Source organism: Methylobacterium sp. TK31, assembly GCF_055361545.1.
In genome coordinates this window covers 3832008-3943622 of sequence record NZ_CM143964.1, presented here as the reverse complement: position 1 = coordinate 3943622, position 111615 = coordinate 3832008, and the positions used below count along the sequence as shown (strand labels likewise).

Annotated in this window: 105 protein-coding genes and 1 tRNA gene (2 of these 106 running past the window's edge); 64 read left to right on the top strand and 42 right to left on the bottom strand. The window is 70.4% G+C overall.

The genetic code is table 11. The annotated features are described in order from the left end of the window. Together ACXJY8_RS18285 and ACXJY8_RS18280 are read left to right on the top strand one after the other, a co-directional pair. Positions 1 to 1388, top strand: partial view of a potassium transporter Kup gene (locus ACXJY8_RS18285; RefSeq protein ID WP_463780778.1) — the 3' portion only. Its footprint begins 463 nt before the window's first position; the window shows 1388 of its 1851 coding nt (coding positions 464–1851); the start codon falls outside the window, past its left edge; it ends in the stop codon at positions 1386 to 1388. A gap of 132 nt (positions 1389 to 1520) precedes the next feature. Continuing rightward, positions 1521 to 2672 carry a sensor histidine kinase gene (locus ACXJY8_RS18280; protein ID WP_463771723.1) on the top strand — a complete coding sequence of 384 codons (1152 nt, stop codon included), beginning with the start codon at positions 1521 to 1523 and terminating at the stop codon, positions 2670 to 2672. A gap of 20 nt (positions 2673 to 2692) precedes the next feature. Here ACXJY8_RS18280 and ACXJY8_RS18275 read toward each other — a convergent pair whose 3' ends face one another. After that, positions 2693 to 4237, bottom strand: coding sequence for a cation:proton antiporter (locus ACXJY8_RS18275; RefSeq protein WP_463771720.1), 1545 nt, complete (start codon positions 4235 to 4237; stop codon positions 2693 to 2695). Between the two features lie 65 nt (positions 4238 to 4302). Then, the gene (locus ACXJY8_RS18270) at positions 4303 to 4812 is read right to left on the bottom strand and encodes an OsmC family protein (protein ID WP_463771716.1); all 510 of its coding nucleotides are present in this window, start codon (positions 4810 to 4812) and stop codon (positions 4303 to 4305) included. A 171-nt stretch (positions 4813 to 4983) separates the two neighbouring features. Between ACXJY8_RS18270 and ACXJY8_RS18265 the strand changes: the two genes are divergently transcribed. The 3 genes from ACXJY8_RS18265 to ACXJY8_RS18255 all read left to right on the top strand — a co-directional run bounded on the left by ACXJY8_RS18265 (position 4984) and on the right by ACXJY8_RS18255 (position 9499). Then, positions 4984 to 5859, top strand: a complete 876-nt coding sequence (locus tag ACXJY8_RS18265; protein WP_463771713.1) for a cell envelope integrity EipB family protein — start codon at positions 4984 to 4986, stop codon at positions 5857 to 5859. 177 nt (positions 5860 to 6036) lie between these two features. Beyond that, positions 6037 to 6612: a PilZ domain-containing protein gene (locus tag ACXJY8_RS18260; RefSeq protein ID WP_463771710.1), complete on the top strand. Its 576-nt coding sequence runs from the start codon at positions 6037 to 6039 to the stop codon at positions 6610 to 6612. Between the two features lie 523 nt (positions 6613 to 7135). Beyond that, positions 7136 to 9499: a putative bifunctional diguanylate cyclase/phosphodiesterase gene (locus ACXJY8_RS18255; RefSeq protein WP_463771705.1), complete on the top strand. Its 2364-nt coding sequence runs from the start codon at positions 7136 to 7138 to the stop codon at positions 9497 to 9499. A 9-nt stretch (positions 9500 to 9508) separates the two neighbouring features. Here ACXJY8_RS18255 and ACXJY8_RS18250 read toward each other — a convergent pair whose 3' ends face one another. Continuing rightward, entirely contained in the window at positions 9509 to 10813 is a 1305-nt protein-coding gene (locus ACXJY8_RS18250) for a flavin monoamine oxidase family protein (protein WP_463771700.1), read from the bottom strand. A 291-nt stretch (positions 10814 to 11104) separates the two neighbouring features. On the opposite strand from ACXJY8_RS18250, the gene ACXJY8_RS18245 reads away from it, so the two are divergent. The 4 genes from ACXJY8_RS18245 (at position 11105) to ACXJY8_RS18230 (ending at position 16687) form a co-directional block, all read left to right on the top strand. Next, entirely contained in the window at positions 11105 to 11821 is a 717-nt protein-coding gene (locus tag ACXJY8_RS18245; protein WP_463771697.1) for a sulfate transporter family protein, read from the top strand. A gap of 166 nt (positions 11822 to 11987) precedes the next feature. Beyond that, positions 11988 to 13127 carry a complex I NDUFA9 subunit family protein gene (locus ACXJY8_RS18240; RefSeq protein ID WP_463771693.1) on the top strand — a complete coding sequence of 380 codons (1140 nt, stop codon included), beginning with the start codon at positions 11988 to 11990 and terminating at the stop codon, positions 13125 to 13127. Positions 13128 to 13183: 56 nt separating this feature from the next. Then, positions 13184 to 14551: a glutamate--tRNA ligase gene (gene gltX, locus ACXJY8_RS18235; RefSeq protein WP_463771691.1), complete on the top strand. Its 1368-nt coding sequence runs from the start codon at positions 13184 to 13186 to the stop codon at positions 14549 to 14551. A 207-nt stretch (positions 14552 to 14758) separates the two neighbouring features. Beyond that, positions 14759 to 16687 (top strand): ABCB family ABC transporter ATP-binding protein/permease, encoded by a 1929-nt coding sequence (locus tag ACXJY8_RS18230; RefSeq protein WP_463771689.1) that lies wholly within the window; start codon positions 14759 to 14761, stop codon positions 16685 to 16687. A gap of 15 nt (positions 16688 to 16702) precedes the next feature. Here the strand turns inward: ACXJY8_RS18230 and ACXJY8_RS18225 are convergent, their stop codons facing one another. Continuing rightward, positions 16703 to 18469, bottom strand: coding sequence for a LysM peptidoglycan-binding domain-containing protein (locus ACXJY8_RS18225; protein ID WP_463771686.1), 1767 nt, complete (start codon positions 18467 to 18469; stop codon positions 16703 to 16705). A 221-nt stretch (positions 18470 to 18690) separates the two neighbouring features. On the opposite strand from ACXJY8_RS18225, the gene ACXJY8_RS18220 reads away from it, so the two are divergent. Then, complete coding sequence (locus ACXJY8_RS18220; RefSeq protein ID WP_463771684.1) at positions 18691 to 19293, top strand: LOG family protein; 603 nt, start codon at positions 18691 to 18693, stop codon at positions 19291 to 19293. Positions 19294 to 19321: 28 nt separating this feature from the next. On the opposite strand, the gene cysS is transcribed toward ACXJY8_RS18220, so the two are convergent. Next, positions 19322 to 20701, bottom strand: a complete 1380-nt coding sequence (cysS, locus tag ACXJY8_RS18215; RefSeq protein ID WP_463771682.1) for a cysteine--tRNA ligase — start codon at positions 20699 to 20701, stop codon at positions 19322 to 19324. Between the two features lie 328 nt (positions 20702 to 21029). Here cysS and ACXJY8_RS18210 point away from each other — a divergent pair, with 328 nt between their 5' ends. Continuing rightward, positions 21030 to 21368 carry a hypothetical protein gene (locus ACXJY8_RS18210; protein WP_463771679.1) on the top strand — a complete coding sequence of 113 codons (339 nt, stop codon included), beginning with the start codon at positions 21030 to 21032 and terminating at the stop codon, positions 21366 to 21368. A 61-nt stretch (positions 21369 to 21429) separates the two neighbouring features. Here the strand turns inward: ACXJY8_RS18210 and ACXJY8_RS18205 are convergent, their stop codons facing one another. Next, a complete protein-coding gene (locus ACXJY8_RS18205) occupies positions 21430 to 21948 on the bottom strand; it encodes a CreA family protein (protein WP_463771676.1) in 519 nt (172 codons plus the stop codon). A gap of 164 nt (positions 21949 to 22112) precedes the next feature. Here ACXJY8_RS18205 and ACXJY8_RS18200 point away from each other — a divergent pair, with 164 nt between their 5' ends. The 7 genes from ACXJY8_RS18200 to mscL all read left to right on the top strand — a co-directional run bounded on the left by ACXJY8_RS18200 (position 22113) and on the right by mscL (position 31220). Next, positions 22113 to 23126 (top strand): DUF2865 domain-containing protein, encoded by a 1014-nt coding sequence (locus ACXJY8_RS18200; protein ID WP_463771673.1) that lies wholly within the window; start codon positions 22113 to 22115, stop codon positions 23124 to 23126. A gap of 92 nt (positions 23127 to 23218) precedes the next feature. Further along, complete coding sequence (locus ACXJY8_RS18195; RefSeq protein WP_463771670.1) at positions 23219 to 25447, top strand: OmpA family protein; 2229 nt, start codon at positions 23219 to 23221, stop codon at positions 25445 to 25447. Between the two features lie 349 nt (positions 25448 to 25796). After that, positions 25797 to 27467, top strand: a complete 1671-nt coding sequence (locus ACXJY8_RS18190; protein WP_463771668.1) for a methyl-accepting chemotaxis protein — start codon at positions 25797 to 25799, stop codon at positions 27465 to 27467. A gap of 227 nt (positions 27468 to 27694) precedes the next feature. After that, positions 27695 to 28909, top strand: coding sequence for an MFS transporter (locus ACXJY8_RS18185; RefSeq protein WP_463771666.1), 1215 nt, complete (start codon positions 27695 to 27697; stop codon positions 28907 to 28909). A 207-nt stretch (positions 28910 to 29116) separates the two neighbouring features. Next, on the top strand, positions 29117 to 29827 hold the full coding sequence (locus ACXJY8_RS18180; RefSeq protein WP_463771662.1) for a phosphatidylserine decarboxylase: 711 nt from the start codon (positions 29117 to 29119) through the stop codon (positions 29825 to 29827). A gap of 9 nt (positions 29828 to 29836) precedes the next feature. Continuing rightward, the gene (locus ACXJY8_RS18175) at positions 29837 to 30709 is read left to right on the top strand and encodes a CDP-alcohol phosphatidyltransferase family protein (RefSeq protein ID WP_463771659.1); all 873 of its coding nucleotides are present in this window, start codon (positions 29837 to 29839) and stop codon (positions 30707 to 30709) included. An 82-nt stretch (positions 30710 to 30791) separates the two neighbouring features. Then, entirely contained in the window at positions 30792 to 31220 is a 429-nt protein-coding gene (mscL, locus tag ACXJY8_RS18170; RefSeq protein WP_055946911.1) for a large conductance mechanosensitive channel protein MscL, read from the top strand. A gap of 10 nt (positions 31221 to 31230) precedes the next feature. On the opposite strand, the gene ACXJY8_RS18165 is transcribed toward mscL, so the two are convergent. From ACXJY8_RS18165 to ACXJY8_RS18150, 4 genes are all read right to left on the bottom strand, one after another. Beyond that, the gene (locus tag ACXJY8_RS18165; RefSeq protein ID WP_463771652.1) at positions 31231 to 31497 is read right to left on the bottom strand and encodes a hypothetical protein; all 267 of its coding nucleotides are present in this window, start codon (positions 31495 to 31497) and stop codon (positions 31231 to 31233) included. 214 nt (positions 31498 to 31711) lie between these two features. After that, positions 31712 to 32122 (bottom strand): DUF1236 domain-containing protein, encoded by a 411-nt coding sequence (locus ACXJY8_RS18160; RefSeq protein WP_463771649.1) that lies wholly within the window; start codon positions 32120 to 32122, stop codon positions 31712 to 31714. Positions 32123 to 32306: 184 nt separating this feature from the next. Next, complete coding sequence (locus tag ACXJY8_RS18155; RefSeq protein WP_463771646.1) at positions 32307 to 33047, bottom strand: sigma-70 family RNA polymerase sigma factor; 741 nt, start codon at positions 33045 to 33047, stop codon at positions 32307 to 32309. 150 nt (positions 33048 to 33197) lie between these two features. Beyond that, a complete protein-coding gene (locus ACXJY8_RS18150) occupies positions 33198 to 34037 on the bottom strand; it encodes a class II glutamine amidotransferase (RefSeq protein ID WP_463771644.1) in 840 nt (279 codons plus the stop codon). Positions 34038 to 34323: 286 nt separating this feature from the next. Here ACXJY8_RS18150 and ACXJY8_RS18145 point away from each other — a divergent pair, with 286 nt between their 5' ends. The 3 genes from ACXJY8_RS18145 to ACXJY8_RS18135 all read left to right on the top strand — a co-directional run bounded on the left by ACXJY8_RS18145 (position 34324) and on the right by ACXJY8_RS18135 (position 39379). Next, a complete protein-coding gene (locus tag ACXJY8_RS18145) occupies positions 34324 to 36870 on the top strand; it encodes an ABC transporter transmembrane domain-containing protein (protein WP_463771642.1) in 2547 nt (848 codons plus the stop codon). A gap of 140 nt (positions 36871 to 37010) precedes the next feature. Continuing rightward, complete coding sequence (locus ACXJY8_RS18140) at positions 37011 to 38246, top strand: L,D-transpeptidase family protein (protein WP_463771637.1); 1236 nt, start codon at positions 37011 to 37013, stop codon at positions 38244 to 38246. Between the two features lie 233 nt (positions 38247 to 38479). Further along, positions 38480 to 39379 carry an MBL fold metallo-hydrolase gene (locus ACXJY8_RS18135; protein WP_463771635.1) on the top strand — a complete coding sequence of 300 codons (900 nt, stop codon included), beginning with the start codon at positions 38480 to 38482 and terminating at the stop codon, positions 39377 to 39379. A 43-nt stretch (positions 39380 to 39422) separates the two neighbouring features. Here ACXJY8_RS18135 and ACXJY8_RS18130 read toward each other — a convergent pair whose 3' ends face one another. From ACXJY8_RS18130 to ACXJY8_RS18100, 7 genes are all read right to left on the bottom strand, one after another. Continuing rightward, entirely contained in the window at positions 39423 to 40895 is a 1473-nt protein-coding gene (locus ACXJY8_RS18130; RefSeq protein WP_463771632.1) for an amino acid permease, read from the bottom strand. Positions 40896 to 41059: 164 nt separating this feature from the next. Beyond that, on the bottom strand, positions 41060 to 41728 hold the full coding sequence (locus ACXJY8_RS18125) for a DJ-1/PfpI family protein (protein WP_463780775.1): 669 nt from the start codon (positions 41726 to 41728) through the stop codon (positions 41060 to 41062). A gap of 167 nt (positions 41729 to 41895) precedes the next feature. After that, positions 41896 to 42273 (bottom strand): response regulator, encoded by a 378-nt coding sequence (locus ACXJY8_RS18120; RefSeq protein WP_463771628.1) that lies wholly within the window; start codon positions 42271 to 42273, stop codon positions 41896 to 41898. A 15-nt stretch (positions 42274 to 42288) separates the two neighbouring features. Then, complete coding sequence (locus tag ACXJY8_RS18115; protein WP_463771626.1) at positions 42289 to 43560, bottom strand: sensor histidine kinase; 1272 nt, start codon at positions 43558 to 43560, stop codon at positions 42289 to 42291. A 200-nt stretch (positions 43561 to 43760) separates the two neighbouring features. After that, a complete protein-coding gene (locus ACXJY8_RS18110; protein WP_463771625.1) occupies positions 43761 to 45272 on the bottom strand; it encodes a M48 family metalloprotease in 1512 nt (503 codons plus the stop codon). A 5-nt stretch (positions 45273 to 45277) separates the two neighbouring features. Next, complete coding sequence (locus ACXJY8_RS18105; RefSeq protein WP_463771623.1) at positions 45278 to 46102, bottom strand: DNA-binding protein; 825 nt, start codon at positions 46100 to 46102, stop codon at positions 45278 to 45280. Positions 46103 to 46800: 698 nt separating this feature from the next. Further along, positions 46801 to 47976 (bottom strand): right-handed parallel beta-helix repeat-containing protein, encoded by a 1176-nt coding sequence (locus ACXJY8_RS18100; protein ID WP_463771619.1) that lies wholly within the window; start codon positions 47974 to 47976, stop codon positions 46801 to 46803. Between the two features lie 1241 nt (positions 47977 to 49217). Here ACXJY8_RS18100 and ACXJY8_RS18095 point away from each other — a divergent pair. Then, positions 49218 to 50255 carry an acyltransferase family protein gene (locus ACXJY8_RS18095; protein WP_463771615.1) on the top strand — a complete coding sequence of 346 codons (1038 nt, stop codon included), beginning with the start codon at positions 49218 to 49220 and terminating at the stop codon, positions 50253 to 50255. Between the two features lie 453 nt (positions 50256 to 50708). Here the strand turns inward: ACXJY8_RS18095 and ACXJY8_RS18090 are convergent, their stop codons facing one another. After that, positions 50709 to 51437, bottom strand: coding sequence for a DUF3750 domain-containing protein (locus ACXJY8_RS18090; protein WP_463771612.1), 729 nt, complete (start codon positions 51435 to 51437; stop codon positions 50709 to 50711). Positions 51438 to 51639: 202 nt separating this feature from the next. Between ACXJY8_RS18090 and ACXJY8_RS18085 the strand changes: the two genes are divergently transcribed. Together ACXJY8_RS18085 and ACXJY8_RS18080 are read left to right on the top strand one after the other, a co-directional pair. Beyond that, positions 51640 to 53142 (top strand): NAD(P)/FAD-dependent oxidoreductase, encoded by a 1503-nt coding sequence (locus ACXJY8_RS18085; protein WP_463771609.1) that lies wholly within the window; start codon positions 51640 to 51642, stop codon positions 53140 to 53142. Positions 53143 to 53177: 35 nt separating this feature from the next. Beyond that, positions 53178 to 55103, top strand: coding sequence for a hypothetical protein (locus ACXJY8_RS18080; protein ID WP_463771605.1), 1926 nt, complete (start codon positions 53178 to 53180; stop codon positions 55101 to 55103). An 18-nt stretch (positions 55104 to 55121) separates the two neighbouring features. Here ACXJY8_RS18080 and ACXJY8_RS18075 read toward each other — a convergent pair whose 3' ends face one another. Beyond that, positions 55122 to 55817, bottom strand: coding sequence for a YoaK family protein (locus tag ACXJY8_RS18075; RefSeq protein WP_463771601.1), 696 nt, complete (start codon positions 55815 to 55817; stop codon positions 55122 to 55124). A gap of 263 nt (positions 55818 to 56080) precedes the next feature. On the opposite strand from ACXJY8_RS18075, the gene ACXJY8_RS18070 reads away from it, so the two are divergent. The 3 genes from ACXJY8_RS18070 to ACXJY8_RS18060 all read left to right on the top strand — a co-directional run bounded on the left by ACXJY8_RS18070 (position 56081) and on the right by ACXJY8_RS18060 (position 57393). Then, positions 56081 to 56335, top strand: coding sequence for a hypothetical protein (locus ACXJY8_RS18070; RefSeq protein WP_463771599.1), 255 nt, complete (start codon positions 56081 to 56083; stop codon positions 56333 to 56335). 71 nt (positions 56336 to 56406) lie between these two features. After that, a complete protein-coding gene (locus ACXJY8_RS18065; protein WP_463771597.1) occupies positions 56407 to 56697 on the top strand; it encodes a hypothetical protein in 291 nt (96 codons plus the stop codon). Positions 56698 to 56823: 126 nt separating this feature from the next. After that, on the top strand, positions 56824 to 57393 hold the full coding sequence (locus tag ACXJY8_RS18060) for a peptidase S14 (RefSeq protein ID WP_463771594.1): 570 nt from the start codon (positions 56824 to 56826) through the stop codon (positions 57391 to 57393). A 19-nt stretch (positions 57394 to 57412) separates the two neighbouring features. Here ACXJY8_RS18060 and ACXJY8_RS18055 read toward each other — a convergent pair whose 3' ends face one another. Both ACXJY8_RS18055 and ACXJY8_RS18050 read right to left on the bottom strand, forming a co-directional pair. Further along, positions 57413 to 58204: a hypothetical protein gene (locus ACXJY8_RS18055; protein ID WP_463771590.1), complete on the bottom strand. Its 792-nt coding sequence runs from the start codon at positions 58202 to 58204 to the stop codon at positions 57413 to 57415. After that, a complete protein-coding gene (locus tag ACXJY8_RS18050) occupies positions 58201 to 58422 on the bottom strand; it encodes a hypothetical protein (protein ID WP_463771586.1) in 222 nt (73 codons plus the stop codon). The genes ACXJY8_RS18055 and ACXJY8_RS18050 overlap by 4 nt, the downstream gene beginning before the upstream one ends. Before the next feature lie 444 nt (positions 58423 to 58866). On the opposite strand from ACXJY8_RS18050, the gene ACXJY8_RS18045 reads away from it, so the two are divergent. Together ACXJY8_RS18045 and ACXJY8_RS18040 are read left to right on the top strand one after the other, a co-directional pair. Beyond that, on the top strand, positions 58867 to 59889 hold the full coding sequence (locus ACXJY8_RS18045) for a helix-turn-helix domain-containing protein (RefSeq protein ID WP_463771582.1): 1023 nt from the start codon (positions 58867 to 58869) through the stop codon (positions 59887 to 59889). 88 nt (positions 59890 to 59977) lie between these two features. After that, a complete protein-coding gene (locus tag ACXJY8_RS18040; RefSeq protein WP_463771579.1) occupies positions 59978 to 61300 on the top strand; it encodes an MFS transporter in 1323 nt (440 codons plus the stop codon). Here ACXJY8_RS18040 and ACXJY8_RS18035 read toward each other — a convergent pair. Then, on the bottom strand, positions 61269 to 61547 hold the full coding sequence (locus tag ACXJY8_RS18035) for a hypothetical protein (protein ID WP_463771575.1): 279 nt from the start codon (positions 61545 to 61547) through the stop codon (positions 61269 to 61271). The genes ACXJY8_RS18040 and ACXJY8_RS18035 overlap by 32 nt on opposite strands. Before the next feature lie 578 nt (positions 61548 to 62125). Here ACXJY8_RS18035 and ACXJY8_RS18030 point away from each other — a divergent pair. After that, entirely contained in the window at positions 62126 to 62512 is a 387-nt protein-coding gene (locus ACXJY8_RS18030; RefSeq protein WP_463771573.1) for a hypothetical protein, read from the top strand. A gap of 448 nt (positions 62513 to 62960) precedes the next feature. Here the strand turns inward: ACXJY8_RS18030 and ACXJY8_RS18025 are convergent, their stop codons facing one another. Together ACXJY8_RS18025 and ACXJY8_RS18020 are read right to left on the bottom strand one after the other, a co-directional pair. After that, entirely contained in the window at positions 62961 to 63755 is a 795-nt protein-coding gene (locus tag ACXJY8_RS18025) for a trypsin-like peptidase domain-containing protein (protein WP_463771571.1), read from the bottom strand. Between the two features lie 79 nt (positions 63756 to 63834). Continuing rightward, positions 63835 to 64131, bottom strand: coding sequence for a hypothetical protein (locus ACXJY8_RS18020; RefSeq protein WP_463771568.1), 297 nt, complete (start codon positions 64129 to 64131; stop codon positions 63835 to 63837). Between the two features lie 386 nt (positions 64132 to 64517). Here ACXJY8_RS18020 and ACXJY8_RS18015 point away from each other — a divergent pair, with 386 nt between their 5' ends. The 15 genes from ACXJY8_RS18015 to ACXJY8_RS17945 all read left to right on the top strand — a co-directional run bounded on the left by ACXJY8_RS18015 (position 64518) and on the right by ACXJY8_RS17945 (position 78218). Further along, positions 64518 to 66401, top strand: coding sequence for a methanol/ethanol family PQQ-dependent dehydrogenase (locus ACXJY8_RS18015; RefSeq protein ID WP_055954725.1), 1884 nt, complete (start codon positions 64518 to 64520; stop codon positions 66399 to 66401). Positions 66402 to 66835: 434 nt separating this feature from the next. Further along, positions 66836 to 67702, top strand: coding sequence for a methanol oxidation system protein MoxJ (gene moxJ, locus ACXJY8_RS18010; protein ID WP_463771562.1), 867 nt, complete (start codon positions 66836 to 66838; stop codon positions 67700 to 67702). A gap of 112 nt (positions 67703 to 67814) precedes the next feature. Then, entirely contained in the window at positions 67815 to 68408 is a 594-nt protein-coding gene (gene moxG, locus ACXJY8_RS18005; RefSeq protein WP_463771560.1) for a cytochrome c(L), periplasmic, read from the top strand. Between the two features lie 94 nt (positions 68409 to 68502). After that, a complete protein-coding gene (locus ACXJY8_RS18000; protein WP_463771556.1) occupies positions 68503 to 68793 on the top strand; it encodes a methanol dehydrogenase in 291 nt (96 codons plus the stop codon). 157 nt (positions 68794 to 68950) lie between these two features. Then, entirely contained in the window at positions 68951 to 69982 is a 1032-nt protein-coding gene (locus tag ACXJY8_RS17995) for an AAA family ATPase (protein ID WP_463780771.1), read from the top strand. Further along, a complete protein-coding gene (locus tag ACXJY8_RS17990) occupies positions 69979 to 70833 on the top strand; it encodes a DUF58 domain-containing protein (protein WP_463771552.1) in 855 nt (284 codons plus the stop codon). The genes ACXJY8_RS17995 and ACXJY8_RS17990 overlap by 4 nt, the downstream gene beginning before the upstream one ends. 9 nt (positions 70834 to 70842) lie before the next feature. Beyond that, positions 70843 to 71766 carry a nonribosomal peptide synthetase MxaA gene (locus tag ACXJY8_RS17985; RefSeq protein ID WP_463771547.1) on the top strand — a complete coding sequence of 308 codons (924 nt, stop codon included), beginning with the start codon at positions 70843 to 70845 and terminating at the stop codon, positions 71764 to 71766. After that, positions 71763 to 72818 (top strand): vWA domain-containing protein, encoded by a 1056-nt coding sequence (locus tag ACXJY8_RS17980; RefSeq protein ID WP_463771545.1) that lies wholly within the window; start codon positions 71763 to 71765, stop codon positions 72816 to 72818. The genes ACXJY8_RS17985 and ACXJY8_RS17980 overlap by 4 nt, the downstream gene beginning before the upstream one ends. Further along, positions 72815 to 73459, top strand: coding sequence for an MxaK protein (locus ACXJY8_RS17975; protein WP_463771542.1), 645 nt, complete (start codon positions 72815 to 72817; stop codon positions 73457 to 73459). Before ACXJY8_RS17980 ends, ACXJY8_RS17975 begins: the two co-directional genes overlap by 4 nt. Continuing rightward, positions 73456 to 74445 carry a vWA domain-containing protein gene (locus tag ACXJY8_RS17970; RefSeq protein ID WP_463771539.1) on the top strand — a complete coding sequence of 330 codons (990 nt, stop codon included), beginning with the start codon at positions 73456 to 73458 and terminating at the stop codon, positions 74443 to 74445. The genes ACXJY8_RS17975 and ACXJY8_RS17970 overlap by 4 nt, the downstream gene beginning before the upstream one ends. A gap of 3 nt (positions 74446 to 74448) precedes the next feature. After that, on the top strand, positions 74449 to 74982 hold the full coding sequence (locus ACXJY8_RS17965) for an SRPBCC family protein (RefSeq protein WP_463771535.1): 534 nt from the start codon (positions 74449 to 74451) through the stop codon (positions 74980 to 74982). An 11-nt stretch (positions 74983 to 74993) separates the two neighbouring features. Then, a complete protein-coding gene (locus ACXJY8_RS17960; RefSeq protein ID WP_463771532.1) occupies positions 74994 to 75935 on the top strand; it encodes a YVTN family beta-propeller repeat protein in 942 nt (313 codons plus the stop codon). Continuing rightward, a complete protein-coding gene (locus ACXJY8_RS17955; protein WP_463771530.1) occupies positions 75932 to 76462 on the top strand; it encodes a hypothetical protein in 531 nt (176 codons plus the stop codon). The genes ACXJY8_RS17960 and ACXJY8_RS17955 overlap by 4 nt, the downstream gene beginning before the upstream one ends. Continuing rightward, positions 76459 to 77097, top strand: a complete 639-nt coding sequence (locus ACXJY8_RS17950; protein ID WP_463771528.1) for a response regulator transcription factor — start codon at positions 76459 to 76461, stop codon at positions 77095 to 77097. The genes ACXJY8_RS17955 and ACXJY8_RS17950 overlap by 4 nt, the downstream gene beginning before the upstream one ends. A gap of 653 nt (positions 77098 to 77750) precedes the next feature. Next, positions 77751 to 78218, top strand: coding sequence for a Ros/MucR family transcriptional regulator (locus tag ACXJY8_RS17945; RefSeq protein ID WP_463780768.1), 468 nt, complete (start codon positions 77751 to 77753; stop codon positions 78216 to 78218). 59 nt (positions 78219 to 78277) lie between these two features. Here the strand turns inward: ACXJY8_RS17945 and ACXJY8_RS17940 are convergent, their stop codons facing one another. The 3 genes from ACXJY8_RS17940 to ACXJY8_RS17930 all read right to left on the bottom strand — a co-directional run bounded on the left by ACXJY8_RS17940 (position 78278) and on the right by ACXJY8_RS17930 (position 80784). Then, positions 78278 to 79279: a helix-turn-helix domain-containing protein gene (locus ACXJY8_RS17940; RefSeq protein WP_463771526.1), complete on the bottom strand. Its 1002-nt coding sequence runs from the start codon at positions 79277 to 79279 to the stop codon at positions 78278 to 78280. Positions 79280 to 79543: 264 nt separating this feature from the next. Continuing rightward, a protein-coding gene (locus tag ACXJY8_RS17935) for an IS630 family transposase (protein ID WP_463771523.1) occupies positions 79544 to 80601 on the bottom strand; the annotation gives its coding sequence in 2 pieces (ribosomal slippage) (positions 79544 to 80109 and positions 80109 to 80601; 1059 coding nt in all). 106 nt (positions 80602 to 80707) lie between these two features. Next, positions 80708 to 80784, bottom strand: a tRNA-Arg gene (locus ACXJY8_RS17930). Positions 80785 to 80865: 81 nt separating this feature from the next. On the opposite strand from ACXJY8_RS17930, the gene ACXJY8_RS17925 reads away from it, so the two are divergent. Together ACXJY8_RS17925 and ACXJY8_RS17920 are read left to right on the top strand one after the other, a co-directional pair. After that, positions 80866 to 81051: a hypothetical protein gene (locus ACXJY8_RS17925; RefSeq protein WP_463771521.1), complete on the top strand. Its 186-nt coding sequence runs from the start codon at positions 80866 to 80868 to the stop codon at positions 81049 to 81051. A 293-nt stretch (positions 81052 to 81344) separates the two neighbouring features. After that, on the top strand, positions 81345 to 82043 hold the full coding sequence (locus ACXJY8_RS17920; protein ID WP_463771518.1) for a glutathione S-transferase family protein: 699 nt from the start codon (positions 81345 to 81347) through the stop codon (positions 82041 to 82043). A 57-nt stretch (positions 82044 to 82100) separates the two neighbouring features. Here ACXJY8_RS17920 and ACXJY8_RS17915 read toward each other — a convergent pair whose 3' ends face one another. Further along, the gene (locus ACXJY8_RS17915; protein WP_463771515.1) at positions 82101 to 83123 is read right to left on the bottom strand and encodes a zinc-binding alcohol dehydrogenase family protein; all 1023 of its coding nucleotides are present in this window, start codon (positions 83121 to 83123) and stop codon (positions 82101 to 82103) included. Positions 83124 to 83281: 158 nt separating this feature from the next. Beyond that, positions 83282 to 85675, bottom strand: a complete 2394-nt coding sequence (locus ACXJY8_RS17910; RefSeq protein ID WP_463771513.1) for a thiamine pyrophosphate-binding protein — start codon at positions 85673 to 85675, stop codon at positions 83282 to 83284. 106 nt (positions 85676 to 85781) lie between these two features. Here ACXJY8_RS17910 and ACXJY8_RS17905 point away from each other — a divergent pair, with 106 nt between their 5' ends. Further along, positions 85782 to 86267 carry an Lrp/AsnC family transcriptional regulator gene (locus tag ACXJY8_RS17905; RefSeq protein WP_463771511.1) on the top strand — a complete coding sequence of 162 codons (486 nt, stop codon included), beginning with the start codon at positions 85782 to 85784 and terminating at the stop codon, positions 86265 to 86267. Between the two features lie 91 nt (positions 86268 to 86358). Further along, complete coding sequence (locus tag ACXJY8_RS17900) at positions 86359 to 86577, top strand: hypothetical protein (RefSeq protein ID WP_463771509.1); 219 nt, start codon at positions 86359 to 86361, stop codon at positions 86575 to 86577. Positions 86578 to 86608: 31 nt separating this feature from the next. On the opposite strand, the gene ACXJY8_RS17895 is transcribed toward ACXJY8_RS17900, so the two are convergent. After that, a complete protein-coding gene (locus ACXJY8_RS17895; protein ID WP_463771506.1) occupies positions 86609 to 86806 on the bottom strand; it encodes a DUF2735 domain-containing protein in 198 nt (65 codons plus the stop codon). A gap of 471 nt (positions 86807 to 87277) precedes the next feature. On the opposite strand from ACXJY8_RS17895, the gene ACXJY8_RS17890 reads away from it, so the two are divergent. From ACXJY8_RS17890 to ACXJY8_RS17875, 4 genes are all read left to right on the top strand, one after another. Beyond that, positions 87278 to 87703 (top strand): helix-turn-helix domain-containing protein, encoded by a 426-nt coding sequence (locus ACXJY8_RS17890; RefSeq protein ID WP_463771504.1) that lies wholly within the window; start codon positions 87278 to 87280, stop codon positions 87701 to 87703. Positions 87704 to 87845: 142 nt separating this feature from the next. Further along, positions 87846 to 89024 (top strand): methionine adenosyltransferase, encoded by a 1179-nt coding sequence (gene metK / locus ACXJY8_RS17885; RefSeq protein WP_463771500.1) that lies wholly within the window; start codon positions 87846 to 87848, stop codon positions 89022 to 89024. A gap of 4 nt (positions 89025 to 89028) precedes the next feature. Continuing rightward, positions 89029 to 89799, top strand: coding sequence for a tRNA (guanine(46)-N(7))-methyltransferase TrmB (gene trmB, locus ACXJY8_RS17880; RefSeq protein WP_463771498.1), 771 nt, complete (start codon positions 89029 to 89031; stop codon positions 89797 to 89799). Between the two features lie 248 nt (positions 89800 to 90047). After that, on the top strand, positions 90048 to 91838 hold the full coding sequence (locus ACXJY8_RS17875; protein WP_463771494.1) for an HWE histidine kinase domain-containing protein: 1791 nt from the start codon (positions 90048 to 90050) through the stop codon (positions 91836 to 91838). A 28-nt stretch (positions 91839 to 91866) separates the two neighbouring features. Here the strand turns inward: ACXJY8_RS17875 and ACXJY8_RS17870 are convergent, their stop codons facing one another. Further along, complete coding sequence (locus ACXJY8_RS17870; RefSeq protein ID WP_463771490.1) at positions 91867 to 92853, bottom strand: hypothetical protein; 987 nt, start codon at positions 92851 to 92853, stop codon at positions 91867 to 91869. Between the two features lie 262 nt (positions 92854 to 93115). Here ACXJY8_RS17870 and ACXJY8_RS17865 point away from each other — a divergent pair, with 262 nt between their 5' ends. The 3 genes from ACXJY8_RS17865 (at position 93116) to ACXJY8_RS17855 (ending at position 96217) form a co-directional block, all read left to right on the top strand. Further along, positions 93116 to 93715: a superoxide dismutase gene (locus ACXJY8_RS17865; RefSeq protein WP_056471824.1), complete on the top strand. Its 600-nt coding sequence runs from the start codon at positions 93116 to 93118 to the stop codon at positions 93713 to 93715. A gap of 227 nt (positions 93716 to 93942) precedes the next feature. After that, positions 93943 to 95478 carry a murein biosynthesis integral membrane protein MurJ gene (murJ, locus tag ACXJY8_RS17860; RefSeq protein WP_463771486.1) on the top strand — a complete coding sequence of 512 codons (1536 nt, stop codon included), beginning with the start codon at positions 93943 to 93945 and terminating at the stop codon, positions 95476 to 95478. A gap of 79 nt (positions 95479 to 95557) precedes the next feature. Next, the gene (locus ACXJY8_RS17855; protein ID WP_463771483.1) at positions 95558 to 96217 is read left to right on the top strand and encodes a haloacid dehalogenase type II; all 660 of its coding nucleotides are present in this window, start codon (positions 95558 to 95560) and stop codon (positions 96215 to 96217) included. A gap of 31 nt (positions 96218 to 96248) precedes the next feature. On the opposite strand, the gene ACXJY8_RS17850 is transcribed toward ACXJY8_RS17855, so the two are convergent. Then, positions 96249 to 97937 (bottom strand): methyl-accepting chemotaxis protein, encoded by a 1689-nt coding sequence (locus ACXJY8_RS17850; protein WP_463771481.1) that lies wholly within the window; start codon positions 97935 to 97937, stop codon positions 96249 to 96251. 287 nt (positions 97938 to 98224) lie between these two features. Continuing rightward, complete coding sequence (tlpA, locus tag ACXJY8_RS17845) at positions 98225 to 98851, bottom strand: thiol:disulfide interchange protein TlpA (RefSeq protein WP_463780765.1); 627 nt, start codon at positions 98849 to 98851, stop codon at positions 98225 to 98227. Between the two features lie 54 nt (positions 98852 to 98905). On the opposite strand from tlpA, the gene argH reads away from it, so the two are divergent. From argH to ACXJY8_RS17830, 3 genes are all read left to right on the top strand, one after another. Continuing rightward, positions 98906 to 100291 (top strand): argininosuccinate lyase, encoded by a 1386-nt coding sequence (gene argH / locus ACXJY8_RS17840; RefSeq protein ID WP_463771478.1) that lies wholly within the window; start codon positions 98906 to 98908, stop codon positions 100289 to 100291. A 92-nt stretch (positions 100292 to 100383) separates the two neighbouring features. Continuing rightward, a complete protein-coding gene (locus ACXJY8_RS17835; protein ID WP_463771474.1) occupies positions 100384 to 100698 on the top strand; it encodes a hypothetical protein in 315 nt (104 codons plus the stop codon). Positions 100699 to 100794: 96 nt separating this feature from the next. Beyond that, positions 100795 to 101490 carry an invasion associated locus B family protein gene (locus ACXJY8_RS17830; RefSeq protein WP_463771470.1) on the top strand — a complete coding sequence of 232 codons (696 nt, stop codon included), beginning with the start codon at positions 100795 to 100797 and terminating at the stop codon, positions 101488 to 101490. 6 nt (positions 101491 to 101496) lie between these two features. Here the strand turns inward: ACXJY8_RS17830 and ACXJY8_RS17825 are convergent, their stop codons facing one another. From ACXJY8_RS17825 to ACXJY8_RS17815, 3 genes are all read right to left on the bottom strand, one after another. Further along, the gene (locus ACXJY8_RS17825) at positions 101497 to 102438 is read right to left on the bottom strand and encodes an ABC transporter ATP-binding protein (protein WP_463771468.1); all 942 of its coding nucleotides are present in this window, start codon (positions 102436 to 102438) and stop codon (positions 101497 to 101499) included. Positions 102439 to 102469: 31 nt separating this feature from the next. Next, the gene (locus ACXJY8_RS17820; RefSeq protein ID WP_463771465.1) at positions 102470 to 102739 is read right to left on the bottom strand and encodes a hypothetical protein; all 270 of its coding nucleotides are present in this window, start codon (positions 102737 to 102739) and stop codon (positions 102470 to 102472) included. Between the two features lie 196 nt (positions 102740 to 102935). Beyond that, positions 102936 to 103256 carry a PetM family of cytochrome b6f complex subunit 7 gene (locus ACXJY8_RS17815; protein ID WP_463771463.1) on the bottom strand — a complete coding sequence of 107 codons (321 nt, stop codon included), beginning with the start codon at positions 103254 to 103256 and terminating at the stop codon, positions 102936 to 102938. Positions 103257 to 103464: 208 nt separating this feature from the next. On the opposite strand from ACXJY8_RS17815, the gene ACXJY8_RS17810 reads away from it, so the two are divergent. Both ACXJY8_RS17810 and ACXJY8_RS17805 read left to right on the top strand, forming a co-directional pair. Continuing rightward, complete coding sequence (locus ACXJY8_RS17810) at positions 103465 to 104181, top strand: HAD family hydrolase (protein ID WP_463771460.1); 717 nt, start codon at positions 103465 to 103467, stop codon at positions 104179 to 104181. Between the two features lie 408 nt (positions 104182 to 104589). Continuing rightward, a complete protein-coding gene (locus ACXJY8_RS17805) occupies positions 104590 to 104919 on the top strand; it encodes a hypothetical protein (protein ID WP_463771457.1) in 330 nt (109 codons plus the stop codon). Between the two features lie 148 nt (positions 104920 to 105067). On the opposite strand, the gene tenA is transcribed toward ACXJY8_RS17805, so the two are convergent. The 6 genes from tenA to ACXJY8_RS17775 form a co-directional block, all read right to left on the bottom strand. Then, on the bottom strand, positions 105068 to 105769 hold the full coding sequence (tenA, locus tag ACXJY8_RS17800; protein WP_463771455.1) for a thiaminase II: 702 nt from the start codon (positions 105767 to 105769) through the stop codon (positions 105068 to 105070). Next, a complete protein-coding gene (locus ACXJY8_RS17795; RefSeq protein ID WP_463771453.1) occupies positions 105766 to 106656 on the bottom strand; it encodes an aldose 1-epimerase family protein in 891 nt (296 codons plus the stop codon). The genes tenA and ACXJY8_RS17795 overlap by 4 nt, the downstream gene beginning before the upstream one ends. A 57-nt stretch (positions 106657 to 106713) precedes the next feature. Next, positions 106714 to 107640 carry a penicillin-insensitive murein endopeptidase gene (mepA, locus tag ACXJY8_RS17790; RefSeq protein WP_463780763.1) on the bottom strand — a complete coding sequence of 309 codons (927 nt, stop codon included), beginning with the start codon at positions 107638 to 107640 and terminating at the stop codon, positions 106714 to 106716. Between the two features lie 154 nt (positions 107641 to 107794). Further along, on the bottom strand, positions 107795 to 108337 hold the full coding sequence (locus ACXJY8_RS17785; protein WP_463771450.1) for a hypothetical protein: 543 nt from the start codon (positions 108335 to 108337) through the stop codon (positions 107795 to 107797). Positions 108338 to 108342: 5 nt separating this feature from the next. Further along, positions 108343 to 108552 carry a TOBE domain-containing protein gene (locus ACXJY8_RS17780; protein WP_055948660.1) on the bottom strand — a complete coding sequence of 70 codons (210 nt, stop codon included), beginning with the start codon at positions 108550 to 108552 and terminating at the stop codon, positions 108343 to 108345. A 133-nt stretch (positions 108553 to 108685) separates the two neighbouring features. Continuing rightward, positions 108686 to 109012, bottom strand: a complete 327-nt coding sequence (locus ACXJY8_RS17775) for a DUF2293 domain-containing protein (protein WP_463771446.1) — start codon at positions 109010 to 109012, stop codon at positions 108686 to 108688. Between the two features lie 334 nt (positions 109013 to 109346). On the opposite strand from ACXJY8_RS17775, the gene ACXJY8_RS17770 reads away from it, so the two are divergent. From ACXJY8_RS17770 to ACXJY8_RS17760, 3 genes are all read left to right on the top strand, one after another. Further along, the gene (locus ACXJY8_RS17770; RefSeq protein ID WP_463771443.1) at positions 109347 to 110444 is read left to right on the top strand and encodes an HD-GYP domain-containing protein; all 1098 of its coding nucleotides are present in this window, start codon (positions 109347 to 109349) and stop codon (positions 110442 to 110444) included. Between the two features lie 324 nt (positions 110445 to 110768). Further along, entirely contained in the window at positions 110769 to 111359 is a 591-nt protein-coding gene (gene msuE, locus ACXJY8_RS17765; RefSeq protein WP_463771441.1) for an FMN reductase, read from the top strand. An 11-nt stretch (positions 111360 to 111370) separates the two neighbouring features. After that, positions 111371 to 111615: the 5' portion of an aliphatic sulfonate ABC transporter substrate-binding protein gene (locus ACXJY8_RS17760; protein ID WP_463771439.1), read on the top strand. The gene runs 724 nt beyond the window's last position; only the first 245 of its 969 coding nucleotides appear in the window; the start codon lies at positions 111371 to 111373; the stop codon falls past the right edge of the window.

Genomic DNA, 111615 nt, shown 5'->3' with positions numbered 1-111615 from the left:
TCATCGGACGCATCTTCGGCCCGGTGATGCTGGTTTGGTTCGTCGTGCTGGCGCTGCTCGGCCTCGGCGGCATCTGGCACGCGCCGCAGATCCTGTCCGCGCTCAATCCGCTGAAAGCCGTGGAATTCCTGACCCATGCGGGCTGGCATGTCAGCTTCGCCATGCTGGGGGCGGCCTTCCTCGCGGTCACCGGCGGCGAGGCGATGTATGCCGATCTCGGGCATTTCGGAGCCGGGCCGATCCGCGCCTCCTGGTTCGGCCTCGTGCTGCCGGCCCTGGTGATCCATTATTTCGGGCAGGGCGCCCTCCTGCTGGTGGAGCCCGACGCCATCGAGAACCCGTTCTATCGCCTGAGTCCCGACTGGGCGCATTACCCGCTGATCGGCCTCGCGACCGTCGCCACCGTGATCGCCTCGCAATCGATCATCTCGGGTGCGTTCTCGCTCACCCAGCAATCGATCCAGCTCGGCTTCCTGCCGCCGATGCGGGTGGTCCACACCGCCCGGCACGAGCGCGGGCAGATCTACGTGCCGATGGTGAACTGGCTGCTCGCCGCTGCCACCCTGAGCGCGGTCCTGATCTTCGGCACCTCGGACGCGCTCGCCGGCGCCTACGGCATCGCGGTGGCCTCCCTGATGGCGATCACCACCCTGCTGGCCGCCCTCGTGGCGTTGAAATGGGGCTACAACCCCGTGGCCGTGCTGGCGGTGAACGGGTTCTTCCTCCTCATCGACCTCGTGTTCCTCGGGGCCAACAGCGTGAAGCTGTTCGAGGGCGGCTGGTTTCCGCTGATGCTGGCCGCCCTGGTGGCGTTCCTGATGCTGACCTGGCGCAAGGGCAACCAGCTCGTCGAGGCGGCGCGGGTCTCCCTGCGCCAGCCCGAGGGCGAGTTCCTGGCGCAGCTCCGGCGCGACCCACCGATCGTCCTGCCGGGCAACGCCGCGTTCCTGTCCTCGGCCACCAGCGCGATTCCGCTGCACCTGTCCCGCTTCGTCGAGCGCAGCCACGCCCTGCACAAGCGCATCCTCATCGTCACCGCCCGCTACGAGGAGGAGCCCACCCTGCCCCGCGATCAGCGCGCGGAGGTCGTGGTGATCACGCCCGACATCACCCGCGTGATCCTGCGCTACGGCTTCATGGAGGACGCCTCGATCCCCGACGGCCTGCGCTGCGCGGTGGAGTCCAAGCGCCTGCCGCCCGAATTCCTCGAGGATCTCACGATCTTCATCGGGCACGAGACCATCATCCCGAAGAGCGATCACCGCGGCATGGCCACCTGGCGGGAGGAGATCTACGCCTTTCTCCTGCGCAACGCCGAGCGCACCGGGGCGCATTTCTGCGTGCCGACGCGGCAACTGGTCGAGGTCGGCACCGAGATCGAGATCTGAGCCGGGTCCGGGCCATCAACTCTCGCGCAGAGCCGACCGGATACCCTTGCGGGCAGCGCTCCGGGTGTCGCAAAAGGAGGTCACGCGGGCGGGCGGCCCGGCCGCACCGAAACCCGGACGTGTAGCGTAGCGATGACCGAACTGGCGCCGAAGGCCCTGGCGATCCGCCTGCGGCAGCAGGCGATCCTCTCCGATTTCGGGGTCGAGGCCCTGCGGGCCACCGAGCTGCTGCCCCTGCTCCAGCGCGCCACCGAACTCTGCGCCGAGGGCATGGAGGCGCAGTTCTGCAAGGCACTGGAATACAAGCCGCACCAGGACTGCCTCCTCGTCTGCGCCGGGGTGGGCTGGGCCGCGGATGCGGTGGGCACCACCATCATCGGTGCCGACCTTGCTTCGCCGGCGGGCTTCGCCCTGAAGACCGGCCGGCCCGTGATCTCGAACCACCTCGAGAACGAGACCCGCTTCCGCACGCCGAAGCTGATGGCCGACCACGGCATCCGCCGGGCGATCAACGTGCTGATCGCCAACCGCGACGGCAATTACGGCGTGCTGGAGGTGGACGACACCCGCGAGGGCCGGTTCGAGGAGGCCGACATCGCCTTCATGCAGGGCTTCGCCAACCTCGTCGGCGGCGCGATCGAGCGCCAGCGGGCCGAGGCGCGGCTGAAGGCGGCCCTGGAGCGCCAGGAACTCCTGTCCCGGGAGATGAGCCACCGGGTCAAGAACAGCCTCGCGGTGGTGGCGGGCTTCCTCGGTCTGCAGGCCCGGGGTTCCGACAACGCCGACGTGAAGAGCGCGCTCGCCGATGCCCGCACCCGGGTCGAGGCGGTGGCCCAGGTCCACGACCAGCTCTGGCGTCAGCCGAGCCTGGAGGCGATCGACGTCGCGGGCTTCCTCGAGGCTCTCTGCGCCAAGCTGCAGGAGAGCGCGCCGCGCCACCGCCTCGTCTGCCGCGCGGCGCGGACGAACATCCCCGCCGACCTCGCGATCCCCCTCGGGCTCTTCGTGAACGAGCTCGTCACCAACGCGATCAAGTACGCCTACGCGGACGGCGAGGGCGAGATCCGGGTCGAGGCCCGGCCCGACGAGGCGGGCGGCCTGATCCTCGGGGTGGAGGATGACGGCGCAGGGCTTCCCGAGGGGTTCGATCCCACGGCGGCGCGCAGCGCGAGCCTCGGCATGCGCATCATCAACAGCCTCGCCCGCCAGCTCGGCGGCCCCCTCGCGGTCGCCCCGGACGTGCAGGGCGCGCACTTCTCCCTGCGGGTGGCACCGGTAACCTGAGGCCGTCGGGCGCCCGCGGCTCAGGTTTCGGCCCGGGGCGTCGCGTTCATCTCGGCCCAGTCGAACTCCTCCTCCAGCACGTAGTAGGCGTCGTCGCCGATGTCGCCGGAGCGGCGCAGCGCCAGCACCCGGTCGCGCGCCGCCTCGATGGCGCGGCGCCGGGCGGCGTCGGCGGGCAGCGCCTCGGAGGCGAAGCCCGTGTCGCGGGCCTCTGCCTGCTCCAGGGCGATGCGGAACTCCTCGCGCAGGGCCTCGGAGGGCGCGTCGTCGGCATTCTCCAGGCTCTCGAGGGCGGCCCGGTAGGCCTCGGTCCGGCCGTGCCCGACCTCACGGCCGACGGGATCGTCGTCCTCCAGCCCGAGCCGGCCGAGCAGGAGGCGCAGGGTCAGCCCCTGCACCGTCAGCGTGCCGATGATGACGCAGAAGGCGGTGAGCACGATGAGGTCGCGATAGGGAAAGCCGGGATCGCCGTCGGGCAGGGCCAGCGCCGTGGCGATGGTGACGATGCCGCGCATGCCCGCCCAGGAGACCGCGATGCCGGCGGAGAGGCCACGGTCGCGGGTCTCGGTCCCGTCCGCGCCGAGGCGGGCGAGGTAGGCGGTGGGCAGGACCCAGAGGAAGCGCACCACCACCACGGTGAGGAACACCGCCGCGCCGACCAGCGCGTAGGAGATCCGCTGCTCCCGGGTCAGGCGCTCGAGGATCGGGCCGATCTGAAGGCCGATCAGCACGAAGGCGAGCACGTTGAGCACGAACACCGCCGTGTCCCAGACCGCGTAGGAAACGATACGGGTGCGCGGCGGGGTGTGGCCGGGCGCGATGCGCGCCACCGTGATGGCGAAGGAGACCACGGTCAGCACCCCGGACAGGTGCACGTGTTCCGCTCCGATCCAGATGCCGAAGGCGGCCACGAACTGCAGCACGATGACGCTCGGCGCGTCGGCGACCGGGCGCGTGGCGGCGCTGTAGAGGAGGGCGAGGACCGGCCCGGCGACGAGGCTGCCGAGGATGCCCACGAGGAAGGCCGGCCCGATCTCGGCCGCCGAGAACGTGCCGGAGACCGCCGCCGTGACGCCGAGGCGATAGATCAGCAGCGAGCCCGCATCGTTGAGGAGGCTCTCGCCGCGCAGGATCGTGGTGAGGCGGTGAGGCAGCGAGACGTGGCGCAGCACCGAGAGCGCCGCCACGGCGTCGGGGGGCGCCACCACGGCGCCGAGCACGATGCAGGCCGCCCAGGGCATGTCGGGCACGAGCCACTTGACCATCACGGCCACAGCAGCCGTGGTCGCCACCACCGCACCGAAGGCGAGGCCGGCGATCGGGCGCCAGTGGGTGCGCAGGTCCCGCACCGAAGTGTCGTAGCCGGCATCGAGCAGGACGGGCGCGAGGAACAGGGCCAGCGCCAGCTCCGGATCGAGCACGAGGTTGGGCACGGCCGGAATGAAGGCGAGGCCGATCCCGCCGAGCGCCAGGAAGACCGGGTAGGGAGCGCCCACCCGGCGGGCCAGCCCGGCCAGGAGCACGGCGCCGAGGAGGACGCCGACCGTCCATTGGAAAATCATCATGTCGGAGGGAACGCACCATCACGGCGCCGGGATCATTCGTCCCGGCGCGAAACCTGCGCCGTCGCTCAGTCCTGCGCGAGGGTGACGGCGAGTTCCGGCTTGGTGTTCAGGGTCTGGAACACGACGCAGTAGCGCTCGGTCAGCTTGAGGAGCTGGTCGAGCTTGTCCTGGGGGGCGTCGGTATCGAGGGCGAAGGCGAGGCGGATCGCCCGGAAGCCGACAGGGGCCTCCTTGTCGACCCCGAGGGTGCCGCGGAAGTCGAGGTCGCCCTCGGCGCTCACCGTCCCGGAGCGGAGCTCGACGCCGATCGCCGTGGCCACCGCCTTGAGGGTGACGCCGGCGCAGGCCACCAGGGCCTCGAGCAGCATGTCGCCCGAGCAGAGCTCGGCGCCGGAGCCGCCGGTGGCCGGGTGCAGGCCCGCCACCGCGAGGGCGCGCCCGGTCTCGACCTTGCAGGCGATCGCGCTGTCGTCGAGGCGGCCCCGGGCGCGCAGGGTCACCACGGCCGAATCCGGGGCGTTGCGGTAGCGATCCTTGATCGGGGCCTGGAGCGAGCGCAGGGTATCGGCGTCCATCGGCGTATCCTCCCGTCTTCCGGTTCTTCTTCTGCGGACCCATCTAGGGCGTCCCCGCGGCGCGGCGAATGCGGACGGCGCCGATCGAACCTCGCTCGGGCCCGCCGGATGCCCTATCTGGGGGCGTCACGGGGTTCGGCATCCTCCGGCCCCGCCCTGTCAGGAGAGTCCATGCGTCGTCCCAGCATGCGTGCAGCCGCCGTGATGGCGCGGGTAGCCTTCCCCGGCATCGCCGCCGGCTTCGTCCTGTCCGTAACGGCGGCGGCGGCCGCGGCGCCGATCACCCTCGCCAACCACCGGGCCGTCTACGACCTCTCCCTGGCAGAGAGCAGCGGTACCCGGGCGGTGGAGAGCGCGCGTGGACGCATCGTGATCGATTTCACCGGGGATGCCTGCAAGGGCTACACGATGCAGACCCGGCAGGTGACGGTGCTGGAGAGCGGCGAGACCGGTAGCCGCACCTCGGACCTGCGCAACACCACCTTCGAGAGCGGGGACGGGCGCAGCTACCGCTTCAAGACCAGCACGGTTCTCAACGGCACCCCCGGCCAGGCGGTGGACGGCACCGCCGAGTCGAATTCCGACCTGCTGAAGGTCAAGCTGAAGGAACCCCAGCGCGACCAGTTCCAGGATTCGGGCGAGGTCCTGTTCCCCACGGTGCACATGCGGCGCCTGATCCAGGCGGCCCGCGACGGCCAGAGCACCATCTCGGTCAAGGTCTTCGACGGCTCGGACGACGGGCGCAAGGTCTACGACACCCTGGCGGTGATCGGCCGGCAGGTCCCGGCCCCGGCGGCTTCCGACAAGGCGGCCGAGCGCGACAAGCCGCTGCGGAACGGGCCGATGGCCAGCGTGCCGCGCTGGCCCGTCACCCTGAGCTACTACATCCCCGGGCAGGGCGAGCGTACGCCGATCTACGTGCTCAGCTTCGATCTCTACGAGAACGGCGTCAGCGGCGCGTTGCGGCTCAACTACGGCGAATTCGCCGTGGTCGGCGACCTGACCCGCCTCGACACCCTGCCGTCGAGCACCGGCTGCAACCCCTGAATGATGTGGGCCGCAGGTCCGGACCGAGGCGAATTGCGCCGACGATGGTAGCGAACCCATGCATCGTGCGCAGGCATCGCGGTCCCATGATCCCGGTTGGATCGAATTCTCCGCATCCGGGTAAAGGAATCTGCGCGACCGGGCGCGCCCTTATGGGCCCGTAGCCGCAGGATGATTATGAGCGAGCCCCTTACAGCGACGCCGACGAGACTCATCCTGCCTGCCCTCTGCTGGAACCGGTATCGCGCGGATTTCTATGCCGTCACCGCCGACCTGTCCGTGGCCGGCCTTCGCTTCCGCTCCTCCGTCGTGCCGTCCCGCGGTGAGACCCTGTCCTGCAGCATCCGGCACGCGGGCTCCCTCGAGGCGCTGGTCATCGAGGGCGGCAAGGAGCAGTTCGTCACCCGCGTGACCCGCGCCGAGGCGCCGCTCTCCGTCATCGTGCGCCGCCTGCTCGACCTCGCGACGGAGCAGAACAGCGGCGAATTCCCCCAGCGCGTCCATTCCCGCTTCGTGCCGGACAATCCCGACATCATCGTCACCATGGCCTGCGGCACCCGCATCCCGGGCCGGCTCATCAACGTCTCGGCCTCCGGCGCTGCCCTGCGGATCGATATCCCCCTGGAGACGGGCATGCGGATCACCATCGGGCGAACGCCTGCCACGGTCGCCCGCCGCTTCGAGGACGGCATCGGTGCCGCATTTCTCCAGCCTCTGCCGGCCCAGGAACTCGGGCCCCATGTGGTGTTGTGATCCACACGTCGGGGGGTGAAGCGGGCGTCCTGGTGTGAGCCGGGATCGGCCTCACCGAATCCCGACACGCCGGTTCGGGGACGGTCCCGTTCCACGCGAGACAAGCGGCATCCCGGCCGTCCGCAATGCGACATCCGAGGATGCAGTCGAGGCAGGATAGAGGCCGAGGGAATTAAGTCTCTATCAAATGATAAAGGCTAGTCTGCAGTCTTGTCCTCCGTGCGGAGACTTGACGATGCAAGACGCGGACGATGCGGGCATCCCGAACCCACCGAAGCCCGTTCTGTCCCGTCTCGTGCGCCCGAGACGGCAGGGCGCCGCTGTCGGCGAAACTCTGAAGCTCGTGCACCGAATGCGCCGTCTGCCTGACCCGCTCCTCGCCGGATCCGCCCGCGCCGCCGAGTCGCTTGCCGCTTGCGCAAGCGGATTGCGGACGCCCGAGGCGGCATGGGGGTGCCGGGCGAGCGACCGCGCGTGCGTCTCGGCCCCCGCCGGCCCGGAGCCGATTGCCGCCCCGGCTCCGTTGTACCGCAGGAGCCGCCTGACCGAGCGCTATGATCTGGAGGCACGGGCCGGCCACCTCGACGAGGTGCTGCGATTCGCCCCCTACATCGCCTCGGCCCATACGGTGGTCGTCTGCGCCGTACTGATCCTGTTCTGGAGCGAGGCACACCGGATCTACCTGTTGGTCCTGTTCTCCAGCGTCGTCGGTCCGATCACCCTCGCGGCGATGGGGGCGCGGCGCTACCGCCTGCGCCCCCTGGGAGAACGCGACGTCGTCGCCGGCCATCGGCTCGCCGCCCTGTTCTCGTTGATCCTGGGGCTGGCCTGGGCCAGCATGCCGCTGGCCATCCTCCCGCTCGCGGGCACGCAGGACCAGACCTTCGTGGTGGCCATCAGTGCCGGTCTGATGGCCACCACCTACACCTTCGGCTCGATCGCGCATCTCGGTCTGCTCTATTCCGTGCCGATCGCCCTCGGCAGCCTGGCTGCCCTGTTCCTGGTCGGAGGGCATGCCAACTGGTGGCTGGCGATGCTGATGGGCGTCTATTCGGCCTTCGTCGCCTCCACCGCCGGGCGGATGAGCCGCCTTTCGGAACAGCGGATCCTCGACCGCGTCCGGGTCGGCGAGCAGGACGAGACGATCAGCCTGCTGCTCCACGACTTCGAGGCGAGCACCAGCGACTGGCTCTGGGAGACCGATGCCGAGGGGCGGCTGCAGCACGTGTCCGAGCGCATCGGCCAGGTGACGGGGGAGCCTCCGGCCGCCCTGCACCAGGCGCCGTTCGAGGCCCTCTTCCTCGGCCGCCGCGAAGCCCGGCCGATGACTCCCGAGATCGCCGAGATCCTGACCCTCGTGGCCGAGCGCCAGGTGTTCCGCGAGCGCGTGGTCGAAGTCGCCATCGGCGGCCTGGCGCGCTGGTGGCGGCTCAGCGGCCGGCCGATCACCGATAGCGGCGGGACCTTCCTGGGCTTCCGCGGCGTCGGATCGGACATCACCGACGCCCGCCAGTCCGAGGCGCGGATCGCCTATCTGGCGACCTACGATTCGCTCACGGGCCTGGCCAACCGCACCCGGTTCCAGGACATGGCGACCCAGTTCTGTGCACGGGCACAGGCCGGGGACGAGCCCTGCGCGCTGCTCTACCTCGACCTCGACGGCTTCAAGTTCGTCAACGACACCTTCGGCCACGCCCTCGGCGACATCCTGCTGGTCCGGGTGGCGCAGCGCCTGACCGGCGTGGTCCCGCCCGAGGCGCTGGTCTCGCGCCTCGGCGGCGACGAGTTCGCCGTCCTCCTCGCCGGCGGGGACGACGAGGCCCTGGTCGCCCTGGGCCGGCGCCTCATTGAGGCGCTGAGCATGCCCTACACCCTCGACGGGGTTCAGGTGGAGATCGGCGCCAGCGTCGGCCTCGCGATGGCGCCGCGCGACGCGCACAGCCCAGAAGGCCTCCTCAGCAAGGCCGACCTCGCCCTCTACCGCGCCAAGGCCACCGGCCGCGGCAAGGTCAGGATCTTCTCGCCCGACCTCGAGGCCACGATGCGCCTGCGGCGCGAACTCGAAATCGACCTCAAGCGGGCGGTCGCGCTGGGCGAGTTCAGCCTGCACTATCAGCCCCTGGTGGGGCTGAAGGACGGCCGGGTGCGCAGCTTCGAGGCCCTCCTGCGCTGGACCCGCAGTTCCGGCGAGCGGGTTTCCCCGGCCGTTTTCGTACCCGTCGCCGAGGCCTCGGGCCTGATCACCGAGATCGGCCGCTGGGTCCTGATGCAGGCCTGCCGGGAGGCCGTGCGCTGGCCCGACGAGATCCGGCTCGCGGTCAACCTCTCGCCCATCCAGTTCCGGAACACCGACCTTGTCGCGGACGTGACGCGGGCGCTGGAGACCAGTGGACTGGCGCCGGAGCGCCTGGAGATCGAGGTCACCGAGTCGGTGTTCTTCGAGATGAACGCGACGACGATCGCCAATCTCAACGAACTGCGCGCGCTGGGCATCCGCGTGGCGCTCGACGATTTCGGTACTGGCTATTCGTCGCTCAGCTACCTAGTCCGGTTCCCCGTGGACAAGATCAAGATCGACCGCTCCTTCATCAAGGACATGGACAGCCGACCCGAGTGCCTGGCGATCGTCGAAGCGATTCTCGCCCTGGCCCACAAGCTCTCGATTACCGTCACGGCCGAGGGCGTGGAGACGGTGCAGCAGGCGCAGATGCTCAAGGCCGGCCGCTGCGACGACATCCAGGGCTTCCTCTTCAGCCCCGCTCGGCCGGCCGACGAGATCGCACATCTCATCGCGTCCCTGCCGACGCGCTTCGGCGAGGTCTTCCCCCTCCGGCCGGTGACCTTCCGCCGCGCGGTCCCGCGCGGGCGGCCCAATCCCGCGACGTAACTCCGCCGATCAACCCCGCAGACGGTCGGCCACGGCCGCCGCCGCCCGCGTGCCCTCCTCGTAGGCGCCTCCCGCCGTGCCCCATTGCAGGCGCGACAGGGCCTCGCCGGCGAACCACACCCGGTCCGCCACGGGAGCCTGCAACTGCGCCCGGGCGCCGGCATGGCCGGGCGGCACCACCGCCCAGGACCCGAGCGCCCAGGGGTCGTGGCGCCAGGCGCTCACCGCCGGGATGGTCAGGTTGTGCAGGGCCCGGGCCCCGAAATGCGCGGCGAGCGTCGCCCGGACCAGGCGGCGGACCCCGTCCGCCCCGACCCGGCGGGCGTCCAGGGCGGCGGCCATGGGCGCGTCGAGCTCGAAGAAGTGGAACGGGGTTCCGTCGATCCGGGTAAGGAGGCCGGGGCTCGCTTCGCGCCCGCCGACGAGGCTGGCGAGCCGGTCCGCCCCGCGGAACGGGCAGGACGGCCAGTGCAGCACCGCGTGCTCGTAGATGCCGGTGGTAAACCCCGTGATCGCGTCCGCGATTTCCGGGGGGAGGGCGGGGGTGAAGAGCGGCGTGGCCCGCAGCACCATCGTGGGAACCGTGACGATGACGGCCCGGGCCGCGAAGCTCCGGGACCCCGCGCGCACCCGCACGCCCGGCCCCGTCCAGTCGATGCCGGTGACCGGCGCCCCGAGGGCGATCGGCAGGCCCTGGGCGAGGCGGGCGAGGTAGCCGCCGTAGCCGCCGGCGATGAAGCGGTTGTCGCCGTACTCCATGCTGGGGAAATCCTGGAGCGAGACCCGGCCCAGGGATTGGCCGGAGACGAGGCCGTGGACCCGCTCCACCCGTCGGCCCCAGGGGCCGAGGCCCGGCGGCAGGGCGCTGGCGGCCGGCCGGTCCGGCTCCGCCCAGCCCGCCTGGGTGCTCATCGCCCGGTCGGCCACCGCGAAGGCGCGGCCCAGGGCCGCCGCCTCGGACGGGCGGCCGCGCCGGCGCCCGACCCAGAGGTGGCTGTCCTGCGCCGCCACCCGCAGGGGCTCTCCCCGCCCGGTGCCCAGCCGCACCAGCGGGTTGATCGGCCCCGCATGCAGCCAGTGCCCGCCGAGATCGACGGCGTGGCCCCGCAGGGACACGGTGACGAGGCGCCCGCCGACCCGGTCGCGCGCCTCCAGCACCGCCACCCGGATCCCGCGTGCCGCGAGGCCCCGGGCCGCCGCGATGCCGGTGGCGCCGGCTCCGACGACGACGACCTCCGGATCGTCGGGCAGCGGCGCCAGGCGCGGCGCGATGCTCGGGCGCCAGCGTTCGTGCTCGGGGCGGGACGTCCTCATGGATGACGGTCTCGTTCCTGACTGAAGGATGGCGACGGGCCTATCAGAGCGCGCTGGCCGGCGACACCGCGCCTCCGGTCGCAATTCGGTCGCACCGGTTCAGTCACACGGGAGAAACCTCCGGCGTCGAGGATCGCGGCGGCGAATCGCCGTCTCGCCGGCCCGCCCTTGCGCCGGGGCACGGCCATAGCCAGAACCAGTGGCCGGAACCTCGGGATACGGTGCGCGCGGGGGCGACGCAGGCCGGGCCCTCCACGACCGGACCGACACGAGACCACGGGATCCCCAGGTATGCTCATCCAGGCCGCCTTCGCCGCCATCCGGCAGGTGTTCTCAGCCCCCTTGCGCGCGATCCTGTGGAAGTCCCTCGGGCTCACGGTGGGCATCCTCCTCGTCGTCTGGTTCGGCCTGACGCGGGCGATCAACTGGTTCCTGTCCCAGCACCACCTCTCGGTGGATTATCCCTTCCTCGACACCCTGGCGGTGTTCTTCGCCGGGGCCGGCCTGTTCATCGGGCTCGCCTACGTGATGCCGGCGGTGTCGATCCTGGTGGCGGGCTACTTCCTCGACGACGCGGCCGAGATCGTCGAGCGCACGGACTTTCCCGGCGACCCGCCCGGCCTCGCTCTGCCGCTCGGCACCGCGATGTTCTACGCCGTCCGCTTCGCCGGCCTCGCCCTGCTGGTGAATCTCGTGGCGCTGATCCTGTTCTTCGTGCCGGGGGTGAACCTCGTCGCGTTCTTCGGGGCCAATGCCTACCTGCTGTCGCGGGAGTATTTCGAGTTGGCCGCCGGGCGCTTCCGGCCCATGGCCGAGGCCGGCGCCATGCGGCGCCATTACGGCGGCACCACGCTCCTCGCCGGCGTGCTGCTCGCCGGCCTCATGGTGGTACCGGTGCTCAATCTCGTCACCCCGCTCTTCGGCATCGCCCTGATGGTACATGTCCACAAGAGCCTGAGCCGGCGCACCCCGGTCGCCGGCCCGCAGGCCCAGCCGCGCCTGCGCTGAGGCCGCCCCGGCCCCTCGGGACAGCCGGGTCCGAATTTCACCGCGCGGCCTCCCGTCTTGCCTGGAAGTGGTCTAGATACGCTGCACCAGGCTCAAGGACCGGCGCCGATCGATGCCCTGCGGGGATCGGACGGGCGCGGGGGCCGCTTTTCGAGACGCACGAGCGATGACCGGCTTCGAGACCCTTCCCCTGACCCGCCCCGCCTCGCAGCTCGTCACCGTGTTCGGCGGATCGGGCTTCCTCGGGCGCCACGTGGTGCGGGCGCTGGCCAAGCGCGGCTACCGGATCCGGGTGGCCGTGCGCCGGCCCGACCTCGCCCTGTTCCTGCAGCCCCTCGGCAAGGTCGGCCAGATCGTCGCCGTGCAGGCCAACCTGCGCTACCCCGAGTCGATCGCCCGGGCGGTCCAGGGGGCCGACATCGTCGTCAACCTCGTGGGCATCCTGCAGGAGACCGGAAAGCAGAGCTTCTCGCAGCTCCAGGCCGAGGGCGCGGGCGAGATCGCCCGGGCGGCGGCGGCCGTCGGCGCGCCCCTGGTCCACGTCTCGGCCATCGGCGCCGACGCGACCTCGCCGTCGCAATACGCCCGCACCAAGGCCCTGGGCGAGGCCCGGGTCGCCGAGGCCGGCGGCCCTCACGTGATCCTGCGGCCTTCCCTGGTGTTCGGCCCCGGCGACAGCTTCTTCAACCGCTTCGCCGCCCTGGCCCGCGCCCTGCCGGTTCTGCCGCTGGCCGGCGCCGAGTCGCGCTTCCAGCCCGTCTACGTCGCGGACGTGGCCGAGGCGGTGGCCCGCGCGGTGGAGGGCCACGTGCCCGCCGGCAAGGTCTACGAGCTCGGCGGCCCCGAGGTGGAGACCCTCGAGGCGCTGGTGCGCTACATGCTCAAGGTGACGATGCGCAAGCGCATGGTCCTGGGCCTGCCCCAGCCCGCGGCCCTGCTCCAGGCCCGTGCCCTCGAGGTGGTCGACACCCTGACCCTCGGGCTCCTGCCGGACAGCCTCAAGCTGACCCGCGACCAGGTCATCCTGCTCCAGAACGACAACGTCGTCTCCGAGGCCGCCAAGGTGGAGGGACGCACCCTGGAGGGCATCGGCCTGCAGCCCACCGCCATGGAGGCGGTGGTGCCGGGCTATCTCTGGCGTTTCCGCAAGGCGGGCCAGTTCGCCAAGATCCAGGAGCATGAGAGCGCCATCCCCGAGACCCTGGCCCCGAAGCCCTTCGTGCCGCGCAGCGGCAGCGGGCCGGCGCTCGGGCCGGATTCCAACGCCCCGAGCCGCATGGGCGTCCGCTGGGGCACCCGCGGCTGACGCCTGTCCGCGTCACCGGAGTCCTCAGGGCCGGCGAAATGGTCTAGAGGGCGCCCATGACCCAGACCACTCCGCCCGAAGCCGGCGCACCCCTCGTGCGCTTCGCGCCGTCCCCCACCGGCTATCTGCATATCGGCAATGCCCGGCCGGCGCTCCTGAACGCACTCTTCGCCCGGGCACGGGGCGGGCGATTCCTGCTGCGCCTCGACGACACCGACCGGGAGCGCTCGACGCAAGCCTTCGCCGACGCGGTCTCGGAGGATCTCGCCTGGCTCGGAATCGTGCCCGACCTGTTCGCCCGGCAATCTGACCGGGTGGCGATCCACGACGCGGCCGCCGAGCGGCTGAAGGCGCTGGGCCGGCTCTATCCCTGCTACGAGACGCAGGAGGAACTGGAGCGCCGGCGCCGGCGCCAACTCGGGCGCGGCCAGCCGCCGATCTACGACCGCGCCGCCCTGAACCTCACGCAGGCCGACCGCGCCGCCCTGGAGGCGGAGGGGCGCACGCCCCACTGGCGCTTCAAGCTCGACGCCCGCACCGTGGCCTGGAACGACCTCGTGCGGGGCGAGGCCCATGTCGATTGCGCCTCGCTCTCCGATCCCGTCCTGATCCGCGCCGATGGCAGCTACCTCTACACCCTGCCCTCCGTGGTCGACGACGCCGAGATGGGCATCACCCACGTCATCCGGGGCGAGGACCACGTCACCAACACCGGCGTCCAGGTGCAGATCTTCGAGGCGCTCGGCAGCGCGATCCCGGTCTTCGGGCACCACAACCTCCTGACCACCGCGGACGGGGAGGGGCTCTCGAAGCGCCTCGGTCACCTCTCGCTCCGGGGCCTGCGCGAGGCCGGTTACGAGCCGGGCGCGGTGCGCTCGCTGGCGGTGCTCACCGGCTCGGCGGAATCCGTCCGCGCCGTGGCGGGGCTCGACGAACTCGCCGCCCTGGTGGACCTCGCGCAGATTTCGCGGGCGCCGGCGAAGTTCGATCCGCACGAGCTCGACGGGCTCAACGCCCGCCTCGTCCACGCCATGCCCTACGCGGAGGTCGCCGACCGCCTCGCGGCGCAAGGGATCGCCTCCGAGCGCGCCGAAGCCTTCTGGGAGGCGGTACGGCCCAACCTCGCCAAGGTCTCCGAGGCGGGAGACTGGTGGCGCGTGGTCACCGGGCCCGTATCCCCGGTCATCGCCGATCCGGCCTTCATCGGGGCCGCCGCCGCGCTCCTGCCGGCCGAGCCCTGGGAAGCCGAGACCTGGAAAGCCTGGACGGGCGCCGTGAAGGCGACCACGGGGGCCAAGGGCAAGGCGCTGTTCATGCCGCTGCGCCTCGCCCTCACGGGCCTCGAGCACGGGCCGGACCTCGCCGGCCTTCTGCCGCTGATCGGGCGGGACGCGGTGCTGCGCCGGCTGGCGGGAGAGGGCTGAGGGCATTTCCCTGCGGCGCAAGTTCCTGCGGCGCAAGTTCCTGCGGCGCAAGTTCCTGCGGCGCAAGTTCCTGCGGCGCAAGTTCCTGCTGCGCATGTGCCTGCGGCGCATGCAGGTCCGCCCCCTCGGCATCGGTGACTGTCGCCGGGCGACCGGCACGCCTATATGCGGGCTCGACGCCGATTGAATCCCGAGCCCCAGATCCGAATGAGCACCGACCCCGCACCGGCGGCACCGGTCGCGGCCGCGCCGCCCGCGCGCCCCGGCCTCGTCGCCACCTATCGCCGTCTCTGGCCCTATCTCTGGCCCCATGGCCGGCCCGACCTGCAGCGGCGCGTCTTCCTCGCCTTCGGCCTGCTGATCGTCGCCAAGTTCGTCACGATGGTGACGCCCTTCACCTTCAAGTGGGCCACCGACGCCCTGGTGGCGATGACCGATGGCAAGGCGGGGGCTGCGGTGCCCACCGGTCTGCTCGCCGCGCCGATGCTGCTCATCGGCCTCTACGGCCTGTCCCGCATCCTGATGGCGGGGCTGACGCAGGTGCGCGACGGATTGTTCGCCAAGGTGGCGATGCATGCCGTGCGCCGCCTCGCGCTCCAGACCTTCAAGCACATGCACCGGCTCTCCCTGCGCTTCCACCTGGAGCGCAAGACCGGCGGCCTGACCCGCGTGCTGGAGCGCGGGCGCGGCGGCATCGAGGAACTCTCGCGCCTGATGGTGCTGACCCTGGTGCCCACCATCGTCGAGTTCCTGCTCGTGATCGGCGTGCTCGCCTACGAGTTCGACTGGATTTACTCGGTGGTCGTGTTCGTGATGGTGGCCGCTTACCTCGCCTTCACCTGGAAGGCGACGCAGTGGCGCATCGAGATCCGTCGGCGGATGAACAACTCCGACACCGACGCCAACACCAAGGCGGTGGATTCGCTGCTGAACTTCGAGACGGTGAAGTATTTCGGCGCGGAACTCCGCGAGGCCGAGCGCTACGACGTCTCGATGGCGAAATACGAAAAGGCCTCGACACAGACCTACGTGTCGCTCGCGGTCCTCAACGCCGGCCAGGCGGTGATCTTCACCGTCGGCATGACCGTCGTGATGTGGCTGGCCGCGCGGGACATCATGGCCGGGCGCACCACACTCGGCGGCTTCGTGCTGGTCAACACCATGCTGGTGCAGCTCTCGATGCCGCTGAACTTCATGGGCATGATCTACCGCGAGATCAAACAGGCGCTGATCGACATCGACGACATGTTCCAGATTTTGCACCGCAATCCGGAGATCGCCGATCGGCCGGACGCGTTGCCGCTCGCCGTCTCGGACGGCGTGGTACGGTTCGAGGACGTGCGCTTCGCCTACGATCCGGCCCGGCCCATCCTCCGGGGCGTCAGCTTCGAGGTGCCGCCGGGCCGGACGGTGGCCATCGTCGGTCCCTCGGGGGCGGGCAAGTCGACCCTGTCGCGCCTGCTGTTCCGGTTCTACGAGCCGCAGGGCGGCCGCATCCTCATCGACGGCCAGGACATCGCGCAGGTCCGGCAGGCGTCCTTGAGGGCCGCCATCGGCATGGTGCCGCAGGACACGGTGCTGTTCAACGACACCATCGGCTACAACATCCGCTACGGCCGCTGGGACGCCACCCCGGCGGAGGTGCGCGCCGCCGCGTCCCTGGCGCAGATCGATCGCTTCATCTCCGCCCTGCCGGAGGGCTACGACACGCCCGTGGGCGAGCGCGGGCTCAAGCTCTCGGGCGGCGAGAAGCAGCGCGTCGCCATCGCGCGCACCATCCTGAAGGGGCCGCCGATCCTCGTCCTCGACGAGGCGACCTCGGCCCTGGATTCCTTCACCGAGCGCGAGATCCAGGATGCCTTGGACACGGTGAGCCAGGGCCGCACCACCCTGGTCATCGCCCACCGCCTCTCGACGGTGGTGAATGCCGACGAGATCATCGTCCTCGACAAGGGCGTCATCGTCGAGCGCGGCGACCACGCCACTCTGCTCGAGCGGGACGGCGTCTACGCCTCCATGTGGAGCCGCCAGCGCGAGGCCGACGCCGCCCTGGAGGTCCTCCAGCGCAACGAGGCGGTGCTGCCGCTATCCAAGGAGCGTGCGGCCCCGGTGCCGGAGCGCGTGCCCGCCGAGTAGGCCGCAGGCGCGTCCTCAGCCCCGCCGGTCGGCCTGCGGCACCGCCGCCGTGCCGTCGGCGGGCAGGACGAAGATCTGGCCCGGATAGATCAGGTCCGGATTGCGGATCTGCGGCTGGTTGGCGTCGAAGATCACCGTGTAGCGCGTGCCCTTGCCGTAGATGCGCCGGCTGATCTGCCACAGGCTGTCGCCCCGGATGATCTTCGCGGTCCCGATCTCCGGGACGAAGACCGTGGGGCTCCGATCCGCCAGCGGCACGGCGGGGGGCTGGCTCGACATCGCCGGCGCCTCGGCCTCGGCTGCCCCTCGCGGGGCCGGTTCCGGCTGCGCCCGCGCCTGCAGGCCCGGTGCCTGCGGCTCCCGAACGGACGGTGTCGAGGTTTGGGGCGCCGAGAGTGGGGACGGCTGAGATTGAGTCGTCGGAGCCTGGGTCGTGGGAGCTTGGTTCGCGGCAGCTTGGGGCGTTCCGGCTCCGGACGTCGGGGACGGGAGCGCGGACAGGGCCTTCGAAGCCGCCGTCTTCGGCAGCGCCGCTGCGGGTAGCGTGGCCGGGTTCTCCGGCGTTCCCAGGCGGGCGACCGGCCCTGGCGCCACCGGCGCCGGAGTACCCTGCGCGAGGATTGCCGGTTTGGTCACGGTGGCCGGTACGTTGAAGGCGACCTCGGAGCGGGTCTTCACCTTGCCGGAGACGGGGTCGACCTGATCCACCCGGACCTTGTAGTCGCCCGGCCGGACGCCGCGCCCGATGGTGAACGCGACGCGCCCGTCGGCGCCGGCACTGCCGGGTGCCACCAGGGCGTCGTTCAGGTACAGCCGTACGGTGGCGCCGGGCGGGGCCTGGCTCGTGACGTAGAGCCGTCCGCCTTCCTCCGCCTCGACGCTGACGATCTTCACCGGCCCGGTGCGGTCCGCCTCGGCCTTGTCGGACGTGGCCGCGGCCGGAGCGCCCGACCCGGCCGGTCCCGGCTGGGCGCGGGTGCCGGGCATGTTCGTTGCGAGCTTGCTCGCCGCGAGGTCGTTCACAGCAGTCTTGCCACCGTCGATCTTGCTTCCGTCGGTCTTGCCGGCCCTGCCCGCAGCGGTCCTGCCTGCCTCGGCGAGATCGGTTCCGGGCGTCGCGGAGTCCGGTTGCGAGAGCACGATGGTGGGCTTGTCCGGGGAGGTGAGGGCGATGAGGGGCTTGGCATTGCGGAGCGACGAGACCACCACCGCCACGCTGTCGCGCGAGAGGCGGGCCTGACCGTCGGCGCCCAGGACCCGCAGGGTGATCTCACTGTTGCCGGTGGGCAGGGCCGGGGGCACGATGGCGAATTGCCCGGACGGGTCGACGAGCGCACGGGCAATCGGCTCGTTGTCGCGCAGCAGTTCGACGGTGGTGTTGGGGGCGGCCCGCCCGGCGATCACCGCCTCGCCATTCGGTTCGATCCGGATGATGTCGAAGGTCGGCGCCTCGCTGGCCCCCTGGGTACCCGGCCCTTGCGCCGGCGCCCGGCCCGGCTCCAGGGCCGCCAAGGGCTTTCCCGCCGGTGCCGCCCCCTCCCCGGGGCCTGCATCCCGGCGGGCGGGGGCGTCGGGCCCGGTCGCGCCGTTCGGGGCGCGGGAATTGCTGTCGGGGGGGAGGGCGGCCGGAGCGCCGCTGTCCTGCGTCGACCCGAGGCCGACCGGAGAGCCGAGCCCGCGCTTGAACAGGGTGCCCGCGCCGTAGAGGGTGACCACCAGGGCGAAGCCCGCCAGAAGCCCCACGCAGGCGAGGAAGATGCTCCGTCGCAACTCCGCCCTCATGACACGCCACTCCTTCGTCCACCGGCACGGCGGCCGAAATTCCATCGCCGCGGGATCGAGCCCGTCGACAAACCGGCGATTGATGGCGACATATTAGCGAACATGACCGGATCACCAAATCACACCTGCCGCATCACGGCCGGATCTTCCGTAAAATCAGCAGTTTGGCTCGTGGATAGGGGCATACGGGCCCTGGACCCGGCGCATCAGGGAGGTCCGGCATGGCTCCGGTAAGGACGGTCTGCGTCTATTGCGGCTCCGGCTTCGGCGGCGATCCGGCCTTCACGGAGGCCGCGGTGACCCTCGGCAAGGCGCTGGCGGAGGCCGGGATCGGGCTCGTCTACGGTGGCGGCAACGTCGGCCTGATGGGCACGGTCGCGCGGGCGGTTCTCGAGAACGGCGGTCACGTCACCGGCATCATTCCCGACTTCCTGAAATCGCGCGAGCGCATGCTCGACGAGATCCAGGAGACCATCGTCGTGGAGGACATGCACACGCGCAAGCGGCTGATGTTCGAGCGCTCGGACGCCTTCGTGGCTTTGCCCGGCGGCATCGGTACCCTGGAGGAGCTGGTGGAGCAGCTCACCTGGGCGCAGCTCGGCCAGCACAACAAGCCGATCCTGCTGCTCTCGGTGGCGGATTTCTGGACGCCGCTCCTGACGCTCCTCGACCACATGCGGGCGCAGGGCTTCATCCGCGAAGGGCTCGACCTGAGCTATCTCGTGGCCACCGAGGCGGCCGACGTGGTCGGCCTCCTGCGCGACGCGGCCGGGGCGGTCGCGCCGGCACCGGCCGCCGAGGCCCTGGTGGCGGAGCGGTTCTGAGGCGACGTCCCCGCGCGGCGGCCCGGGTTCAGGTCGCCACGCTCCAGGTCGTCCCGTCCTTGCCGTCCTTCACGGCGACGCCCATGCCCAGGAGTTCGTCGCGGATCCGGTCCGAAGCGGCCCAGTCCTTGGCGGCCCGGGCCGCGCGGCGGTCGGCGATCAGCGCTTCGACCCGGGCGACATCGACGCCGGCCGCCCGGATCGTACCCTGATCGCGGGCCGACTTCGTTTGGGTGAGCAGGCCGAGCAGGTTGGCTCCGGCCTTCAGCGCCGCCGCATCGTCGAGGCGGTGCAGTTCGGCCAGGGCCGCGGCGGTATTGAGGTCGTCGAGCAGCGGCTCGCGCACGCTCTCCGGGATCGAGCCGGCGGCGTCCGCGTCGCCGACGACGCCGTACCAGCGGTCGAGCATCCGGGCCGCTTCTTCCAGGCCGCGCAGAGTCCAGTCGATCGGCTGGCGATAATGGGTCTTCAGCATCGCGAGGCGCGCAACCTCTCCGGGCCAGTCCTTCAGCACGTCGCGGATGGTGATGAAGTTGCCGAGCGACTTCGACATCTTCTCCCCCTCCACCTGCAGGAAGCCGTTGTGGAGCCAGACGTCGGCCATCACGTCGGTGCCGAAGCAGCAGCGCGACTGGGCCACCTCGTTCTCATGGTGGGGGAAGATGAGGTCGATGCCGCCGGCATGGATGTCGAAGCGCTCGCCGAGATGCTTCCACGACATCGCCGAGCACTCGATGTGCCAGCCGGGCCGGCCCGGCACCGCGATCCCGCAGGGGGAGGGCCAGGACGGCTCGCCGGGCTTCGAGGGCTTCCACAGCACGAAGTCGAGGGGCGAGCGCTTGTAGGGCGCGACCTCGACGCGGGCTCCGGCCTCCATCTCGTCGAGCGGGCGCTTCGAGAGGGCGCCGTAATCCGGCATCGAGGGCACGTCGAACAGCACGTGGCCGTCCGCCACGTAGGCGTGGCCGCGATCCACCAGGCCCGCGATGATGGTGTGCATCTCGGCGATGTGGTCGGTGGCCCGCGGCTCGACGAAGCGCGGCCGCGCGCCCGGCACGTTGACGTCCTCCGGCATCAGCACGCCGAGTTCGCGGATGTCGGCGTGGAAGGCCTTCAGGGTCCCGTCGGTCAGTTCGCGGATGCTGATCCCACGCTCGGAGGCCCGGGCATTGATCTTGTCGTCCACGTCCGTGACGTTGCGGGCATAGGTGACGTGGGCCTCGCCGTAGAGGTGGCGCAGCAGGCGGAACAGCAGGTCGAAGACGATGATCGGCCGGGCGTTGCCGATATGTGCCGCGTCGTAGACCGTCGGACCACAGGCATACATCCGCACGTTCGTCGGATCGATCGGCGTGAAGGCGGCCTTCTCGCGGGTCAGCGTGTTGTAGAGCCGCAACATCGAGGCCATGAAACTTTCCTTGCGTCCCGGGCCTCCATCCGGACCCGTCCGTCCCTGATCCGCCGCACCGCGTTGGTTTCGTACGGCTTTTGCCGCACCGCATCCAACCGCCCGCCACATCGTCGCCGCGTTCCGCTCGGGGTCCTGTTGCGCGAAGGCGACGGCCCCGACGCCCGTCCTGCGCTACCCCAAAACCATGAGCAATTCGAGAACGACGCCGGACCGGCAGACCTCGGAACCCGCTGTCTCGAAAACGACGACGCGGCGAAAGGGTTTGTTAACCCGGTGCCGTGAAATTTTCGCCCCATACGCTTCCGACATCAGCAAGGTTCTGCCCATGCGCCGCGCGGCCGCCAGTATCGGCGCTCTCTTCGCCCTCGCCTTCACCGTTCACGGCAGCTTGGCCTCCGACGGCGAGAGCCCGGCCAAGGCCCCCGGCACGGTCGAGAAGACGTTCTTGATCCCGTCGAGTGAGGGCTACGGCGTCGGCGACTGCCTCACCAACGGCGAGAGCGCCTGCGGGCAGGTCGTCGCCAATGCCTGGTGCGAGGCGCAGGGCTTCGCTTCGGCCGGCTCCTTCGGCGTCGCGGCCCAGGACGAGTACACGGGCGCGATTCCGCCGGCTCCGGTGGCGAAGCCCGCCGAGCGCCCGATCCGGATCACCTGTCAGGACTGATCACCCGCGAGAATCGATGGGCGACCGGGCCGTCCCATGCGGAGCGGCCCGGCCCCGCGGCCTACTTGTCCATGAACGCGTCGCAGCGCGGCGGCGGCTCGGTGCCCCAGGGCATCAGCGGCACGGCCGAGGTGGAGTTCTTGGGCGAGCCCTGGATCACCTTGTCCGAATAGACCATGTAGATCAGCGTATTGCGCTTTGTATCGCAGCCGCGCACGATCTGCATCGATTTGAAGATCAGCGATCGGCGCTCGCTGAACACCACGGCGCCCTGCTTGAACTTCTCCTTGAACTGGACCGGGCCGACCTGACGGCAGGCGAGCGAGATGTCCGAGACATCCTCCGCCAGGCCGAGCGTGCCCTTGATGCCGCCCTTCTCGGGCTGCGTGTACCAGCAGGCGACGCCGGCCACCGACGGATCGTCGATCCCGTAGACCACGAGCTTGTCGTTGGGCGTCAGCGGACGCCAGACCGTCGACTTGTCGAAGATGCGGTCCGCATCGTCCGCGCGCGCAGGGAGTGCGGCGAGGCCGAGCCCCAGCGCCAGCGCGCAGCCTGTGAGACCCCGAAGCCACATCATCGTATCATTCCCCTCAGTTTGTTCCGGGCGGATGTGGGAAGGGTGTCGCCGTCGTGCGAGGGTCGCTAATAAACTTGTGTTGAGCCCGTTCGCCCCGCTTCGCCGAAGTCTCTCGCTCGGGAGGCCTCGCGCGGCGGCGTCCCGCCATTCATTGCAATCAGGCCATGCCGCTGATCCCCTTCCAGATCCGCACGCTCGTCCGAGTGCTCGCCGGCGTCCTCACCGCCACCGCCCTGACCGGTGCCGCCGAGGCCCAGACCTCCGCCTGCCTGCGCTACCGCTCGGAACTCGCCGGCCTCAGCGACGGGGCCAGCACCGCGCGGGCGCTGCAGAACGAGATCGGCCGGCTCAACGCCTATTACCGCACCCTGAACTGCGAGGGCGGACGCTTCCTGTTCTTCGATTCGCGCCCCCCGCAATGCGGCGCGGTCGAGCAGCGCATCCGGGCCCTCAATGCCGGCTACGGCGCCGAGAACGGCGAGGTGACGGCCGCCCGCCGGCAGCAGCTCACCGAGGCGATCGCCTCCGCCTGCACGGATGCGGCGAGCCGCAGCCTGATCAAGGCGGACGGTGCTCCGGGCGAGGCGCGGGCGCGGGGCGGCGCGCAGGTGATCTGCGTGCGGACCTGCGACGGGGCCTATTTCCCGATGACCAACCTGCCCGACGGGCGCGAGGGGGCCGACGAGCTCTGCCAGGCGCTCTGCCCGGGCGCCGAGGCTGCCGCCTATTCGATGCCGCATGGCGACGAGGCCCTCAAGCAGGCCGCCACCCTGAAGGGGAGCCGCGCCTACACCGCCCTGCCCAACGCCTTCAAGTTCCGCACCTCGTTCACGCCGAACTGCTCGTGCAAGCGCGAGGGGCAGACCTGGGCACAGTCGCTGGTCAAGGCCGAGAGCATGCTCGTGCGCCACAAGGGCGATATCTTCGTCACCCCGATGCAGGCCGAGGCCCTGTCGCGTCCGCCCAAGGTGCGCCTGACCCTGGTGGGTCGGGCCGACAAGACCGCCGCCGGGATCGCCGCCGACGCGGCCACGCGCAATGCCGGCATCGCCACCGATGCCGCCGCTCCGCCGGAGCCGACCGTCGCGGCGACGCCGGCGGTCGGCGAGGAGCGTCAGCCCGTGCGGATCATCGCCCCGAACCTGTTCTCGACCGCCGCGCGCCAAGGAGCCCCCTGAGGCCACCTGTGCGCGCCGGTTGGCCGAAAAACGGGAACCATCCCGCCCGCATTCTGTTCCGAAGGCCTCATCAACGACGTGAGTGACCTTCGATGCGGAGCATCCGCCACCTTCTTCTGACCGGCACGGTCCTGCCCGCCCTGATCCTCTCCGGACCGGGGCTGGCCCGACAGGAATCCATGCCGGGCGGCGCCATCCTGCTGGCCCAGGCCGGGCCGGGCGAGGGGCCGCGGGGTGGTGGCGAAGGTCCGCGTGGGGGCCCGCCCGGTGGCGGGCGCGAACGGCCCGAGCCGCGCCAGGAGCGACCGGAACCCCGTCAGGAGCGGCCGGAGCCTCGCCAGGAGCGGCCGGCTCCCCGTCCCGAGCCGCGTCAGGAGCGACCGGAACCCCGTCAGGAGCGGCCGGAGCCACGCCAGGAACGGCCGGAGCCACGCCAGGAACGGCCCGAGCCGCGCCAGGAGCGACCGGCTCCCCGTCCCGAGCCGCGTCAGGAACGGCCAGAGCCCCGTCAGGAGCGTCCCGAGCCGCGCCCGGACCGTCAAGAGCGTGCTCCGGCGGCGCAGCCGGAGCGTCCGGCCGCCCGGCCGGACCGACCCGAGCCGCGCCAGGAGCGCCCCGCCCGCGACGAGCGCGGTTCCGGCGCCGATCGCGACCAGAATCCGCAGCGGCGCGCGCCCGGTGCCGAGGGACCGGGAGAGCGTCCGTCGCCCCCGCCGGCGGCGCGTGAGCGCGCTCCCGATCGCCCGAACACGCCCGAGCGTCCCACCGAGCCAAACCGCCCCGCTCCCGCGCAGCCGCGGCAAGCCCCGACGCCTGGCCAAGCCCCGACGCCTGGGCAAGCCCCAGCACCCGGACAAGCCCCGACTCCCGGGCAAGCTCCCGCGCCCAATGCGCCCGAAATCCGCAATCCTGCCAATCCTGCCAATCCGAACGTGCCGGGCGCGGCTCAGCCTAGCCGCCCGAATGCGCCCGGCGAGCCGCGTGCCCCTGGCCAGCCGACTCCGCAGCCCGGTCAGCCGGGCGCCGTGGCCCCCAACGCGCGGCCCGGCGTTCCGGGTCGTCCGTTCGTCCCGCCGGGCGCGCCCAATCCGGACGCGCAGCGGCCGGACGGGCGTCCGGGTGCCGGCGCCAACCCGGCCGATGCGCGGCCGGATCGAGAGGGACCGGTTCCCGGCGGCCGGGATCCGCGAGATCCGGCTGCTCGGGATTCAGGGACCCGTGACCTGCGCCGCGACGATGCGGGTCGGCCCGATCTCCGGCCGGGCGATGCCCGTCGCGACGACCGCGGCATCGACGACCGCCGCGAGGACCGTGAGCGTCGCGACGCCTTCGAGCGTCGCGATGCCCGCAGCGGCTTCAACGCGCCGGGGCGGCCGGGCTACGTTCCGGGCGGCTTCCGCGACGACGACGACGTGCGCGACTACGATCAGGTGCGGCGCGACCGGCGCGAGTTCTCGGAAGGGGGGCGCACCTATATCCGCGAGCCCGGCCGGATCATCGTGCGCGACCGCGACACCTACTTCATCCGGCACGACGAGAACGAGCGTTTCCGCGACCTCGACCGGCGAGCCTACCGCAGCGAGCGTCGCGGCGGAGACACCATCACGTATCTCGACCGGCCGGGCGGCGAGCAGATCGTCACCATCGTGGACGATGACGGCCGCCTCGTGCGTCGCTCCCGCCGCTTCCGCGACGGCCGCGAAGTCGTGATCATCGACAACAGCTTCGGTGGCGGCGTCGCCCGGCCGATCTACGAGGATGTCGTCGACCTGCCGCCGCCGGACATCCGCATCCCGCGCGACCGCTACATCGTCGATTACGACGGCGCCGACGAACGCACCGTCTACGAGGCGCTCTCGGCCCCGCCGGTGGTGGCGGTGGACCGGCGCTACACCCTCGATCAGGTGCGCTACAGCCCGCAGCTCCGGGCCCGTATGCGCAGCGTCGACATCGACACGATCACCTTCGACACCGGTTCGTTCACGGTGACGCCGGACCAGGCCGCCCGCCTCTCCACCATCGCGGCGGCGATGAACCGGGCGATCAAGGCCAACCCGCAGGAGGTTTTCCTGATCGAGGGCTACACCGACGCGGTGGGCTCCGACATCGACAACCTCTCGCTCTCCGACCGCCGCGCACAGTCCGTGGCCACCGTGCTGACCCAGAACTTCCAGGTCCCGCCCGAGAACCTGACCACCCAGGGCTACGGCGAGCAGAACCTGAAGGTGAACACGCAGAACGCCTCGCGGGAAAACCGCCGGGTCACGGTCCGTCGGATCACGCCCCTGATCCAGCAGCAGGGCGAGGCGTCCCCGCGCTAGAGGACGAGCTTTCCGACGAACCGAATCCTGGTTCCGTCGGAGGTGCACGGACGGCCGGTCATGCGCGAGGCGCTGGCTGGCCGTCCCGCTTTTCGGCGTCGCACGACCGGCCCGTTGGCCTATTCGCGCGCCTCCGGATGCGGATCGGAAAGCCGCTTTTTCAAGCACACGGCTCGGTCGTGCGTCCGATTTCCTCCTTAAGGGAGGACAATCCAAGTCCTTGTTTCCGTATCGTATTTGTTTTTAATCACTTTTTAAGGGATAATCTGGAAATATAGGCTGTCTCTCAAGGCCTGTTATTTTCTGTCCGCCGCAGATATGGCAGTATCTCCAGTGCGCCGATCGGACTATGAATATCAATCTGAAGTGGATATTGATCTCGATCATCGGTTCTTTGATCGGGGCATTGAGTATTCAAGGGTTCGTAGCAGTCAGCGGTCTTCAAAAAATTCGGGAAAATACCACTGAGATATCTGAAGCTTGGCTCCCGAGTGTAAAATCTTTGGGTGAAGTCAAATACACAATGACGAATTTGCGTCTCGTTGATGCCCGTTACGCTCTCGGTCGCGAAACACCCTCGTCGCTGAATAAGCTCGATGCAGAGCGTTCAACGGCGGTCAAGCTGGCCCTGCGGGCTTATCAACCCTTCGTCACCTCGCCCGAGGAGCGTGTGGTGGCGGATGACATCGGCAAGCGCTTCCTCGACTATGACAAGATGCGCGACGGGTTCCGGGAGCTGTTCAGAGCCGGCGATCAGCTAGCCATGGTCAATGCGTTCGAGATGACGCGCTCGGCCTACCAGGATCTGATGAACGTCATCGACGACGATGTCGCGCTCAACAACCGTGGTGCCGCCGCGGCGGAGGCCACCTCGAAGGAGCGCTACGAGCATGCTTTCTGGCTCACGGTTGCGGTCTGCGTGGGCTCCGTCCTGATCGGCGTTTGTGGCGCGATATTCGTCCTCTTCGGCGTGACGCGGCCGATCACCCGGATCACCGGTGCGATGCAGGCCGTCGCCGGCGGCAACCTGGGTGCGGAGATCCCCTATTCATCCAGCCGTAACGAGATCGGCGCGATGGCGTCCGCCCTGTCGGTCTTCCGCGACAACCTCCAGGAGACCGAGCGCCTGCGCGAGCAGCAGAAGACGCGGGAACTCGCCGCCGAGGAGCTACGTCGGCAGGGCATGCACCAGATGGCCGACGGCTTCGAGAGTGCGGTGAGCGGCATCATCACCATGGTGACGTCGGCCGCGACCGAGCTTCAGGCGACGGCCCAGAGCATGTCGGGCACCGCCAACGAGACGGCCAACCAATCCACCGCCGTGGCCGCGGCGGCGGAAGAGGCCGCCTCGAACGTCAGCACCGTGGCGGCGGCCGCCGAGGAACTCGGCTCCTCCGTGCATGAGATCGGGCGGCAGGTGGACGGCTCGGCTCAGCTCGCCCAGCTCGGCGTGGTCGAAGCGGAGCGGACGGTCTCCCTGGTCCAGGATCTCAGCACGGCCGCGACCAAGATCGGCGATGTGGTCGCGATGATCTCCACGATTGCCGGGCAGACGAACCTCCTGGCCCTCAACGCGACGATCGAGGCGGCGCGGGCCGGCGAGGCGGGCCGGGGCTTCGCGGTGGTGGCGGCGGAAGTGAAGGAGCTCGCCAACCAGACCGCGCGGGCCACGGACGAGATCGGGACCCAGATCGGGCAGATCCAGGGCTCGACGGGACAGGCGGTGACCGCCATCGGCAGCATCACCCACCGCATCCGCGAAATCAGCGGCGTATCGACCACCATCGCGGCCGCGGTGGAGGAGCAGGGCGCGGCGACCCAGGAGATCGTCCGCAACGTCTCGCAGGCGGCCGTCGGCACCGAGCTGGTCACCTCCAACATCGCGGGCGTGGCGGGTGCCGCCGAGGAGACCGGGGCCGCCGCCGCCCAGGTGCTGTCCTCCGCGAGCGAGCTCTCGCGGCAATCCGAGCATCTCGGTGCCGAGGTCGCCCGCTTTCTCGCCACCGTTCGGGCGGCCTGATCGCCGCCTTCGAGGACGCGAACGCGTTCAGTGACATCCGGCGTTCCCTGTCACGCCGGACGCCGACGCGGTTGCCCCATCGTCGACCCGACCTGTATACCCGCCTCGGCCGCGCCGACCCCGAGGTATCCGCTGCCCTCGGGCCTCCTTCGTGAGGGGCCGGTGGCCGGGCGAGATCGTCCGCTGCGGCGCGTCACGGTCCCCGGGCCGACTCCGCAGGAGCATCCATGAACGAGGCGAGCGAGCGGTTGATCGAGGCCGGAACCCCGGCCTTCCGCCGCACCGCCATCGCGCTGGGAGCGGCCGGGTTCTCGACCTTCGCGGTGCTCTACGGGGTGCAGCCGCTGCTGCCCGTCTTCGCCGACGACTTCGCGGTCTCGCCCGCCGAGAGCAGCCTCGCCCTGTCGCTGCCCTGCGCCATGCTGGCGATCGCGCTGCTCGTGGTCAGCCCGCTCTCCGAGGTCTGGGGCCGCAAGCCCATCATGGTGGCCTCGCTCTTCGCCTCGGCGCTCCTGACCATCGTCGCCGTCCTGGTCCCGAGCTGGCACGGATTCCTGGCCCTGCGCGCGCTGACGGGGCTCGCCGCCTCCGGCCTGCCGGCCGTGGCGATGGCCTATCTCGGCGAGGAGATGCACGGGCGCGCCATCGGCCTGTCGATGGGTCTCCTCATCGGGGGCAACGCGCTCGGCGGCATGGTCGGCCGCCTGCTCGCCGGGATCATCGCCGACCATGCCTCCTGGCGCTGGGGGCTCGGCACCATCGGCGTGCTGGCGCTGCTGGCGGCCATCGCCTTCGTCTACCTCCTGCCGGATTCCCGCCGTTTCCGGGCCAACCGGATGCGCTGGCGCGAGGTGCCCGGCACGTTCGGCCAGCACTTCCGCGATCCCGGCCTGCCCTGGCTGTTCGCCGAGGCGTTCCTGCTGATGGGCGGGTTCGTGTGCATCTACAACTACATCGGCTTCCGCCTGCTCGATCCGCCCTTCTCCCTGAGTCAGAGCGCCATCGGGGCGATCTTCGTCGTCTACCTGTTCGGGACCTTCTCCTCGGCGCTCACGGGCGAGATCGCGAGCCGGCTCGGGCGGCGCAAGGTGCTGTGGCTCGCCATCCTGCTCGGCCTCGCGGGCGTGAGCCTGACGCTGTCCGGCCACTTGGCGCTGATCATCCTCGGCATCGTCCTCGTCACGGTGGGCTTCTTCGGCGCGCATTCCGTGGCCAGCAGCTGGGTCGGGCGCCGCGCCCTGCGCGACCGGGCCCAGGCTTCGTCGATCTATCTCTGCCTGTACTATCTCGGATCCTCGGTGCTCGGCACCGCCGGCGGCTGGTTCTTCGCCCATTCGGGCTGGATCGGCGTGGTGGCGTTCTTCGCGACCCTCTACGGGGTGGCGCTGGCCATCGCCCTGCGGCTGTCCCGGCTGCCGCCCCTCGTCCAGGCCGACGGCTGAGCGGATCGCCGCGGCGGCCTCGCGCGTCCTTGATGCGGAACCGCGCTGGGATGCCTCGCGCGTTCCTGATCCGAAACCGCGCTGGGACGCCTCGCGCGTCCCTGATCCGAAACCGTATGACGGACGCGCGTCCGTGCCTTATGAGGGGGCCCCTGCCCAGGGAGCCTTCCGGGGGCGCCCACCAGACGAAAGCAGTCCTGAGCCCTCATGACCGACCTCCTCGAGACGATTCGCCGGACGCTCGTGCCGATCCACAAGGAGGGCTATCCCTTCATCGTCATCGGCATCGTGCTGACGGTGATCGGCGCCTACTTCGCGCAGTTCCTCGGCTGGGTCTTCCTGATCCTGACCCTGTGGGTCTGCTACTTCTTCCGCGATCCGGAACGGATCACCCCCGTGGGCGACGGCCTCGTGGTCTCGCCGGCCGACGGGCGGGTGAACCTCATCTCCACCGTGCTGCCGCCGCCGGAACTCGACCTGCCGCAGGAGCCGATGCTGCGCATCTCGGTCTTCATGAACGTGTTCGACTGCCACGTGAACCGGGTGCCGGTGACGGGCCGGATCGGACAGATCCACTACACGCCGGGCCTGTTCCTGAATGCGGAGCTCGACAAGGCCAGCGACGACAACGAGCGCAACGGCCTCGTGATGGAGACGACGCACAAGGGCCAGCCCCTGCGGGTCGGCGTGGTGCAGATCGCCGGGCTGGTGGCGCGCCGGATCGTCGGATGGGTGCATGCCAACGACACCCTGAACGTCGGCGAGCGCTTCGGCCTCATCCGCTTCGGCTCGCGCGTCGACGTCTACCTCCCCGTCGGGACCCGCGTGCTTGTCGGCCTCGGCCAGAAGGCCGTGGCGGGCGAGACCGTGCTCGCCGATCTCGGCGGCGGGCCCGAGCGCGTGTTCCGGCGCATCTGAGGGGTTCCCATGGACGATCTGTTCCCACCCTTCGCGCCCGACGCGAACGAGCCCCGGCCCCGCCGCTTCAAGCCGGTGCCGTTCCGGATGATCGCGCCCAACATGATCACCCTGATGGCGCTCTGCCTCGGGCTGACCGCGATCCGTCTCGCCTTCGAGGGCAAGTTCGAGCCGGCGGTGATCTCCATCGTGGCCGCGGCGTTTCTCGACGGCATCGACGGGCGCGTGGCCCGGATGCTCAAGGGCACCTCGCGCTTCGGGGCGGAGCTCGACTCCCTCGCGGACTTCGTCAATTTCGGCTGTGCACCGGCGCTGATCCTGTACGGGTTCGCCCTGAAGGAGCTGCGCTCGGTCGGCTGGATCGTGGCGCTGATCTTCGCCATCGCCATGGCGCTGCGGCTCGCCCGCTTCAACGCGATGCTCGACGACCCCAACCGCCCGGCCTGGAAGAAGGATTTCTTCGTCGGCATGCCGGCGCCCGCCGGCGCCCTGACGGCCATGCTCCCGCTCTACCTCAACTTCCTGGGCCTGCCGATGGAGCATTGGGCGGCCCCCGTGGTGCTCGGCTACATGCTCTGCATCGCCCTCCTCGTGGTCTCCACCGTGCCGACCTTCTCGGGCAAGACCATGGGCAAGCGCGTGCCCCGGGACTGGGTGCTGCCGATCTTCCTCGTGGTGGTGGCGGCCTTCGGCCTGTTCATCAGCTTCCCCTTCGAGGCGATGGTGGCCCTGGCACTCGGCTACCTCGTCACGCTGCCGATCGGGGCGGCTCAGTATCGCCGCCGGGCCAAGGCGGAGGGGCACGGTGCGGCCTCGATCCCGGTGGGCGAAGACCTGGCTGAGCCAGCGGGCCCTGCGCATGATCGGGCCGTGGACATCTGAGGGGCGGCGCTGTCGCTTCCGGCTCGTCTTCGACTAAGCTGGAGGTTGCCCGGATGCTTCGTCCGGGCTCGGAGGCAAGGCGATGCTCGAGGAGTTCAAGAAGTTCGCGCTGCGCGGCAACGTCGTGGACTTGGCCGTCGGCGTCATCATCGGCGCCGCCTTCGGGGCGATCGTCACGTCGGCGGTCCAGGACCTGTTCATGCCGATGATCGGCGCGATCACCGGCGGTCTCGACTTCTCGAACTACTACATCGCCCTCTCTTCGAGCGTGCAAAAGGGTGCGGCCTACGCCGATGCCAAGAAGCAGGGCGCCGTGATCGGCTACGGTCAGTTCATCACGGTGGCGCTGAACTTCATCATCGTCGCCTTCGTGCTGTTCCTCGTGATCCGGGCGATGAACCGCCTCGTCAGCAAGGAGGAAGCCAAGCCCGAGGCCGTGGCCGAGGTGCCGGCCGACGTGAAGCTCCTCTCCGAGATCCGTGACATCCTGGCGACGAAGCCGACGGTCTGATCGACCTCGCTCAGCCCTTCGGCATGGTCCCAGAGACGGCTCCGAGATCGCCGAGCAGGCCTTCGAGGGCCTGTTCCACGGCCTCCGTGCCCTCCTCGTGGGTCTTCAATCGCACCTCGAGGCGCTTGAGCTGCGGGGCGAAGGCGTCGGGGACGGCCGGATCGCCGAGATATTCAGGGACCGTGTCGCCGGTGGTGAACACCGTCCGGAGCTGCTGGCCGAGATGATCGCGCACCGGCTCGGGAAGGGCCGGATCGACCATGGAATCGTCTGCCATTGTCTGGGTATCCTTCGCGTCCATCGACAAATTCGTACCCACGCAACGCGTGCCGGAGGAAGAACGGCCGAGATCGCCAAGTGTTGCACCGTCCATCGCCATGGATCGCCGGCCCGGCAACTCGCCTGAACAGTTCCGGACAGACAAAGGCCCCCGGCGATCGGGTCGCCGGAGGCCTCGATCAATCACCGCGCCGGGGCGCGGTGGTCACGTCTTAGTCGATCACTTCGACGATGCGGTGGCTGCGGTCGACCAGCACCGGACGCTCGTTGACGATGGTGTAGCGGGCGCCGCGGGCGTTGTACTCGGCGGGGACGTCGTAATAGGTCACGCCGGAGCTCGGCAGCACGGCGCCGACGCGGACATCGCCGTTATAGTCGTAGGACGAGCGACGCTCGCGGGTGACGTACTGGCGGAAGCGGGGACGGTCATCGACGCCGAGGATGCCACCGACCGTGCCGGTGGCCGCGCCGACGGCGCCGCCGACGATCGCGCCGACCGGGCCGGCCGCATCCGCACCCTCTTGGGCGCCGCGCTCGGCGCCGCGGACCAGGCCCTGCGCCTGGGCGGCCATGGGCAGGCTGAGGGCGATCGCGGAGGCGGCGAGAAGGGTCTTGAAGTTCATCGTGAAGCTCCTGAACGAGTGTCCCGCGACGCTGTGAAGCGCTGCCGGGTTCAGGGCAGTAACGTCCAACTCCCGGAAGGGATGCGTCGAAAACTCCGGGAACGAACGGAGCCGACGGCACCGTCCGCCGCGCCGGAGGGCGCGGACGGACGCTGGGAGGTCAGGCGGTCGCGGAGGTCCGGGCTCAGGCGTCCTTGGGCATCGCCGACTGGATCAGCCGGTCCGAACTCAGGTCCTCCTCGTCGTAGCCCAGGAGTTCGGCGAGGCGCCCGCGGGCGCGGCTGACGCGGCTCTTCACGGTGCCGACCTTGCAGCCCATGATGGCGGCGGCCTCCTCGTAGGACACGCCCTCGGCACCGACGAGCACCAGCGCCTCGCGCTGGTCCGGCGGCAGCTTGCCCAGGGCCGTCTGCAGGTCCTCGACGTCGAGGCGGTCACCCTGGTGCGGGGCGGTGGCGAGGCGGGCGGCGTAGGAGCCGTCCTGGTCCTCGACCTCGCGCACGCGCTTGCGGTGGTCCGAGTAGAAGATGTTGCGCAGGATCGTGAACAGCCACGCGTTCAGGTTCGTGCCCGGCTGGAAGCGGGCGCGGTGCTGCCAGCCCTTCAGCAGGGTGTCCTGCACGAGGTCGTCCGAGCGGGCCGGGTTGCTCGTCAGCGAGAGGGCGAAGGCGCGCAGGGACGGCACGGCGGCGAGCAGGCCGTTGCGGAACTCGGGCTCGATCGCCTCGCCGCGCGCCTTCAGCGCGGCTTCCAGCTGCGCGACGAGCTCGGCGAAGCGGGTCGGTTGCTCGTCCGGCGCCAGTCGCTCGTAGACCGTGCGCAGGTGCTCGCCGAGATGGCTGCGGATGTTGGAAGACAGGTTCGGCCGGCCATCGGCGGAGGCCGACAGGGCGTCGGGGGCGGTGTCGGTCACGTCGCGTGTCATGGCTCGTCGTAATCTGGGGCGGTCAGGTTTCGTGTCGGCCCGAGGCGTCCGAGAAGCACCCGCGCGGTCCACTGATCCCGGGCGTTGTAGCGCATCTGTGCCGGTGACGCATCCCGCAGGCAAACCGTAGCGGTTGTGGCCGGCGCCGCATCAACAGCCGCAGGGGGACGGAATGCGCACGGCGCGCGGGGGCTTGTCGGCGGCGGCCTTCGGGGCGGCCGGTTTGAGAATGCGCACCGCGCCGTCGCGCAGCGAGAGCACGTGGCCGCGTTCCACGTCGGTCCAGCACTCGTCGCGGGTGAGCGCCTTCGTGGCGATCACCGTGACGACGTCCTTCGCCCCGGTCTCCTGCGCGAAATCGACCCGCCAGTCCTCGTCCACCAGGGTCGCGGTGCCGAAGGGCGCGCAGCGCGTCAGGTAGCACAGGCGCTTGCCGCAATGGGCATAGAGGGTGCGGCTGTCCGACAAGAGCATGTTGAACACGCCGAGGCCGTGCAGCGCGGCGCAGAGATCGGCCACGGCCCGGTCGATCCGCGCCGGGCTCGGCAGGTCCGGCCAGCGCTGCTGGAGCTGGTCGAGCATCCAGCAGAAGGCATGCTCACTGTCGGTGGAGCCCACGGGCTTGAACCAGGTCAGGGGCCACTTCTTCACGCCCTTGAGCTGGCCGTTATGCGCGAAGGTCCAGCGCCGGCCCCACAATTCGCGGCTGAAGGGGTGGGTGTTCTCGAGGTTCACCCGGCCCCGATTGGCCTTGCGCACATGGGCGATGACGATGCGGCTCTTGATCGGCGTCCGGCGCAGGAGCCTGGCCAGCTCCGACTGCGCGCTCGGCTCCGGCTCGTGGAAGGCGCGGGCCCCGCGTCCCTCGTAGAAGCTGATGCCCCAGCCGTCGGCGTGCGGGCCGGTCTCGCCTCCGCGCCGCGCCAGGGCGGCGAAGGAGAAGCGGATATCGGTGGGCACGTTCGCGCTCATGCCGAGCAATTCGCACATGGAGGTTCGGGAGACTCGGGTGGGAAGGACCAAGGGGCCTGACGAGGCGGCGGACCCCCGGGAGTGACCGCAGGGCCACGCACTCTAGAGGGATTTTCCCGCCCGCGGGAGCCGGCAATCCTCTCGAAACGCTTCGGATGGCGCAATCGGCCTACCGGCGAGGCGAATCGACGGCGGAGAAGAGAGGCAGGCCCCCGAGGTGCGTCCCCACGCTTTCGCCCCTGGGGGTGATCCTCTAAGCCGCTCCCGGGCCCCAGTTTCCCGGGGCGTCGTGGACAGGGTGCCGATGGACCGCGATCCGATCGCCTTCACCTGGCGGACCGCGCGGAGGGAGCATGCCGCCGCGGTCGGGCTGGCGCTCGGTCTCGGCGGCCCCCTCGCGCTGCTCGCGCTGCTGTGCCTGCGCGATCTCGTCGGCGTCCAGGTGCACGACACCGATCCGGCGCGCCCGTTCCTGCGGATCGCCGCGGCCCTGCCCTGGCGTCCCGCCGCCGAGGGCCCCTTCGTGGCCTTCGGCGGCTGGATCCTGCCGCACGGCGAATTGGTGCGGGCGGCCTTCCTGGGACTCGCGGCGGCGGCACTGGCCTCGGCCGGCCTCGGCTGGGCCGTGGCGCGCCTGTGTTTCCACGCCCAGACCCGCTCGGTGGCGGCCCTGCAGGGACGGGTCACCGAGGCGATCCTGCGTGCGCCGCCCGGCGCCCGCGACGAGGCCCGCGCCCTGGCGCAGGCCATGGGCGATCTGCTCGCCCGGCTCGACACCCTGTTCGGCCTGGCGATCCTGGTACCGGCATTGGCGATCGGCAGTGCCGTCCTCGCCCTGGTCCTCGCCGGCCTCGCCGCACCGCGCCTCGTGCCCACGGTTGCCGCGGGGATCCTGGCCGCCGGCCTCGCCCGGGCGCTGATCCAGCGGCGGATGCAGGACCGGGCCGCCCTGCGCCTCCGGGCCGGCGGGGCCGCCGGACGGGCGCTGTCCGACCTGATCCGGCGCATGCCGGCGGTGCGGGCGCACGGGGCCGTGGCCTTCGAGCGCCGGCGCCTGGCCGCCAAGGGCGCCAGCACCCGCGACGCCCTCGAGGCTTCGGAATCCGCCCTGGCCTATGCCCGCGCACCCTCTATGGCGCTGGCGATCCTCTTGCCGGCGATCGTCGTCGCAGTGGCGCTGTGGCGCGGCCATGACGGGACCACCGCGCCGGTGGAACCCGGGGCGCTGCTGGCCGCCGCCGGCGGCTTCGCCCTCGCGGTGGTGGCCCTGACCGTGACCCTGAGGCTGGCGAGCCTTCATCGCGCCCTCACCGGACCGTTCCGCGACGTCGCCATCGCCGTACCGGCCCTGGAAGGCCGTGCCCCGGCCCGGCCCGGTACGGTGACGGCCCTGCCCGAGGCCGGCACCCTGGTGGCGCAGGGGGTCGGGGCCTACGATCCCGCCACCGGCGAGCGCCTAGCCGGCGTCGACGCCACCCTTCCGATGCCGGGTCACGTCGCCATCCTGGGCGAGCGCGGCAGCGGCAGCCGGGTCCTCGCCGCGATCCTGGCCGGGCAGCTCGAACCCTCCGCCGGCGCGGTCACCTACGGCGGCATCGATCTGCGCGCCTTCGAGCCTGAGGAGCGGGCCCGGCGCATCGCCCTGGCCGGCGCGGAGGCCATCCTCATCGAGGGGTCCCTGCGCCAGAACATCCTCTACGGCGCCTCCGGCACGCCCGACCCCGACGACCTGATCACCACCCTGCGGATCACCGGGCTCGACGCCTTCGCGTATGCGCGCGGGCTGGAAGGCACCGTCGATCCGGCGGCCGAGCCGGAGATCGCCCGCGCCGTGGTGGCCGCCCGCCGCGCGGTCCGCGAGGCGCTTGCCGCCGACAAGGCCGGCCGCCTGGTCGAGCCCTTCGATCCGGCCCGCTACAACCACCAGGCCACGGTGGGCGAGAACATCCTCTTCGGCGAGGCGGTGGGGCCGGCCTTCGCCCCCGACCACATCGCCGCGCACCCGTATCTCCGCGCCGTGCTGGAGGCGGAGGGACTCAGCCGCCCCCTCACCGAGATCGGCCTCCAGGTCGCCCGGAGCCTCGTGGAGATCTTCGCCGACCTGCCCGACGACCATCCGCTCTTCGAGACCTTCTCGCTGTTCCCGGCGGCCGAGCGCGGCTTCTTCGAGGATCTCGTCGGGCGCCAGCCCGAGGCCAGGGGCTGGCGCCGCGGCCCGGCCGGCCAGCGGGATCGCAAGCGCCTGATCGGCCTCGCCCTCCGCTACAGCGAGACCCGGCACCGCTTCGGCCTCATCGACGCCGCCTTCGAGGAGCGGCTGGTGGATGCGCGCCGCTCCTTCGCACGCCTGATGCCGCCCAACCTGCGGGGGGGCGTCGAGTTCTACGACCCGGCCCGGCTCACGGCCGCCGCGAGCCTGGAGGAGAACATCCTGTTCGGACGCATCAACGGCGAGGAGGCCGGTGCCGAGGCGCGGGTGCGGGCCCTGGTGCGCCGGGTGCTCGCCGACGAGGGCCTGGAGCCGGCCGTCTACCGGCTCGGCCTCGAGAGCCGGGTCGAGCCCGGCCTCGCCGGCGGCGGCGCCAGCCTGGGCGAGAACGCCATCGGTCCGCGCGAGCGCATCGCCATCGATCTCGCCCGCTGCCTCGTGCGCCGCCCGGACATCGTCGTCGTCGCGATCGCGCTGGAGGACCGGAAGGGCGACGAGATCCGCGCCCGCCTCGCGGCCCTGCGCGCGGCCCGGGCCGGATGCGGGCTCATCGTCTGCCTGCCGGATGCCGAGGCCCTCGCCGGGGGCGAGCCCTTCGACGCGGTGCTGCGCATCGAGCGCAACACGGTCCTGGCCGCCTGATCGCGGGGGAGGACCGGGCCGCCGCTGAGGTTCCGCGGCATTCCCCTATTGCCGCCCCATTGGGATGCGATAGGCAGGAGAGCGTGCATCGTGCACGGGCGTCCGCCCGCCAGCGGACGGGTCGCTCTTCGGGACCACGCATGGTCTTCCTGTTCCGGGATCCGCTCCGCCGTGCGGCATCGGCCCTTCTCGCCCTCTCGGCGCCGCTCCTGGCCCTCGGCGCCGTGATCGCGGCGTCGCCCGCCCCGGCCGAGCCATCCAAGGCCTTCGCACCGATTCCGGCCGCGACCCTGGCGCTGATGCAGGCCCGCGGCACCACCGCCTCGGCCCCGGTGCTGTTCCGGGCCTACAAGAAGGAATCCGAGATCGAGGTCTGGAAGCGGGCCGGCAGCGGCCGTTTCGTCCACGTGAAGACCTTTCCGATCTGCCGCTGGTCGGGCCAGCTCGGCCCCAAGCGCAAGAGCGGCGACCGTCAGACCCCCGAGGGGTTCTACACGGTGCCCCAGCGCCAGATGAACCCGAACTCGCGCTACTATCTCTCCTTCGACGTCGGCTACCCCAATGCCTACGACCGGGCCCACGGCTCCACCGGTTCCGCCGTGATGGTGCACGGGGTCTGCTCCTCGATGGGCTGCTTCGCCATGACGGATCAGGTGGTGGGCGAGATCTACGCCATCGCCCGGGAGGCCTTCGCCGGCGGGCAATCCGCCTTCCAGTTCCAGTCCTACCCGTTCCGGATGACGGCTGCGAACATGGCCCGGCACCGGACCGACCCGAACATCGACTTCTGGCGCCAGCTCAAGGAGGGGGCCGACCGGTTCGACGCCATCGGCGAGGAGCCCGCCGTCGGCGTGGTCGCCGGGCGCTACACCTTCGCGCCGGCGAAGGATCCGGCCAAGGAAGCCCAAGTCGTCGCCTATCGCCGGGCCGAGGAGGCGCGCATCGCCACCCTGGTGGAGGAGGGGAGTGCCGCCGTCCGCACCACCTATTCCGACGGGGCGCAGCATCCGTTCTGGGCGGCGCTCGCCGCCAGGGGCGCTCCCCTGGGAGACGTCAGCCGGCCCGAGGCCCTCGCCTATGCGGGACAGGAGGTGGTGGTCATCGCGGCCCGGCCGCGCCCGGTCCAGGTGGCCGAAGCGGTGTGGTCGCGCTGGATCGCCCCGGATTCGCTGCTGTCGCGGACGCGGATGCCGGGCTTCGTCCCCGCCTATGAGCGCGCCGGGCCGCTGTTCGCGCCGCTGGCCACGGCCACCCCCGGGACGCCGACCTACCCGCTCGCCTGGCCGCGCCTGGTCCGCCTCGGCCTCTCGGGCGATCTCCCGCCGCCCGCGATCGCTCCGGCGCGGGGCGCGATCGACGTGCTGGCGCAGCGGTAAATCGGGCTGGTGGCCGGGTCGACACAGTGCGCCGGCGAAATTTTCCGCGCGCCGCATCCCTGCCCGGCCATGTGCGGGCTCGCACATCGGGGTCGGAGGCGGCTTACTACCTCAGAGCAGTTCCACTTCGATCCCGGCACCCGCCTGTCGCCGACCAGCGAGGATTTGGATCGCGCCGGTGCGACGAAGGGCACCCGATCCGCGTTGGGATCGGGGCACATGGTAATCGAACGATGACCTTCTCCTCCCGCCCCATCGCGGATGACGGCCTCACCCTGACCTTCTGGGGGGTGCGCGGTTCGACGCCCGTCAGTGGCCCGGACTACGTCGAGTTCGGCGGCAGCACGCCCTGTCTCGAGATCCGGTGCGGCGAGCGCCTGTTCCTGCTCGATGCGGGCTCGGGTCTGAATGCCTGCGGGCGCCATCACCGCGATGCGATGCCCAAGGAGATCGATCTCCTGTTCAGCCACCTGCACCTCGACCACACCGCCGGTCTGCCGTTCTTCAAACCTGTGGTGCTCGATCCGGGGCGGACCCTCAACACCTATTGCGGCAACCTCGACGGGGAGAGCGCTGCGGCGGCCCTCGACCGGCTGTTCTCGCCGCCGCTGTTTCCCGTCACCCTCGACATCATCCCCTGCCGGCTGGCCCATCACGGCTTCAAGGCCGGCGAGCGGCTGACCTTCCCGGACGGCGCCACCGTCGACACGATCCTGCTCAACCATCCGCAGGGCTCGGTGGGGTATCGCTTCGAGCATGCGGGCCGGCGGCTCTGCGTGATCAGCGACATCGAACACAGCGATCCGTGGCCCGACACGGCCCTGATGGATTTCGTGCGGGACGCCGACCTCGTGGTCTATGACGGCATGTTCACGGAGGGCGAGTACCCGGTCTGCCGGGGCTGGGGCCACTCGACCTGGCAGAAGGGCGTGGAACTGGCACAGGCGGCCGGGGTCAAGGCGCTCGCCATCATCCACCTCCATCCCTGCCACACCGACGCGATGCTGCGCAGCGTCGAGGCCGACATGCAGGCGGAGATGCCCTCCGCCTTCATCGCCCGCGAGCGCCAGACCGTGGCCGTGGGCGAGCCGGTTCGGAGCGCGCCCACATTGGCGCTGGCGCGCACCGCCTGAGGCGTGGCGCCTCGCCGGCGAGGCGAGAAATCGCCTGGTTCGTTCAGGCCGCTTCCTCGCGCCCGACCCGGCTGTGGCGCCGGCTCCAGGCGAAGTAGATGACCAGACCGATGGCGAGCCAGATCAGCAGGCGCAGCCAGGTCTCCCCGTCGAGCGACACCATCATGGCAAAGCAGCTGAGGATGCCGAGGATCGGCACCAGGGGCACGAGCGGCGTGCGGTAGTCGCGCCGCGCCTCCGGCTGGGTCCGGCGCAGGATGATGACGCCGACGCAGACGAGGATGAAGGCCAGCAGCGTGCCGATGCTCGTCATGTGGCCGAGCTGGGAGATCGGCAGGAAGCCGCCGAGCGCACTGGTGAACACCATGAAGAACAGGTTCGAGCGGTAGGGCGTCTTCCAGGTCGGGTGGATCTTGGAGAAGAAGCCCGGCAGCAGCCGGTCCTGGCTCATGGAGTAGAACACCCGGCTCTGGCCCAGCAGCAGCACCAGGATGACGGTGGAGAAGCCCGCGATCACCCCGAGGGTCACGAGGCTGCGCAGCCAGGGAAAGGGCGTCTGCGCGATGGCGGTGTTCACCGGGGCGGCGTCGCCCTTCATCTGGTCGTAATGCACGAGGCCGGTGAGCACGCCCGCGAAGGCGATGTAGATCACCGTGCAGATGGCCAGCGACCCCAGGATGCCGATCATCATGTTGCGCTGGGGGTTCTTGGCTTCCTGCGCCGCCGTCGAGACCGCGTCGAAGCCCACATAGGCGAAGAACACCACGCCGGCGCCGCGCATGATCCCGCTCCAGCCGTACTCGCCGAAGGTGCCGGTGTTCTCGGGGATGAACGGCACGTAGTTCTGTGCCTTGATGTAGAACAGGCCGACCCCGACCACGACCGCCACCACCGCGAGCTTGACCAGCACCACCACGGCGTTGACCCGGGCCGATTCCCGGATTCCAATCATCAGGAGGGCGGAGGCCGCCACGATGATGAGGATCGCCGGCAGGTTAACGAGGCCGTGCGCCACCGTGCCGTCGGCGAGCTTGTAGGTCTCGAAGGGCGAATTCACCAGGCTGGGGGGCAGGTTGACCCCGAGTGTGTCGCGCAGGAACCGCGTGACGTAGCTGGACCAACTCACCGACACGGTGGCGGCGCCCACCGCGTATTCGAGCACGAGATCCCATCCGATGATCCAGGCCACGAACTCGCCCATGGTGGCGTAGGCGTAGGTGTAGGCCGAGCCCGCCACGGGGATCATGCCGGCGAGCTCGCTGTAGCACATGCCCGCGAAGGCGCAGGCGATGGAGGCGATGGCGAAGGAGATCACCACCGCGGGGCCCGCGTGCTCGGCCGCCGCGATGCCGGTGAGCGAGAACAGGCCGGCGCCGATCACCGCGCCGATTCCGAGCGCGATCAGGCTCCAGGGGCCGAGGGTGCGGGCGAGCTTGTGCTCGCCGCCTTCCGCGTCGCTGTTCAGCCGTTCCAGCGATTTCGTACGCGTGAGGTCGCCCGCGAGGCCTGCCGCCATGGGTTGGTCCTATCCTTTTTCGGAGCGGATGGGCCGCCCGGTGTTGCGCGCGGTCCCGGAAGGTGACGGCAAAGATGTGAGCTTCGGAGTGCGATCTTGGCGTGTGCCCGACGCAGTGGCAAACGGCCATTGAGGACACCAGCAGGTTTCGGGCCGCGGCCCGATCACGGACGCGTGAAATCCGCTGCGGCCGCCGCGGCTTCCGCACCGTCGATCAGCGGGCGGAGGATCGCCCGCGCCCGCGCGGTGATGGCCGGGCCGGCCGTGGCGGGCGTTCCCGCCTCGAAGGGCGGTGCCGGGGCGTACTCGGCCACGAGCTGGCTCGTGCGGGCCGCCTCGGACCCGGCGAGGCGGGCGGAGAGCGCCAGGGCGAAGTCGAGCCCCGCCGAGATGCCCGCCGCCGTGACCCGGTTCCGGTCGAAGACCACGCGTTCATCCACCGGGATGGCGCCGAGGCGCGGCAGCACCCGGTCGCGCACGCACCAGTGCGAGGTGGCGCGGTAGCCTCGAAGCAGGCCGGCCGCCCCGAGAATCAGCGAGCCGGTGCAGACGCTGGTGATCCAGCCGGCGCGCGCCGCCCGGTCGCGCAGGAAGGAGAGCGTGTCGCGGTCACGCATCTGGGCGGGGGTCCCGTCGCCCCCCGGCACGAACAGCACGTCGAGGTCGCGCGGGCAGGTCTCGAAGCTGTCGCCGGCCACCAGGGCCAGCCCGGTATCCGATGGGACGGCCCCGGTCGTGCGCCCCACGAGATGCAGCCCGCCCCCGGCGATGCCGGACAGGAGGGCCTGCGGGCCGACGAGGTCGAGGGCGGTCATTCCCGGGTAGAGCAGCATCGCGATGCGCAGCGGCCTGCCCGGCGCCGGCGCTTCCCCGGACGTGCCGGCCGCGGGTGCGCCGGCCGCGGATGTGCCGGACTTGGACGAGCCCGGGGCGGCCAACGCGGCGGCGCCCGCAAGCCCGGTGGCCGTGACCGTACGGCGGGTCGGACCGGGTGGGCGGCTCACGCGGTCGGCCTGGCCTCGAAGGACTCGATCGCCTTGATCAGCGTCGCCGCCCGGTAGGGCTTGGTGAAGAACACGCTGCCCTCGATGAGGCGGGGCGGCGTTTGCGAGAAGCCCGTGGCGTAGATGATCGGCAGGCCCGGCCGCAGCGCCCGCGCGGCCTCGGCCAGCTGCCATCCATCCATGAGGCCGGGCAGCCGGATATCGGTGAACAGGAGGTCGACGGACGCCTCGGCCTTGAGGATGTTCAGGGCGATCTCGGCGGTGGCCGCCTGGAAGACGACGAAGCCCGCATCCTCGAGATCGGCCGTGATGACTTCGAGCAGCAGGGGCTCGTCCTCGACCATCAGGATGCGCGGTTTGGGTGCGTTGCTCATCGTCGTCACAGTCCGTCAGGCGTAACCGACGCGCGGTGCATGCGTGATCCCTGCCGTCTCGCTGCTCGCGCGCGGCGACGATACCTCAGTGCGGTCACGGGGCAAGTAGATCCAGACGGTCGTGCCGCGACCCGGTTCGCTTTCGATCTGGGCGTGCCCATCGGACTGCTTGGCGAAGCCGAAGACCTGGCTCAGGCCGAGGCCGGTGCCTTCTCCCACCGCCTTGGTGGTGAAGAACGGCTCGAAGGCACGCGCGAGGATGTCCGGGCTCATGCCCCGTCCGCTGTCCGCGATCGCGATGGCGACATGGTCGACGTCGCGCAGGGTGGGGATCGTCGCGGCCTCGGCGGCTGGAACGTTGCGCGTGCGGATCACCGCGTGGCCCCCCTCCCGGATCGCGTCGCGGGCATTCACCGCGAGATTCAGCAGGGCGTTCTCCAACTGATTGGCGTCGACGCAGACCGGCCAGACCTTGGGGGCGAGGACCATCTCAGGGACCTCCACCGTCCCGAGGGCGCCGCGCAGGAGTTCCGACAGGTCGCGGATCAGGCCGTTGGGGTCGACCCGCGCCGGCTGGAGAGGCTGGCGCCGGGCGAAGGCGAGCATCTTCTGGACGAGGGCCGCCGCGCGTTCGGCCCCCGTCAGGGCTCCCTGCAGGGATCGGCGTGCGCCGCTCTCCGCGGGCAGGAAGCGCTCGATCCGATCGAGATTGCTGATGACGACGCCGAGCAGATTGTTGAAGTCGTGGGCGACGCCTCCGGTGAGGGCGCCGATGGCCTCCATCTTCTGGCTCTGGCGCAGCATCTCCTCGGCCCGGTCGCGCTCGGCATAGGCCTCCTGCAGGGCGGCAAGCGCCGCGTCACGCTCGCGTATGCGGGCCAGCAGCTCGGCATTCGCGGTGCGCAGCTGTGCGGGCGAGGGCAAGGCGAGGGCTCGCGGCAGCAGGACCCAGAGCAGCACCGCGGTCATGATCGAGGCCGCGGCCGTGACCGCCTTGACCGCCGCCTCGGCCGCGTAGTCCGGCACCCACAGGGTCCAGATCTCGAAGAGATGGGTGGTGCCGCAGGCGAGGATGAACACGGCGAAGGCCCAGAACATCCAGCCGAAGGCGACGTCGCGCCGACGGGTCACGAAGACGCCGAGGGCGACCGGAATCGTGAAGTAGGCCAGGGCGATGATCGCGTCGGAGACGACATGCGTCCAGATCAGCTCCGGCCGCCAGAGCAGGCAGATCCCATGCGGCGCCAGGCTGGTGCGATCGAGGAAGCCGGTCAGGATTTCGAGCATGTCGGATCTCGAAGGGTCACGGGGGTAGCCGCTTCGGACCCGGCGGGTACCGCGGGACTGATGCAGTCCTATCTATAGCCTGCCGTGTGGCCGTCGTCTTCGACAAAAGCATCCGTCGACTGTGAGCTTTTTCAGGTCAAAACTGTAAGAGCCGCAGTTCAACAGAGCCGTTCCTACGACCATCGGGCGCCGGGGCCGGACTACTCCACCACGACCTTGTAGGTCTGACCGGCGCGCAGGGTGGCGCCGCGCTCCAGGCCGTTGAGCACGAGGAAGCGCTCAACCGGCTTGTCGGGGACGACCATGCGCTGCGCCAGGGTCTCGACGCTCTCGCCGGGGCCGGCGGTCACCACGACGAGGCGCAGGGGCCGCAGGGTCCGGGCCTCGGCCGGATCGATCGCGGACAGGCTCTCGGTCCAGCGCCGGAAGGCACCGTCCGGATCGGTGCTGCCCTTGGCCGCCATGATCATCCGGAAGCTGGTCTCGCCGACGCGGATCACGGCGAGGCGGAAGGTCCAGTCCTTGCCGCGGGACAGGGCCGTCGCCGCCGGGAAGCCGGCGACCATGCGGTTCTCCAGGGAGCCGGGCTCGACGACGTCGTTCCAGGTCGCCTTCAACACCTCCTCGAGGCTCTGGCCCGGATTGCTCTCGACCTGGTCGAAGAGCAGGCGCCGGCTGCCCTCGCCGGTGGTGCCGAGGACCGCGTTCCGGGTGTTCTCGATGGAGAAGGCCTCCGGCACCTCGAAGGCGATGCCGAGGGCGGGATGGAGGAACTTGCTCCCGCGCACGACCCCGTCGCCGGGATTGTCGCCGTAGGCGATGCCGTCGATGGCCGCGAGGTAGCGGGTGCGCTCGTCGACGCCGAGGCCCGGCGCGCCGATGAGGCGGGCGGCGCGGGTCACCAGGGTGATGCGCTCGACGGTGCCCGGATGGGTCGCCAGCATGTCGGGCTCGCCGGCTTGGCCGGTGCCGGTCTTCAGGGCGGTGGTCCGGTTCAGCGCGGTGAGGAAGCGACCGGCCCCGAACGGATCGTAGCCGGCGCGGGCCAGGGTGCGCACGCCGACGCTGTCGGCCTCGAGTTCCTGATCCCGCGAGAACCGTGCCAGGGCGAATTTCGACTGGCTCTGGAGCTGGGCGCCCGTGACGGGATCGTTGAGCACGTCGGCCACGACCTTGCTCACCAGCTGCGAGCGCAGCGCCAATTCGGTGCGCGCCGTGGCGTGGCGCAGGGTGACGTGGGCGATCTCGTGGGCGAGGACGGCGGCGACCTCGGAGGTGTCGCTCGCCAGTGCCAGCAGGCCCCGGGTGACGTAGAGCCGGCCGCTCGGTAGCGCGAAGGCGTTGATCACCGGCGAGTCCAGCAGGGTGACCGCGTAGGTCTCCTCCGGCCGCTCGGTCGCCTTGACGAGGCGGTCGGTCACGTCGCTGACCAGCCGGAGCGTCGCCGGGGACCGGTACTCCCCGCCGAAGGAGGCCACCAGCTTGGCGTGGTCGGCATCCGAGGCGGTGCGCTCGCGCCCCGTCGTGCGCGGGGCCTCGCGGGGCACGGCCAGCGCCGCCTTCTGCACGACGGCACCGGTCTGGTCGCCGATGCAGCCCGTGAGCAGCAGGCCGAGCAGCGGCCAGGGAGCGACGCGGACGCCGAGCCGGACCCGGCCCGCGAGAGGATGGGCGGCGGCCGTGCGCATCGTGAGGCGGAGGATCGAAGCCATGCCGTTCAGCGCCTCTGCGCCTGCTCCCCGTCCAGAAGTTCGATCATGTCGGCACTCGCGATGTCGAGGGTCGGGCCACGCCAAGCCTCCATCACCCCCCGGACCCGGACCTGCCGCCCGCGCAGGGAGGCGGCACTCAAACCACGTTCCTGCAAGGCGCGCCAAGTGCGTTTCGACACGGTCACCGTGAGCCCGTCCTCGCCCCGGCGCGCGAAGTCGAGATAGGTGCGGCGCGGGCGTTCTCCGACCCAGAGCACGACGCCCTGGGCCACGACGAAACGACCCAGTCTGGTCCGCAGGGCGGGGCCGTCCCGGACGTCCGGAGCGGCCTGGCGCCAGAGGCCGCTTCCGCTCCGGCGCGCCCCGGCCTCGACGGCAAGGAGAGCCGGCCGGCACAGGGCGTCCCGCTCCCCCGCATCGACCGCGACGAGGCCGAGCGCCACCAGCCCGGCCGCGAGGTCGGGCGCCGCCTCCGCGGTGGGGTCCAGCGGCATCGCATCGACATGGGACCGGCCCCAGCGATCGACCTCGCCCCGGGCGACCAGGGTCAGGCGGTGTCCGCTCCGGGCGAGGAGCCAGGCATGGGCCTCCGCCGCGGCCTCGGGGGCGTCCGGCCAGCGCACGCCGTCGAGCACCGCCCGGGCGCCCGAGGCGAGGACCAGTTCGCCCCGTGGGCCGAGGCCGGCCAGACGGTCCTCCCGGGCCGGCGCCGCCAGGCATTCGGGCGCGACCGCGCGCGCCGGGCCCTGCAGTCCCGTGACGAAGCCCGGGATGACGCCGAGGAGCAGCACTCCCCGGACGAAGAGCGATCGTCGCCGCGCGATCGTCACGAAACCCGGCCCCCCGATGTGCGAATCCCCCGTCATTGTCGCCCCGCACGGGGGCGAGGCAAGGAAGAGCGCCCCCGCGAAGGGCGGTTCATGTGGCATTGCGGCAAGATGGCCACAGGCGGACGATGCCGATGGGGGCCGAGACAATCACCGGTGGAGGAGGGGCCGCCGACGGGCGACCGGAGTCCCCGGTCGTCGAGCCGGGACGTGCGAGCCCGGTTGGCGGCTCCGGGTGATGATGCTAGGAACGCCCTCGGTGAGTCTCCGTAGCTCAGCTGGACAGAGCACAGGTTTCCTAGGTCACAATTGGGCGTCGCGATGGGAAACCGCGCGGCGGATCCGCTCAAATTCGGGGAACGCTCAACGTGTGCCGCTGGCACGCGCAGCCAATCCCGAGCCAAGCCCGGCGCCCGCTCCCACGGGCACCGGGACGGTGTAGAGACTAGACGGGCGGCACCTAAGGGCCCCGGCGACGGGACCTACGGTGAAGGGATAGTCCAGACCACGAACGCACGCCTTCGGGCGGGCGGCGGCGGAAGCCGAAGTGGGATGAAACCTGGGGTCGCAGGTTCGAGACCTGCCGGGGACGCCACCACGCCGGACGGCCCTCTCGGGCTTGCCGTCGAGTTCCATGCCCGATGGAGTCCCATGGGGACGGGCGGCGGGCCGCCGGTCCCCGCTCTCAGGATCCCGCGTTCTCAGAACGCGCCTTTGCCGGCCGCCGGGCTTCCGGGCATCAGGCGGAGCTTTTCCGCGCCGGGATCGACGAACCGGGGATCGGCGTAGGTCTCGCCGGGGCCGAGGGTCATGGACCAGTTGTTGAACAGGTGCGTGGCCTTGTCCTGCAGGTGGAACACGTTGCCGGTGTGATAGCCGCCTTCGCGCTTGAACACGCTGTCCCCGGAGTTGAGACTGATGATGTTGTCCGCGATGCTGAAGGCGCCGGGCGCCGGATCGGCATCCAGGTAGAAGATACCCATCGCCTTGGCATTGGCCTTCGTCGCCACGATGGTGTTGCGCCGGAGGGTCACGTTGCGGAAGTCGACGGCGAACTGGCCCCCGCCGTTGTGCGGGTTGAAGAAGGGTTTGTTGCGCAGATCGAGCCCGACATTGAAGGCGATGTCCACGTTCTGGATGACGTCGCCCTTCTGTCCGCCCAGTTCCATGAAGCCGACGCTGTCCGCGCACCAGTTGTGATGCACGCGCAGGTCGGAGACGGATCCGAACAGCTCCACGCAACCCCCGTCCTCGCCGTAATCGTCGCTGGGCGCCGCATTGCGGAAGAACCGGTTGTGGGCGACCTCGTGTCCGGTGCCGGCCACCAGGACTCCGTTGGCACCGTAATCGTCGTCGGGATTCACCGACTTCGGCGTCATCTTCACCATCGTGAGGTCATGGATGACGTTGTTGAGCACCCGGCCCCGGCTGCCGAGCAACCCGACGCCGATGCCGACCCGGGTCATCTCGCTGTTCTGCACGGTCACGCCGACCGTGTCCTTGGGGGCCGCCACCCCGTAGCGGTTGGTGTCCGTGAGGAGCAGCCCATCGATGACCGTGTACGAACCGACGGTCAGGGCGTCGGTATAGGCGGTGGCGGCCCCGGTGATCCGGGGGAGCGCTCCGCTCCCGGATCGCTTCACGACGATGGGCTTGCCGGGCGATCCGACGGATTGCAGGACCACCGGACCGTTGATGACGGTGCCGGCGGGAATCAGAATGGTCGTCCCGGGCGGATAGGCCTTGGCGAGGCCCTGAGCGTCCGTGACGGTGACGGTGCTGTCCGGCCGCGCCCAGCAGGGGGGCGCCGCGAGCAGGCCCAGCACGGCCCCGGCCCCGAGGAGGGTCCTGCCCGTTCTTGCCGTTGTCCTTGCCATTCCGGATCCTTGTTCTCTGGTGCTGTCGCCAGCGCTCGAAGGTTCGGAATCCGTCCGGTCACGGCGGGCGCTCCGTCGACAGCAGGGTACGGTGCGACCTGCCCAGAGCGCCCATCGTCGCGCGCTACGGGGGACGGAATCACGGGTGGCCGGCCATCCGGGTCCGGGTCGTCCGGGGTAAGGAGTGTCATGTCAAGCGCCGGGCTGCCGATACGAGCTTGAATGATCAGCGGCCAGCTTCGTTCCTGCGGCGGGCGTGAGCGGCTGATTGTCCGCCCTTTCGGTCGATGGATCGCAGATTCGCGACGTACCGTTCGGCCACGGAGCAGACGCATCCTCTTCGAATGAAGATCGGCATTCGAGGCGCTCGTCGACACCTATGAATGACCGGCTGCGCGCGGCGATCTTTGCCGTGACGACTTTCCTCTGCTGCACAGAAGCGGATCGGCCAACCGCAGATCGCGGCCCAGCCGACCGAAGGGCGAGCCGGGGCGCGACCCGAAGGCGAGTGGCGCGGCGGGCGAAGGGCCCTTCGGCGATCCTGCCGCCAAATCTCTCGCTCGACAGGGGGGGGGCGTACAGTTTTCATTCGCAAGTTTTGCGAGAAAACTTCAAAGAGACGACCGAATTCTATCTGTACTGCTTGTGGGCGGATCGTGATTTCAAATTATAACACGATAAACACCAATTTGGATCATCAGAAAACTATTATTACCAGTTTAATAGTTATAAACTGTTGAGAAGGCGCATGTTTATTTTGTATTTTGAAGATATTATTTCATCGAATTGGCTCATTAACCTGCGCAATGCATAGGTAATCGATATCCTGTGGTGAGCGGATTGACGCGCATTGACAATAAAAATTCGTGCGAGCTGCGTATTCGAGTCAGATTTCGGTTGGAATTTTCTGTTGCGTAATAGAAAAATCCGAGTCATTGGAATAAATATGACTTCCGGATAGGGCTGGGCCTATTAACTTTTATGTAATCAATCGGGAATCTGAAATCGAGCGTCGAGGGCAGATATTTCAAGTCGCTTCGTATTTTCAGGTTGTATTTTGTTGAATGCTCGATCGGATGCGAGGTGGAAGACGATCAGCCTGTGGGCCTGCGCCTCGATATATCTGCCGATGCCGGTGAGACCGCTCCTTCACGCATCCCTTCAGGAAAATCGGGTCCGGACTGCACGTGAATCCCGAAATTCGTGGCTATCCTTGTGTTTAAATCTGACGGGTATGTGAGATGGTGCCGCAACGTCTTGGAAAATCGATCATACTTGATAATATACAGTATATGAGAGGTATTGCGGCCCTCCTGGTGGTTTTTTCCCATATTCTAGATGAGAGGTATTCTGCGCTCGGTGCGTTAGGCGTCGGAATCTTTTTTGTAATCAGCGGTTTCATCATGACCGTGACCGCCTGGGATTCCTTCGCGACGGTGGATGCACCCCGTGAGTTTCTGCTGCGGCGGATCCAGCGGGTCTTTCCGCTTTATTGGATCGCCCTGTCGATCAAGATTTTCATCGATAGCCGACAGAAGGACTTTGTCTGGACGACGGGCTCATATTTCCTGCTTCCCGTCGTCTCTCCGAACGGTCTGGTGGAGCCTGTTCACGGCGTAGGTTGGTCGCTGGTCTGGGAAATGATGTTCTATTACATTTTTGCCTTGTCTTTGTCGCTTCAACGTAGATCGGGCTTGGTCCTCATCTTGTCGGCTCTGGTCGCATTGACCTTCGCTGGATATCTGACGACCTTCAGGAGCGTCGCCTGGCATGGCAGTGCGATCTTCCTGCTGTTTGCACTGGGAATCCTCATCGGCATTGTCACGCAGGTTTCGGCCATCGATCGATCGCGGCATGGCCTCCTCGGGGGAGGTCTCGCCCTCGCGGCGCTGGTGATCGGCATCGCGATCGTCGTGTTCCAGATCAGAGAGGGATGGTTCGAGTTCCTCGAACTCGTCCTGTCGGGGGCCATCATCCTGGCGGCCGCGATTGCACCCAACATCAGCCCCTCGTCATGGGTGCTGAAAACCATGCATCTTATCGGAGACGCATCGTACAGTCTCTATCTGACCCATACCCTGACCTTCAGCCTGGGTCGGTCAATCCTGAAAAGAGCGCATCTGCTATCGTTGGAAGCCAGTCTCTGGCCGGTGATGATCGTCGCCGCCTGCGTCGTCGGAGTTCTGGTTCACATGGTCGTGGAAAAGAGGATCATCGCGTATTTCCGAGTTCGGACATCGCGCGGCAGGGCGATTGCTGCAAAGGCCGAAGTGTCCTAGCGACTTCCTCGTACGGGCTGTGTCGGCGTGCGAGGCGGGCGAAAGCGTTCCGCGATCGGAACGCGCGACCCTACGGGCGGCCCGTTCGGCCTCAAGGATGATGGCGAGTCTCCGGGTCCTAGACGCCGGACTCCTGCAACGCCTGATCGCCGATACGCGACTGCGGCGATCGTACCCCGTTCGGGCCGCTTCCATGACAGTCCAGGTTTGTTGTCATTCGAAAGATGAAGGATCGTGCTTAGCGGCAGCCTTTATCCTTGCGTAGCGGATGTCGGGGATGCATCATACTACGTAGCCGCGCCGCCAGTGCGTGGAGAGGACGTCCAAGTTGCCGCTATGCTTGCCTATCTGAACATCTATATCGGGTGCCTGGCGCTCTTCCTCGAGTTGAGCGTACGCGCGCCGGTCTGGCAGGATTAGCGTCGTTCGTCCGGGGGGCGCGGGGACCGCGCTTCACCACCCGACGCGTCCGAGGGCTGGGAGCTTGAGGGCCGGCCGCCGGAGGTCCAGGCCCGCGACGGCCCCGAGGATGTTCAGCTCCAGGCCCTCGACCCAGGCGACCGTCAGCCCGAGATAGCCGCCGAGGTTGAGCCGGAATCCGGTCCGCGACGGCGTCGGGCCGATCCAGCGGCCGTCATAGGGAAAGTCCTTGCCGATCGCGGTGGCGGGCAGGCTCGCCGCCATCTCCGGCACCGCGCTCATCACGGCGGCCACGAAGGTGTTCGAGTTCGGCCCGGGCCAGACGGTGTAGTCCCCGGGCTGCGCGTAGCGGTAGGTCCGGATCGTCTCCCGGATGCGCGGGATCATCGCCTCGGCGGTCGGACCGTCGGCGCCCACGACGGTCTCGGGCACGCTCCCGAACCAGCGTCCGTCCGGCACGAAGCGATCGATCCAGATCGGCTGGCCCCAGGCCGTGTAGTCGAAGCGCTGATAGGCGGGCGCACCGGCCTCCTTGACGACGATCCAACTGTGGGTGGCGACGATGCCGCGCCAGCTCACCGTCCGGGCCGAGAAGATCCGCACGATCGCCTCCGGATGCGTCGAGGCCGGAGGCAGCAGGCCGGTGCTGGAGCGGTCGGCGGAGCGCCAGTCCCCCCGGGTCTGGCTGGCATAGAGAACGGCTGAGATCGCGATGGGTGCGAGGTAGACCAGGACGAAGGCGAGAGCGGCGATCTTGAGCAAGGCGGTTCCGGACGGCGGGAGGACAGGACCGATATGGGAAGCCCGGCTGCCGGGCGGGAGGGCCGCCGGGGGGCGGACCCGGCTGCGAGGGCGGCGCGGATGTCGCGCGGGGGAACCGTCCGCATGCCGAAAAGGGCTTCCTTAACCAATCCGGAGTATCCCGGGAATGCTTCGTCCTCTGGTTGATTGACGGTCCTGCCCGATGAGCCACCACTCGGAAACGCTCGTGATCGGGGCGGGTCCCGCCGGCCTGACCGCCGCCTACCTGCTGGCGAAGGCCGGGCGCTCCGTAACGGTCCTGGAGAAGGATCCGGTCCAGGTTGGCGGCATCAGCCGCACGGTGGCGCATAACGGCTACCTGTTCGACATCGGCGGCCATCGCTTCTTCTCGAAGTCGAAGGCCGTGGTCGACCTCTGGGACGAGCTCCTGCCGGACGACTTCATCGAACGGCCGCGGCTGTCGCGGATCTTCTACAAGGGCAAGTACTACGCCTATCCGCTCAAGGCCTTCGAGGCCCTGCGCAACCTCGGGCTCCTGGAGAGCACCGCCTGCGTCGCCTCCTACCTCTATGCCCGCGCACGGCCGATCGCGGAGCCGAAGAGCTTCCACGACTGGGTCCGCAACCGCTTCGGCGAGCGCCTGTTCTCGATCTTCTTCAAGACCTACACCGAGAAGGTCTGGGGCATGTCCTGCGACGCCATCTCGGCGGACTGGGCGGCCCAGCGCATCAACGGCCTCGATCTGGGGGCGGCGATCCGCGACGCTCTGGTGCGCTCCCTCGGCCTGCGCAAGGCGCCGCGCGCCGGCGAGCCCGTGATCAAGACGCTGATCGAATCCTTCCGCTACCCCCGCAAGGGGCCGGGCATGATGTGGGAGGCGGCTGCCGCGAAGGTGGTCGCCCGGGGCGGAACCCTGCATCTCGACCGGGGCGTCGACGGCCTGCACTTCGAGGCCCGGACCGGGCTCTGGACCGTCACGGCCAAGGCCGTGGACGGCACCCGCGAGACCTTCACGGCGCGCAACGTCATCTCCTCCGCGCCCCTGCGCGAACTCGTCGGGTCCCTTTCGCCCGCCCCGATCAGCACCTTCCAGGCCCGCGCCCTACAATACCGCGACTTCCTCACCGTGGCGCTGATCGCGCGCTCGGACCGGAATTTCCCCGACAACTGGATCTACATCCACGATCCGTCCGTGCAGGTCGGGCGCGTGCAGAACTTCCGCTCCTGGTCGCCCGAGATGGTACCCGACGCGGCGCATACCTGCCTCGGCCTGGAATACTTCTGCTTCGAGGGCGATGGGCTGTGGACGCGGTCCGATGCCGACCTCATCGCCCTCGCCAAGCGCGAGATCGGCCAGATCGGGCTGATCCGGTCCGAGGACGTGGTCGATGCCTGCGTGGTGCGCCAGCCCAAGGCCTATCCGGTCTACGACGAGGATTACAAGGCGCACGTCGCCACGATCCGGCGCGACCTCGAGCACGCCTACCCGAGCCTGCACCTCGTCGGGCGCAACGGCATGCACAAGTACAACAACCAGGACCACGCGATGATGACCGCGATGCTCACGGTGGAGAACATCCTCGCCGGAGAGCGGCGCTACGATCCCTGGTGCGTGAACGAGGATGCGGAATACACCGAGGCGGGCGTCTCGGGTGCGCAGGACGCGCTGACGAGCGAGCGCCTGGTGCCGCGCCGGGCGGCCTGACCGCGATGGCGACGGCAGGGATCACGGAGCGCCCGGTGCCCGTGCCGGACCCCGCACCCGGCCTCGCCGCTCCGCGCTGGCCCTCGGCCCTGCGCCGCTCCACCTGGCCCCTCCTCGGGATCGCCGGTCTCGCCCTCCTGCTGCATCCCTACGAAGGCATCCACGGCGACGCCCGCATCTATGTGGGACGGGCCCTGGCCGACCTCGACCCGGAGGGGGTCGGGCGCGACCTCATGTTCACCCATGACGGGCAGTCGCGCTTCAGCCTGTTCCCGCTCGCGCTGCGGGGTTTGGTGGCGGCCCTCGGCGCCGGCCCGGCGGCGCTCGCCGTCGGCCTCGCGGGGCTGGTCGCCTGGTTCTGGGCCGCCTCGGTCCTGGCGGGCGCCCTCGGCGCCGGACGGCGGCGCTGGATCGTGCTCGCCGCCATGGCGGTCCTGCCCGCCTGGTACGGCCTGCCCGGCATCTTCCGGATCGGCGAGGCGATCGCGGCGCCGCGGACCCTGGCGGAGGCGGCGGTGCTCGCCGGTCTCGCGGCCATCCTCTCGGGCCGCCGTGCCCGGGCGCTCGGGTTCGTGGCGCTCGGCGGCCTCGTCCATCCGATCATGGGGCTGGCGGGCCTGGCAGTGATCGTTTTCGCCCTCGTCGCGGAGAACCGACGCTGGCTGCTGGTGCTACTGCCGCTGCCCGTCGCGATCCTGGTCGCCGCCGGTCTCGGCGTGCCGCTGTTCGCGCGCCTGCTGCAACCCGTCGATCCCGAATTCCTCGGTATCCTGCGCCAGCGCTGCGCCGAACTCTTCCCCGTGCTCTGGCCGAGCGAGGCCTGGGGGCCGCCCGCCGTGCAGGCCGCGTCGATCCTCATCGCCGCGACCCTGGTTCCGAACCGGACGCGTCGCGTGCTCCTGGCCGCGCTCCTCGCCGGCGCCTGCGGGGTGGCCGCCACCACGCTGTTCGAGGAACTGTGGTCGTCGCTCCTGGTGATCCAGGTCCAGCCCTGGCGCTTTCTGTGGATCACCTCCGTCCTCGGCGCCGGCGCCTTCGGCCTCTGCGCGGCCATCCTTCCGCAGGGGCGGCCGGGAGACCGGATCACCCTCGCCCTCCTGGGGCTGGCCTGGGTGTTCTCCTTCGACCTCGTCCTCGGGGCCACCGCCGGCTTCCTCGCCGTCGGGGTCCACGCGGCGGTCCGGCGGGACTGGCTGACGCCGTCCCGCACCCTGATGCGCGCGACCCTGGCCCTGGTCGGCCTCCTCGTCGCCGGCCGTCTCTGCCTCGAAGCGCTCACCCTCGGGTGGCTCGCCACCCACCTGACCGAGGGGGCCCAGCTCGAACTCAGCCTGATCCGGAATTTCCCGATCGTGCCGCCCCTGGCCTTCGCCGCCGGCCTCGCCTGGATCGCCGCGGAGCGGTCCCGGCCCGCGAGGGCGGTCCTGGCCCTGGCGCTCGTCCTCGCCCTCGTCGGTTTCTGGGACGGGCGCTCCCCAGCATTCCGGCGCATCGAGGACCGCACCCTGCTGCCCGGCCTCGCCGCCGCCATCGCGGAGCGGTCCGGGGAGGTGCTCTGGCTCGACGGCGGAGCGGAGACCTGGCTGGCGCTCGGCCGGCCGAGCTGGATCACCAGCCTGCAGGGCGCCAGCATCGTGTTCTCGCGACCCCTGGCGCTGCTTTGGGCCGACCGGACGGAGCGGCTGATCGCGCTCGGCCTCGCCACCGATGCGCAGCGCCGGCCGTTCGCGCCGCCGGTTCCCCTGCGGGCCGCCGATCCGCCGCCCGGGGCCGTCGCGACCCTGTGCGCGGCGCCGGACGCACCCGCCTGGGTCGTGGTGCCCATGGGCGACGGCCAGGCGCCACCGGCCGGCGCGCGGGTGTTCACCCTCGCCGATCCGCTCGTGGTAGCGCTCGCCACCCCGGACGGCCTGACTTGGCGTTGGACGATCGCCTACGGGCTGCTGGCCTGCGGTGCCTGAAGCACCCTTCGCGCCGCGTCAGGCACGGTGGAGGAGCACGAGGCCGACCAGCGCCGCGATGGGGATCGCGACACAGGCGAACGAGAGGGCGGCGACGCCGAAGGCGCCCGCGAGCGCCCCGACGGCGAAGGCCAGCACCGCCGGCAGCATCCGGCGCATCCGTCCCCGTGCGGCCCCGTCCGGCGGGACGACGCCCCGCCCCCAGTCCACGAGGTCGATCACCGCCTGGGTGACGTTGACCGTCATCACCGTGGTGGCGGCCAGATGGGCGAGGCCGAGGCGGCCGATCGCGTTCTGGACTCCCATCGCCCCGACGCCGAGCATCCCGACCGTCACCGCCGCCGCGCCGTCGGGCGAGCCCAGCGGCGAGAGCGCGAGGCCGGCGGTGCCGAAGGCGGTGAGCAGCACGATCTCGAGCCCGAGGAGCCAGCGCAGGGGCGCCACGCCCCGGCGCTCCAGCGCCAGGGCGAGGAGGCGGGTGGCTGCGACCGCGATCACGAAGGCCGGCAGGGCAAGCAGCTTGGCGACCACGCCGGTCGAGGTCGACACGAGTTCGGCGCCCAGCAGCACGAAGTTGCCGGTGACGTGCGCGGTGAACAGGCCCGCCAGGGCGATGAAGGCCGCGGCATCCACGAAGCCTGCCACGAAGGCGAGGCCGATCCCGGCGGCGAGGTCCGTATCGAAGTGCGGGCTGGAGAAGGAGCTCGATGCCATCGTTGCGTCCGCCGAGGGGCTTGGCGGAGCCGGACCGGCCGGGCACCCGCCATACGCCGCCGGTTCTGGCCGAACCCAGAACGGAACGGAAGCACCCTTCGGCCCCGACGCCTCGGGACGGGGCGTACGAGCCTCCGGACGCGCGATCCCGCATGCGGCATTTTCGGCCTCGCACGGTGCGACCTCCGGCGTCGATGGCACGAAATCCTGCGGAGGCTGGCCCGGCCCCCTGAACCGCCGCCAGGGCCGTTCGTTGTGTCGACATGACGAACACAGCAACCGACCCGTCCACCGCCGCCGCTGCCCGGATCGCGGATGCGCGCCACCGCGAGCTCGCCACCGAGCACCTTCTGTTCGGGACGATCCGCTTCCTGGCCCAGGAGCATCCGGAGCTTCTCAACGCCCTGGAGGCCAGCGTCGACCATCTCTGGGACAAGGCCGACGACGACACCCGGGACGACGAGGCGGTGCGGGAGGTGGCGCGCCGCTTCCTCAAGAGCCTGCGGGCCGAGCGCTGATCGTCCCGGCGCGAGGCCGCGTCCCGCACGTCCGTTCCGCGACTCCGTTCTCAACGATTCAGGAGGTCATCATGTCGAATGGTCCGGCGCAGTCGAAATCGATCCTGCGCACCACGCTCGCCGCAACCCTCGTGCTGGGTCTGTGCGGCGGCGCCCTGGCCCGCGGCGGCGGCAGCGGGGGCGACGGCCTGTCGCCCTACGCCGCCCTGAGCGGAAACGACCGCTCCGCCGGCGTGAACAACGGCAACTACCGCGATCCCGCCCTCGACCCCTATCTCGGCGCCTACGAGGGCCGCTACGACCGCCCGGTGCGTGAGCGCTACCGCCCGAGCCGGCAGCCCTATTACGGCACGCCGTACTGACTGACCGGCGTCGGGCGGACGGCGCCCGGCAGCGGGTCTCGGACCGGATCGGCATCGCGAACCGATCCGGGGCCGGGAACTTGCGTTCTTTCCGGGACGGCCACGTCTCGACCCCGGGAGGACCCCATGGACGCCAGCCCCTTGCCCCCATCCGCCTTCGATGCCCCCGCGATTCTCCTGTCGGGAACGGTCGACCAGGACATGTACCGGGATTTCCGGCGCCAGCTCGATGGGGTCGGCGACCGGGATCTCGTGGTGGTCGAGTTGACGACCCTCGGCGGCGATCCCGAGGTCGCCCGGATGATGGGCGAGGACATCCGCTTCAAGACCGGCATCCTCACGGACCGCCGGTTCGTCTTCCTCGGCAAGGCCGCGATCTATTCCGCCGGCACCACCTTCATGAGCTTCTTCGCCCGATCGAACCGCTATCTCACCCGGGGCACGCGGCTGATGGTCCATGAGCGCAAGCTCGACAAGAAGGTGGTCCTCAACGGCCCCCTGACCACCTGCATCGCCTCCGTGAAGGCGGCGCTGCACGAGATCGAATGCTCCATCGAGATCCAGAACGAGGGCTTCGCCAACCTCGTCCGGGGATCGCAGGTGACCCTGGAGGAGGTGCTGCGCCGGGCACCCGAGAACTGGTACATCGAGGCGGGCGAGGCGCAGGCGCTCGGACTGATCGAGGGCGTCCTCTGACGCCGTGCGGCGCGCTCGCTCAGGCCGGTCCGTCGAGGAAAGCGGGGTTGGGTTCGGCTTCCTCCGTCCTCTCCGGTCGCCCGGCCGTCTGCAGGCGCGCGGCCTGCCGGGTCGAGGCTCGCTCGCCGGCTTCGAGACCGCATTTCTCCACGTGCACCACGCGGTTGACGACCTGGAGGTTGGGGGCGCCCCAGAAGCCGAGAAGCGTCGGCCAGGGATCGTCGCGGTGCTCGCGCCAGACGCGGTAGAGGGGCACCCGGTGGTCGACCTCCGCGGTCTTGAACAGGCGCTTGCCGGAGGCGGCGCAGCGATGGCGCTGATGCGCCTTCAGCACCTTCACCTGATCGCTGGGCGCTACCCAGAGCTTCCACGCCGCGACGCAGGCCGCGTGCCAGCGCGCGTTCTTGTTCGGCACGCCAACCCCCCAGAGGTCCCGGTGCCAGCCGAAGCGGAAGACCGGCTGCCCGCAGATGCAGCAATGACCCTTGCCGCGCGCATGGGCCGGCTCCCGGAAGGGGGAGGGCGGCATCCGGAAGGTGGCGGCGAGGCCGGCACCCTTCTCGGTGCCGAGGCGCCAGGACCAGCCCTCGGGATGTCCCGAGCGCGTCGCGAGCGCCCGGGCCAGCCGGTCCGCCCGCAGGAGATGCGCCCGCCAGTAGCTCTCCACCGCGAGGCGCGGGGTCGGGGGAATCAGCGGACGCGACAGGGCATGGCGCAGGACGGATGCCGGGAAGACGCCCGGCAGGGCACGGTCGAGGCGGGCACGCGCTGCGACGTTTCGCTCGGCCCTCCACTCCGAGGCGGCGCTCACGCCCGGACGAGGCCGTCGTCGGCGGGGGCAGCCACCGGCAGGACGGGCGTTGCCGGGCGTCCTGCGACCGCATCCGCCAGCCGGTTCAGGCGCCGGCCAAGATCGACCACCTCGTTCAGGGCAATGGACTTCTCGCCGTTCTTCACGGCGCGGGTGATATCGCTGAGCTGAAGCTTGGAAATGCGAAGCAACTCGGCGGCAAGCTGGTCTCTGGTCATCGGGCGCATCGCGGAATGAGGTGGGCGGCGGGATCAGCGAGATCTAGGACGTAACGGTTACCGAGGTGTTGCGGCCGGCGGCCTTGCCTCCGGGCCAAATGATGATGACCATCATCGGTTTTTGCGCGCCGAACCGGTTCTGTGCCGAGGATCCGGGGCGCATCGACCTCTTTCGACAAGAGCAGGTCTTGTCCTGCGGCGTCCGCAACAAAATCGCACCTCGTTATTGTTTCGGATGCGACGAGGCCCGGACGAATCTTCGTGCTGCCACCGGCCAAGGCACGCGTTCACTGATCACGCCGTCTGTCAGACTTGGCTCTTGCACTGGTCACGGACCCGTGAGTTGTACTCGGCGCCCCCGACACCCTATTCGGGAGGGTGTTGGGGGCGCCGGTCGGGCATCGTCCGATCGGCCGTGTTCCCTCCCGCCGGGTTCCACCAGACGTGTCCCTCCCGTCATTCGCCTTTTCCACGCAGGAGGTCCGTCCGGACTACGCGTTCGAGGCGTACCGCGATCTCTATTCGGGCGGGGCCGACGTCGCCCGGATCAGCCCGGAATTCCACGCCCAGGTCCGGGCCTACCGGCTCGACCGGATGATCCTGTTCAAGCGCCGCCTGAACGGGCTGCAGCACAGCCGGTCGCCGCAGCGGGTTCGCCAGGACGGCTTCGACCACGTCACGCTTCACCTCCTCCTCGAGGGCGAGCTGGTGGCCGGCCCGCCCGGGAACGAGCGTCGCGTGCGACCGGAAGAGATCCTGGTCTGCGACAACACGCTGCCGCATCTGAGCCGGGCGCACAACGTCTGCCAGATCTCGACCCCCGTGGCGCGCGCGCTGATCGAGCCGCTGGTGCCTGATCTGCGCCGCTTCCACGGGGCGATCCTGCCGCAGGCCGTCGGCGGCCTGATCGCGGATTTCATCCTGTCCCTGACCCGCCGCTCGGACTCCCTCGATCCGACCGTCGTCGCACAGTCGAGTGCCGTCCTGGGCATGCTGCTGGGTGCCGCCCTGCGCGGATATTCGGCACCCGCCGATGCCGTCGTCTGGGCGGCCGCCCACGATGGTCCGGACGACCTCGTCCGGCGCCGGGAGGCCGAGGCCTACGTGGAGCGCCACCTGGGCGACCGCGACCTCAGCGCCGACACCCTCGCGGCGGGGGTCGGGATCTCGCGCAGCCTCCTCTACCGGGCCTTCGCACCGGATGGCGGGGTCGCCCGCTTCGTGCAGCAGCGCCGCCTGGAGCGGGTGCGCGACGCCCTGCGGCGGCGGACCGAGACGCGCTCGATCGCCAGCCTCGCCTATGCGTACGGCTTCTCCAGCGAGCAGCATTTCAACCGGGCCTTCCGCACGACCTTCGGCCGCCCGCCCGGGCAGTTCCGCACCCACATGCAGCGGATGCGCAGCGAGGCCCATGGCGGGGCGGGCCGGTCCTGGCCTCTCGCGGACTGGCACAGCGAGCTCTATTGATGCGGGCCATTCCCGACGTGACGCGGGCGCGCGCCGCGTCGCGGGCCGCATGAGCGGCGGCCTCCGGAACGACCCAGGCAGGGTTCCCGTGCGAGCGGCTCTGGGCTTCGGCCCCCTGGCGCTGCTCATCCTGGCGCAGCTCTCGGCGGCCAGCGACCGCTTCCTCATCACCCTGGTGACGACCCCGGTGAAGCAGGACCTCGCCCTGAGCGACGCCCAGCTCGGGCTGCTCCACGGCTCGGCTTTCGTGGTCTTCTATGCCCTGGCGATGCCGCTCTTCGGCAGCCTGGCGGATCGCGGCCACCAGCGCAGGATCCTGCTCGCCAGCATCGGCCTCTGGACCCTGGCGACCCTGGGCTTCGGCCTAGCCGGCTCCTTCGCGGTGCTGTGCCTCAGCCGGCTTGCCCTGGGACTGGGCCAGGCCGGTCTCGCGCCGGCCTCGCTGTCGCTCATTGCCCACGGCTCCGGACCCGGCCGCATGGCGCGGAACGTGTCCCTCTTCACGGTGGGCGGCAGCTTCGGGCAGAGCTTCGCCCTTCTCGCCGGCGGCGCGGTCCTGGCCTGGCTCGTCCTGCGGGGCGGGCTGGCCTTCCCCGGGATCGGACCGCTTGCGCCCTGGCGGGCCCTGTTCGTCCTCGCCTGCCTGCCGAACCTCGCGCTGATCCTCGGCGCGGCCGCCCTCCGGCTGCCAAGGCCGCCGCCGGCGGCCAGGCCCGGCTTGAGGCCCGCCTGGACGTGGATCCTGCGCCGGCGGCGGAGCTACCTGCCGCACTGCGCCGCGGCCGCCTGCGCCGTGCTGATGGGCCGGACCCTGGCCGCCTGGGGGCCGACCCTCTACGTGCGCAGCCACGGCATGAGCCCGGCGGAGAGCGGCGTCGTGCTGGGGGGGCTGCTACTGATCGGGGGGCCGATCGGCCACCTGTCCGCCGGCTTGATCCTGGATCGCGTCGCACGGAGGCACCGCCGTGCGGCCGCCTCGCGGATGCTCGGCCTCGGCCTCCTCGCCGCGTTGCCGGTCGCGATCCTGATGGCCCTGGCCCCGGATCGGACCCTCTCGCTCGCCGCCTTCACCCTTCTGACGGCCGTGATCGGGTTCACCGCGCCGCCCGCGGTCACGGGGGTGCAACTCCTCACGCCCGTCAGCCTGCGCGGGCGGGTCAGCGCACTCTTCATCGCCGCCGTGACCCTGACCGCCTCGGGCACCGGCCCGCCGCTCCTCGGTCTCCTGGCCGACACCGTCTTCGGCGCCGATCATCTCGGGCGCGCGCTGATCGTGCTCTACGCCCTCGTGGGCGTTCCCGGGATGCTGCTGGCCTTTCGCGCGGCGCGGTCGTCGGGCCCGCGCGGCGATGCCTCGCGATCTCCCGTCGGAGGGAACGTCAGCGCCGGGCGGCCATCATGTCATGGGTGAGCACCGTCAGCTTTCCGATCAGGCCGGTGATGTCGGCGCCGTTACAGGACCATTGCGTGCCGATGGCCTCGCCATCCGCGGACACGGAAACGACGGCCACCGAGCGCAGCTTGCCTTCCCGCGCCAGGGCGAGCTGATCCTGAAGCACCGCGATCATCGAGGCGATGTCCGCATCCGGCGTCGTCGGCGCGATACGGGGCGGAAACGGTACGATCCCCGCGCCATTCGGCTGTCCCTGGTTGTTCATGGCGACTGTCCTGCGCTGACCTCGATGACACAGACATGCAGACGGCCTGGGGACGGAGTGTGGCAGCTTGTCCGTGTCGGTGCAGGTCGATCGCGAGTGTGGCCGTACGAACACAGTCGGGGAGCGTCCGGCATTCCTGGCGATGAAAACGGTTCCCCACGTCAGGCGCGGCAGGGCCGCTGACCGCGATCAATCGCGGCGAACCGGTGCGGCGCCGGATGGTCGGAGAACGGACGCATGGGACAGGCCGACACTCCGCGGCGTGCTTCCACCACGCGACGGAAGATACCGAAGAAAATCAGCCATCTGCTCGAAAAAACTTGGCGCACTCGACACGATTCGAACCTGTGACCTTTGCTTTCGGAAGGCAATTCATAGTCATATAAGACGTTCAGGGACGACTGAGTACGCTCTTGTTGCTGAACTTATTCGTCCTCAAGAACCTGTCCCGTGTGTGAGACGGAGTGTGGGACGCCCGATGGCGAAGACTTTGCCGATTGATACGGCCGCGAACGGTCGAAGCGCCCATCCCGCAAAAACCGGACTGGCATGGCGTGTCCGGCGGGCGTGGCGGTGCGATGAACGCGCCGAAGCCAGCGGAGGCCGCCTATGAGCTCCTGAACGTCGCCGGCAACGGCCGGGAGGCGGTCGAGGGCGCTCGCCGCACGTTCTGGGACAGCCTCGAGGGTCAGGGACGCAGCAGAGGCGAGACCACGGCCAGCATCGATGGCGTGCAGCCGTGGATGCCGCGGCGCGTCGCCCGCTTCCCGGAGGATACGCGCAATCGTGCCGTCGCGGAGCGGCTCTATCGGGACGACCCGGAGCACCGGCGCAACATCGAGAAGATCACCGACGCGCTCCAGACCGTCGACACGCGCTTGCGCGCCCGCGCGACGGGCTCGTCCGGCACGGCGCAGGGCGTCGGCCAGGTCTTGTCGCCCAAGACCCTGCAGAGCCGGCTCTAAGCCGACTAGCGCGGGCAGGTCTCGGGCACCTTCCTCATCACCAGCATCGCCGCCGTGGCCGGTCGGCGCGGCGTGGCGCGCGCTGACAGAGGCCCTTGGCCGTCTGGTCGACGAGGCCCTGGCTCTCCCATCTGGCACGCCGAGCTGCGGGACGATCCACCATCCGAGGCACGACCGCCTCCACTCAGCGGGATCGATCGCACCTTCGGCACACGCGGCGCTGTCGCGCTGTGGCTCGGTGGCGCGCCGGTTTTGGAGGCCTTTGAGGAAGTTTATGCACCCGCTTCGGGTACGGACCCTGAGCTTGAGAGAGCGTTTGGTACCGCACCAAATTCGCCTCGGCCGTAACGTCGATCGGTTCTCGAGACCTGACCTTCGTAGAGGGGCATGGCCCCGGGTCCACAGGCCGTCGATGCCTGCGCCGCACGCCACACGCCCCGGCCGCCGCTCAGCGCACCGTCGGGTCGGCGGCGAGACGGGTGCGGATGGCCTCCGTGAGGCCGCCCTCGAAGAGCAGGGCCGAGCCGTAATGGTACTCGATGTCGAAGGCCCGGCGCGAGTTCATGGACAGGGAGGCGCTGTGGAGGGCGAGGAGGCGGCCCTCGGCGTCGAACAGGCCCGAGCCGGAGCCGCCATAGCCGTTGTTGCAGTCGTGGCGGACGCGCCGGATCGCGTCCTCGCTCGGCGGGTCGATCCGGTGGATCGTGCAGGGCTCGAGGCTGCTCTGGCCGGGATAGTTCGCATGGCCGCCGGGGGAGACCATGACGACCGGGACCGGCACAGACCCGGTCGGCAGGTCGGGGATGGCCGGCACCGGCTGCGGGCGCACGCCCTCGGCCGGCTCCGCCAGGTCGACCAGCGCCCAATCGTCGGTGATGTGCAGCGACATCGCCCCCGGCACGGTGCCGAGGCGCAGGGTCTCGGGGGCGAAGGCGTAGTTCCGGCCGCCGATCTGGAAGAAGCAGTCGGCGATGTCGCGCGTGGGCTCCAGGTGCCGGCTGCGAAAGTTGTGGGCGTTCAGCACCACGAGGCGCGGGCTGCCGATCAGCCAGGCGGCGGCCGCCTTCCGGGGAATACCGTCCGCCCGGCAGTAGAGCACGCCGGCGCCGGGATAGCGGGCGTAGTCCGACCCCTCCAGTTCGCGCCGATCGTCCTGCGGATAGAGCGCCGCCCAAAGCTGGGGGCCCTCCGCCCGCCCCGCACCGCTCCAGCCGAGGCCGACGAGCCCCGCACCGGCGAGCACGAGGCCTAGCAGCGCTCCGCCCCCTCGGACGCGCGCCCGAATCGACCGCCTCGGTCCACCGCTGCCCTGGCCCAAGCGCCTACTCGTCGGCTGTCTGGTGGACGGAGACGCAGATCTTCACCGCCTGCTCCAGCTTGGTGTCGCGCGGATTGCCGATATTCGCCGTCTCCTCGAGGCAGCGGACGAAATAGTCCCGGTCGAGCTGCGGCGAGAGGCTCGAGAACGCCTTGCCCATCCGGGTGGCGAAATCGACCCGGTCCGCGGTCGGGGTGCGCGACCAGCTCGCGACCGGATCGTCCAGCGTCAGGCGTGCCGCCTCGGCGCGCGATGTCGCGCCGAGGGCACAGAATAAGAATATCGTAAGATTGCGAGCCATATTCAAAAGTCTTTCTTGGATCTCTCAAGCTGCTCGATCAGGTGCACCATCATTCCACGGGAGACATCCTGTCAATTGCCCGGCCGATATTCCCCGAATTGCCAGAGAAAAGGCCTTTTTATTCCGATTTTCACAGCATCGATTGCCGATTGATCCCGATAAAAAAGTGCCAACATCCCGCAGACAGCGCGAAAGACAAATGCTTGTATGAATAGCCAGCCGATCAGTAATAAAACATTCATAAGAAGCACTATATCTCAAGATAGTCTTATGAATACGACGGGCCCCTGGGATCAATACGGGGGTTTGTGCTGACCCGGCGAAATCAAAGGCTGTGCCCGACCGGACGGTCGACGGACGCGGCCATCAGGGTAGGAGACGTTGAGATGAACAGGTTTCTGGCTTCGGTCTCGGTGATGGCGCTCGGCGCCCTGGCGCCGTTGGGCCTGCCGAGCATGGCCGCCGCGAACGACAAGCTCGTCGAGATGGCGAAGGACGACGCCAACTGGGTGATGCCCGGCAAGAACTACGACTCGGACAATTACAGCCCGCTCAAGCAGATCAACACCAGCAACGTGAAGGACCTGAAGGTGTCCTGGACGTTCTCCACCGGCTTGCTCAACGGCCACGAGGGCGCCCCGGTGGTGGTCGACGGGAAGATGTACGTCCACACCTCCTTCCCCAACAACACCTTCGCGCTGGGCCTCGACGATCCGGGCAAGATCCTCTGGCAGGACAAGCCCAAGCAGAACCCGGCCGCCCGCGCGGTGGCCTGCTGCGATCTCGTGAACCGCGGCCTCGCCTACTGGCCCGGCGACGGCAAGACCCCGGCGCTCATCCTCAAGACGCTCCTCGACGGCAACGTCATGGCCCTCAACGCCGAGACCGGCGAGACCGTCTGGAAGGTCGAGAACTCCGACATCAAGGTCGGCTCGACGCTGACGATCGCGCCCTACGTGGTCAAGGACAAGGTCATCATCGGCTCCTCCGGCGCCGAGCTCGGCGTGCGCGGCTACCTCACCGCCTACGACGTGAAGACCGGCGCCCAGGTCTGGCGCGCCTACGCCACCGGCCCGGACAAGGACCTGCTGCTGGCCGACGACTTCAACATCCGCAACGCCCATTACGGACAGAAGGGGCTCGGCACCTCCACCTGGGAGGGCGATGCCTGGAAGATCGGCGGCGGCACCAACTGGGGCTGGTACGCCTACGATCCCGGCACCAACCTGATCTATTTCGGCACCGGCAACCCGGCGCCCTGGAACGAGACCATGCGTCCGGGCGACAACAAGTGGACGATGACGATCTTCGGCCGCGACGTCGACACGGGCGAGGCCAAGTTCGGCTACCAGAAGACCCCGCACGACGAGTGGGATTACGCGGGCGTCAACGTGATGATGCTCTCGAACCAGAAGGACAAGGACGGCAAGGACCGCAAGCTCCTGACCCATCCGGACCGGAACGGCATCGTCTATACGCTGGACCGCACGGACGGCTCGCTGGTCTCGGCCAACAAGATCGACGACACCGTCAACGTCTTCAAGTCCGTGGACCTGAAGACCGGCCAGCCGGTCCGCGACCCGGAATACGGCACCCGGATGGACCATCTCGGCAAGGACATCTGTCCCTCGGCGATGGGCTACCACAACCAGGGCCACGATTCCTACGATCCGGAGCGCAAGGCGTTCTTCATGGGCATCAACCACATCTGCATGGATTGGGAGCCCTTCATGCTGCCCTACCGCGCGGGCCAGTTCTTCGTCGGCGCGACGCTGAACATGTATCCGGGTCCGAAGGGCGACCGGCAGAACTACGAGGGCCTCGGCCAGATCAAGAGCTACAACGCCATCACGGGCGCCTTCCAGTGGGAGAAGATGGAGCGCTTCGCGGTCTGGGGCGGCACGACGGCCACCGCCGGCGGGCTGGTGTTCTACGGAACCCTCGACGGCTACATCAAGGCGCGCAACTCGGACACCGGAGACCTCCTCTGGAAGTTCAAGATGCCCTCCGGCGCCATCGGCTACCCGATCACCTACACCCACAAGGGTGAGCAGTACGTGGCGATCTACTACGGCGTCGGCGGCTGGCCGGGCGTCGGCCTGGTCTTCGACCTGCAGGACCCGACCGCCGGCCTCGGCGCGGTGGGCGCTTTCAAGAAGCTCGCCAACTACACCCAGATGGGCGGCGGCGTGATGGTGTTCTCGCTGGGCGGCAAGGGCCCCTACGACGACCCGAACGTCGGCGAGTACCAGACGGCGGCGGCGAAGTAGGCCGCACGAGGAGGCCGCGCCCGCAGCGTGCGCGTGTCCCCCTCCCCCCTGTGGGAAGGGGTCAGGGGTGGGGGTGGCTCCGCTGGCCTTCGTCCGTCGCGGGGCCTCCGGCCACCCCCACCGCCAACGCCTCCCCGCGAGAGTTGGGTGATCGCATCCGCCAACTGCTTGTCCGCGATCTGCTTGTCCGCGATCTGCTTGCCGAACGACTGATTCCGGCACCCCGTCATCCCGGGGCCGCGCAGCGGAGCCCGGGATCCAGAAACGCGGGGGAGGCCATTTCTGACGCTGTCGGCGGCTCTGGATTCCGGGCTCGCCGACGGCGACCCGGAATGACGGTGTGCCTCATCCGTGATCGCTCTGCCGCAACGGGCCGGGGAGCCGCGTCCCGGTCCCACAAGACTCCGACCAACGAGAACAACGGAAACGCTCCCATGTCCTTCGCCACAGGATGCTCCTTCGCCGCAGGATGCCTGTCCGCTGCGGTTCTTCTCGCCCTCGGCGGGGCCGCGCTCGCGCAAGGCGACACGAAATCCGCCCCCGACGACAAGATCCTGCGGGTCTGCGCCGCCAACCAGCCGCCGCTCTCGCTCAAGGACGGCAGCGGGCTGGAGAACCGCATCGCCGCGGCGATCGCCGAGGCGATGGGGCGCAAGGCCGCGTTCGTCTGGTCGGACAAGGCGGCGATCTACCTCGTGCGCGACAGCCTCGACAAGAAGCTCTGCGACGTGGTGGTCGGCCTCGACAGCGACGACCAGCGGGTGCTCACGACCAAGCCGTACTACCGCAGCGGCTACGTGTTCATCACCCGCGCCGACCGCGACCTCGACGTGAAGTCCTGGTCCGATCCGCGGCTCAAGACCGTCGACCACATGGTGGTCGGCTTCGGTACCCCCGGCGAGGTCATGCTGAAGGATATCGGCCGCTACGAGGAGGACATGGCCTACCTCTACTCGCTGGTGAACTTCCGCGCGGCCCGCAACACCTACACGCAGATCGATCCGGCCCGGATGGTCAGCGAGGTCGCCACCGGCAAGGCCGACGTGGCGGTCGCCTTCGGCCCGGACGTCGCCCGCTACGTGAAGGACTCGGCCCAGCCCCTGCGCATGACCCTGGTGCCCGACGACACCACCCGCAGCGACGGCCGGAAGATGCCGCAGAGCTTCGACCAGTCCATGGGCGTGCGGCGGGACGATGCCGCCCTGAAGGCCGCCCTCGATGCGGCCATCGTCAAGGCGAAGCCGAAGATCGAGGCGATCCTGAAGCAGGACGGCGTGCCCCTCGTCCCCGTCACCAACTGACGCGGCGCCCGACGCGCCCGCCCCGAGATCCGCTCCCTCGCCGGCGCCCCGACGGGCGTCCGGTCCAGCCCCGCCCGGCCGGTCAGCCGTCCGGCGTCATCAGGTCGATTTCATGCGTGATTCCCACGGCATCCTGGCCATCTGCCTCAGCCTCGCCGCGGTGCTGGGCGGCGTCGCGGCCCTGGCCCAGCCCGCCGCCGGCCCCCAGACCGGCTTCGTCTTCCGCAACACGGTCACGGGCGAGCAGCTCAACGTCGCCGAAGGCAAGGAGGGCGGCCGCGACACCCCGGCGGTGAAGGACTTCTTCCAGACCGGCAAGAACGCCTACATCGACGACAAGTCCTGCCTGCGCAACGGCGAGTCCCTCTTCGCCACCTCGTGTTCCGGCTGTCACGGCCACCTGGCCGAGGGCAAGCTCGGACCGGGGCTCAACGACAATTACTGGACCTATCCGGCCAACACCGAGGACACCGGCCTGTTCGCCACGATCTTCGGCGGCGCCAACGGCATGATGGGCCCGCACAACGAGAACCTGACCCCCGACGAGATGCTCCAGGTCATCGCCTGGATCCGGCACCTCTATACAGGCCCGGTCCAGGATGCCGTCTGGCTCAACGACGCGCAGAAGAAGAACTACACGCCCTACAAGCAGGGCGAGACCTTCCCCAAGGACGTCAAGGGCCAGTGTCCGCCGCTGGCGGAGTGACGTCCGAGGAAGTCACGGGCGCCATCCGTGAGCCACCACGGCGCAGAGCCGCAACACCCGATCACCCCACACGCGATCGATCAAGGAGACGACCATGCGGACATTCATCACGGCCCTGGCCCTCGGTGCGGGCGCGCTGCTCGCACTCCCGGCGCTCGCCTATGACGGCACCAAGTGCAAGGCCGCCGGGAATTGCTGGGAGCCCAAGCCCGGCTTCCCCGAGAAGATCGCCGGCACGAAGTACGATCCGAAGCACGACCCGAAGGAACTCAACAAGCAATCCGAGTCGATCAAGGCCATGGAAGAGCGCAACAAGAAGCGCATCGAGGCCGCCAAGAAGAGCGGCAAGTTCGAGTACGACGTCACCAAGCTGTCCTCGAACTGATCCCGGGATTCCCTCCGAGCCCTTCTGTTCGGGTCTTCGAGCGGGATTGACGGTCGCCCCTCACCCCGCGGGCGGCCGTCGCGTCGACCGCGATCCGGCCGGGCGACCTCCGGACGCGCCGTCCCGGGTCGCGGTCGTTCCTCCAAGGCGAGCCATGATGAACCAGTTCCGCTCCGGCGACGCGATGCTCACCGATTGGCGCGAGGCGGCCGGCCGCTTCGAGACGACGGTGGGCGCGGCCGTGCTCGGACAGGCCCGCGCGATCCGGCTCCTGACCATCGCGCTCTTCGCCCGCGGCCACGTCCTGCTCGAGGGCGATGTCGGCGTTGGCAAGACCACGCTGCTGCGCGCCGTGGCCCGGGCCGTCGGGGGCGCCTATGCCCGCGTCGAGGGCACCGTCGACATGATGCCCACCGACCTCGTCTACCACACCTACCTCGCCGAGGACGGCCGCCCCCGGGTCGAGCCGGGGCCGGTCCTGCGGCAATCCGAGGACCTGTCGATCTTCTTCTTCAACGAGATCAACCGGGCCCGGCCCCAGGTCCACGCGCTGCTCCTGCGCCTGATGGCCGAGCGCACGCTCACGGCTTTCAATCGCGAGTACCGGTTTCCCAACCTCCAGGTCTTCGCCGACCGCAACCGGGTCGAGCGCGAGGAGACCTTCGAGCTTCCCGCCGCCGCCCGCGACCGCTTCCTCATGGAGATCGGGCTCGAAGCGCCCCGGGACGCCGAGGCCCGCCGGGCCCTGGTCTTCGATCCGCGCTTCCACGACACCGACGCCCTGATCGCCGGCCTCGACGGCGACGTCCTCGACCACGCCGCCCTCGCGGGCATCGCCGCCGCGATCCAGCACGGCATCCAGGCGAGCCCCGCCATCGAGGCCTACGTGATCGGCCTCTGGGAGGCGCTGGTGCGGCCGGGGCAGGCCGGCATCCGCCTGCCCGGCCTCGACATGGAGGCCCTGGTCCAGGGCGGGGCTTCCCCCCGCGGCGTCGCCTTCCTGGTCCGCGCCGCCCGCGTCCGCGCCTGGCTGGAAGGCCGCGACTGGATGGTGCCCGAGGACGTTCGGGCGGTCTTCCCCGAGGTCATGGCCCACCGGGTCTTCCTGGAGCCGATCTACGAGCTGCGCCGGGCCGCGATCATGCCCGAGCTCTGCCGGGCCGTGTTCGAGATCGTGCCGGCGCCATGACGGAGACGGCGCAACCCGACATCGTCTACCGCCCCCGCGGGCGCCTGCCCGGCACCCGCCCCGGCGCCCATCGCGGCCGCGAGGCCGGCGGCCTCGGCACCTTTCGCGATCAGGTGCCGTTCCTGCGGATGCCGGATGCCCGCCGCATCGACGTTCGCGCCACCCTGCGCGACCCCTTCGAGGGCACCGTCGTGCGCCGCTTCGAGGCGCGCACCCCGGTGGAGGTCTGGGCGCTCCTCGACCTCTCCGCCTCCATGCGCTTCAGCGGCGAAGCCGACCGCATGGCCCTGGCCTCCGCCTTCTGCGTCGGCCTCGCCGCCTCGGCCACGCGGATCGGCGATGCCTTCGGTCTCATCGGCTGCGACGAGGGGGTGCGGGACGACGTGTTCCTGGCGCCCAGCCGCGCCCCGACCCGGGCCGCCGAGGTGGCGCGGCGCCTCGCGGACGCCGCCTGCACCGGCCACGGCGCCGCCGGCATGGTGGCGGCGACCCGCCGCCTCGCCGGCCGGCCGAAGATCGTGTTCCTGCTCTCCGACTTCCGCTGGCCGGAGGCGCTGATCACCGAGGTCTTCGCCGCCTTGGGCCGGCACGACCTGGTCCCGGTGCTTCTCGGCGACGCCGCCGAGGCGGAGGGCCTGCCGGACTGGGGCCTCCTCGAACTCGACGATCTCGAAGGCGTCGGGCGCCGGCTGGTCTTCATGCGACCCGCCCTGCGCCGGCGCTGGATCGCCCGCGAAGCCGCCCGGATCGAGACCCTGCGGCGCCTCGCGACGGCCCATGGCCGCCCGCCCTTCCGCCTCGCCGGCCGCTTCGATCCCGACGCGGTCAGCCGCCACCTCCTCGGCGCCTGAGGCGGTATCATGCGTCTCCGTTGCCTCGCCCTGATCCTCGCCCCGCTCCTGTCCGGCCCGGCCGGGGCCCAGGTCCGCTCCGTCGAGGTCCGCACGCCGCGCCCGTTCGGCTACTTTCTCGGGGACCTGATCCGAGCCGAAGTCGACCTCGTGGTCGAGCCGGGCTTCCGGCTCCAGGCCGCGTCGCTGCCGAAGCCCGGGGCGCTCACCTACTGGCTCGACCTGCGCGACCTCGACGCGACCGCGTCGGTATACGGCGACGCCCAGCGCGTGCGCCTCGGCCTCACCTACCAGACCTTCTACGCCGCCCTCGATGCCCGCGCCCTGGAGATCCCGGGCTTCACCGTGACCTTCGTGAGCGAGAGCGATCACGGCGCCACCACCGTCAAGGCCGCGGTGCCGGCCTGGTCGTTCAACGTCTCGCCGCTGCGCGAAGTCCAGCCGCCCGCCCGGGACGACCCGCGCGACTACATGCGTCCCGACGGGACGGTCGGCCCCGGCGATCCGCGGCCCCTGCTCCTCGGCGCCGCCGGCTCCGCCGCCCTTGCCCTCCTGGCCCTCGCGGGACTCGCCCGGGACCGGACCTGGTGGCCGTTCAGGGCCCGGCGCGGCCGTCCATTCGCCCTCGCGGCGCGCCGGATCCGAGCTCTGGCACGCCGGCCGGACCCAACGCCCCATTACCGGGACGCGTTGCTGGCACTCCATGTCGGCCTCGACACGGCAGCCGGCCGTCGGCTGCTCGCCGATGATCTCGACGATTTCCTGAGGACCCATCCGGCCTATGCGCCGGAGGGGCCGGCCCTGGCCCGGTTCTTCGCGGCCTCCCGCCGGACCTTCTTCGGTCCCGGCCCGGAGCCGGACCTCGGCGCGTTCACCCTGGTCGATCTCGCCGCTCTCGCGCGGCACCTCGCGCATGCGGAGCGCACCGCATGATCGATGCGCTCGCCCGCTTCTCCGCCGACCATCCGGCGCTGCTCTGGCTCCTACCCCTCGCCCTGCTGCCGCTCCTGACCTCGGCCCAGCGCCGGGTCCCCGTGGCCGCGCTCGCGGCGGCCCCGCCCGACGGCCCGTCGCGGGCGATCGGCGCCCTCCTGCGCGTGGCCGGAATCGTCGCTATCGCGAGCCTGATCCTCGCCCTGGCCGGTCCCTATCGCCGGGGCGAGACCCTGACGCGGACCGGGATCGGCGCCCAGGTCTCGATCCTGATCGACCGTTCGGGCAGCATGAACGAGACCTTCGCCGGACGGCAGCCCTCCGGCGCCGAGGAATCGAAGGCCGCCGCCTCGCGCCGACTGCTCGCCGCTTTCGTGGGCAGCCGAGCCCACGACCAGTTCGCGGTCACGGCGTTCTCGACGGCGCCGATGCTGGTGATTCCCATGACCGACCGGCACGCGGCGGTCCGGGCGGCCATCGCGGCCATCGACCGGCCGGGCCTCGACTACACCAACATCGCCCGCGGCCTCGCCATGGCGCTGTCTCAGTTCGGGCCGGCCAGCCCCGCCACCTCCCGGGCGCTTCTGCTGGTCTCGGACGGGGCTGCCGTGATCGACCCGCGCGTGCAGGACACCCTGCGCGCCGCGTTCACCCGCTTGCGGCCGAACCTCTACTGGCTCTTCCTGCGCACGAAGGGCTCGCCCTCCATCTCCGATCGGCCGGCGGGCGAGGACACCCCGCAGGCGGCGCCCGAGCGCCACCTCGACCTGTTCTTCAAGAGTTTGCGGACGCCCTACCGTGCCTTTGAGGCCGAGGGTGCGGAGGCGGTGGCCGAGGCGATCGCCCAGATCGAGCGGCTGGAGCGCGACCCGATCCCCTACACCGAGCAGCGTCCCCGCCGAGATCTGGCAGGGTTCGCCTACGCCGCCAGCCTAGTCGGACTCGTGGTCCTCGTCGCGGCCAAGCTGGGCGAGGCGGACCTCTGTCGAACCCGCACGTCGGCCGCCCCGGTCCTCGCCACCGCATCCGATCCCGCGAGGCGCGCCGCATGACGATGACCGCGATCCTGCCGTGGCGCCCATCGCCACCCTCCCTCGGGAACCGCACCCGCACGCACCGCACGGACCTGCGCGAGGGCTGGCAGCGGTTGCGCCCGCGCCTCCTCGTCCTGTTGCCGGTCCTGTTCGCTATGGCTGCGCTCGGCTGTAGCTACGGCGCTTGGCGGATCGCGCGCGACAACGCCGCCATCCGGGCGCTCTCCGCCGGCCAGGACGTCGTGGTTCCGATCGGGGCCGCTCCGGCTCTTCTCCTGGCCCGTGTCCAGCACCTCGCCCGACGCGGCGCCGTGGAGGCGATCGAGCCTCTCGTCGATGCCCTCGAGCGGCAGGGCGCTGTCGAGCGCGCCGCCCGTGCCCGCTTCGCCCTCGCCAATGCCCATCTGCGTCAGGCCTTCGACCACCTCGAGCGCGGCGACCTCGACCCCGCCGGACCCCGCATCACCCTGGCGCGCCAGGAATACCGGCGCGCCCTCCAGGCTCGGCCGGATTACTGGGATGCCAAGTTCAACCTCGACGTCGCCTCGCGTCTCCTGCGCGACTTTCCGGAGTTCGATCGCAAGTCCGGGGACGAACTGAAGGCCGAACCGAAGAAGATCTGGACCGACATTCCGGGCCAGCCGCGGGGCGAGCCGTGACCCTGGCCCGACTGATCCTGCGGAACCGGTCGGATGGACGCCTGCGCCTCCTAGCCGGAGCCCTCGTGCTGGTGGCCCTGGCCCTTGTCGCGCGTCCGGTTCCGTTCGCCCGCGACGGCGTCTCGGTCCTGGCGATCGTCGACATCACCGGCAGCATGAACGTCCGCGACTACGTCGGCGCCGGCGGAGTTCCGACGAGCCGACTCGACACCGCGAAGGCGGCGCTGCGCGACCTCGTCGCCGGCCTGCCGTGCGGATCGCGGGTCGCCCTCGGCCTCTTCACCGAGCGCCGACCCTTTCTCCTGTTCACGCCCATCGAGACTTGCGCCGGTTTTGCGCCGATTGATGGGGCTGTCGCAGGGATCGACTGGCGCATGGCCTGGGAGGGCGACAGTCGGATCTCGGCGGGATTGTTCCGCAGCATCGCCATGGCAGAGGAACTCGGCACCGACCTCGTCTTCATCACCGACGGGCAGGAGGCTCCGCCCCTGCCGAGCCGGGGTGGACCAGCCTTTGAGGGCCGACCCGGCAGCGTGCGAGGCCTCATCGTGGGGGCGGGTGCACCCGGTCTGTCGCCGATCCCGCGCTACGATGACCGGGGCCGCGAGACCGGCTTCTACGGTGCCGGCGACGTCCAGCAGGAGAACCGTTTCGGCCCGCCGCCAGCCGATGCCGCGCAGCGCGAGGGCTACAATCCGCGCAATGCCCCCTTCGGCGCGGCCGCCGCCAGCGGCACCGAGCATCTGTCCTCGGTGCGTGCATCCTACCTGCGCACCCTCGCCGGCGAGACCGGCCTCGTTTACGCGCCGCTTGACGGATCGCACGGACTCAGCGCGGCGCTCAGGGGCGCCGCGACGCCACGCCCGGTTCCGGGCCGCTTCGACCCGCGCCCCGTTCTGGGAGCGGCTGCCCTGCTGCTGCTGCTCGCTGCCTTCCTCGCGCCCCTGCTCCGCGCCCGCGGATTCCCGACCTGGAAAAAGGCCTGATCGATGCGTCTCGGAGTTCCCGCCCTCGTCCTGATCTTCATCTCCGGGGCGGCCCTCGCCCACGGCCCGACGCCGCAGAAAGTCGATCAGAGCATCGTCATCGCTGCCAAGCCGGATGCCGTTTGGAAGGTGGTCGGCGAGTTCGCGGGCATTGGGTCCTGGCACCCGGATGTCGCCAGGAGCGAGGGCAGCGGCGGCAACGGGTCCGGCGGCCAGCGGAAGGTCACGCTCAAGGCGGGTGGCACCCTGAACGAAGGGCTCGACGAGATGAGTGCCGCCGGGCGGAGCTATTCCTACCGCCTGTCCGATCCCGACCTGAAGGCGCTCCCGGTCTCATCCTACTCGGCCACCCTCACGGTGTCCCCCGAGGGCGACGGCTCCCGGGTCGAGTGGCTCGGCCGCTTCTATCGGGGCGATACCGGCAACGAGCCGCCGGAGGACCTCAGCGACGAGGCCGGCCGCACCGCCATGAACCGCTACTTCGCAAATGGTCTGAAGGGTTTGAAGGCGAAGGTCGAGGGGAACGCTGCTCCATGATGGGGGCCCCGGTGATTGGACGACGCGCCTGGGCCGGCCTGATTCTCGGCCTCGCGCCCTGTGTGGCCGGAGCGCAGACCGTCTACGTCGCGAGCCAGGGCGCCGGGACCCTGGTCGCTCTGGCGCCTGAATCCACGTCGGGCGGGGCGCCCCTCGCGGTCGGGCGCGGCCCGGCCCAGATGGCGGCGAGCTCCGGAGGGCAACTCTACCTCACCCATCCGGATACGGGCCAGGTCACGCTGGTCGATGAGCCCGGCGGGTCGATCCGGCGGACCTATCCAGTGCCCGGACAGCCCTTCGGCATCGCGATCTCGGCCGATGGCGCGCAGCTCTATGTCGGTGATTGGGCCGGCAACCGGGTGATGCGGCTCTCCGCCGAAAGCGGCAGGTTGGAGGGGACGGTGCCGGTCGGCCGCGAACCGGCCGCCCTCGTCCTCGACGGCCGAGGCACGCTGTATGTAGCCGACCGGGAAAGCCGGCAGGTCAGCGTCGTCGACACCACCGCGATGGCGCGCGTCGCGACGATTCCTGTGGGCGAGGCGCCGTTCGCGCTGACGCTGAGCCCGGCCGGCGACAGGCTCTACGTGGCCAACGTGCGTGGCGGCACCGTGAGCGTCATCGACACCGCCAATCGCCGGTCCGTCGCGACCTTCGCGGTGGGCGGCATGCCATACGGGGTGGCCGTGAGCCCGGACGGCGCTCGGATCCTCGTCACCGACCAGCGGGCCGGAACCCTGGTCGTCGTCGATGCGGCCAGCGGCGCGACGGTGGCCGCCGTGCCGGTCGGGCGCTACCCGGAGGGCGTGGCGGTGGCCGGCCCCCGGGTCTACGTCGCCAACTGGTTCTCTGATTCCGTCTCCGTCATCGATCTAACGACGCTGCGCGAGACCCACCGGATCGCCGTACCGGAGGGTCCACGCAGCCTTGCGGTTCCCCCCGGAGCCGGCCGATGAGGCACGCTGCCGTTCCTGCACCGGCCCTGCCCCTGCTCCTAGCGCTGGCCCTGGGCGTGGCCGCCTGCGACGGCAGCGAGCCCGCGCAGGAGGCGACGGTGGTGGCGACGAAGTCCGACGCTGAGGTGCCGGCTTGGCTATCGCCCACCGACGGCATGGAGCCGGCGCTCTGGCTTGCCCAGCGCGAGCCCGGACAGCCGGCGGCCAGCGCACACGTGCGCAGCGACCACCTGCGTCACAGCCTGGCACGGGCCGCCGAGACCTTCATCGAAGATCCCCGCATGATCGCCAACCGCACGGTTCAGCTCGGGCAGATGCTCGCCGCGGCCGGCGCGCCGGAGACCTATGCCGACCTTCTCGACGGCCTCGAGGAGGCCGCGGCCCCGACCCACCGCAAGCAGCTCTACGGCGAGCTGTGCCAGCACTACTACAACACCCGGCAGCAGGGATTGGACAGGGCACGGACCCTCGCGCGCCTGACCGAGCGCTACGCCGCGCAACCCGCCGCACCGGCGACCACGCCATGAGGGCGCCGCCGACGAGCATTCTCATCGCAGACGATCACCCAGTGATCCTGAGGGGCTTTCGCACCCTCATGGAGGATGTCGGCATCGACACGATCCATGAGGCGACCACTATCGTGGAGGCCTATCGGGCCTTCTACCGGCAACGTCCGGGCATGGTGATTGCGGACCTCACCTTCGGCGACCAAGGCGTTTCGGGCCTGTCCCTGATCCGGCGCATCCGCGATCTGGAGCGCCGGACCCGGATCCTCGCCTTCAGCATGCACGACGATCCCACCATCGTGGCACGCGCGTTGGAAAGCGGGGCGAGCGGCTATGTCCTCAAGGATGCGCCGGCTGCGGAATTCCTCAGGGCGTTCGACCAAGTGCGCAGTGGCAGAAGCTACCTCGATCACGACCTCGCCCTGCGAGTGGCCATGCTCAATGCCACCGCCCACCGCTCGACCGCCGTGAATCTCACGGAGCGCGAACTGCAAGTCCTCACCCTGATCAAGGAGGGAAACTCCTACCAGTTGATCGCCGACAAGCTGTCGATGAAATACAAGACCGTTGTCAATGTCATTTCGGCGATCCGCCGGAAATCTGGAGCACACAGTTTTGCTGAACTGATCAATTTTTCGATGAACGTCATTATATAAATAAAGCTAAAGCAAAGATAGATTTTCGAAACTTATTCGATATATGAGATTTAAAAACTTCAGGATGCACGACGTCATTGCTCGTCGTCTGCCCCATCTGGCCCTCACGGCTGTCTTCAAACTACCGTCGTCCGGCCTTTAATAGGGTCTATTCAGGAGTGGCCGGAGCTTGGCGGCCCTGTTTCCAAAACCCTGCGTGGCAGCCCCGTCTATGACACTTCCGGTGTCAGCCTTTACCGCCGCCATGGCGGGCATTGCGCTCCCCCAAGCTGGATATAGAGCAAAACGGCTGATCCTTTACCGCAGCCAATTATCGTCCTCGTGGCCAAGCAAGCCGTCGGTGACGCTGACGTCCCGCCTGGCATGCCGAGTTACCAAAACGATCTACCACCGGACAAGCGCCCGCACCCGTTCAGCAAGGTCGATCATACCTTCGGCACGCTCGATACCGTTATGGCGTGGCTCGGAGGTGCAGCCATAGCCAACGACCCGCTGGCCGCTCAGCCGTTAAGGATTTGAAAACTTCGCCGAGGCGAACTATCCGGTGAATGCACGTCAGGCATGTAATTAAGTAAAAGCGACTGCCTTCGCCTGATTGCTTGTCTTGGATCATCGATGTGCCTACTACGGGGGCAAATAAATCAAAGAGCATTATAACTGAAAACTTAGATGCCCAATCAACTGATTTCCTTGATCTGACAGGCGACATCGTCTCTGCCTATGTGTCGAATAATCCTGTTCGTCCTTCCGATCTGCCGGACCTGATCCGGAACGTCTACGGCGCTCTCAGCGGCCTCGACAACGGCACTGCAAAAGCCGCGGCGGTGCCCGAGGTCGAAAAGCCGTCGGCAGCCCAGATCCGCAAGTCGGTGATACCCGAGGGCATCATCAGCTTCTTGGACGGCAAGACCTACAAGACCTTGAAGAGACACCTCAGCACCCACGGTCTGGATCCGCAGAGCTACCGGGCTCGCTTCGGCCTGTCGGCCGACTACGCAATGGTCGCCCCGGAATACGCGGCGCGTCGTTCCGAGCTTGCGAAGTCGATCGGCCTAGGCCGGATCACCGATCGCGCCGAGGATGAGCAGTCGCCTGCGAAGGGTCGCAAGAAGGCTGCGTAATTTTGGCGAAGCTGCGATGACCGCCAAATGATCCAGTCCCTGTGAACTTTGCCGACGCGTCAGCTCTGGCCAAGTCGCTCGTACCAATCGTGCGCCAGGGCCGGGGATCTCTCGAACGTCAGAGCTGAGTAGCCGACACGGGTGTGGCGCCATTCGCGAGGCGCCACCCCGTAGCGGCTCCGAAAACTTCGGCTGAGGTGGGCCAAAGTCTTGAACCCGAGTTCGCTCGCCAGGCGCGTGATCGACCGGGTCTCAAGCGGATCCTCGAGCGCTGTCCGGATCGCCTCCAGCCGCTTCTCCCAGACGCGGTACATGACCCCGCCAGTTTGCTCGAACGCGCGATAGAGCGACGTCCGTGACGTTCCCAAACGTTCGGCGAGCCACTCGGGCGAGAGCCTCGATGAGGGCAGGTTCAGGTCGATCAGGCGTTCGGCCATCTCCACGACGCTCGCGTCGAGTTCTTGACCTCGAAGGACGTCCGACGCCGAAGAGCCATCGAGGAGGCGACGGACGAACCCTGTCAGCTCGGCCGCAACCTCCTCGGCTCTCTCAACTCGTGTCGAGGGCAGATGCCGATACAGCGCGTAAAGGCGTGCGAGTAGCAGCCTGTTGCGCTCGCGATCGAAGAACATCGGAATGCGCTCAATATCAACATCCGCCAGGAGCTGACGCGGCACTGTCAGCCCGATCGCACTGGAGCGTGTGCCGCGCGCATCGAGTTCCCGGCCCATGTCGGCGGCCATCACCCTGTTCCGTTGTTGCGTCACCGCGCAGCCTGCAATCTCGCCCGTCAGTCCCCCAGAGACGTAAAGCATGAATGTCAGATGATCTGGCGTCACCGCTGCGTGACGGCGGTCTCGGATCATTCGCTGCGGTGTAAAAATCATCCGGCTAGCGAGTATGTCGCCGAGCATCGTGCAGGATAGATTGCCGCGCGGCGGCGCGGCCCCCTCACTCTGCTCAACCCGAATGATTGGCGCCATCAGATCCCGCCATGCTGCAAAGGCATGGGCTGGATCGAGACCATCGGTGTTGAAGTGTAGAGTGGGAACGATGGTCATCTGGCCTACAAAGCCTAAGGATCGCCGAAGTGTTACAGCCCTACGATGCTAGAGGCGAACAGTCACGCCTCAACCTTCATATCCCTCGGATAAGAAGCAGCTCACCGGCGTCAACAGCGCCTCCCGCGCCCGGTGGCCGGCGTTGTGAAGACCACGGCGTGAAGGTTCAAGGATGGGCAACCTTCCCATGGCGGAAGGTTGCCCTAGGTCGCTGGGATGGCTCGAAGCGTCTCCTACCAAGTCACTTCTACCAATTCTCATTGATCAGAACCCATAGGCCCATTCGCGGCGTCCGATCGACATGATGCGCCCGGGTCGGTCGATGAGGGTGTTCCAGGCGTGGCAGCAGTGGTCGAGGATGTCGGCGTAGGATGTGAAGGTTCGATTGCCGAGCCAGTTGTCGCGCATGAACTGCCAGAGGTTCTCGACCGGGTTGAGTTCGGGGGAACGGGCCGGCAACGGCAGCAGGGTGATGTTGCCGGGCACTGCGAGGTTCTTCGTCGTGTGCCAGCCGGCCTGATCAAGCAGCAGGACGGCGTGCGCACCAGGGGCGACGGCCTGGGCGATCTCTTCGAGGTGCAGGGCCATCGCCTCGGTGGTGCAGCGGGGCATGACGAGACCGGCGCCCGTTCCCCGTGCCGGGCAGATGGCGCCGAAGATGTAGGCGGAGGCGGTGCGCTGGTCCTTCGGGGCTGAGGGGCGCGTGCCGCGCTTGGTCCAGCGCCGGGTGATCGTGTTCTTCTGGCCGACCCGAGCCTCGTCGGCGAACCAGACCTCTATCGGCTTGCCGCCGACGGCCCGCGCGATCTCCGCCATGCGGGCGGGGAAGGCTTTTTAAAAGCGGGGATCGCGTCCGGAGCTTGAGCGTGATGGCGCGGACGGGCCGAGAGTTTGCGGTAACCCATCCCCCGCAAGACCCGGCTCAGGGTCTGCTCGGACACCGACACGCCGTGATCCTCGCACAGGATCTGGGCCAGATCGCACAAGCGCCAACGCACTACCCCGTGGGTGGCCGGCATCGGCCCCTGCTCGACCAGGGTACGCAGCACCTCCCGCTGCTCGATGCTCAGGCGCGGGCGGGCGCCAGGGGCCTTGCCGCCGATCAGCCCGTCCGGACCGTGCGCGTTGAACGCCACCACCCAGTCCCGCACCGTCTGCAGCCCGACCCCGCCAAGCGCGGCAGCGGTCGAGCGTGAGCCGCCCGCGTAGATCGCCGACAAAGCCAGCAGGCGCCGGGTCTGGGCAGGATCGCGCGCGGCCTTGGCCAAGGCGCGCAGGCCCTCGGCGTCGAAGTCCCGCCGCAGCAGCACCGGAGCAGACATGACATCCTCCTCAGGCTCCAAACCCGAAGACAGAATCACCACTCAACCCGGGAGGCTACCCCGTGAGTCCCGATCAATGAGGGTTGGTATAAGTGCTTGATAATGTTGGCGCACCCGACACGATTCGAACGTGTGACCTTTGCCTTCGGAGGGCAACGCTCTATCCAGCTGAGCTACGGGTGCTGACCGTGTCGCTCTGGTAGCCCATGCGGCGGCGGCGCGCAACGGGTCTGTGGGAGGCCTTAGGCCCAACGGAATGGCTGCGTGGGCACCGAAGGCAAGGTCTTCGTTCGAATCGGGTCGGGTGCGCAGAAAGCGACGGAGCACCGTCTGTGCGCCGGGATGTTGCTGCAGATACGGCGCGCGCGGGCGGCGCTCAATGCGCACCCCGCTTGTGCCGCGCCGAACACGCTTTGCGGCAGCGCGACGATGGCGTCAGGCATCGGCTGAGCACCGTATGATTGCAGGGGCGCGCCAGGATCGGGATTCGATGGGCTCTCACAGACAAAGCTCACGCGGCCGCTTACCAATTCGAGCGCAAAGTCCTCGACGGTCTCTGCATCACCCCGGTCGTGATGCACGGCCAGTCGCACGCGACAAGCGCTCGGCTCGATAAGCCCAGGGCCGTCGCCTGAGACAACGGGGTCGGTCGAATCGTCGTGAGGCCCTGGAACTTCCGGTCGACCTTGCCGGTCCTGATAGGCCGGTCCAGCTACCGATCGGCTCATCACCGGAGAGCCTCCTTGTCGTCCAGAGCCCGGATCTACACGTCGCCGTCGGCGTTCCCGAACCCCCAGCGCCTTCGCCTCTTCCTGCACGAGAAGGGGATCGCCGACGCCTTCGAGGAGGTGGTCTACGACATGGCCCCAAAGGGGGAACAGCGCGGCTGGCGCCACCTCAAGATGAACCCGTGGGGTGAGACGCCGACGCTGGAACTGCCCGACGGCACCTACCTGTCGGAATCCTCGGCGATCGTGCGCTACCTTGATGCGCATCACCAGGGCCGCCGGATCACCGGTGAAACGCCCCTCGAGCAGGGGCTCGATGCGATGTGGGACAATCGCGTCTGGGTGCAGATCCTCTACCGGCTCACGACGCTGTTCCACGTCTCGCACCAGGGTCTCGGGCCGAAGCTCGAGCTGACGAGCAACCCGCAATGGGGCGAGCATTGCCGCAAGGAGGCCTTGTCGCACGCCGCCCTCGTCGACCGGCACCTGTCTGAAGGACGCGAATGGCTGCTCGGCGGCGAGCACCCGACCTTTGCCGACGTCACCCTCTGCACGGCCATCGCCTTCTCGAAGTTCGGTCCCGTCGCCACGCCGCTCGACGAACGGTTCGAGCAGCTCGACCGATTCTGGCAGCGCTGGAAGGGGCGCGAGAGCTTCCGGAAGGCCTATGCCGATGGCGGCGGCCTCGAAGAGCTGGCACGCCCCGCACCGTAGGCTCGGGCCGATGCAGGACGCGTTCCGGCTCCGGGCCGGGACGCTTCGCCCGCCGGATCAGTCGTCGAACCCGGCGAGGACGACCTTGCCCTTCGCCTTCCCGCTCTCGATGAGCGCGTGGGCGCGTGCCAGGTTGGCGGCGTCGATCGGACCGAAGGTTTCGCTCAACGTCGTGCGCAGCCGTCCCGCATCGATCAGGCGGGCGATCTCGGTCAGGATCGCGTGCTGCCGTTCCATGTCGGCGGTCTGGAACAGCGAGCGGGTGAACATCAGCTCCCAGTGCAGCGACAGGCTCTTGGGCTTGAGCGGCATCACGTCCAGGGTCTCGGGATCGTCGATCGGGCCGAGGCGTCCCTGCGGCGCGAGAAGCTCGATGATCTGGGGGAGATGCGCACCGGTCTGCGTCGTCGCGAACACGAACCCGGGCGCGCCGGGAAGACCGAGCGCCGCGACCTCGGCGGCGAGGGGCTTCGCATGGTCGATCACGTGGTGGGCGCCGAGGTCCCGGCACCATTGCGCCGTCTCGGGGCGCGAGGCCGTGGCGATCACAGTGAGGTCCGTGAGCTGCCGGGCGAGCTGGATCGCGATCGAGCCGACGCCGCCGGCGCCGCCGACGATCAGGATCGCCGGTGTGGCACCCGGCACGGGTCTGGCGACGTCGATTCGGTCGAACAGCATCTCCCAGGCGGTCAGCGCAGTGAGCGGCAGCGCCGCGGCGGCGGCGAAATCGAGGGTGGCCGGCTTGGCACCGACGATGCGCTCGTCCACGCACTGAAGCGCGGCGTTGCTGCCCGGCCGGTCGAGAGCACCGGCGTAGAACACCGCGTCGCCGGGCTTGAACAGGCGCGCCTCCGGTCCGACCGAGACCACGGTTCCGGCCGCATCCCAGCCGAGGATCTTCGGCTCGCAGCCCTGCTTGTAGGCGCCTTGGCGCACCTTGGTGTCGATCGGGTTCACCGAGACGGCCTGCACGCGCACGAGCAGGTCGCGCCCGGTCGGCACGGGATCGGGGAAGGTCGTGTTGAGGAGGGCGTCCGGCGCATCGATCCGGGCGCCTTCGGTGTAGGTAACGGCACGCATGGGTGTCTCCCAGGATGTCGCGACGGGCGGCCCCGCGCCGCCGTCCCGGACCGTCTCATAGCGGGCCGCTCCCTCCGGCGCAGCGGCGTGGCACGCGCATCACGCCCGCGCCACCGGAGGGGCCGGCCCGGGGCAGGGGGCATCGCCCGGGGGCCCGCTCAGGCCAGGCGCAGATGCCGGATCTGCCGGCCCGGGGCGATGGCCTGGGCCGCCGTGGCGATGCCGCGCGCGTCGATGCCGAAGTGACGGTAGAGGTCGGCGATCGTTCCGGTCTGGCCGAACTGCGAGACGCCGAGCGCCCGGGTGCGGTGGCCCCTCACCGAGCCGAGCCAGCCGAGGGTGGCCGGGTGGCCGTCGAGGACGGTGACGAGGCCGCAGGCGGCGGGCACCGCGGCGAGCAGGCGCTCGACATGGCTCGATGCCTCGGGCCGGCCCTGCTCGCGCAGGCCCTGTGCCGCCGTCCAGCCGGCCTGCAGCCGGTCGGCGGAGGTGACGGCGAGGAGGCCGACGTCGCGCCGGTCCTCGGCCATCAGCCCCGTGGCGGCGATGGCCTCGGGGGCGACGGCGCCCTGGTAGGCGACGACCACCTCGGCGTTCGGGCCGGGCCGGCGCAGCCAGTAGGCGCCCGCCGCCATGTCGGCGGCGAGATCCGGGCCGATCTCCCGGGCCGGCTGCTCCAGGCTCCGCGTCGAGAGCCGGAAGTAGGCCGAGCCGCCGGCCGCATCGGGCAGGCAGGTCACCGGGTCCGGCTCGGCGGGGCCGGAGCGCTGCATGTGCGCGAAGGCGAAGCGCAGCAGCACCGCGAGCTCGTCCACGAAGGCGGGCTCGAAGGCCGAGAGGCCGTCCTGGCCCATGCCGATCAGCGGCGTCTTGATCGACTGGTGGGCGCCGCCCTCGGGCGCGAGGGTGACGCCCGCCGGGGTCGCCACCAAGAGGAAGCGCGCGTCCTGGTAGCAGGCGTAGTTCAGGGCATCGAGGCCGCGCTCGATGAAGGGGTCGTAGAGGGTCCCCACCGGCAGCAGGCGCTCGCCGAAGATCGAATGCGACAGGCCCAGCGCCGAGAGCGCGGTGAACAGGTTCGACTCGGCGATGCCGAGCTCGAGGTGCTGGCCGGACGGCGCGAAGGTCCAGTTGAAGGTCGAGGGGATGCGCTCCTTGCGGAAGAGGTCGGCCACCGCCTCCTTGGCGAAGAGGCCGCGCCGGTTCACCCAGGCGCCGAGATTGGTCGAGACCGTGACGTCGGGGGAGGTGGTGACGATGCGCGCCGCGAAGGCCGAGTCGGTCTTGGCGATCTCGTGCAGGATCAGGCCGAACCCGGCCTGCGTCGAGAGCGCGGCCTGCTTCGGCGCCGCGAGGCGGTCGGGCACGGGAATGGCCGGCGCCTCGTAGCGGCGGCGCCCGCGCTGCACGAAGGGCACCTCGGCGAGGAAGCGGCGCATGGCGTCCGGGGCGACGTCGAGACCCTCGAAGGGCTCCCATTCGTGGCCGGGCCGGATCGCCATCTCGGCTTGAAAGCCCTCGATCTGGGTCGGCGTCAGCAGGCCGGCGTGGTTGTCCTTGTGGCCGGCGAGCGGCAGGCCGTGGCCCTTGATGGTGTAGGCGATGAAGCAGACCGGGCGGTCATGGGCGCGGGCCGCCTCGAAGGCTTCGAGCAGCATCGGCAGGTCGTGGCCGCCGAGATTGCCCATCAGAGCGGCGAGCTCCGCGTCCGAGCGCCGGTCGATCAGGGCCGAGACCTCGCCCTGGTCGCCGAGCTCCTCCGTCAGGCGCCGGCGCCAGGCCGCGCCGCCCTGGAAGGCCAGCGCCGAGTAGACCGGGTTCGGGCAGGCCTCGATCCAGTCCTTCAGGCGGGCGCCGCCCGGCTCCGCGAAGGCGGCGCGCTGGAGCGAACCGTGGCGCAGCACGACCACGTCCCAGCCGAAGTTGCGGAACATCGCCTCGAATTTCGCCCACAGCCCCTCGCGCACCACCGCGTCGAGACTCTGGCGGTTGTAGTCGACGATCCACCAGGTGTTGCGCAGGCCGTGCTTCCAGCCCTCCAGCAGGGCCTCGAAGATGTTGCCCTCGTCCATCTCGGCGTCGCCGATCAGCGCCACCATCTTGCCCTCGGGCCGGTCGCCGCCCCAGCCCTTCGCCCGGACGTAGTCCTGCGTCAGCGACGCGAACAGCGTCTGCGCCACGCCGAGCCCGACCGAGCCGGTGGAGAAGTCGACGTCGTCGACGTCCTTGGTCCGCGAGGGATAGGACTGGGCGCCCCCGAAGCCCCGAAAATTCTCCAGCTTCTCCCGGGTCTGGTGGCCGAACAGGTATTGCAGGGCGTGGAAGATCGGGCTCGCATGCGGCTTCACCGCGACCCGGTCCTCGGGGCGCAGCACCGCCCCGTAGAGCGCCGTCATGATCGCGCACAGGGACGCCGACGAGGCCTGGTGCCCGCCCACCTTCAACCCGTCGGCGGAGGCACGCAGATGGTTGGCGTGGTGGATCGTCCAGGTCGAGAGCCAGAGGCTCTTGGCGGCCAGGGCGGCGAGGTAGGGCAGTCGCGGATCGCTCATGGCCCGATCCTAGCCGCTCCGCCGCGGTGAAACTGGCCAAAAATCCTTGCCGTCGCGCCACGCCGTGGCACAGATACGCTGTCGAAGCGCCCGGGGGAGCCCGTTCATGCCAAAACCCGTCCTCGACGCCATCGATCGCCGGATCCTCGCCTGCCTGCAGGAGGATGCCCGACTCACGGTGCAGCAGATCGGCGACCGGGTCGGCCTCTCCGCCTCGCCCTGCGCCCGGCGGGTGCGACTCCTCGAGGCGGCGGGGGTGATCCGGGGCTACGCCGCCGTCGTCGACCAAGTCGCGGTCGGCCTGCCGGTCAGCGTTTTCGCCTCGGTGAAGCTGGAGCGCCAGCGGGAGGAGGAACTCGACCGCTTCGCCGTGGCCGTCGCCCGCTGGCCGGAGGTGGTCGATTGCTACCTGATGACCGGGCAGCGCGACTACCTGATGCGGATCGTGGTCGAGGACCTGGAGGCCTACGAGCGCTTCCTCAAGGACAAGCTCACCCGCCTCGACGGCGTCGCGGCGATCGAATCGAGCTTCGCCCTCGGTCAGGTCAAGCGCGCGAACGCACTGCCGATCCCCGGGGCCGCCCGCGGCTGAGCGGCCGCAGCGCCGGCGCGCCGTGGGGCCGGACGCGGGACCCAATGGTGCCCGCCGGCGTTACCCGTGCTCACCCCGCAGGACCACACCGATGGATATGAATCGACTGGCCGAGACCGAGGCGGGCCTCGCCCGTGCCGACCAGGTCTGGCGCTCCGAGGTGACCCGCCTGCATGGCCCGGACGGCGTTCTGCGTTTCGGCTATGCGCCCGAGGGCCGCGGGGAGGAGGGCTCGCGGGTGCGGCGGGCCTACGAGGCGCGCCGACATGCCGTGGCGCTGTGGCGGCACGAGCGCCGGGCCGCTGTCTGACCCGTGACCAATGGGGCCAAGTGGCCCGGCCTCAGGGCTTGCGGGTCCGCGAGGCCTCCTCGATGGCCGCCTGGTGGTACCAACTGTCGTAGACGGCCACCGGGGGCAGCCGCTGTTCCTTGGTCTCCGCATCCATCTTGCCGATCCGGCTCGGCCCCTGTGCCGACGTCTTCGGCCCGGTGCGGAACGGCAGGATCGTGGCGCTGTGCTGATGATGTCCCATAGTCATGGATCGAAAGGTCCTTTCGTGCGCTGCCTTCGCAGCGCCGTTGAACCAGAGTATAGGCGCGTCTGATCAGTTTTACATCATGAGACCCTTGCGAAAACGCCGAGATGCGAGAAATATAGGCGTGCCGTATATTCTTTCAGGATCGGTCAAGAACCCTGACCGTTCCCGGCGCGAAAGCGGGCATGATCGTTTCTTCATCGGTCGACGCCGAACCGGTCTGGCGCCGGCCTGCCGCTGGAGCCTCTGTCCGCCGGAATGCGGGGCAGAGCGGATTGTCCACATGATGGCCGCCCACCGCGCCGCTCGGCGCGCGCTTCGGTTTGACGCATGCGGGAGGGAGCCATACCGTCCCGCCGGGCGCGGGGGCGGCACGTCGTCCCTGCAACGAAGCCCTCCCCGGGGCCCTATGGTCGGGACCTCATCATGCCCTGGCGTTGCCGAGGGCTCGCAGCAGAGCGTGGGACGGGCGAGATGGCCGGGCAGAAGACCGACGCACGGGACGTGCATGTGGGGCAGCGCATCGCCGAGCAGCGCAAGAGGGCATCCCTGACCCAGAAGCGCGTCGCCCAGAGCTTCGGGATGTCCGCCGCGCAACTGCAGAAATACGAGAAGGGGACCAATCGGATCAGCGCGATCCATCTCGACACCTTCAGCCGCCTGACCGGGGTGCCGATCGCCTACTTCTTCGACGGATTGGAGCGCGGGGACGAGGCGCCGTCCGCCGAGCCCGCGGCGCCCGGCTTCTCGGAGGCGGCGCAGCAGACCTACGCGGCCGACAACCCCTGGGTCGGGCTCGCCGACGTCGTGGTCCGGCACGTGAACGCGCATTTCCCGGAGCAGGACCGGCGCCGGTTCGCCGCGATCCTCACCGCCATGGGCGGCCAGCTCGGCGACTGATCTATCGGCCGGTTCGTTCGCTTTGGCGGATTTATCCGGTCTTTCGGCTTGACCATGCGCGGGCAGCCTGCCAGACACTCGCCTCTGTTCATCGGGAACGGCGCCGCGACATCCTGGGCGCCCACAGCATCGGGGGCCTTCAATGCCGCGTTCGAACTATCTGTTCACGAGTGAGTCGGTCTCGGAAGGCCATCCCGACAAGGTCTGCGACCGAATCTCCGACACCGTCGTGGATGCCTACCTCGCGGCGATGCCCGAGGCGCGCCTCGGCGTCGAGACCCTGGCCACCACCAACCGCATCGTGATCGCGGGCGAGGTGCGCGGCCCGGATTCGGTGACCTTCGACCACCTCACCGATCTCACTCGCGAGGCGGTCAAGGACATCGGCTACGAGCAGTCGGGCTTCCACTGGAAGAACAACGACATCGCCATCCACCTGCACGCCCAGTCGGCCGACATCGCCCAGGGCGTGGACTCGTCCGGTAATAAGGACGAGGGCGCGGGCGATCAGGGCATCATGTTCGGCTACGCCTCCGACGAGACGCCCGAGCTGATGCCGGCGCCGATCTACTACGCCCATAAGATCCTCAAGGACCTCGCCGACGCCCGCAAGGCGAAGCAGGGCGACGCCGCCAAGCTCGGCCCCGACGCCAAGAGCCAGGTCACGGTCCGCTACGAGAACGGCCGCCCGGTCGGCGTGACCCAGATCGTGCTGTCGACCCAGCACCTCGACGAGTCCCTCGACTCGGCCGACGTGCGCGCCATCGTCGAGCCCTACATCCTCGCCGCCCTGCCGCGGAACTGGGTCTCCGAGGAGACCGTGTGGCACGTGAACCCCACTGGTAAGTTCGTCATCGGCGGTCCCGACGGCGATGCCGGCCTCACCGGCCGCAAGATCATCGTCGACACCTACGGCGGCGCGGCGCCCCACGGCGGCGGCGCCTTCTCGGGCAAGGACCCGACGAAGGTCGACCGCTCGGCCGCCTACGCGGCCCGCTACCTCGCCAAGAACGTGGTAGCGGCCGGCCTCGCCACCCGCGCGACGATCCAGCTCGCCTACGCCATCGGCGTCGCCAAGCCACTCTCGATCTATGTCGACCTGCACGGTACCGGCCAGGTCGACGAGGCCCGGCTCGAGGACGTGCTGATGAACGCCTTCGACCTGTCGCCCCGCGGCATCCGCACGAAGCTCGGCCTCAACAAGCCGATCTACGCCCGCACCTCCGCCTACGGCCATTTCGGCCGCGCGCCGGAGGCCGATGGCGGCTTCTCGTGGGAGCGCACCGACCTCGCCGACAGCCTCAAGTCGGCCCTGTCCTGACCCCATGAACCTGGGGCGGGACCATCTCCCGCCCCATCCGGGCGGACACGGCTCGGACGGCCCGAGCGCTGACGGCACGGTCGGGGAGGGCGCCGACCGCGCCTTCTACGGCCGCCGCAAGGGCAAGCGCCTGCGCGCCGGTCAGGAGCAGCGCCTGGCCGAGCTGCTGCCGGTCCTCCGCCTGAGCCTGCCGCCGGCCGGAGACCGGCTCGACCCGCCGAGCCTGTTCCCGGTGCCGGTGGACGAGGTCTGGCTCGAGATCGGGTTCGGCGGCGGCGAGCACCTCGCCGCCCAGGCGGCCGCCCGTCCCCGCACCGGCATCATCGGCGCCGAGCCCTTCGTGAACGGGGTCGTCAAGCTCCTGCGCGCCGTGGACGAGGCCGCCCTGCGCAACGTCCGGGTCTGGGACGAGGACGCGACGGCCCTGCTCGCGGCCCTGCCGGATGCCAGCCTGACCCGGGTCTACCTGCTCTATCCCGATCCCTGGCCGAAGCGCCGGCAGCGCAAGCGCCGCTTCGTCTCCGAGGGCGCCCTGGTCGAGATCGCCCGCGTGCTCAGGCCTGGCGGCGTGTTCCGCTTCGCCAGCGACATCGACGAATATGCGGGCTGGACCCTCGTGCGCGCCGCACGCTGCCCGGACCTCGTCTGGACCGCCGAGGCGGCGACGGACTGGACGCGGCCCTGGGCGGACTGGCCCGGCACCCGCTACGAGGCCAAGGCCCTGGCGGCCGGGCGTCCGCCGAGCTACCTCGAATTCCGACGCACCGGGCCCTAGCGCCGCCCGGGCCGCCGTCGTCCTCGTGCCCCCGGCGTCGTGGCGTCGTCGTCCTTGTGCACCCGGCGCTGCGGCGCCGTCATCCTTGTGATGGGGTTGTACGGGAAACACGCATCTCCCATCTCAGCCCGGCCTTGTTCCGCCCGGCCTTCGGTTGTCTGATAGGCGCCGACCGCGTGCCGGCCTGTGGGCGGAGCGCGGGCGCGAGTCCCTGACACGACGTCGGACTCGCCGAGCGAGGATGTGGCGTGGACGACGCTTCGGACAAATCTGCCATCGCGGGACTCGGAGCGGACCCGGCCTCGGAGCCCGGCCCGGGACCGGAGTGCGGGCCGGGGCGGGACCTGCACGGGACGGCCTTCGCGCAGGCGCCCATCGGTATCCTCGTCGTCGACGGCGCCGGCCTCGTCCGGGAAGCCAACCCCCACCTCTGCGAACTCCTCGGCTATGCGCCCGGCGCCCTCGACGGGCGGGCGCTCTCGGTCCTCGGCGCGGTGGCCCAACGCGTCTGCATCCGGCGCTGGCTGCGCGCGGACGGGACCGGCCTCGACATGCGCATCCGCCCCTCGGCGCGGCGCGACGACCTGCAGGTCCTCGTCGTCGAGGCGGTCGATCCCGACGAGGTCGTGCGGGCCGAGGAGAACCGCGCCGCCCTGACGGCGGCAGGGCTCGGCGAGTGGCGCTACGATTTCGCCGACGGCCGGGTCGTCCTCTCGCGCCGGGCCGCACATCTCCTGGGCCATGCCGCCGACAGGCCGGTCACCTGGGCGGTGCTGCAGGACGCCCTGGAAGCCGGGGAGGTCGCCCGCATCCGCGCCCAGGTTCGCGCCGCCCTGCGCGACGGCGCGCCCTTCGCCTTCGAGTGCCGCCTGCGCCGGGCCCGGGACGGTGCCGTCATCGCCGTCGGCGTCCGGGGCCAGGCCATCCCGGCCGGCGAGGGCACGGGCCGGCCGACGATCCTGGTCGGCGTGGTCGAGGACGTGACCACCCATGTGGAGGCCCGCAACGCGCTCCGCGACGGCGAGCAGCGCCTGCGCATCGCCACCTCCCTCGCGGCCCTCGGGATTTTCGAGTGGCACATGCTCGACGACCAGGCTGTCTGGGAGAACGAGCGCATGTTCGCGATCTTCGGGCGCAGTCCCGCCGACGGAGCGGTGGGGAAGCGCGAATTCCTCGAGACCCTGCTCCATCCCGAGGACCGTCCCGGCTTTCGCGCCGCCATCACGCGGGCCCTGCGCGAGGACAGCGTCCTGTCGGTGTCGGGCCGCATCCGCCGCAGCGACGGGGCCTGGCGGACCCTCGATTTCGCCGGGCGCTTCGAGCGCGACGCCCCCGGCCGCCTGCCGCGCCGCCTGATCGGGGTCGTGGCCGACGTGACGGAGCGCCGGCTCGCCGAGGAGCGCCAGACGCTGCTGATTCGCGAGTTGCACCACCGGGTGAAGAACACCCTGGCGACGGTGCAGGCGATCGTCGGATCGACGGCTCGCACCGCCTCGAGCATTGAGAGCTTCTACGAGGCCTTCGTCGGCCGGATCATGTCGCTGGCCCACACCCACTCGGTCCTCACCGAGGACACCTGGCAGACCGCCTCCCTGCGCACCCTGCTCGCCAACGAGCTCAAGCCCTACGCGGAGGGCGCCCTGGACAGGGCCGAGGATCGCGACGCCCGGATCCAGCTGTCGGGGCCGCCCGTCGACATGTCGTCCGAGATCGCGGTGCCGATCGGCATGGCGATCCACGAACTGACCACGAACGCCGCCAAATACGGTGCGCTCTCGACCCGCGACGGCCGGGTCGCGATCACCTGGTCCCTGGAGCCCGGCGGTCCGGCCGGCACCCTGCACTTCACCTGGGTCGAGAGCGGCGGGCCCACGGTCAGCCCGCCCAAGCGCCAGGGCTTCGGCTCGCGCCTGCTCCAGCGCGTGCTGACGGCACAGGTGCGGGCCGAGGTCTCGATGCACTACCCGCCGGACGGGTTCACCCTGACGATGCGGGCGCCCCTCCCGGTCCGCAACGCGGCGCTGAATCCGCTGGCCTGAAGGGTGCGGGGGCTCCCGGAGCGCCGGGTCAGGCCGCGCCGCGGCTGTCGGTTTCCCCGCCCGCCTCGACGAAGGCCTTGAGCTCGTCGAGGGAGCCGAAGGTGAAGCGGCCGCGCGGCGTGTCGGCCTCGATCACGCCGGTGGAATACATCACGTAGGTGTTGCCGCCCGAGGCGTAGGTGCCGACGACCTGCGGCTCCTCGTCGACGGGGGGCTTGGGCTCGGCGGCGGGCGGCTCGGGCGCCGGTTCGGGCCTGTCGGCCGGCTCCTCCGCGAATGTGCCGGTCTCGACGAGGGACGGACGCAGGGCGATCGGTTCGGGCGTGGGAAGGGACGCGGTCTCGGCCTCGGGCTTAATCTCGGCCTCAGGCTTGGCCTCGGGCTCGAACGCGGGCTCGCTCTTGAGCGCAGGCACGGGCTCGGCGAACAGGGGCGCGTGTTCCGGCGGGGCCGCCGGCTCGGGTGCCGGGCGTTCGAACAGGTCGTCCTCCGTCGCGCGCAGATCGGGCTCCGCGGACCGCGGACGATCCTGGGGCTCCTCCGCGGGCAGCAGGTTCGGCAGCAGCGGCTCGGCGGCCTGCGGCTCCGGCGGCGCGGGATCGAAGAAGGTCGGCTCCAGGCCGGGGCGGGTGGAGGCGGCGCCCCCGAGGCTCGCTCCAGGGTTCGCTCCAAGACCCGCACCCAGACCCGCGCCGGCGCCGAGGCTCGCGGCGGTCAGGCTCGGCCGCGGGCGCTGGGGCGCGCCCGTCTCCGGGGTGCCGCCGACGAAACCGGTCTCCACCGAAGCGGCCGGGGGGGGCGCCGCGCGGGCCTCGCCGAGGGCCTGCGCCAGGCCGCGCAGGCGGCCCGCGACGACCGCCAGCCCGAGCACCACGGCGCCGGCCGAGGCCGTGGTGGCGCCCGCGATGGTCATGGCGAGGCCGCTCTCCAGCCGGACGAAGGGGAATCCCTGGATGACCGATACGATGCCGCCGACGATCATGACGGCGGCCAGCGCGAACAGCGCGATGCTCATGGACTTCTCGACAAACGCCTGCACCTTCAGATGCGGCGCGCACACTAAAGGCCTGGGAGGCATTTGCAAAACCCGCGATCGGCCGGCTCGCGCGTCCTCGCGCCTCACCCGCGCGCCTCACCCCCGGGCCGAGGCGCGCCGGCGGGCGCCGGGCATCGACTTCGCCCCGGCATCGACTTACGTAACGGCGCGTTGGTGCGGAGTTCGCGCACGGGTCGCGCGAAATCCAGCGTCCAATGTCTCACGAGCCGGAGAGTTGCCCATGACCTTCACCCTGCCCGAACTGCCCTACGCCTACGACGCGCTCGGCCCCTACATGTCGAAGGAAACCCTCGAGTTTCACCACGACAAGCACCACAAGGCCTATGTCGACACGGGCAACAAGCTGCTCGAGGGCACGGGGCTCGAGGGCAAGAGCGTCGAGGAGGTCCTGACCTCGGCCTACGGCAATAACCAGCCGCTCTTCAACAATGCCGGCCAGCACTACAACCACATCCACTTCTGGCAGTGGATGAAGCCGAACGGCGGCGGCGCCGCCCCGGGCGCGCTCGCTAAGAAGATCGACGAGGATCTCGGCGGCTTCGAGAAGTTCAAGGCCGACTTCATCCAGGCCGGCATCGGCCAGTTCGGCTCGGGCTGGGCCTGGCTCGCGGTCAAGGATGGCAAGCTCGCCATCATGAAGACCCCGAACGGCGAGAACCCCCTCGTGCACGGCGCCAAGCCGATCCTGGGCGTCGACGTCTGGGAGCACTCCTACTACATCGACTACCGCAACCGTCGTCCCGACTACCTCAAGGCGTTCATCGAGAACCTGGTGAACTGGGAGCACGTCGAGAAGATGTACGGCGAAGCCACCGCGTAAGGTTTTCCGCCCGGCCATTCGCGCCGCGAGCCACCTGGCTCGCGGCGTTGCCGTGTCCGGTCCTGGGTCCGGCCTTGGGTCCGACTTTGGGTCCGGTCCTGGGCTCGTTCGCCGCCCCGGATTGCAGGCGCGATCCTGCCTCGGCATCTCCGCACTGACTTCCCCAGGCGCCCGAGTCCCTCCCCCGCGGAGAGGGGAGGGTTCCGTCGCGCGCGTCGAGCGAGCCCATGATCCGCAGCATCCTCTCCGTCGGCGGCTGGACGCTGGTCTCCCGCGTCACCGGCTTCGCCCGCGACGTCGTGATGGCCGCGATCCTGGGGGCGGGGCCGCTCGCCGACGCCTTCGTGGTGGCGTTCCGCCTGCCGAACCACTTCCGGGCGATCTTCGGCGAGGGCGCCTTCAACACCGCCTTCGTGCCGAGCTATGCCGGCCTCTCGGAGACGGACAAGGCCGAGGCCGGTGCGGCGCGGCGCTTCGCCGACCGCATCTTCACCCTGATGCTCCTCGTGCAGATCGCCGTCCTGGCCCTCGCCCTGGCGGCGATGCCCTGGGTGGTGCGGGCCCTGGCGCCGGGCTTCTCCGAGGACCCCGAGCGCTTCGCCCTGGCCGTGTCGCTGACCCGGATCACCTTCCCGTACCTCCTGTTCATCACCCTGGTCACCCTGTTCTCCGGCCTCCTCAACGCCCATCGGCGCTTCGCGGTGGCGGCCGGCGCGCCGGTGCTGCTGAACCTGTCGATGCTGGTCGCGCTGGGACTCGCCGCGCTGTTTCCGAACGCCGCCTACGCCGCCGCCTGGGGCGTGACTGTCTCGGGCGTGCTGCAATTCACCCTCGTCTGGTGGGATTGCCGGCGGGCGGGCATCGCCCCCGCCCTGACGACCCCGACCCTGCGCGACCCGGCGATGCGGCGCTTCTTCAAGGTGCTGGGCCCGGCGGTGATCGGCTCGGCCGGGTTCCAGATTGCCTCCTTCGCCGACACCATCCTGGCGAGCCTCCTTCCCACCGGGGCGATCTCGGCGCTGTGGTACGCCGACCGGCTCTACCAGCTGCCCTTCGGGGTCATCGCCATCGCGGCCGGCACGGTGCTGCTGCCGGAGATGAGCCGGCGCATCGCCGCCGGCGACGTCGCCGGGGCGCACGCGGCGCAGAACCGGGCGGCGGGCTTCTCCCTCGCCCTCTCGGCGCCCTTCACGGTGGCCTTCCTCACCTTGCCGGCCCTCATCATGGCGGCCCTGTTCCAGCGCGGCGCCTTCGGGGCCGAGGATGCGGCCCGGGCGGCCTCGGTGCTCGCCGCCTACGGGCTGGCGCTGCCCGCCGTGGTGCTCCTGCGCAGCGCGCTGGCGAGCTTCTACGCCCGCCAGGACACGATGACCCCGCTCATCGCCTCCCTCACCGCCATCGCGATCAACGTCGCCCTCAAGGTGGTGCTCACCGGGCCCTACGGCGTCACCGGCCTCGCGATGGCCACCGCCATCGGCCAGTGGGTCAATCTCGGCATCCTGGTGGCGCTCGCCTGGCGGCGCGGCTGGATGGCGCCGGGCCGGACCCTCGGCGTCACCGTCCTCGGCGTCGTGGCGGCCTGCATCGCGCTCGCGGCCACCGCTGTCTACGGCCTGCCGCTGGCCGACGCCCTGGTGCCGGCCCTGCCGCGCCTGCGCGAGATCGCGGTGCTGGGCTTGCTCGGGATCGCCGGAACGCTGGTCTACGCCGTGCTGTTATTGGGGACGCTGCGCCTCTTCGGAATCCGCCTGCGACGCGCCTGAATTCCGCGCGCGATCCGCGTGACGGCGAAGGCCGCCGTCCCAGTGAGCATCGACCGCCTCCCGCTGTGAGAAGTCCCGCATGGCCGAATCCCCCCGCATCGCCGTCTTCGACGCCTACGGCACCCTGTTCGACGTCCATGCGGCGGTGGCGCGCCATGCCGCCGCGATCGGGCCGGAGGCGATGGCCCTGTCCGAGACCTGGCGCGCCAAGCAGCTCGAATATTCCTGGGTGACCGGCCTGATGGGGCGCCACGCCCCGTTCTGGGACCTGACCGAGCGGGCCCTGGACTACGCTCTGGCGCGCTGTCCCGGCGTCGACCGGGCGCTCCGGCCCCGCCTGCTCGACGCCTATCGCGACCTCGACGCCTACCCGGAGGTGCCCGGCACGCTCCGGGCCCTGCGCGCGGCGGGCTGGCGGACCGCCATCCTCTCCAACGGCGACGCGGCGATGCTGGAGCGGGCGGCGACCTCCGCCGGGCTGGCGGACGCCTTCGACGCGGTGCTCTCGGTGGAGACGGCCCGGACCTTCAAGACCGCCCCGGCCGCCTACCGCGTCGCCACGGAGCGGTTCGGGGTGGCGCCCGGCGCCGTGCTGTTCTGCTCGTCGAACCGCTGGGACGTGGCGGGCGCGGCCGCCTTCGGCTTCCGGCCGGTCTGGGTCAACCGCACAGGGTTGCCCGACGAGTACCCGGACGATCCGCCCGAGCGGGTGATCGCGGGCCTCGACGCCCTGCTCTGAGCGCGGCTCTTGAGCCGCCCGGACGCGGCCCTTAGGCCGCCCGGATGGTGGCGAGGAAGTGGGCGACCTGTCCGCCGAGCGCGTCCGACTGGCGCGAGAGCTCGCTCGCCGAGGCCAGCACCTGGGCGGCGGCCGCCCCCGTCTCCTCGGCGGCCCCGGCCACGCCGGCGACGTTCTGGGTGACCTCGCCGGTCCCGACCGAGGCCTGGGCGACGTTGCGCACGATCTCCTGGGTGGCCGCGCCCTGCTCCTCGACGGCCGCCGCGATGGACGTCGCCACGTCGCTGATCTCGCGGATGCGGCCGGTGATGCCGCCGATCGCCTCCACCGCCTGGCCCGTGGAGGCCTGGATGCGGGCTATCTGGCCGGTGATCTCGTCGGTGGCCCGGGCGGTCTGGTTGGCGAGTTCCTTGACCTCGGCGGCGACCACGGCGAAGCCGCGGCCGGCTTCCCCGGCGCGGGCCGCCTCGATGGTGGCGTTGAGCGCCAGCAGGTTGGTCTGGCCCGCGATGGTCGAGATCATCGCCACCACGTCGCCGATGCGCTGGGCCGCCTCGCTGAGGTCGCGCACGAAGGTCGCGGTCTGGCCGGCATTGGTCACCGCCTCGCGGGCGAGGGTGGCCGAGCCCTGAACCTGGCGGCCGATCTCGACCACGGAGGAGCCGAGTTCCTCGGCGGCCGCCGCCACCGTGGTAACGTTGGAGGAGGCTTCCTCGGCGGCCGCCGCCACGGTGACGGAGCGCTGCGCGGTCTCGCCGGCATTGACCGACATGCTGCCGGCGGTGGCCTGCAGCTGCGCCGCCGCCGTGCCGACCTGAGCCACGACGCCGCCCACCGCGGCCTCGAACTGGTCGGCGAGCGTGCGCATGGTCTCCCGGCGCAGGGCCTCGGCGCCGGCCCGGGCCGCCGCGGTCTCGGATTCGAGGGCGCGGGTGCGCAGGAGGTTGTCCTTGAAGACCTGCACGGCGCCCGCCATCGCGCCGATCTCGTCGCCGCGCCCGGCTCCCGGCACGGCGATCGTGGCGTCGCCGTCGGCGAGGCGGCCCATGGCGTCGGTCATCCGGCGCAGGGGGCGGCTGACGCCGAGGGTGAGGCCGATGGCGGCGCCGGCCGCGATCAGCAGGGCGACGCCGACCAGGATCGTGGTGACGAGGGAGGCGGTGTCGTAGGTGTCCTGGGCGCGGGCGCCGCTGGCGGCGGCGCTGCGCTCCTCGTACTCGACAAGCTTCTGGAGCGGGCCGAGCACCATGTTCACCCCCGCCGACATCTCGACGTTGTAGATGCGCTGTGCCGCCGCGCCGTCGCCAGCCTTCACCAGCCCGATCACCGATTCCTGCATCGCCTTGTAGGCGGTCCAGTTCGTCTCGAAGGTCTGATAGAGGGCGGCGGCCTCCGGGGCCTTGGGCCGTGCGGCGAAGGCGGTCTGGACGGCGGTCATCTCGGCCTCCCGCTTGGCCAGGGTCGCCGAGACCTCGTTGCGCAGCTCGGGCGTATCGGCGGTGATCAGCCGCGCGCCGTTGGTGCGGGTGCGCAGCACCAGCACCTGGATCTTGCCGAGGAGCTGCACGTTCGGCACGCGTTCGTCGCGCATCTCGCGCGCGACCTCGTTCACGGAGCGCAGCTGCACCAGCGCCGACACGCCGATTCCCGCCACGAGAAGGAAAACGAGGCCGAAGCTGAGGAACAGCTTCGTTCGGATGGACAGGGAGCCGAACGACATGATGCGACGAGCCGGGTTCGAGAGCCGAATGTCGATCTTGACCAGCGAAGATTAAAATTTCGCCCCGATCCGCGCGGGAGCGACTTGTATTGCGTAGTCTTGTCTAGGAAGTGGAGATTACATCGGCGTTGCAACAGACTGGGATGATTCAACGACGAGGATCGTGCGGACCGAAATCCGCGCGCCGGCCATCTCTCATGTTGTAGGAACGAATCCTAATGTAATCCTGGGTTGTAGGCATCGAGGCCGTGTCCCCATTGGGCCGTGCCGCCCGTGCCACGAGGCGGTCAGGATCGGCCCAGGGCGGCCTCGATCAGCCGGATTCCGTCCGCGCTGTCCCACTCCGCCGGCCCCTTCATCACTCCGAGGGTGCAGCCGCGCCCGTCCACCAGCAAGGTCGTGGGCAGGCCGAGGGAGCCGGTGGCCTTCTGGATCGCCGGCAGCACCCGGCCGCCCGGATCAGCATAGTAGGCCAGCCGGGCGATGCCGTTCTGCTTGAGCCAAGCGGGGGGAGCGTCGAGGTTGCGGGTGTCGACGTTGATCGCCACCACGGTGAAATCCGGGCCGCCGAGGCGGGCCTGGAGCCGGTCGAGGGCCGGCATCTCGGCCTTGCAGGGGGCGCACCAGGTCGCCCACAGGTTCACGAGGCGCAGGCCCGCCACGCCCGCGAGGCTGGCCTCGGCGCCGTCCGGTCCCCGGAAGGCGAGGGCGGGGGCGGGCACCGGCGGGACCGCGACCTGGAGGGCGGCGACCTCGCCCCGCGCCAGGGGCGCGATCCGGCCCGCCGCGGCGGCCGAGGCCGTGCAGGGAGCGGAGTTGCCGCCGGTCGAGCCCGTCCCGTATACGGCAAGCCATGCGCCGCACAGGGCGACGAGGGCGGCTCCGCCGGCGAGGATCGCCCGGGTGCCGGGCATCATCGTTGCTTGCCCGGGTGGGCAGGGCGAAGGGCTGGAAGGGTCATTGACAGCATGAGCAACCGGATGTGGGGCGGGCGCTTCGCGAGCGGCCCCGCCGAGATCATGGAGGAGATCAACGCCTCCATCGGGTTCGACAAGCGCCTCGCGCCCCAGGACATCCGCGGCTCGCTGGCGCATGTGGCGATGCTGGGTGCAGCCGGCATCCTGCCATCCACCGATGTGGCCGCGATTCAAGACGGCCTCAAGGCCGTGCGCGACGAAATCGAGGCGGGCGGTTTCGTGTTCAAGCGCGAGCTCGAGGACATCCACATGTCCGTCGAGAGCCGCCTCACCGAGATCGTCGGCCCGGCAGCCGGGCGCCTGCATACCGCGCGCTCGCGCAACGACCAGGTCGCCACCGACATGAAGCTGTGGGTGCGCGACACCCTGGACAGCCTCGACGCCCAGGCGGCCGACCTGCAGCGGGCGCTGGCCGAGAAGGCCCTGGCGCATGCCGGCACGGTGATGCCGGGCTTCACCCACCTGCAATCGGCCCAGCCGGTCACCTTCGGGCACCATTGCCTCGCCTACGTGGAGATGCTGGCCCGCGACCGCGGCCGGTTCCGCGATGCCCGTGCGCGGCTCAACGAGTGCCCGCTCGGCGCCGCGGCGCTGGCCGGCACCTCCTTCCCCATCGACCGGCACGCCACGGCCGCGGCCCTGGGCTTCGACCGGCCCACCGCGAACTCGCTCGATTCGGTGGCCGACCGCGACTTCGCCCTCGAATCGCTCGCCGCCGCCTCGATCTGCGCCGTCCACCTCTCGCGCTTCGCCGAGGAGCTCGTGGTCTGGACCTCGGCCCAGTTCAACTTCATCCGGCTGTCGGACGGCTACACCACCGGCTCGTCGATCATGCCGCAGAAGCGCAACCCGGACGCGGCGGAGCTGGTGCGGGCGAAGTCCGGCCGCGTCATCGGCGCGCTCACGGGCCTGCTCATCGTGATGAAGGGCCTGCCGCTCGCCTATTCGAAGGACATGCAGGAGGACAAGGAGGGCACCTTCGACGCCCTCCAGGCGCTCTCCTTGTGTCTCGCCGCCATGACCGGCATGGTGCGCGACCTCGAGCCCAACGCCCCGGTGCTCGCCCGCGCCGCCGGGTCCGGCTACGCCACCGCCACCGACCTCGCCGACTGGCTGGTGCGCGAGCTCGGCCTGCCGTTCCGCGAGGCGCACCACGTCACCGGCCGCCTCGTCGGCGCGGCCTCTGCCCGCAACGTCGGGCTGGAGGAGCTCTCCCTGGCGGAGATGCAGGCCGCCGAGCCGCGGATCACGCCGGCGGTCTACGCCGTGCTCGGCGTCGAGAACTCGGTCTCGAGCCGCACCAGCTACGGCGGCACCGCGCCGGACAACGTGCGGTCGCAGGCGAACCGCTGGCTCGCGGCGCTCGGGCAGGACTGAGGCGAAAGAACCCGAATCGGGGCAGGTGCGTTCACGGCTCAGCTATGTGATGCTGTGTAGGACCCTGTCCCGAGCCTCTCGGAGATCTTCTCATGCCCGCTGCTGAAAGCTGGATTGCGCCGGATGACGTCCCCGCCCTCGCGGCCGAGGCCACGGCCCTGATCGACACCGCCCTGAGCCGCCTGCCCGAGGACGACCGGGTCGCGTTCTGGGCCTCGGTGCGCAAGTGCTACAACACGCCCTACAACGATCCGAAGCCCCGCGCGCTGCCGCGCCTGCCGATGTCCGCGGCTTCCGCGGCGGCGGGTCCGGCCCCCGCGGAGGCCCCCGCCCTGTCGACGCTGGCCGCCCCCGCCCTCGCGAGCGTGATGGCGGCGTTCTCCGGCGCCGAGACCCACGCCGCCTGATCGGGGCGGGCACGCAATCCTGAAACCGGCGCCCCGCGGCGCCGAACATCCGGACGGTCGGGTCTTTCGGCCCGGCGACGTCCCGAAGGGTCTTCCATGGTTCCTGTTCTGCGACGCGGCCTCCGACTCGGGGCCGCCTTCCTCGTCCTGTCCGGCCCCGCCGCCCTCGTCGGCGCCCCCCATCCCTTCGCGGCCGGCCCGGCCCGAGCCCAGGTGCCGGAGGCCGCCCCCGAGGAGGCGGAGGCCCCGGGCCGCAAGAAGTCCCGCCGGGGGCGCGAGCGGGCCTCGAAGGCCGCCGTGACAGCGCCCGGCATGCAGCAGGCGACGCCGGTGGCGATCTTCGGCGACTGGAACGTGTTCGCCAACGGCCAGGGCAAGACCCGCGTCTGCTACGCCATCGCCCAGCCGCAGACGCGCTCGCCCAAGACCCTGAAGCGCGACACGGCCTACCTCTTCGTCACCGTGCGCAAGGCCGAGAACGTGGCCAACGAGGTCGCGGTGATGCTGGGCTTCCCGGCCAAGCCCGCGGGGAGCCAGGCCAAGGCCAATGCGGGCCCGGCGTCCACCGACCCGACCCTGAACCTCGGCGCCACCCGCTACGGCCTCGTCACCAAGGACAACAACGCCTGGCTCCAGAACCCGGCGGAGGAGACCCGGGTGGTCACCGAGATGACCCGCACGCCGAAGCTGCAGATCAAGACCACCTCGATGCGGGGCAATCCCACCAGCGACGAGTACGCCCTGGCCGGGTTCGGCGACGCGATGAAGCGCGCCCGCGAGGAGTGCAAGTAAGGGGGGCTACCCCGCCGCCCGGGCCGCCTCGGCCCGGATCGCCGCCAGAGTGAGATGGGCCGGCGGGCCGTCGCCGGCGAGGTTGAGCCCGTCGGCCCCGGAGGCGAGGAGGAGCGACAGCGCCTCCCGCAGCGAGGCCCCGGCGGCGATGGCGGGGGCGTCCGGCACGGCGCCGGGGCGCGCCAGGCTCCCGGCGGCGATCAGGGCGAGACGGCGCAGGGCCCGGTCCTGCCCGACGAAGCCGGCGACGAAGGCGTCGGCCGGGGCGGCGAGGAGGCGCTCGGGCGTGTCGGCCTGGACGATGCGGCCGGCGCGCATCAGCACGACCCGGTCGCCCATGCGCATCGCCTCGTCGATGTCGTGGGTGACGATGAGCACGGTCTTGCCCAGGCGCCGCAGGATGGCACCGATCTCGGCCTGTAGGCGGTCGCGGGCGACGGGGTCCACCGCGCCGAAGGGCTCGTCCATCAGCAGGACCGGCGGGTCGGCCGCGAGCGCCCGGGCGACGCCGACGCGCTGGCGCTGGCCGCCGGAGAGCTCGTGCGGGCGGCGCGCCCGGTACTGGGCCGGATCGAGCCCGACGAGGTCGAGCATCGCGTCGACCCGCTCGGCGATCCGGGCCCGCCCCCAGCCGAGCAGGCCCGGCACGGTGCCGACGTTGTCGGCGACGCTGCGATGGGGAAACAGGCCGACGCCCTGGAGCACGTAGCCGATGCGCCGGCGCAGGGCGACGGGGTCGCCCCGCATCACGTCCTGGCCGGCCACCAGCACCCGGCCGGAATCCGGCTCGACCAGCCGGTTGACCATGCGGAGCGTGGTGGACTTGCCGCAGCCGGACGGGCCGATCAGGGCGCAGACGCTGCCCTCGGCGACGGCGAGGTCGAGGGCGTCGACGGCCGGGCGTTCGGCCCCGGGGAACCGCTTGCTGACGCCCTCCAGGCGGATCACGGGGCCTGGGCCGGCGCGCGGTCCGGCGGCCTCAGCAGCCCTTGCAGATCGAGCCCATGGTGGTGCGCATCTTGGTGTCCCAGGCCTTGTCGCGGGCGGCGGAGGCGCGCTGGGCCTTGGCCATGTCCGCCTCGGTGGAGGCGCGGGTATAGGGGGCCTTGCCCGCATCCGCCCGGCCCGGCGGCTTGGTCACCCCGGTCGGGGCGATGTTGCGCGGGGGCGCGCCCGGCGAGGGCTGAGCCAGGACCGGCGCGGCACCGAGGAGGACGGCCAGGGCGGAGGCGGCGACGATGCGGGACATGATGGCGGACGATCCCTGACAGGTGACGAAGCGTCGGGACGGCCGGGCGTGACCGGTCCCGCGACCCGCTGGTCCCGTGCGTCTACGACGAAGACCGTCCGGGATTATGGCACCTCGGCCGCGCGGCGCGAGGGATCGGCCGGGCAGCGCGTGCGAAATGGCACTCCTGGCGGGCGGTTCCCCGCCCGGCGCCGGCTCAGGGGCCGCTGAGGAAGCCGATCCGCTCCCGCGCCGGCTGGCCGAGCCAGAGCAGGACGGCGCCGATCACGAGGCCGATCAGGGCGGCGGGCGCGAGGGTGAGGGGCAGGACCAGGATCTTCCAGAGCCAGGGGGCGACGCTCTCCACCGTGCCCTGGAGGGCGTTCGCCCGGTCCTTGAACAGGGTGAAGGCGAGGTCGCTGACGCTGGTGACCCGCAGGGTGTTGTTCGCGATTGAGCGGGCGCCGTCATAGACGAGGCAGACGAAGCCCGCCGCCAGGAAGACGAGGCCGAGGAAGCGGCTGAGGAAACGGACCATCGTACCCGATCGCACCCGCCGGCATCCGCGCCGGCCCTGGGGCTGAGTAGGAGGGCGCGCCGATGGGCGCAAGCCACCGACGCCGGTGCCGCCGATACCGGACCCTGGCGGCCTCGCGGTTTGCGCCGGATGGCGAGCGCGCCATATGCGGGCACGGGGCCGCGCCGCGGGCGGGGCCCGGCCGCAACCCGAGAGCCGACCCAGACCCATGCGCGATGCCTCCGCCCTCCTCGACCCGGTGCCCGCGCCCGGCGAGACCGCCCCGCCCCTCGGGCTGGTGATCTTCGATTGCGACGGGGTGCTCGTCGACAGCGAGCCGATCAGCCTGGCGCGCCTCACGGCCGGCCTCAACCGCATCGGCGTGCCCATCGACGTCGAGACCGTGCGGGCGCGCTTCGCCGGTACCTCGATGGTCTCGATCATGGGCCACATCGCGCAGGATTACGGGATCACGGCGCCGGAGGGCTTCGTCGAGGCCGTGAAGGCGGACACGCTCCGGGCCTTCGACACGGAGCTGCGCGCGGTGGCGGGCGTCGCCGCGGCGGTGTCCGCCCTCGGCCTGCCCTCCTGCGTCGCCTCGAGCAGCGACCCCGTGCGGCTGCGCCATTCCCTGGGCCTCACGGGGCTGCTGCCGCTGTTCGAGGGGCGGATCTTCTCCTCGACCATGGTGGCGCGGGGCAAACCGGCGCCGGACCTGTTCCTCCACGCCGCCGCCACGATGGGCGTCGCCCCCGCGGCCTGCCTCGTCATCGAGGACAGCGTGCCCGGCGTCACGGCGGCCCGCGCCGCCGGCATGCGGGTGGTCGGCTTCAGCGGCGGCGGGCACTGGGTCCACGATCCGGCGGCCGCGGACCTGACCCGGGCCGGCGCCGCCCGGATCTTTCGCGATTACCGGGATCTCGCCGGCGTCATCGCGGCCGCTTGATCGGGTTTACGAAGGAAGCACGCGCGCCGGCGGCCGAGCGAGGCCGTTTCTGCCAAGGATTGCACTGCATTCGGAAGATCGATCCGTTGACGAAATGCGGTCTGATGAGCATCTTGAAGACGTCCGGCGACGCCACTTGGTGCCGCCGGACCGCGGTGATTTGAAGTGTGTAGCTTGCGCCGCGTCATCAAACGCTAAAGCACCGCGATGCGCTCGCGCCTCGTGGTCCTTCTTTGAAAGGATGACTTGCCGTGACTGTCTGCAACGCAATCCCTGGGCGGGGCGATGCCTCGGCTCTCCCGTCCTCGGCTCTCCGGGCCCAACGCGGCTGCTGTCGACGCTGACCTCTCCGTCGCGTCCCACCGTTCGTTGTCCGCCGGCCCCGCGCCGGCCACCGGAGTCCTTGTCATGCCCCATCTTCAGATCGAGGCCGAGCGGGCGCTCAATCGCCTGCACGCGCCCCCCGGCTTCGTGGATCACCGGGCGGAGCGCGCCCGCAACCGCCTCCATGCCGAGCCCGCCCCGCCGCGGGTGATCGAGATCGGCGAAATCACCGCCGGGATCGCCGTGCCCGAGCCGGGCGGCGTGCGCTTCTTCTCGTCGAGCCGCGACTTCGCCCCCCTCGACGGCACGGTCTTCCGCAGCGTCGAGCAGGCGGCCCGCGCCGCCCGGGACCGGTTCCGCAGCCGGACCCGCCTGGGCGCCGGCGCGCGGGCGCCCCGGCTCCAGGCCCTGTGAGCGTCGTCCGTCGCGGGTCGATCCCTCCGGGTCCGGGCTTGCCTGCGGCGCCCCGGAATGACGGCGCGGTGCCGTCTGCGATCAACTGGCCTGCATGCAGAGGGCCTGACGCGAGCGTGCCGACCGACGTGACCGGCCGGAGCGGGTTTCAGACCGGCCAGGCCGCGTCGCGATAGGCCCCGTCCCAGAACAGGTATTCGAGGCGGGTGGCCTGCGTGTAGACCCGGTGCATCCCGGCCCGGACCTCCGGCGAGGCGCTCCGGGCGGCCTCGTCGGTGGCGGCGATCATGGCGGCGACCGCCTGCGCGAACTCCTCGCCCGCATAGGTGTCGATCCAGGCGCGGTACGGATTGTCGGCCCGCGCCCGGGCGAAGATGTCCCGGCCGATCTCGGCATAGATCCAGAAGCAGGGCAGCAGCGCCCCGAGCACCACGGCGTAGGGCTCCGCATAGGCGGTGGCCACGAGGTAGGACACGTAGTGGTCGCAGGGCGGCGAGAGCGGGGTCTTCGCGAAGGTCTCGGCGTCGATGCCGTAATCGCGGAAGAAGCCGCCGTGGAGCGAGCGCTCCACCACGATGGCGGTCTCGGCCGCCCGGGCGAACTGCACCATCCGGTCGGGGTTCGGCGCCTTGGCGGCGGCGAGCGCCAGGGCGCGGCCGAAGCCCACGAGGTAGTGCGCGTCCTGCACGATGTAGTGGATGAAGCGCGCCCGGGTCAGGGTGCCGGCGGCGAGCTCGGCATTGAACGGCATGGTGCGGATGGCCTCGTAGGCCGCCGCGTTGCGGGCCCAGGCCTGTGCGGAAAAGGCTTCCTCGGAGAGCGATGTCTCGGGCGGGACCGTGCCGGTCATGCTCGGGTCTCCCGCTCGAAGGACAGGGTGACGCCGTGGCGGGCGCGACCGCCCGGCGCCAGCAGGCGCTGCGAATCGCGGTCCTTGAGATCGCCCGCGAAGCCGGCCCAGTCGGCATGGCCGGTCCAGCATTCCAGCGAGAGGAAGGGCGCCGTCGGCTTGGTCCAGACCGCGAGGTGGGGGAAGTCCGACACCGCGAGGCGGATCGCCGTGCCGTCCGGGCCTGTGAAGCGCATCCAGCCGCTCGCCGCATCGCGGAAGACCAGTGCCTCGGTGAAGAGCGCCGGATCGAGGGGCAGGGTGTCGCCCTCCAAGGGGATCGGCCGCTCGTCGCGCAGGAGCAGCCCGCCCGCCCCGACCTCGGGGGCGAAGGGGCGCTCGGGGTGCTCGAACCGGACCGCGTAGCCGCCCCCGGCCGCCCGGGTGCCGCCGGCGAAGGGCCAGGGAAAGGCCGGGTGGAAGCCGAGCCCGTAGGGCAGGGGCACCGTGTCGGTGTTCTCGATCCAGATCTCGAAATCGAGGAGCCCGGGGCCGACCCGGGCCGTGATGTCGAGGCGGAAGGTGTAAGGGTAGTGCACCCGGGTCTCGGCGCTGTCGGCGAGGCGCAGGCTCACGCTGTCGCCGGAGCGCTCGATCACCGTGAAGGGCAGGTCGCGGGCGAAGCCGTGCTGGGGCATCGGGTAGGCCGCCTCGCCCACATGGACCGTGCCGCCGGTCGAGGCGCCGACCACGGGGAAGAGCCAGGGCGCGTGCCGATTCCAGTGCGCCGGGTCGCCGCTCCAGAGGTACTCGCCGCCCCCGACCCGCCAGGAGACGGGCTCGGCCCCGTCGGCATCGATGACCGCCTGCGTGCCGTCGCCGGCCGTGATCGTGATCCGTTCGCCCATCGCTCGTCCTGTCGTCCGGCTGGCCGTCCCCGCGCCGGGAGCGGCGGGAGAGGTGCTTCAGCGCGCCTTGAGCACCGCCCGGCAGGCGGCCGGCAGCGCGGCCATCGTCATCGGCGGCTTCGGGCGCGCCGGCTTCGTCGCGGGCTTCGGGTTCATGATCGCGTCGCTGAACCAGTAGGCCAGCTCCTCGCCGCAGCCGTCGCCGGCGGGCGGCGGGGCCTGGTCGCCGCATTGGTCCTGGCCAGCCGGGCAGGCGAGGCGGATGTGGTAGTGGTAGTTGTGCCCGTACATCGGCCGCACCTTGGAGAGCCAGGCGCGGTCGCCGCCGGCCTCGCGGCACAGGGCCTTCTTGATCGCCGGGTTGACGAAGATGCGCGCCACCTCGCGCTCCTGGGCCGTCATCCGGATCAGCTTGAGGTGCTCGGGGGTCCAGACCTGCGGGTCGATGTCGAGGCGGTCGGGCCGGACCACGTTGGTGGCGGAGGTCTCCTCGCGCTCGACCCGGCTCATGCGGTGGTCGGGCATCGGGGTCAGCCAGACATCGGCGTCGAGGCCGAGCTGGTGCGAGGCGTGGCCGGTGAGCATCGGGCCGCCGCGGGGCTGGGACATGTCGCCGACGAGGAGGCCGTTCCAGCCGATGCGGGGCGCCTTGGCGGCCAGGCGCTCCAGGAAGTCGACGAGCGGCGGAGTGCCCCACATCCGGTTGCGCGATAGGCGCATGACCTGCCAGTTCGGCCCGTCGACGGCCAGGGCCTCGCCGCCCGAGAAGCAGCCCTTGGCATAGGAGCCGTAGGCGTGGGCAGGGCCCGGCGCCGGGGTGGTGGCCCGGCCGAACAGGGCCTTGGCCGGCGTGTCCGGGGCGTCCGGGTTGGCGAGCGGCGGCAGCGGCTTCGGGTTGACGCTGCCCCGGTCCTGGGCCTGGGCGGACAGGCTCAGACAGGGGCCGAGGAGCAGCAGCGTCGCGAGGCGGAGGCGAAGGGTCAGCGGAGGGCTCCCGGGATCGCGTCCCCGCCGGGCGGGGCGCCGAGGATCGTCTGAGGCGAAGGGTCGAGGGCGAAGGGTCGAGGGCGAAGGGTCGAGGTCTCGGCGCCACGCTAGTCCATCGGGGATCGCCCCGTCGAGGGTCCGCGGCGCCGCCCTACTCCGCCGGCGCCACGGCGATCCGGATCGTGTCGGCGGGCGCGCCGCTGACCAGGAGGGTGATCGGCGCGGTGCCGAGCTGGAAGCGCACGCTCTTGGCAAGCAGGGGGCAGCCGGGCCGCATCGTGCTCGCGGTCGGGGGCCGGGTGGTCTTGCCGTCCTGGCTCACGTCGATCCAGGCGGGCTGCGACAGGGTGACCTGATAGGCCCCCGGAGACAGGGGCGCCTCGAGCCGCAGCAGGCCGCCATAGGTGCCGGGCTTCGGCTCCCGCGACGGCGGGACGGGCGCCTCGACCGCGTCCTGCGGCTTCATGGCCAGGATCGCGGCCGGCATCGCCGCCGGCAGGGTGCCGCCGGACTCGACCCGGGGCAGGCTCGCGGCCGAGAACCAGGCCTGCTCGCGCAGGAGCGACCAGTCGAACTGCGTGCAGGCCGCCGGGTCTGCGGCCGGCATCGCACCGGGCTCGCGGGGCGGCGGGTCCTGCGCCCAGGCCGACGGGGCGGACAGGGCGAGGAGCGCGAGCGCGGCGAGCCGGCGCATCGTCCTCAATCCACCGCCACCAGCACGTCGGAGGACTTCACCACGGCATAGGCCTCGCCGCCCACGGTGAGCTTCAGGCTGTCGACAGATTCGTTGGTGATCGAGGCGGTGACCAGCTGGCCGCCGGCGATCTCGATCTTCACATGGGCCGTGGTGGCCCCCTTCTCGACCGAGACGACCTTGCCTTTGAGGACGTTGCGCGCGCTGATCTTCATGACGACCTGTTCCCTGTACTGGACCGGCCCGGGGGGAGGGGGCCGGCGCGGCGGGACGATGCCGTCCGGGCCGGCGCGGTGCAAGGTGCCCGGATGCAACCCAGCACCGGAGCCCACGCGACCGTGATCGCGCTCAGGCGGACTCGTCGTCCTCCGGCGCGGCGGTCTCCTCCTCCGAGACCCGGCGGCGCGAGCCCCATTCGGCCAGCACGGCGTTGAGGTCGTCGAGGACGAAGTGCCGGGCGCTGTCGCGGTCGTAGCCCTCGTCCAGCAGGGCGTCGTACTCGGTGAAGACGTGGCGGGCATAGGACACCAGGGCGAGCCAGGCCGCGTTGTCCGGGCGCGCGTTGCGCAGGCCCGGACTCGCCAGGGCGCGGTCGACCACCGCCTCCGACTCGAATTCGGGCAGGCGCGGGGCGAGTTGCGCCAGGGCCGCCGCCACGACCTCGCGCCGGTTCATCGCCCGTCTCCCATCCATCCCACCCCTTGCCGTCCGCACCGTGCGGGCAGGAGGTGCGCGACCGGGCCGCAAAAGTCCACGCCCGCCGATCGTCGCCCCGAGGCGGGTCGTCACGCCGGGGCGGAGCGATCGGACGAGGTCCGCGAGGTTTGTCGGAGATGCCCAGTGCTGGCCCGTGCCGGGTGGGATTTCGCCCAGCCCGTATCCCTGGCTGATCCGCAGAAAACACGTAGACGGATCATCACGACTGGGTGATGCTTTGTCGTGAATTGTTCGATAATGAATTGGTGTCAAATGTTGAGGGTCGGGCTCTGGAGCCGGACCGCAGACCACGTTGACGGACCCTCTCGTGACCCAGGACAATTCCGTTCTCATCGTCTCGGACAGGCCACAGCTGGCGGCCCTGCTCTGTCGCGCCGTCGAGAACGTGGTCGCCTGCCGCTGTATCGAGCCGCGCGAGGCCCTGCCGGCGGTACAGCCCCTCGTCGCCGTCATCGACATCACCGGGGACGCGCACCTCGCCACCCTCTGGATCGCCCGGCTCCACGGCGCCCGCATCGCGAGCCTGCAGCTGACCAACCGGCCGCCCGTCGCCCGCGGCCGGGCCCCCGTCGCCACCCGCACCCTGCCGGCGGACGCGCCCCGCACGGCGGTCCTCGCCACCCTGTTCGCCCTGGTGGACACCTGGCAGGCGGCCCGCCGGAGCACCGCCGCCCCTATCCGGAAGGTCCGCGACATCGGCGAACGGGCGCGGGCGGCCGTCACCATGGTGGCGGGCGCCTTCCGGTCAGCCGAGACCGGGCGCCCCGTGAACGCCGAGGAGGTCGATGCCGGGACCGAGCTGATCCTGGAGGCGGTCTCGGATTCCGGCATCCGCGCCTGGCTCGACGTCGTCCAGAGCCACGACCAGCAGCTCTACCAGCACTCCCTCAGCGTCGCGGGCTATGCCGCCTCCTTCGGGGCCGGCCTGCGCCTCGCCCGCGCCGACCAGAAGCGGCTGGCGCGCGCCGCCCTGCTGCACGACGTCGGCAAGGCGAAGATCCCCCTGGCGATCCTGAACAAGCCCGGCCGCCTCACCGACGCGGAGATGGCGGTGATGCGGACCCATCCGGGCATCGGCGCCGACCTGCTCGCCGCCCAGGGCGGCTTCGACGCGGCGACCCTCGATGTGGTGCGCTCCCACCACGAGATGCTCGACGGCAGCGGCTACCCCGACGGCCTCGTGGGCGCGGCGATCCCCGACCTCGTGCGCCTCGTCACCATCTGCGACATCCACTCGGCCCTGACCGAGCGGCGCCCCTACCGCGATCCGCTGCCCCACGCGGAGGCCCACGCCCTAATGCAGGGCATGCTGCCCAAGCTCGACGCCGACCTGCTGGCGGCCTTCCGGCGGCTGGTGCTGCAGGGCGTGCTCGACGACGCCGTCGCCTGACGGCGCGCCGCCCCGGTTCGGCGGAGCTCGATCGGCCCAGGCGGTGAAAATTCCGGCATCATAATGCCTGTCGAACGGGATCATCTCCCGATGGCCCGCGGGCCGGAGAGATCGTCTCCCGCGTGCTGCGCATTCAAAAGAACCTTTCATTGATTCTCGGACGTGCAACGGGCACGTTTTCGACAGACGCGGCGTCACGAAAAACACGTGGCCCGGCCCGTTTTGCAGAGCGAAGATCTTCGGAATCACCGGTGCTGACCAGCGCTCGTCTTGAGCGCGTGCGCCGACGTGTCAGGAGAACTTGGCGCCTACGAGAGTCACTCCATGTCGCTGCCCCGTATCGTCGGCTTCACCGCCAACCTCCAGCGCCCCTCGAAGACCCGGGCGCTGGCCGAATCCCTGGCCGAGGCGGTCGGCGCGCAGCTGCGGGCCGAGATCCGCCTGTACGACATGCTCGATGCCGGCACCGGCCTCGGCGCGGCCTGGTCGCGGGACTTGCTGCCGCTGCCGGCCCGCCGCATCGTCGAGGCGATCGAGGGTGCCGACGCCCTCATCGTGGGCTCGCCGGTCTACAAGGGCGCCTATACGGGCCTGTTCAAGCACCTGTTCGATTTCGTCGATCCGGCGGCCTTGGTGGGCAAGCCCGTGATCCTCTCGGCCACCGGCGGCGGCCCGCGCCACGCCCTCGTGGTCGAGCATTCCCTGCGCCCGCTCTTCGGGTTCTTCAGCGCCCACACCATTCCCAGCGCGGTCTACGGCTCGGACGCGGATTTTCGCGACGGCGTCCTCGTCGATCCGGGCGTGAAGGCCCGCATCGCCGACGCGGCGGGCCAGCTCGCGGAGCTGCTCCAGGCCCGGGCCGCCCGCGCCGGGACGCCGGAGGCCCCGGTCGCCGCCTTCGCGAGCGCCGGCTAAGGACCGCCCCGATGCTCTCCCGACGCGACCTCCTCGTCGGCGCCCTGGCGGCGGCGGCCCTGCCCGGGCCGGCCGCCGCACCGGCGCGGGCCGAGAGCGGCACCTTCCGGATCGGCTACCAGAAGAACGGCATCCTCGTCGTCGCCAAGCAGCAGGGCGCGATCGAGCAGGCGCTGAAGCCCCTCGGCGTTTCCGTACGCTGGACCGAGTTCTCGTTCGGGCCCCCGGTCCTCGAGGCCCTCGGCGTGGGCGCCAT

Excerpts from the sequence above, each read along its gene's own strand:
- ACXJY8_RS17995 (WP_463780771.1), top strand. The coding sequence starts at position 68,951 with ATGAACCAGTTCCGCTCCGGCGACGCGATGCTCACCGATTGGCGCGAG.
- ACXJY8_RS18135 (WP_463771635.1), top strand. The coding sequence starts at position 38,480 with ATGACCTTCTCCTCCCGCCCCATCGCGGATGACGGCCTCACCCTGACC.
- ACXJY8_RS17820 (WP_463771465.1), bottom strand. The coding sequence starts at position 102,739 with ATGTCCCGCATCGTCGCCGCCTCCGCCCTGGCCGTCCTCCTCGGTGCC.
- tenA (WP_463771455.1), bottom strand. The coding sequence starts at position 105,769 with ATGACCGGCACGGTCCCGCCCGAGACATCGCTCTCCGAGGAAGCCTTT.
- ACXJY8_RS17905 (WP_463771511.1), top strand. The coding sequence starts at position 85,782 with ATGCCAAAACCCGTCCTCGACGCCATCGATCGCCGGATCCTCGCCTGC.
- ACXJY8_RS17815 (WP_463771463.1), bottom strand. The coding sequence starts at position 103,256 with ATGGTCCGTTTCCTCAGCCGCTTCCTCGGCCTCGTCTTCCTGGCGGCG.
- ACXJY8_RS17990 (WP_463771552.1), top strand. The coding sequence starts at position 69,979 with ATGACGGAGACGGCGCAACCCGACATCGTCTACCGCCCCCGCGGGCGC.
- mscL (WP_055946911.1), top strand. The coding sequence starts at position 30,792 with ATGCTCGAGGAGTTCAAGAAGTTCGCGCTGCGCGGCAACGTCGTGGAC.
- ACXJY8_RS18220 (WP_463771684.1), top strand. The coding sequence starts at position 18,691 with ATGGCTCCGGTAAGGACGGTCTGCGTCTATTGCGGCTCCGGCTTCGGC.
- msuE (WP_463771441.1), top strand. The coding sequence starts at position 110,769 with ATGTCGCTGCCCCGTATCGTCGGCTTCACCGCCAACCTCCAGCGCCCC.
- ACXJY8_RS18260 (WP_463771710.1), top strand. The coding sequence starts at position 6,037 with ATGAGCGAGCCCCTTACAGCGACGCCGACGAGACTCATCCTGCCTGCC.
- ACXJY8_RS18120 (WP_463771628.1), bottom strand. The coding sequence starts at position 42,273 with ATGAGCAACGCACCCAAACCGCGCATCCTGATGGTCGAGGACGAGCCC.
- cysS (WP_463771682.1), bottom strand. The coding sequence starts at position 20,701 with ATGGCCTCGATGTTGCGGCTCTACAACACGCTGACCCGCGAGAAGGCC.
- gltX (WP_463771691.1), top strand. The coding sequence starts at position 13,184 with ATGACCCAGACCACTCCGCCCGAAGCCGGCGCACCCCTCGTGCGCTTC.
- ACXJY8_RS17785 (WP_463771450.1), bottom strand. The coding sequence starts at position 108,337 with ATGCGCCGGCTCGCCGCGCTCGCGCTCCTCGCCCTGTCCGCCCCGTCG.
- ACXJY8_RS17805 (WP_463771457.1), top strand. The coding sequence starts at position 104,590 with ATGCCCCATCTTCAGATCGAGGCCGAGCGGGCGCTCAATCGCCTGCAC.
- trmB (WP_463771498.1), top strand. The coding sequence starts at position 89,029 with ATGAACCTGGGGCGGGACCATCTCCCGCCCCATCCGGGCGGACACGGC.
- ACXJY8_RS18200 (WP_463771673.1), top strand. The coding sequence starts at position 22,113 with ATGCCGCTGATCCCCTTCCAGATCCGCACGCTCGTCCGAGTGCTCGCC.
- ACXJY8_RS18265 (WP_463771713.1), top strand. The coding sequence starts at position 4,984 with ATGCGTCGTCCCAGCATGCGTGCAGCCGCCGTGATGGCGCGGGTAGCC.
- ACXJY8_RS17975 (WP_463771542.1), top strand. The coding sequence starts at position 72,815 with ATGACGATGACCGCGATCCTGCCGTGGCGCCCATCGCCACCCTCCCTC.
- ACXJY8_RS18245 (WP_463771697.1), top strand. The coding sequence starts at position 11,105 with ATGCTCATCCAGGCCGCCTTCGCCGCCATCCGGCAGGTGTTCTCAGCC.
- ACXJY8_RS17865 (WP_056471824.1), top strand. The coding sequence starts at position 93,116 with ATGACCTTCACCCTGCCCGAACTGCCCTACGCCTACGACGCGCTCGGC.
- ACXJY8_RS18185 (WP_463771666.1), top strand. The coding sequence starts at position 27,695 with ATGAACGAGGCGAGCGAGCGGTTGATCGAGGCCGGAACCCCGGCCTTC.
- ACXJY8_RS17955 (WP_463771530.1), top strand. The coding sequence starts at position 75,932 with ATGAGGCACGCTGCCGTTCCTGCACCGGCCCTGCCCCTGCTCCTAGCG.
- ACXJY8_RS18115 (WP_463771626.1), bottom strand. The coding sequence starts at position 43,560 with ATGCTCGAAATCCTGACCGGCTTCCTCGATCGCACCAGCCTGGCGCCG.
- ACXJY8_RS17855 (WP_463771483.1), top strand. The coding sequence starts at position 95,558 with ATGGCCGAATCCCCCCGCATCGCCGTCTTCGACGCCTACGGCACCCTG.
- ACXJY8_RS18155 (WP_463771646.1), bottom strand. The coding sequence starts at position 33,047 with ATGACACGCGACGTGACCGACACCGCCCCCGACGCCCTGTCGGCCTCC.
- ACXJY8_RS18110 (WP_463771625.1), bottom strand. The coding sequence starts at position 45,272 with ATGGCTTCGATCCTCCGCCTCACGATGCGCACGGCCGCCGCCCATCCT.
- ACXJY8_RS18270 (WP_463771716.1), bottom strand. The coding sequence starts at position 4,812 with ATGGACGCCGATACCCTGCGCTCGCTCCAGGCCCCGATCAAGGATCGC.
- ACXJY8_RS17900 (WP_463771509.1), top strand. The coding sequence starts at position 86,359 with ATGGATATGAATCGACTGGCCGAGACCGAGGCGGGCCTCGCCCGTGCC.
- ACXJY8_RS18190 (WP_463771668.1), top strand. The coding sequence starts at position 25,797 with ATGAATATCAATCTGAAGTGGATATTGATCTCGATCATCGGTTCTTTG.
- ACXJY8_RS18180 (WP_463771662.1), top strand. The coding sequence starts at position 29,117 with ATGACCGACCTCCTCGAGACGATTCGCCGGACGCTCGTGCCGATCCAC.
- ACXJY8_RS18070 (WP_463771599.1), top strand. The coding sequence starts at position 56,081 with ATGACGAACACAGCAACCGACCCGTCCACCGCCGCCGCTGCCCGGATC.
- ACXJY8_RS18065 (WP_463771597.1), top strand. The coding sequence starts at position 56,407 with ATGTCGAATGGTCCGGCGCAGTCGAAATCGATCCTGCGCACCACGCTC.
- ACXJY8_RS18280 (WP_463771723.1), top strand. The coding sequence starts at position 1,521 with ATGACCGAACTGGCGCCGAAGGCCCTGGCGATCCGCCTGCGGCAGCAG.
- ACXJY8_RS17965 (WP_463771535.1), top strand. The coding sequence starts at position 74,449 with ATGCGTCTCGGAGTTCCCGCCCTCGTCCTGATCTTCATCTCCGGGGCG.
- ACXJY8_RS18060 (WP_463771594.1), top strand. The coding sequence starts at position 56,824 with ATGGACGCCAGCCCCTTGCCCCCATCCGCCTTCGATGCCCCCGCGATT.
- ACXJY8_RS18210 (WP_463771679.1), top strand. The coding sequence starts at position 21,030 with ATGCGCCGCGCGGCCGCCAGTATCGGCGCTCTCTTCGCCCTCGCCTTC.
- ACXJY8_RS18085 (WP_463771609.1), top strand. The coding sequence starts at position 51,640 with ATGAGCCACCACTCGGAAACGCTCGTGATCGGGGCGGGTCCCGCCGGC.
- metK (WP_463771500.1), top strand. The coding sequence starts at position 87,846 with ATGCCGCGTTCGAACTATCTGTTCACGAGTGAGTCGGTCTCGGAAGGC.
- ACXJY8_RS18165 (WP_463771652.1), bottom strand. The coding sequence starts at position 31,497 with ATGGCAGACGATTCCATGGTCGATCCGGCCCTTCCCGAGCCGGTGCGC.
- ACXJY8_RS18050 (WP_463771586.1), bottom strand. The coding sequence starts at position 58,422 with ATGACCAGAGACCAGCTTGCCGCCGAGTTGCTTCGCATTTCCAAGCTT.
- argH (WP_463771478.1), top strand. The coding sequence starts at position 98,906 with ATGAGCAACCGGATGTGGGGCGGGCGCTTCGCGAGCGGCCCCGCCGAG.
- ACXJY8_RS18075 (WP_463771601.1), bottom strand. The coding sequence starts at position 55,817 with ATGGCATCGAGCTCCTTCTCCAGCCCGCACTTCGATACGGACCTCGCC.
- ACXJY8_RS18195 (WP_463771670.1), top strand. The coding sequence starts at position 23,219 with ATGCGGAGCATCCGCCACCTTCTTCTGACCGGCACGGTCCTGCCCGCC.
- ACXJY8_RS17915 (WP_463771515.1), bottom strand. The coding sequence starts at position 83,123 with ATGCGTGCCGTTACCTACACCGAAGGCGCCCGGATCGATGCGCCGGAC.
- ACXJY8_RS18150 (WP_463771644.1), bottom strand. The coding sequence starts at position 34,037 with ATGTGCGAATTGCTCGGCATGAGCGCGAACGTGCCCACCGATATCCGC.
- ACXJY8_RS18240 (WP_463771693.1), top strand. The coding sequence starts at position 11,988 with ATGACCGGCTTCGAGACCCTTCCCCTGACCCGCCCCGCCTCGCAGCTC.
- ACXJY8_RS17890 (WP_463771504.1), top strand. The coding sequence starts at position 87,278 with ATGGCCGGGCAGAAGACCGACGCACGGGACGTGCATGTGGGGCAGCGC.
- ACXJY8_RS17950 (WP_463771528.1), top strand. The coding sequence starts at position 76,459 with ATGAGGGCGCCGCCGACGAGCATTCTCATCGCAGACGATCACCCAGTG.
- ACXJY8_RS18175 (WP_463771659.1), top strand. The coding sequence starts at position 29,837 with ATGGACGATCTGTTCCCACCCTTCGCGCCCGACGCGAACGAGCCCCGG.
- ACXJY8_RS17910 (WP_463771513.1), bottom strand. The coding sequence starts at position 85,675 with ATGAGCGATCCGCGACTGCCCTACCTCGCCGCCCTGGCCGCCAAGAGC.
- ACXJY8_RS18015 (WP_055954725.1), top strand. The coding sequence starts at position 64,518 with ATGAACAGGTTTCTGGCTTCGGTCTCGGTGATGGCGCTCGGCGCCCTG.
- ACXJY8_RS17870 (WP_463771490.1), bottom strand. The coding sequence starts at position 92,853 with ATGAGCATCGCGCTGTTCGCGCTGGCCGCCGTCATGATCGTCGGCGGC.
- ACXJY8_RS18100 (WP_463771619.1), bottom strand. The coding sequence starts at position 47,976 with ATGGCAAGGACAACGGCAAGAACGGGCAGGACCCTCCTCGGGGCCGGG.
- ACXJY8_RS17980 (WP_463771545.1), top strand. The coding sequence starts at position 71,763 with ATGATCGATGCGCTCGCCCGCTTCTCCGCCGACCATCCGGCGCTGCTC.
- ACXJY8_RS18225 (WP_463771686.1), bottom strand. The coding sequence starts at position 18,469 with ATGAGGGCGGAGTTGCGACGGAGCATCTTCCTCGCCTGCGTGGGGCTT.
- moxJ (WP_463771562.1), top strand. The coding sequence starts at position 66,836 with ATGTCCTTCGCCACAGGATGCTCCTTCGCCGCAGGATGCCTGTCCGCT.
- ACXJY8_RS18095 (WP_463771615.1), top strand. The coding sequence starts at position 49,218 with ATGGTGCCGCAACGTCTTGGAAAATCGATCATACTTGATAATATACAG.
- ACXJY8_RS18020 (WP_463771568.1), bottom strand. The coding sequence starts at position 64,131 with ATGGCTCGCAATCTTACGATATTCTTATTCTGTGCCCTCGGCGCGACA.
- ACXJY8_RS18030 (WP_463771573.1), top strand. The coding sequence starts at position 62,126 with ATGAACGCGCCGAAGCCAGCGGAGGCCGCCTATGAGCTCCTGAACGTC.
- ACXJY8_RS17775 (WP_463771446.1), bottom strand. The coding sequence starts at position 109,012 with ATGAACCGGCGCGAGGTCGTGGCGGCGGCCCTGGCGCAACTCGCCCCG.
- ACXJY8_RS17835 (WP_463771474.1), top strand. The coding sequence starts at position 100,384 with ATGCCCGCTGCTGAAAGCTGGATTGCGCCGGATGACGTCCCCGCCCTC.
- ACXJY8_RS18130 (WP_463771632.1), bottom strand. The coding sequence starts at position 40,895 with ATGGCGGCAGGCCTCGCGGGCGACCTCACGCGTACGAAATCGCTGGAA.
- ACXJY8_RS18125 (WP_463780775.1), bottom strand. The coding sequence starts at position 41,728 with ATGCTGCTCTACCCGGGAATGACCGCCCTCGACCTCGTCGGCCCGCAG.
- ACXJY8_RS18160 (WP_463771649.1), bottom strand. The coding sequence starts at position 32,122 with ATGAACTTCAAGACCCTTCTCGCCGCCTCCGCGATCGCCCTCAGCCTG.
- ACXJY8_RS18035 (WP_463771575.1), bottom strand. The coding sequence starts at position 61,547 with ATGAACAACCAGGGACAGCCGAATGGCGCGGGGATCGTACCGTTTCCG.
- ACXJY8_RS18250 (WP_463771700.1), bottom strand. The coding sequence starts at position 10,813 with ATGAGGACGTCCCGCCCCGAGCACGAACGCTGGCGCCCGAGCATCGCG.
- ACXJY8_RS17780 (WP_055948660.1), bottom strand. The coding sequence starts at position 108,552 with ATGAAGATCAGCGCGCGCAACGTCCTCAAAGGCAAGGTCGTCTCGGTC.
- ACXJY8_RS18275 (WP_463771720.1), bottom strand. The coding sequence starts at position 4,237 with ATGATGATTTTCCAATGGACGGTCGGCGTCCTCCTCGGCGCCGTGCTC.
- ACXJY8_RS18205 (WP_463771676.1), bottom strand. The coding sequence starts at position 21,948 with ATGATGTGGCTTCGGGGTCTCACAGGCTGCGCGCTGGCGCTGGGGCTC.
- ACXJY8_RS17810 (WP_463771460.1), top strand. The coding sequence starts at position 103,465 with ATGCGCGATGCCTCCGCCCTCCTCGACCCGGTGCCCGCGCCCGGCGAG.
- ACXJY8_RS17795 (WP_463771453.1), bottom strand. The coding sequence starts at position 106,656 with ATGGGCGAACGGATCACGATCACGGCCGGCGACGGCACGCAGGCGGTC.
- ACXJY8_RS17850 (WP_463771481.1), bottom strand. The coding sequence starts at position 97,937 with ATGTCGTTCGGCTCCCTGTCCATCCGAACGAAGCTGTTCCTCAGCTTC.
- ACXJY8_RS17830 (WP_463771470.1), top strand. The coding sequence starts at position 100,795 with ATGGTTCCTGTTCTGCGACGCGGCCTCCGACTCGGGGCCGCCTTCCTC.
- ACXJY8_RS17985 (WP_463771547.1), top strand. The coding sequence starts at position 70,843 with ATGCGTCTCCGTTGCCTCGCCCTGATCCTCGCCCCGCTCCTGTCCGGC.
- ACXJY8_RS17895 (WP_463771506.1), bottom strand. The coding sequence starts at position 86,806 with ATGACTATGGGACATCATCAGCACAGCGCCACGATCCTGCCGTTCCGC.
- ACXJY8_RS17940 (WP_463771526.1), bottom strand. The coding sequence starts at position 79,279 with ATGACCATCGTTCCCACTCTACACTTCAACACCGATGGTCTCGATCCA.
- moxG (WP_463771560.1), top strand. The coding sequence starts at position 67,815 with ATGCGTGATTCCCACGGCATCCTGGCCATCTGCCTCAGCCTCGCCGCG.
- ACXJY8_RS18000 (WP_463771556.1), top strand. The coding sequence starts at position 68,503 with ATGCGGACATTCATCACGGCCCTGGCCCTCGGTGCGGGCGCGCTGCTC.
- murJ (WP_463771486.1), top strand. The coding sequence starts at position 93,943 with ATGATCCGCAGCATCCTCTCCGTCGGCGGCTGGACGCTGGTCTCCCGC.
- tlpA (WP_463780765.1), bottom strand. The coding sequence starts at position 98,851 with ATGCCCGGCACCCGGGCGATCCTCGCCGGCGGAGCCGCCCTCGTCGCC.
- ACXJY8_RS18230 (WP_463771689.1), top strand. The coding sequence starts at position 14,759 with ATGAGCACCGACCCCGCACCGGCGGCACCGGTCGCGGCCGCGCCGCCC.
- ACXJY8_RS18140 (WP_463771637.1), top strand. The coding sequence starts at position 37,011 with ATGGTCTTCCTGTTCCGGGATCCGCTCCGCCGTGCGGCATCGGCCCTT.
- ACXJY8_RS18145 (WP_463771642.1), top strand. The coding sequence starts at position 34,324 with ATGGACCGCGATCCGATCGCCTTCACCTGGCGGACCGCGCGGAGGGAG.